The organism is Hymenobacter miniatus, assembly GCF_016427455.1.
In the GTDB taxonomy this organism is placed as follows: Bacteria; Bacteroidota; Bacteroidia; order Cytophagales; family Hymenobacteraceae; genus Hymenobacter; species Hymenobacter armeniacus.
The window spans coordinates 1-91,975 of the sequence record NZ_JAELXR010000020.1 but is presented as its reverse complement, the minus strand read 5'-3'; the positions used below and the strand labels follow the sequence as shown (position 1 = coordinate 91,975).

The 91,975-nt window shown below is 66.3% G+C and carries 85 protein-coding genes and 1 tRNA gene; 42 read left to right on the top strand and 44 right to left on the bottom strand.

The window, feature by feature from the left end:
* On the top strand, positions 1–326 hold a 326-nt coding region (locus tag JAO73_RS21835), incomplete at its 5' end, for a cytochrome P450 (RefSeq protein WP_198979430.1).
* A 105-nt stretch (positions 327–431) separates the two neighbouring features.
* On the opposite strand, the gene JAO73_RS21830 is transcribed toward JAO73_RS21835, so the two are convergent.
* Both JAO73_RS21830 and JAO73_RS21825 read right to left on the bottom strand, forming a co-directional pair.
* Positions 432–1,343: a universal stress protein gene (locus JAO73_RS21830; protein WP_198979423.1), complete on the bottom strand. Its 912-nt coding sequence runs from the start codon at positions 1,341–1,343 to the stop codon at positions 432–434.
* A 147-nt stretch (positions 1,344–1,490) separates the two neighbouring features.
* On the bottom strand, positions 1,491–2,813 hold the full coding sequence (locus JAO73_RS21825) for a peroxiredoxin family protein (RefSeq protein ID WP_198979421.1): 1,323 nt from the start codon (positions 2,811–2,813) through the stop codon (positions 1,491–1,493).
* Positions 2,814–3,062: 249 nt separating this feature from the next.
* Here JAO73_RS21825 and JAO73_RS21820 point away from each other — a divergent pair, with 249 nt between their 5' ends.
* The 4 genes from JAO73_RS21820 to JAO73_RS21805 all read left to right on the top strand — a co-directional run bounded on the left by JAO73_RS21820 (position 3,063) and on the right by JAO73_RS21805 (position 7,748).
* Positions 3,063–5,354, top strand: a complete 2,292-nt coding sequence (locus JAO73_RS21820) for an aconitate hydratase (RefSeq protein WP_198979419.1) — start codon at positions 3,063–3,065, stop codon at positions 5,352–5,354.
* 112 nt (positions 5,355–5,466) lie between these two features.
* On the top strand, positions 5,467–5,907 hold the full coding sequence (locus tag JAO73_RS21815) for a hypothetical protein (protein ID WP_198979417.1): 441 nt from the start codon (positions 5,467–5,469) through the stop codon (positions 5,905–5,907).
* Positions 5,908–5,938: 31 nt separating this feature from the next.
* Positions 5,939–6,760 (top strand): alpha/beta fold hydrolase, encoded by an 822-nt coding sequence (locus tag JAO73_RS21810; protein WP_198979415.1) that lies wholly within the window; start codon positions 5,939–5,941, stop codon positions 6,758–6,760.
* 70 nt (positions 6,761–6,830) lie between these two features.
* Complete coding sequence (locus JAO73_RS21805) at positions 6,831–7,748, top strand: carbohydrate kinase family protein (RefSeq protein ID WP_198979413.1); 918 nt, start codon at positions 6,831–6,833, stop codon at positions 7,746–7,748.
* On the opposite strand, the gene JAO73_RS21800 is transcribed toward JAO73_RS21805, so the two are convergent.
* The 3 genes from JAO73_RS21800 to JAO73_RS21790 form a co-directional block, all read right to left on the bottom strand.
* Positions 7,745–8,488 (bottom strand): EcsC family protein, encoded by a 744-nt coding sequence (locus tag JAO73_RS21800; RefSeq protein WP_198979411.1) that lies wholly within the window; start codon positions 8,486–8,488, stop codon positions 7,745–7,747. The genes JAO73_RS21805 and JAO73_RS21800 overlap by 4 nt on opposite strands.
* Before the next feature lie 115 nt (positions 8,489–8,603).
* Positions 8,604–9,023 carry a hypothetical protein gene (locus JAO73_RS21795; protein ID WP_198979409.1) on the bottom strand — a complete coding sequence of 140 codons (420 nt, stop codon included), beginning with the start codon at positions 9,021–9,023 and terminating at the stop codon, positions 8,604–8,606.
* Between the two features lie 31 nt (positions 9,024–9,054).
* Positions 9,055–9,816: a glycosyltransferase family 2 protein gene (locus tag JAO73_RS21790; protein ID WP_198979408.1), complete on the bottom strand. Its 762-nt coding sequence runs from the start codon at positions 9,814–9,816 to the stop codon at positions 9,055–9,057.
* 125 nt (positions 9,817–9,941) lie between these two features.
* Here JAO73_RS21790 and JAO73_RS21785 point away from each other — a divergent pair, with 125 nt between their 5' ends.
* Positions 9,942–10,676 (top strand): Dph6-related ATP pyrophosphatase, encoded by a 735-nt coding sequence (locus JAO73_RS21785; protein ID WP_198979406.1) that lies wholly within the window; start codon positions 9,942–9,944, stop codon positions 10,674–10,676.
* Between the two features lie 105 nt (positions 10,677–10,781).
* Here the strand turns inward: JAO73_RS21785 and JAO73_RS21780 are convergent, their stop codons facing one another.
* The gene (locus JAO73_RS21780; protein WP_198979404.1) at positions 10,782–12,365 is read right to left on the bottom strand and encodes a MutS-related protein; all 1,584 of its coding nucleotides are present in this window, start codon (positions 12,363–12,365) and stop codon (positions 10,782–10,784) included.
* Between the two features lie 151 nt (positions 12,366–12,516).
* Between JAO73_RS21780 and JAO73_RS21775 the strand changes: the two genes are divergently transcribed.
* A complete protein-coding gene (locus JAO73_RS21775; protein ID WP_198979402.1) occupies positions 12,517–13,206 on the top strand; it encodes a TIGR02117 family protein in 690 nt (229 codons plus the stop codon).
* Positions 13,207–13,294: 88 nt separating this feature from the next.
* Here the strand turns inward: JAO73_RS21775 and JAO73_RS21770 are convergent, their stop codons facing one another.
* On the bottom strand, positions 13,295–13,543 hold the full coding sequence (locus JAO73_RS21770) for a hypothetical protein (protein WP_190923697.1): 249 nt from the start codon (positions 13,541–13,543) through the stop codon (positions 13,295–13,297).
* A 229-nt stretch (positions 13,544–13,772) separates the two neighbouring features.
* Here JAO73_RS21770 and JAO73_RS21765 point away from each other — a divergent pair, with 229 nt between their 5' ends.
* The 3 genes from JAO73_RS21765 (at position 13,773) to JAO73_RS21755 (ending at position 17,509) form a co-directional block, all read left to right on the top strand.
* A complete protein-coding gene (locus JAO73_RS21765) occupies positions 13,773–14,231 on the top strand; it encodes a LexA family protein (RefSeq protein ID WP_190923700.1) in 459 nt (152 codons plus the stop codon).
* A 2-nt stretch (positions 14,232–14,233) separates the two neighbouring features.
* The gene (locus JAO73_RS21760) at positions 14,234–15,571 is read left to right on the top strand and encodes a Y-family DNA polymerase (RefSeq protein ID WP_198979400.1); all 1,338 of its coding nucleotides are present in this window, start codon (positions 14,234–14,236) and stop codon (positions 15,569–15,571) included.
* A 132-nt stretch (positions 15,572–15,703) separates the two neighbouring features.
* Entirely contained in the window at positions 15,704–17,509 is a 1,806-nt protein-coding gene (locus tag JAO73_RS21755) for a glycoside hydrolase family 15 protein (protein WP_198979398.1), read from the top strand.
* Between the two features lie 23 nt (positions 17,510–17,532).
* Here the strand turns inward: JAO73_RS21755 and JAO73_RS21750 are convergent, their stop codons facing one another.
* The 5 genes from JAO73_RS21750 to JAO73_RS21730 form a co-directional block, all read right to left on the bottom strand.
* A complete protein-coding gene (locus JAO73_RS21750; RefSeq protein WP_198979396.1) occupies positions 17,533–18,471 on the bottom strand; it encodes an isoaspartyl peptidase/L-asparaginase family protein in 939 nt (312 codons plus the stop codon).
* A complete protein-coding gene (locus JAO73_RS21745; protein ID WP_198979394.1) occupies positions 18,468–18,884 on the bottom strand; it encodes a hypothetical protein in 417 nt (138 codons plus the stop codon). The genes JAO73_RS21750 and JAO73_RS21745 overlap by 4 nt, the downstream gene beginning before the upstream one ends.
* Before the next feature lie 181 nt (positions 18,885–19,065).
* Complete coding sequence (locus tag JAO73_RS21740; RefSeq protein WP_198979393.1) at positions 19,066–21,855, bottom strand: S8 family peptidase; 2,790 nt, start codon at positions 21,853–21,855, stop codon at positions 19,066–19,068.
* A 195-nt stretch (positions 21,856–22,050) separates the two neighbouring features.
* A complete protein-coding gene (locus tag JAO73_RS21735; RefSeq protein ID WP_198979391.1) occupies positions 22,051–22,320 on the bottom strand; it encodes a hypothetical protein in 270 nt (89 codons plus the stop codon).
* A 75-nt stretch (positions 22,321–22,395) separates the two neighbouring features.
* Positions 22,396–22,683, bottom strand: a complete 288-nt coding sequence (locus JAO73_RS21730; RefSeq protein WP_190923709.1) for a sll1863 family stress response protein — start codon at positions 22,681–22,683, stop codon at positions 22,396–22,398.
* Between the two features lie 186 nt (positions 22,684–22,869).
* Between JAO73_RS21730 and JAO73_RS21725 the strand changes: the two genes are divergently transcribed.
* Positions 22,870–23,307 carry an energy transducer TonB gene (locus tag JAO73_RS21725; RefSeq protein ID WP_198979389.1) on the top strand — a complete coding sequence of 146 codons (438 nt, stop codon included), beginning with the start codon at positions 22,870–22,872 and terminating at the stop codon, positions 23,305–23,307.
* Positions 23,308–23,316: 9 nt separating this feature from the next.
* Here the strand turns inward: JAO73_RS21725 and JAO73_RS21720 are convergent, their stop codons facing one another.
* Both JAO73_RS21720 and JAO73_RS21715 read right to left on the bottom strand, forming a co-directional pair.
* Complete coding sequence (locus JAO73_RS21720) at positions 23,317–23,871, bottom strand: hypothetical protein (protein WP_198979387.1); 555 nt, start codon at positions 23,869–23,871, stop codon at positions 23,317–23,319.
* 32 nt (positions 23,872–23,903) lie between these two features.
* Positions 23,904–24,677 carry an FIG domain-containing protein gene (locus JAO73_RS21715; protein ID WP_198979386.1) on the bottom strand — a complete coding sequence of 258 codons (774 nt, stop codon included), beginning with the start codon at positions 24,675–24,677 and terminating at the stop codon, positions 23,904–23,906.
* Positions 24,678–24,800: 123 nt separating this feature from the next.
* Here JAO73_RS21715 and JAO73_RS21710 point away from each other — a divergent pair, with 123 nt between their 5' ends.
* A complete protein-coding gene (locus JAO73_RS21710) occupies positions 24,801–26,918 on the top strand; it encodes a TonB-dependent receptor family protein (RefSeq protein WP_198979384.1) in 2,118 nt (705 codons plus the stop codon).
* 111 nt (positions 26,919–27,029) lie between these two features.
* Here the strand turns inward: JAO73_RS21710 and JAO73_RS21705 are convergent, their stop codons facing one another.
* Together JAO73_RS21705 and JAO73_RS21700 are read right to left on the bottom strand one after the other, a co-directional pair.
* Entirely contained in the window at positions 27,030–27,308 is a 279-nt protein-coding gene (locus JAO73_RS21705; protein WP_198979377.1) for a hypothetical protein, read from the bottom strand.
* A gap of 79 nt (positions 27,309–27,387) precedes the next feature.
* On the bottom strand, positions 27,388–27,852 hold the full coding sequence (locus JAO73_RS21700) for a hypothetical protein (RefSeq protein ID WP_198979375.1): 465 nt from the start codon (positions 27,850–27,852) through the stop codon (positions 27,388–27,390).
* Positions 27,853–27,980: 128 nt separating this feature from the next.
* Here JAO73_RS21700 and JAO73_RS21695 point away from each other — a divergent pair, with 128 nt between their 5' ends.
* Complete coding sequence (locus JAO73_RS21695; RefSeq protein ID WP_198979373.1) at positions 27,981–28,256, top strand: GNAT family N-acetyltransferase; 276 nt, start codon at positions 27,981–27,983, stop codon at positions 28,254–28,256.
* A 112-nt stretch (positions 28,257–28,368) separates the two neighbouring features.
* On the opposite strand, the gene JAO73_RS21690 is transcribed toward JAO73_RS21695, so the two are convergent.
* Positions 28,369–30,711 carry an endonuclease gene (locus JAO73_RS21690; RefSeq protein ID WP_198979372.1) on the bottom strand — a complete coding sequence of 781 codons (2,343 nt, stop codon included), beginning with the start codon at positions 30,709–30,711 and terminating at the stop codon, positions 28,369–28,371.
* Positions 30,712–30,881: 170 nt separating this feature from the next.
* Here JAO73_RS21690 and JAO73_RS21685 point away from each other — a divergent pair, with 170 nt between their 5' ends.
* Positions 30,882–31,184, top strand: a complete 303-nt coding sequence (locus JAO73_RS21685; protein ID WP_198979364.1) for a rhodanese-like domain-containing protein — start codon at positions 30,882–30,884, stop codon at positions 31,182–31,184.
* Positions 31,185–31,326: 142 nt separating this feature from the next.
* On the opposite strand, the gene JAO73_RS21680 is transcribed toward JAO73_RS21685, so the two are convergent.
* The 3 genes from JAO73_RS21680 to JAO73_RS21670 form a co-directional block, all read right to left on the bottom strand.
* Positions 31,327–33,264: a RecQ family ATP-dependent DNA helicase gene (locus tag JAO73_RS21680; RefSeq protein WP_233169346.1), complete on the bottom strand. Its 1,938-nt coding sequence runs from the start codon at positions 33,262–33,264 to the stop codon at positions 31,327–31,329.
* A 235-nt stretch (positions 33,265–33,499) separates the two neighbouring features.
* Positions 33,500–33,892, bottom strand: a complete 393-nt coding sequence (locus JAO73_RS21675; protein ID WP_198979362.1) for a hypothetical protein — start codon at positions 33,890–33,892, stop codon at positions 33,500–33,502.
* A 118-nt stretch (positions 33,893–34,010) separates the two neighbouring features.
* On the bottom strand, positions 34,011–34,823 hold the full coding sequence (locus JAO73_RS21670; protein WP_233169345.1) for a hypothetical protein: 813 nt from the start codon (positions 34,821–34,823) through the stop codon (positions 34,011–34,013).
* A gap of 544 nt (positions 34,824–35,367) precedes the next feature.
* On the opposite strand from JAO73_RS21670, the gene JAO73_RS21665 reads away from it, so the two are divergent.
* Entirely contained in the window at positions 35,368–36,270 is a 903-nt protein-coding gene (locus JAO73_RS21665; protein WP_198979360.1) for a COG4315 family predicted lipoprotein, read from the top strand.
* Positions 36,271–36,369: 99 nt separating this feature from the next.
* On the opposite strand, the gene JAO73_RS21660 is transcribed toward JAO73_RS21665, so the two are convergent.
* Positions 36,370–37,029, bottom strand: coding sequence for an ABC transporter ATP-binding protein (locus JAO73_RS21660; RefSeq protein ID WP_190923742.1), 660 nt, complete (start codon positions 37,027–37,029; stop codon positions 36,370–36,372).
* Between the two features lie 138 nt (positions 37,030–37,167).
* Between JAO73_RS21660 and JAO73_RS21655 the strand changes: the two genes are divergently transcribed.
* Positions 37,168–38,325, top strand: coding sequence for a glycoside hydrolase family 113 (locus tag JAO73_RS21655; protein ID WP_198979359.1), 1,158 nt, complete (start codon positions 37,168–37,170; stop codon positions 38,323–38,325).
* A 162-nt stretch (positions 38,326–38,487) separates the two neighbouring features.
* Complete coding sequence (gene sucC / locus JAO73_RS21650; RefSeq protein ID WP_198979357.1) at positions 38,488–39,684, top strand: ADP-forming succinate--CoA ligase subunit beta; 1,197 nt, start codon at positions 38,488–38,490, stop codon at positions 39,682–39,684.
* A gap of 108 nt (positions 39,685–39,792) precedes the next feature.
* Here sucC and JAO73_RS21645 read toward each other — a convergent pair whose 3' ends face one another.
* Positions 39,793–40,260 (bottom strand): Ohr family peroxiredoxin, encoded by a 468-nt coding sequence (locus JAO73_RS21645; RefSeq protein WP_198979355.1) that lies wholly within the window; start codon positions 40,258–40,260, stop codon positions 39,793–39,795.
* Positions 40,261–40,425: 165 nt separating this feature from the next.
* Here JAO73_RS21645 and JAO73_RS21640 point away from each other — a divergent pair.
* The 4 genes from JAO73_RS21640 (at position 40,426) to JAO73_RS21625 (ending at position 43,559) form a co-directional block, all read left to right on the top strand.
* A tRNA-Arg gene (locus tag JAO73_RS21640) sits at positions 40,426–40,500 on the top strand.
* Between the two features lie 120 nt (positions 40,501–40,620).
* Positions 40,621–41,205 carry a Crp/Fnr family transcriptional regulator gene (locus tag JAO73_RS21635; RefSeq protein ID WP_233169344.1) on the top strand — a complete coding sequence of 195 codons (585 nt, stop codon included), beginning with the start codon at positions 40,621–40,623 and terminating at the stop codon, positions 41,203–41,205.
* Positions 41,206–41,365: 160 nt separating this feature from the next.
* Positions 41,366–42,310 (top strand): VOC family protein, encoded by a 945-nt coding sequence (locus JAO73_RS21630; protein WP_198979353.1) that lies wholly within the window; start codon positions 41,366–41,368, stop codon positions 42,308–42,310.
* A gap of 229 nt (positions 42,311–42,539) precedes the next feature.
* Positions 42,540–43,559, top strand: coding sequence for an Atu2307/SP_0267 family LLM class monooxygenase (locus tag JAO73_RS21625; protein WP_198979347.1), 1,020 nt, complete (start codon positions 42,540–42,542; stop codon positions 43,557–43,559).
* A 76-nt stretch (positions 43,560–43,635) separates the two neighbouring features.
* Here JAO73_RS21625 and JAO73_RS21620 read toward each other — a convergent pair whose 3' ends face one another.
* Positions 43,636–44,454: a universal stress protein gene (locus JAO73_RS21620; RefSeq protein ID WP_198979346.1), complete on the bottom strand. Its 819-nt coding sequence runs from the start codon at positions 44,452–44,454 to the stop codon at positions 43,636–43,638.
* Positions 44,455–44,612: 158 nt separating this feature from the next.
* On the opposite strand from JAO73_RS21620, the gene JAO73_RS21615 reads away from it, so the two are divergent.
* From JAO73_RS21615 to JAO73_RS21560, 12 genes are all read left to right on the top strand, one after another.
* Entirely contained in the window at positions 44,613–46,007 is a 1,395-nt protein-coding gene (locus JAO73_RS21615; protein ID WP_198979345.1) for an MBL fold metallo-hydrolase RNA specificity domain-containing protein, read from the top strand.
* A 38-nt stretch (positions 46,008–46,045) separates the two neighbouring features.
* Positions 46,046–47,557 (top strand): amidohydrolase family protein, encoded by a 1,512-nt coding sequence (locus JAO73_RS21610; RefSeq protein WP_198979344.1) that lies wholly within the window; start codon positions 46,046–46,048, stop codon positions 47,555–47,557.
* 379 nt (positions 47,558–47,936) lie between these two features.
* Complete coding sequence (locus JAO73_RS21605) at positions 47,937–48,956, top strand: 2-hydroxyacid dehydrogenase (protein WP_198979343.1); 1,020 nt, start codon at positions 47,937–47,939, stop codon at positions 48,954–48,956.
* A 45-nt stretch (positions 48,957–49,001) separates the two neighbouring features.
* Complete coding sequence (locus tag JAO73_RS21600; protein ID WP_198979342.1) at positions 49,002–51,713, top strand: cation-translocating P-type ATPase; 2,712 nt, start codon at positions 49,002–49,004, stop codon at positions 51,711–51,713.
* Between the two features lie 100 nt (positions 51,714–51,813).
* Positions 51,814–53,328 carry a L,D-transpeptidase family protein gene (locus JAO73_RS21595; RefSeq protein WP_198979341.1) on the top strand — a complete coding sequence of 505 codons (1,515 nt, stop codon included), beginning with the start codon at positions 51,814–51,816 and terminating at the stop codon, positions 53,326–53,328.
* Between the two features lie 37 nt (positions 53,329–53,365).
* The gene (locus JAO73_RS21590; RefSeq protein WP_198979340.1) at positions 53,366–53,506 is read left to right on the top strand and encodes a hypothetical protein; all 141 of its coding nucleotides are present in this window, start codon (positions 53,366–53,368) and stop codon (positions 53,504–53,506) included.
* Between the two features lie 53 nt (positions 53,507–53,559).
* Positions 53,560–53,778 (top strand): hypothetical protein, encoded by a 219-nt coding sequence (locus tag JAO73_RS21585; RefSeq protein ID WP_198979339.1) that lies wholly within the window; start codon positions 53,560–53,562, stop codon positions 53,776–53,778.
* Between the two features lie 22 nt (positions 53,779–53,800).
* Positions 53,801–54,625, top strand: coding sequence for a universal stress protein (locus JAO73_RS21580; protein WP_198979338.1), 825 nt, complete (start codon positions 53,801–53,803; stop codon positions 54,623–54,625).
* A gap of 49 nt (positions 54,626–54,674) precedes the next feature.
* Positions 54,675–54,869: a universal stress protein gene (locus JAO73_RS21575; protein ID WP_198979337.1), complete on the top strand. Its 195-nt coding sequence runs from the start codon at positions 54,675–54,677 to the stop codon at positions 54,867–54,869.
* Complete coding sequence (locus tag JAO73_RS23445) at positions 54,850–55,533, top strand: universal stress protein (protein WP_198979336.1); 684 nt, start codon at positions 54,850–54,852, stop codon at positions 55,531–55,533. The genes JAO73_RS21575 and JAO73_RS23445 overlap by 20 nt, the downstream gene beginning before the upstream one ends.
* A 50-nt stretch (positions 55,534–55,583) precedes the next feature.
* Positions 55,584–56,474 (top strand): universal stress protein, encoded by an 891-nt coding sequence (locus JAO73_RS21565; protein ID WP_198979335.1) that lies wholly within the window; start codon positions 55,584–55,586, stop codon positions 56,472–56,474.
* Positions 56,475–56,619: 145 nt separating this feature from the next.
* Complete coding sequence (locus JAO73_RS21560; protein WP_198979334.1) at positions 56,620–59,109, top strand: cation-translocating P-type ATPase; 2,490 nt, start codon at positions 56,620–56,622, stop codon at positions 59,107–59,109.
* Between the two features lie 106 nt (positions 59,110–59,215).
* On the opposite strand, the gene JAO73_RS21555 is transcribed toward JAO73_RS21560, so the two are convergent.
* The 14 genes from JAO73_RS21555 to JAO73_RS21490 form a co-directional block, all read right to left on the bottom strand.
* Positions 59,216–60,088, bottom strand: coding sequence for a universal stress protein (locus JAO73_RS21555; protein ID WP_198979333.1), 873 nt, complete (start codon positions 60,086–60,088; stop codon positions 59,216–59,218).
* A gap of 89 nt (positions 60,089–60,177) precedes the next feature.
* Positions 60,178–61,272: an alcohol dehydrogenase AdhP gene (gene adhP / locus JAO73_RS21550; protein ID WP_198979332.1), complete on the bottom strand. Its 1,095-nt coding sequence runs from the start codon at positions 61,270–61,272 to the stop codon at positions 60,178–60,180.
* A 50-nt stretch (positions 61,273–61,322) separates the two neighbouring features.
* Entirely contained in the window at positions 61,323–62,282 is a 960-nt protein-coding gene (locus JAO73_RS21545; RefSeq protein ID WP_198979331.1) for a 1-phosphofructokinase family hexose kinase, read from the bottom strand.
* Between the two features lie 176 nt (positions 62,283–62,458).
* Positions 62,459–63,415 carry an oxygen-dependent coproporphyrinogen oxidase gene (gene hemF, locus JAO73_RS21540; RefSeq protein WP_198979330.1) on the bottom strand — a complete coding sequence of 319 codons (957 nt, stop codon included), beginning with the start codon at positions 63,413–63,415 and terminating at the stop codon, positions 62,459–62,461.
* 78 nt (positions 63,416–63,493) lie between these two features.
* Positions 63,494–64,417, bottom strand: a complete 924-nt coding sequence (locus JAO73_RS21535; RefSeq protein WP_198979329.1) for a universal stress protein — start codon at positions 64,415–64,417, stop codon at positions 63,494–63,496.
* A gap of 82 nt (positions 64,418–64,499) precedes the next feature.
* Positions 64,500–65,225 (bottom strand): sulfite exporter TauE/SafE family protein, encoded by a 726-nt coding sequence (locus JAO73_RS21530; protein ID WP_198979328.1) that lies wholly within the window; start codon positions 65,223–65,225, stop codon positions 64,500–64,502.
* A gap of 74 nt (positions 65,226–65,299) precedes the next feature.
* Complete coding sequence (locus JAO73_RS21525; RefSeq protein ID WP_198979327.1) at positions 65,300–65,773, bottom strand: FixH family protein; 474 nt, start codon at positions 65,771–65,773, stop codon at positions 65,300–65,302.
* 21 nt (positions 65,774–65,794) lie between these two features.
* A complete protein-coding gene (ccoG, locus tag JAO73_RS21520; RefSeq protein ID WP_198979326.1) occupies positions 65,795–67,204 on the bottom strand; it encodes a cytochrome c oxidase accessory protein CcoG in 1,410 nt (469 codons plus the stop codon).
* A 160-nt stretch (positions 67,205–67,364) separates the two neighbouring features.
* Positions 67,365–68,231, bottom strand: coding sequence for a cbb3-type cytochrome c oxidase N-terminal domain-containing protein (locus JAO73_RS21515; RefSeq protein WP_198979325.1), 867 nt, complete (start codon positions 68,229–68,231; stop codon positions 67,365–67,367).
* Positions 68,228–68,563, bottom strand: a complete 336-nt coding sequence (locus tag JAO73_RS21510; protein ID WP_198979324.1) for a hypothetical protein — start codon at positions 68,561–68,563, stop codon at positions 68,228–68,230. The genes JAO73_RS21515 and JAO73_RS21510 overlap by 4 nt, the downstream gene beginning before the upstream one ends.
* Positions 68,557–68,760 (bottom strand): hypothetical protein, encoded by a 204-nt coding sequence (locus JAO73_RS21505; RefSeq protein ID WP_198979323.1) that lies wholly within the window; start codon positions 68,758–68,760, stop codon positions 68,557–68,559. The genes JAO73_RS21510 and JAO73_RS21505 overlap by 7 nt, the downstream gene beginning before the upstream one ends.
* Before the next feature lie 156 nt (positions 68,761–68,916).
* Positions 68,917–71,139, bottom strand: a complete 2,223-nt coding sequence (gene ccoN, locus JAO73_RS21500; RefSeq protein ID WP_198979322.1) for a cytochrome-c oxidase, cbb3-type subunit I — start codon at positions 71,137–71,139, stop codon at positions 68,917–68,919.
* A 90-nt stretch (positions 71,140–71,229) separates the two neighbouring features.
* On the bottom strand, positions 71,230–71,391 hold the full coding sequence (gene ccoS / locus JAO73_RS21495) for a cbb3-type cytochrome oxidase assembly protein CcoS (protein WP_198979321.1): 162 nt from the start codon (positions 71,389–71,391) through the stop codon (positions 71,230–71,232).
* A 132-nt stretch (positions 71,392–71,523) separates the two neighbouring features.
* Positions 71,524–73,959: a heavy metal translocating P-type ATPase gene (locus JAO73_RS21490; RefSeq protein ID WP_317191269.1), complete on the bottom strand. Its 2,436-nt coding sequence runs from the start codon at positions 73,957–73,959 to the stop codon at positions 71,524–71,526.
* A gap of 204 nt (positions 73,960–74,163) precedes the next feature.
* Between JAO73_RS21490 and JAO73_RS21485 the strand changes: the two genes are divergently transcribed.
* Positions 74,164–74,664: a hypothetical protein gene (locus JAO73_RS21485; RefSeq protein ID WP_198979320.1), complete on the top strand. Its 501-nt coding sequence runs from the start codon at positions 74,164–74,166 to the stop codon at positions 74,662–74,664.
* A gap of 25 nt (positions 74,665–74,689) precedes the next feature.
* Entirely contained in the window at positions 74,690–75,079 is a 390-nt protein-coding gene (locus tag JAO73_RS21480) for a group III truncated hemoglobin (protein WP_198979319.1), read from the top strand.
* Positions 75,080–75,276: 197 nt separating this feature from the next.
* Here JAO73_RS21480 and JAO73_RS21475 read toward each other — a convergent pair whose 3' ends face one another.
* Both JAO73_RS21475 and JAO73_RS21470 read right to left on the bottom strand, forming a co-directional pair.
* Positions 75,277–76,329 carry a response regulator gene (locus JAO73_RS21475; protein ID WP_198979318.1) on the bottom strand — a complete coding sequence of 351 codons (1,053 nt, stop codon included), beginning with the start codon at positions 76,327–76,329 and terminating at the stop codon, positions 75,277–75,279.
* Positions 76,307–77,917, bottom strand: coding sequence for a sensor histidine kinase (locus tag JAO73_RS21470; RefSeq protein WP_198979317.1), 1,611 nt, complete (start codon positions 77,915–77,917; stop codon positions 76,307–76,309). Before JAO73_RS21470 ends, JAO73_RS21475 begins: the two co-directional genes overlap by 23 nt.
* A 445-nt stretch (positions 77,918–78,362) precedes the next feature.
* On the opposite strand from JAO73_RS21470, the gene JAO73_RS21465 reads away from it, so the two are divergent.
* Entirely contained in the window at positions 78,363–78,878 is a 516-nt protein-coding gene (locus tag JAO73_RS21465; protein ID WP_233169349.1) for a fasciclin domain-containing protein, read from the top strand.
* A 70-nt stretch (positions 78,879–78,948) separates the two neighbouring features.
* Here the strand turns inward: JAO73_RS21465 and JAO73_RS21460 are convergent, their stop codons facing one another.
* The 5 genes from JAO73_RS21460 to JAO73_RS21440 form a co-directional block, all read right to left on the bottom strand.
* On the bottom strand, positions 78,949–80,886 hold the full coding sequence (locus tag JAO73_RS21460; RefSeq protein ID WP_198979315.1) for a T9SS type A sorting domain-containing protein: 1,938 nt from the start codon (positions 80,884–80,886) through the stop codon (positions 78,949–78,951).
* A gap of 66 nt (positions 80,887–80,952) precedes the next feature.
* Positions 80,953–81,714 carry a PASTA domain-containing protein gene (locus tag JAO73_RS21455; RefSeq protein ID WP_198979314.1) on the bottom strand — a complete coding sequence of 254 codons (762 nt, stop codon included), beginning with the start codon at positions 81,712–81,714 and terminating at the stop codon, positions 80,953–80,955.
* Between the two features lie 139 nt (positions 81,715–81,853).
* Positions 81,854–84,550, bottom strand: coding sequence for a D-alanine--D-alanine ligase family protein (locus tag JAO73_RS21450; protein WP_198979313.1), 2,697 nt, complete (start codon positions 84,548–84,550; stop codon positions 81,854–81,856).
* 58 nt (positions 84,551–84,608) lie between these two features.
* Positions 84,609–85,316, bottom strand: a complete 708-nt coding sequence (locus JAO73_RS21445; protein ID WP_317191268.1) for a copper homeostasis protein CutC — start codon at positions 85,314–85,316, stop codon at positions 84,609–84,611.
* Positions 85,313–86,329 carry a glycosylasparaginase gene (locus JAO73_RS21440; protein ID WP_190923824.1) on the bottom strand — a complete coding sequence of 339 codons (1,017 nt, stop codon included), beginning with the start codon at positions 86,327–86,329 and terminating at the stop codon, positions 85,313–85,315. Before JAO73_RS21440 ends, JAO73_RS21445 begins: the two co-directional genes overlap by 4 nt.
* A gap of 69 nt (positions 86,330–86,398) precedes the next feature.
* Here JAO73_RS21440 and JAO73_RS21435 point away from each other — a divergent pair, with 69 nt between their 5' ends.
* The 6 genes from JAO73_RS21435 to JAO73_RS21410 all read left to right on the top strand — a co-directional run.
* On the top strand, positions 86,399–87,256 hold the full coding sequence (locus tag JAO73_RS21435; RefSeq protein WP_198979312.1) for an N-acetylglucosamine kinase: 858 nt from the start codon (positions 86,399–86,401) through the stop codon (positions 87,254–87,256).
* 110 nt (positions 87,257–87,366) lie between these two features.
* Entirely contained in the window at positions 87,367–88,557 is a 1,191-nt protein-coding gene (locus JAO73_RS21430; RefSeq protein ID WP_198979311.1) for a phosphoglycerate kinase, read from the top strand.
* 284 nt (positions 88,558–88,841) lie between these two features.
* The gene (locus JAO73_RS21425) at positions 88,842–89,513 is read left to right on the top strand and encodes a phage tail protein (protein WP_317191267.1); all 672 of its coding nucleotides are present in this window, start codon (positions 88,842–88,844) and stop codon (positions 89,511–89,513) included.
* A gap of 48 nt (positions 89,514–89,561) precedes the next feature.
* Positions 89,562–90,269, top strand: a complete 708-nt coding sequence (locus tag JAO73_RS21420; protein ID WP_233169343.1) for a phage tail protein — start codon at positions 89,562–89,564, stop codon at positions 90,267–90,269.
* Between the two features lie 41 nt (positions 90,270–90,310).
* A complete protein-coding gene (locus JAO73_RS21415; protein ID WP_223827585.1) occupies positions 90,311–91,012 on the top strand; it encodes a phage tail protein in 702 nt (233 codons plus the stop codon).
* An 85-nt stretch (positions 91,013–91,097) separates the two neighbouring features.
* On the top strand, positions 91,098–91,975 hold an 878-nt coding region (locus JAO73_RS21410), incomplete at its 3' end, for an NHL repeat-containing protein (RefSeq protein WP_198979309.1).

Here is a 91,975-nt window from a genome sequence, read left to right as displayed (position 1 = left end):
AAGGCACGCTGTTTTCGCTCTACTTCCACGGCCTGCACCACGACGCCAAGTATTGGGACGCGCCCGAGGAGTTTCGGGCCCGCCGCTTTGCGCCGGGACAGGCGCGGCCGGTGCAGCCGTTTGCCTACGTGCCCTTCGGCGGCGGGCCGCGCCTGTGCATCGGCATGCAGTTCGCCCTCACCGAAATGCAGCTCGTCACGCTGGAGCTGCTGCGGCTTTTTGAGATAGAATGGGTAGCAGGGCAGCCACCCGCGACCATGCAGCCGCTCGTCACGCTGCGGCCGAAAGGCGATTTCCGGGTGCGGCTGCGTTATCTGTCATCCTGAGCGCCGCGAAGGACCTTCTCACGTCAGCACCGATTGAGTGGCTGCAAACTGTTCTTCGGTGAGAAGGTCCTTCGCGGCGCTCAGGATGACAGAAGGTTTAGTCGCTTACACAAACATGGGGTAAGCGTATTCGGAGGCGGGGATGGGCTCGGCGGCGGGCTGCACGCGGCTGAAGTGGTAGGTGAGCACCGGCGGGAAGGCGTGCGTGGCCACGGCCTCGGCAATGCTGGTGTGGAAGAAGCTGCTGAGCCCGGAGCGGGCGTGGGTGGGAATGACCACCAAATCGGCCTTCACCTGCTCGGCGTATTGCTCGATGCCGGTAGCGGTGCGGCTGGCGTTGACCTCGCTCATCTCGCACGGGGGCAGCTGCGCGAGCTGGGCGAAGGCCTCCATGCGCTGCCGGGCCGCAAAAGGGTCGCGGTCGCCCAGCACGTGCAGCAGGTGCAGCTTGGCTTCCGGAAAAGCGGCCAGCGTTTCGCGCAGCTGCTCGACGGCCTGGCCGGCCTCCTCCGAAAAATCGGACGGGAACACCACCGTCTTCACGGCAAACGGCACGTGCTGGTGCTTCACGGCCAGCACCGGGCAGGGCGCCAGCCGAATCATGCGCTCGGTGTTCGAACTCACAAAAAAGTGCTCCATGGCGCCGTGGCCCCGCGCGCCCATCACCACTAGGTCGATGTGGTGGCGCTCGATGGCTTTGAGAATGCCTGCGCCGATGGGGCCGGTTTTGAGGACCTCGCGCACCGGCACGGCGCCGGCCAGCGGGGCGCTCTCGGCCACGAGGGCCCGCAGGCGGCGCTTGGTGGCCTCCAGGAGCTTGATGGGGTAGATTTCGTCGATGCCCGGGCCGCCCAGGCTGCCGCCCAGCGTGCTGATGCCACTGCCGGCTTCGTCGAGGTCTTCGAGCACGTGGAGCAGGGTCACGGAGCCGCCGGTGTGGCGGGCCAGCTGCAAAGCCACCTCGTAGGCGTGGTGGGCTTCGGGCGAGAAATCGGTGGGCACCAGCAGGTTTTTCATGGCTGAAAAAAAATTAGGTCTCATCCGCCGTGAAAGCGCGGCCGCGTGGCCGGCGCTTGTTCCCGATGAATGTGACCTAATATAGTGATTTAAGCCCTAAAAGTCAAGCCCGTAGCTCGGCTGTATTGGCCGGATTCTCCCGCGCGTCTACTCCTTCAGCAGCTTGTTCACCGTTTGCTCGAAGCCGGCAATTTCTTCCTGGTAGTACTTGCCCGTGCCGGGCCCGGCAAAGCCCGTGTGAATCTTGCGCACGTTGCCCTTCTTGTCGAGGAAAATGGTGGTGGGGAAGGCCAGGAACTTGGCCAACTGCGGCAAGGACCGCGCCACCGAATCCTTATTGGAAACGCCCGCAAACGCCACGTCGTAGCCCATGTGGAACCGCTCGCGCATGTTGCGCAGTTTCGCTGCCGAGACCTTGTAGTCGGGGCTGCGCTCGTAGCCCAGGCCGATGATTTCGACGCCACGCGCCTTATTCTTCTCGTACCACGGGGCCAGGAAGTTGGTCTCGTCCATGCAGTTGGGGCACCACGAGCCCAGGATTTGCAGCACCACCACCTTGCCGCGGTACTTGGGGTCGGTGGGGGAGATGCTGCCGCCCTCGTACACGCTGGGGAACTTGAAGTTCAGCCGGCTTTCGCCCTTTTTGAGGTAGGTGAGCGTGTCGGCGTCGGGCAGCTTGGCCTTGGGGTCGGGCACGGCGCTCCAGGCTTCGTGGCCGGCTTTGCCGGAGTAAAAGTCGCCAATCAGCGTGTTGGGCGCGTATTCTTTGGTGATGTCAACGGGTTCCTTCGGCCCGTTGTGGGCCGCGAACAGGAAGGCGTGGCTGCCGTCGAAGGTGCTCAGCTTCAATTCCTGCCCGCTCACCTGGCCGCTGAGGTAGCGGTAGTCGCCGGTGGTGGTGAGGAAGGTGCCCAGCAGCTTATTGCCTTGCTGGGTGAACACGCCCGTGGCCGGGTAGCTCTCTTCGCCCTCTCCGAAAGTAGCCCGCCAGGTACCGCCAAAATTGCCAGATTTCTCCGCGGATTGAGCGGCCGGAAACAGGTCCTGCGCGCCTGCCGTGGCCGTGAAGGGCACGCGGTAGGGGTCTTTGGTGTCATACTTCACCCAAGTGCCTTTCAGCTTGTCCGCGCCATCGGCCCGCACCACCAGCGCGGCATCGAAGGCGTGCATGCGGATGGTGGTGGAGTCGCCGGCGGAGGTAATTTCCTCGCAGCGCAGGCGCTCCTCGCCGTTCAGGCCCTGGTTGATGAGGTAGACCACCGGCTTGCCGGCTTCGGTTTTTACCTCGAACAAGAAGGGGATTTCCTGGCCCTGGGTGGCCAGCACGCCGCGCCAAGGACCGGGCGTGAGCACCGGGGCCGTGCCCGTGCCCCCAGCGGCCGTTTCAGAAGTGGAAGTGTTGGATTGGCAGGCGCCCATGGCCAGGCCCACAGCGGCCGTGGCCGCGAGGCGAAGAAATACGTTGTTCATAAGTAGCCGCAAAAATGCAAACAGAAGCTCCACAACCGCGGCCTGGGCCAATAGGTTGCCGGCTGCTCCCACAAGCGCCCGCAAAAAGCGCCGGCAGCGCCTGCGGCGCGCGACATGACGAGAACTCACCCGAACGTCACTCACCAAACCGACGTTTAGCTTCCAAACAGCGCCCCCCGCAATTCGGCTAGGTCCTACTTGCTGGGAGTACTACATTTGCACCACCACTCTTTATTACCAAAGTATCCTATGGCTTTCGACCTGGAAATGATTCGCGCGGTGTACGCCGGCATGGGTTCTCGCATTGAGGCAGCCCGCGCCGCCGTGGCGCGCCCCCTCACCCTCACCGAGAAAATCCTCTACGCCCACCTCTACGGCGGCGAAGTAAAGCAAGCCTACGAGCGCGGCGTTTCCTACGTCGATTTCGCCCCCGACCGCGTGGCCATGCAGGACGCCACCGCCCAAATGGCCCTGCTCCAGTTCATGCAGGCCGGCAAAGCCACGGCCGCCGTGCCCTCTACCGTGCACTGCGACCATCTCATTCAAGCCAAAGACGGCGCCACCGCCGACCTGGCCGAAGCCAACGCCGAAAACAAGGAAGTGTACGACTTCCTGGCCTCGGTTTCCAATAAATACGGCATCGGCTTCTGGAAGCCCGGCGCCGGCATCATCCACCAGGTGGTGCTCGAAAACTACGCCTTCCCCGGCGGCATGATGATTGGCACCGACTCGCACACCCCCAACGCGGGCGGCCTGGGCATGATTGCCATCGGCGTGGGCGGCGCCGATGCCGTGGACGTGATGGCCGGCATGGCGTGGGAGTTGAAATTCCCGAAGGTCATTGGCGTGAAGCTGACCGGCAAAATGAACGGTTGGACCTCGGCCAAGGACGTGATTCTGCGCGTGGCCGGCATCCTGACCGTGAAGGGCGGTACCGGCGCCATCGTGGAGTACTTCGGCGAGGGCGCCGAAAGCCTGAGCGCCACCGGCAAGGGCACCATCTGCAACATGGGCGCGGAAATCGGGGCCACTACTTCGGTGTTTGCCTACGACGAGAAAATGGGCGACTACCTGCGCGGCACCGGCCGCGCCGAGATTGCCGAAGCCGCCGCCGCCGTGCGCCAGCACCTGCGCGCCGACGACGAGGTGTACACCCAGCCCGAGAAGTACTTCGACCAACTCATTGAAATCGACCTGAACACGCTGGAGCCCTACGTGAACGGCCCGTTCACGCCGGACGCCGCCTGGCCCATCTCGCAGTTCGCCGCCGCCGTGCGCGAGCACGGCTGGCCCGAGAAGCTGGAAGTGGGCCTCATCGGCTCGTGCACCAACTCCTCGTACGAGGACATCACCCGCGCCGCCTCCATTGCCGCGCAGGCCGTGGAGAAAGGCCTGACCGTGAATGCCGAGTTCACCATCACGCCCGGCTCGGAGCTGGTGCGCTACACCGTGGCCCGCGACGGCCTCCTCGACACGTTCTCGCAGATGGGCGGCGTGGTGCTGGCTAATGCCTGCGGCCCGTGCATCGGCCAGTGGGCCCGCCACACCGACGACCCCAAGCGCAAGAACTCCATCATCACGAGCTTCAACCGCAACTTCGCCAAGCGCAACGACGGCAACCCCAACACCCACGCTTTCGTGGCTTCGCCCGAAATCGTGACGGCCTTCGCCATCGCCGGTGATTTGACTTTCAACCCCCTCACCGACACCCTGCAGGGCGCCAACGGGCCCGTAAAGCTCGACGAGCCCCGCGGCGTGGAGATGCCCCCGCAAGGCTTCGCCGTGGAGGACGCCGGCTTCCAGGCGCCCGCCGCCGACGGTAGCGGCGTGCAGGTGCTGGTGAGCCCCAGCTCCGACCGCCTCGAGCTGCTTGAACCCTTCAAGCCCTGGGAGGGCGTGGACCTGAAAGGCCTGCGCCTGCTCATTAAGGCCCAGGGCAAGTGCACGACGGACCACATCTCGATGGCCGGCCCGTGGCTGAAATACCGCGGCCACTTGGACAACATCTCCAACAACATGCTCATCGGGGCCACCAACGCCTTCAACGGCAAGGCCAACGAGGTGTGCGACTACACCACCCAGGGCAGCGGCTACACCACCGTGCCCCAGGCGGCCCGCAACTACAAGGCCATGGGCATCGGCTCGGTGGTGGTTGGCGACGAGAACTACGGCGAAGGCAGCTCGCGCGAACACGCCGCCATGGAGCCCCGCCACCTCGGCGTGCGCGCCGTGATTGTGAAGAGCTTTGCCCGCATCCACGAAACCAACCTGAAGAAGCAGGGCATGCTGGCCCTGACCTTCGCCAACAAGGCCGACTACGACCTCATTGAGGAAGGCGACCTGATTGACATCCTGGGCCTGACCACCTTCACGCCCGGCCAGCCCCTGCAGGCCCGCCTGCACCACCCCGACGGCGACACCGACCTCATCACCCTCAACCACACCTACAACGAGGGCCAGATTGAGTGGTTCAAAGCCGGCTCGGCCCTGAACCTGATTCGCCTGATGGAAAGCGGCAGCGCGCAGATGTCGCAGAAATAAGCGGGTTGCAGTAGCAGCCTAAGCAGCAACGGCCGCCTCAGTTTCTGGGGCGGCCGTTTTATGTTGTTGCTCGTCTATTTTTGAATTGGATTTAATCGAATGATGAATGGTTATGGCTGAATCGCAACGATATAAAAGCGCAGTAATCATTGCCCTCTTGACTTTTCAAAGTACTTGTGCTTTTAGTCAAGGGTTACTTGCCAAGCGACGTCAACTAATTGTCGGTGCGTGGAGCCATTGCCAAGGGGTAGAGAAAATAGACACAACGGGGAAGTGCTTGGACAATGATTACTACACTAAGCACAGTGATTATTTTGTGTTCACTGCTGATGGTAAGTTTTACCAGAGCCAAGATGGAGTGAAAAGTGCAGGAGTTTGGAAATTGACGGAAGCAGAGTTGACGCTTGATTATAATGATACTCGCAATAGCATTAGCCCCCCATTTACACGACCAATTGCATGGGTAAATAATAGCCTGTTCTATGAAATAGGTCAAGAAGGTAAAGGTGGGGTATTGGTATTTACTTACTACAGGCGGAGAGCTAAGCCATAGAAGCTTCAAGAACATGCAATGCCCAATTGGGATGAATAAAGCAATAGTATTGCTACTTCTGCTGCTGTGCCACCGGCTGGCCGCCCAACCCGCCGCTCCCTACGGCAACAACCCCGCGGCCGGGCACTACCAGCTGGTGCGCGGCGTGAGGCTGTACTACGAAACCTACGGCCAGGGCCCGCCGCTGCTCCTGATTCACGGCAACGGCGACAACATCTCGGCCTTTGCCAAGAACATTCCCTACCTGGCCCAGCGCTACCGCGTCATTGCCGTGGACAGCCGGGCGCACGGCAAGTCCGTGGACGCTGGCGACTCGCTGAGTTTTGAGATGATGGCCGATGATTTTGCCGGCCTGCTCACGAGTCTGCGCATCGACTCGGCCTACGTGCTGGGGTGGAGCGACGGCGGCATCAACGCGCTGCTGCTGGCCATGCGCCACCCGCAGAAAGTGAAGCGGCTGGTGGCCACTGGCGCCAACCTCTGGCCCGATTCCACGGCGCTCATGCCCAGCCTGTGGCGCCAGCAGCAGCGCGGCTACCAGGAAAACCGGAACGTGAAATTTACCGACCCCAAACGCCGGAACGACTGGAAGGTGTTTTGCCTCGACGTGTTTCAGCCCAATATTCCGCTCTCGGCCTTGCAGCGGGTGCGCGTGCCGGCCTTCATCATTGCTGGCGACCGGGACGTGATTCGGCCCGAGCATACTGTCGCCATTTACCAGAGCCTGCCTCGCGCCTGGCTCTGGCTAGTGCCCGACAGTGGCCACGCTACTTTGCAGGAGCACGCGGAAGAGTTCAACCAAAAAGCGGATGCATTTTTCCGGGCGCAAACGGTGCGGCCCCCGACCCGTTAGCAAAGCGGAGGAAGCTACGAGAAGCACCGCTCCCGAGCCGGGCACAACAATGCAGCAAGCACAACCACACATGTCTCCCAACACCCAAAAGCCTAGCTTTCCCACCATCGCCTGCTTCGGTGAAATCCTCTGGGACGTGCTGCCCACCGGCAAGCAGCCGGGCGGCGCGCCTTTTAATGTAGCCGTGCACTTGCACCAGTTGGGCTTGCCTGTGCGCTTCATCAGCCGCGTGGGTGAGGACGAGCTGGGCACCGAACTGGTCGGCTTCGTGACATCGAAGGGCGTGGCGACGGACCTCATTCAGCACGACCAAGCCCACCGTACCGGCGTAGTGAATGCGAATGTGGACGACGCCAGCGAGGTGACCTACGACATTGTGCAGCCCATGGCCTGGGACTATATCGAGCCCAGCGCCGCTGTGGAAGCCGCCGTGGCCACCGCCGACGCTTTCGTGTTTGGCAGCCTGGGGGCCCGGCAGGCGGGCACCCGCGAAACGCTCTACCGCCTGCTCGAATGCGCAAAACTCAAGGTGTTCGACGTGAACATGCGCCCGCCGCACTACACCCGCACGGTGGTGGAACACCTCCTTGGGCAGGCAGATATGGTGAAAATGAACCACCACGAGTTGGCCGAAATCATGGGCTGGTTTGGCGCCGACGCCGAGCTGGCCGCGGCCATGCCCTGGCTGGTCCAACGCTTTGGCCTGCAAGCCGTGTGTGTCACCTGCGGAGCCGATGGCGCCCTGCTCTGGATGGATAATCAGCTCTGCCGTGCGCCCGGCATTGCGGTGCACGTGCAGGACACCATCGGCAGCGGCGACTCGTTTCTGGCCGCCCTGCTCAAGGACTGGCTCACCGGCCGGCCGCCGCAGGAGGCGCTCAATTTTGCCTGCGCCACCGGCGCGCTGGTAGCCGCGCGGCAGGGGGCCACGCCCACTTTTGTCGAAGCCGACGTGCGGGCGCTGATGCAGGCGGCTGAAGGCCGTTAGCGCGGCAGTTGCCGGGCCTCTTCGGCGGCGAAGTGCCGCAGGCGGTAGCAGTTCATGGCCGTGTCGCCGAGCTGCTCGATGAGCTTGTAGTTGGCCACCGCGCCCACGGCCGCGCCGATGACGGGCACCAGCTGGGCCATTTTGGCCAAGTCGATGTAGTCGCGGTATTCCTGCTGAAAGGTGCGCCAGTCGAACTCGTGCACGTCGGCGGGCAGGGTGTGGCGGTACTCGTCCCAGGTGGCGAGGCGGCGGTAGGTTTCGTTGCGGGTGTGCTGGCTGCTGAAGGCCAGCTGGAAGATGTGCAGCAGGTAGAGGCGCTCGGGAAATTCCTTCACGTCGTAGCCGTAGAGGGCGGCGATGTCGAACAGTAGCTTGATTTTGAGGCCGATGAGCAGCGGGAAATCGGCCAGGCCCAATAGGAAACCGCCCGCGCCGGTCACGGCGCCTTCGGCGGTGGCCATGGTGCGGTAGTCGCGGATGCGGGCCCGCACCTCGGCCTCGCGCGTGGCGAAGGTGGCCTTGGCCAGCGGCCGGCTGGTGGTGTGCTGCGAGCCGAACAGCACCCCGCGCACCATCTGCTTGATGGCGCCGGTGATGGCCTGGTGCACCTTTTCGGGCAGCAGGGCATTGAGCCGCACCTGCACGCGCCGGGCAAAGTTGTTGAGGAAGGAAGGCTTCCGCTGCATGCGCAGCTGCCAGGCGCGGAGCTCGATGCGGGCTTGCTGTTCGTCGGGGTTCATGGGCGAAATGTAGCGCTAACGGTGTAGAGACGCATATTTGCGTCTCGCTGTGAGGAGTCATTCCGCCTATTCTCTTCAACGACCAGACGCAAATATGCGTCTCTACTCCGGCCCGTTACATTGTAACCGTTTCCACCCGGTTTTCGCGGGGTTTGGTCACGAGGTAGTAGTACAGCAAAATGCCCAGCCCAATCAAAAACGGCACCAGGGCCAGGTGCTTGCCCGTGACGGCGGGCGTCACGTGCACCGTGTCGAACCCGAAAAACTCGCTGGTCATCCAGTAGGAGTTGGCCGTAATCCAGAACACGATGGCCAGGTTGTGGGCCAGCTCCGAGGCGTAGGCGCGGGTGCGCCAGGCAATGACCACGGCGATGCTGAGCGTGGGCACCACCATGAGCAGGCCCAGCGGCTTCCACACCATGCACCAGGCAATGTCTTTCAGCAGCCAGAACAGGATGTGCGTGTTTTCCATCTTCCGGTAGGCAGCCGGAATGCTGTATACTTCTTCGGAAACCGGCGGCGTGGGGGCGGACATGGCGGGCAAAAGCCCAAAAATAAGCCCCCGGCTAATTCCCCGGCGCGCCGATGCCCAGGGACCGCAGCTGCGGCGCGTATTTGTCGAAAATCACGCGCAGGTCGGCGTTGTGCGTGGCCGCATCCACCCCGATGCTCACGTTGCGGGCGTGGAAGCGGTGCAGGTGGCTGATGTGCGGGCACAGCACCGGCAGCTGCCCGGCCAGCAGGAAGCGCACGTACAGGTCCAGGTCTTCGGCCATGGCCAGTTCGCCGTCGTAGCCGCCCACCTCGTCCACGAAAGCCCGGTGGTAGCACACGTTGCCCTGAATGAAGTGCTCGGCCCGAAAAATGGCCTGCAGCATGGCCGTGGGCGTATCAAACTGCCAGGCGTAGTAGTCCTCGTTGGGCAGGTAGCGGCCGTGCCCGTCCACGCGCAGAAAATCGGCCACGAACCAGGGCCGGCCGGGGTTGGCGTTGATGTGGCTGGCGTAATGGAACAGGGTGCGCTGCAGCAGGATGTCGTCGTCGTCGAGCGGCACCAGCCAGGCATCGGCGGGGGCTTCCCGGATGAGGAGGTTGCGGGCCCGCCCGGCCAGCTGGCGGCCCGCCGAGTGCCAGTGCCGCAAGGGCGGGCCGGGCTGGGCGGCGGCTTCGCGCAGGTAGGCAGCGGTGCCATCGCGCGAGCCGTTGTCATAAACCAGGTGTTCAAACGAAAAGTCGAGGGGGGCGCTCACGGTGGCGCGCACGCTGGCCACGGCTTCGGGCAGCAGCTCGCGGCGCTGGTGGGTGGGGGTGATGACGGTAAAATGCATGGCTCCTGTGTTCGGGCGCGGGCCGAAAAGGTTGCCCGTAGCGCGGGCTCTGCGATTCCGTGCCCTGCCGCACGTTCGCAGCGGCGCGGACTCGCAGAGTCCGCGCGACAAAGTTTCTTTGCCCCATGACACAGCCGGCCATTTTCAACTGGAGCGGGGGCAAGGATTCGGCCCTGGCCCTCTACAAGGTGCGGCAAAGCGGCCAGTACGCCGTCCAGACGCTGCTCACCACCGTGAGCGAGCCCTACCAGCGCATTTCCATGCACGGCGTGCGCGTGGAGCTGCTCGACCGGCAGGCCGCCAGCCTCGGGCTGCCGTGCCGCAAGCTGTTTCTGCCCGAAACGCCCACCATGGAGGCCTACGAACGCCTGATGAGCAGCACCTTGCAGGAGCTGCGGGCCCAGGGCGTCGAGGTGGCCATTTTCGGCGACATCTTCCTCGAAGACCTGCGGCACTACCGCGAAGCCAAGCTGGCCGAAGCCGGCTGGCGGGCCGCGTTTCCGCTGTGGGGCGTGCCCACGGGCGAGCTCATCCGCGAGTTTCTGGCGCTGGGCTTCAAAACCATCACCACCTGCGTCAACGAAAAATACCTCGACCAAAGCTTTGTGGGCCGCGTGATTGACGAACAGTTTTTACGGGACCTGCCGCCCCACGTGGACCCCTGCGGCGAAAACGGCGAGTTCCACACCTTCGTGTTCGACGGGCCGTTGTTTCGCGAGCCGATTGCCTTTGAAAAGGGCGAAATCGTGCACCGCACCTACACGCCCGCCCCCAAAGCCGACAATTCAGACTACGAATGCGGCGATACGGCCGACCCCAGCCCGTTCGACACGGGGTTCTGGTACTGTGACTTGCTGTAGAGACGCATACTTGCGTCTCGTCGTTGGACGAGACTGGAGCCGCGCCAGTCGGGCCTCGTTTTTGCGTCATCGTCCAACGACGAAACGCAAGTATGCGTCTCTACCTCAATCGGCGGCTTCCAGCCTATGCGTCAGGGCTTGCGCGGCCTGCACGATGCTGGCCGGATAGCCGGCGCGGGCCAGCAACTGGATGGCGTTGCGGGTGCGCAGCGGGCCGGGCTTGAGCAGGTAGTCGAAGTACCATTCCGTGTCGGTCACGGTTTCGGAGAAATGATATTCGGTGAAAGCCGGGGTAAGCAGGGCGCCCAGTTCGCCGTCGTGGGTGGAGGCCACCACCAGGCTGCGCGGCTGCAGATACGCCAGCACGGCCTGCGTGGCCGCGATGCGCTCCACGGTATTGGTGCCTTTGAACAGCTCGTCGAGAATGAACAGGTAGCCGCCCGTGCCCGCCTCGGCGGACCGAATGAAGCCCAGGATGGTTTCGGCTTCGGCGAAGTAGTAGCTCTTGCCCTCGGTGAGGCTGTCGGCGAGGTTGATGCTGGACACCACCCGGCGGAAAGGGGCCGCGTAGGCCGTGGCCGGGCAGGTGGCCACGGTTTGGGCCAGCAGCGTGCTCAGCCCCACAGCGCGCATAAACGTGGTTTTGCCCGACATGTTGGAGCCCGTGAGCAACACGCTGGCCTCGGCCACGGCCAGGTCGTTGGGCACGCAGCCGGGCACCAGCGGGTTGTAGGCGCCCGTCAGTCGCAGGCCGGTTTCGGCCGTGAACTGCGGCGCGCAGTACTTGTGCCGCGCCCGAAACCCGGCTACCGCCACGGCGCTGTCGACGTAGCCCACGGCTTCATACACCGCCCGAATGGCCCCGAAGTGCTGCTCTACCTGGCGCCGGCAGTTGTGGTACACGATAAAATCGAGCAGCAGCGTCATTTTGAGGTATTGCAAAAACAGCCACGGCAGCATGGCCAGGTCCGACGGCAGCTGTTCGTCGGCCTGTAAAAACGCCACCCTGTTCACGATGGAGCCCAGCCGGCCCAACGGCTCGGCCAGCCCGCGCAGCGCCGCCACCGGCATATTGAGCCCGGCCAGGCCGCGCCCGGCGCGGTAGAGCGTGCCAAGCTGCAGCATGGGCCGCACGCTCCCCGCAATGCGCGCCCGGTACCAGAAGTGCAGCACCGAATGCAGCACCAGCAAGCCCCCCGAAAGCAGCCACAGCGCCGGCTGCCAAAAGCCGCCCGCCACCGAGGCCAGCAACAGCAGCACCAGCGCGGGCGCGGCAGCCGTCCAGGGGAGGGCCGGCAGGGCGCCTCCGGTCAGAATGTCGGGCAGGTAGTAGGCCTGGGGAGAGGTGAGGCGGCGCAACGCCAGCAACGCCTTGCCGCGCGGGGCCGCGTCGGCAAACAGGCCCGCCGCCTGGTCGAAGTCCTGCAGGGCGTCTTCGTCGTTCAGGGGGCTGCGCAGGCGGTGGTAGAGGCATTGCTGACCCACGCGGCTCACGGTGCCGTCGAGCAGCGCAAACAGGTCGTCGCCGTTAAGGTCGTTCCAGGTCTGGTCGTCGAGGCGGTGGTAGGCGGGTTCGGCGGCCACGGCGGCGTGGTAGCGGGCAATGAGCGGCAGGTTGCGAAAGCGCGGGGTGGGGGCGTGCCACTCGGCTTCGAGCAAGGCCAGCCGGTCGGCGGTAGAAGTCCACATGGAGAGAAACGGCGGCCGGCCCAACGGCGAACCGGCGGCCCGGCAAAAGTACAGGGGCCGGCCGGGCGCCCACGGTCCGGCTTCTTTTCCGGTTCTGCCGTACTTGGCAGCGGCGGCCGCTTTTCGGCTCGTCGCTCAGTTTGTTCCCCGCATGTCATTTACTCTTCAAAAAGCGCTGAAAGTGGCCGCCTACGCCGCCGTGGGCCTCAGCGGCACGGTGGCCGCCTACCTGTCGGCGGCGTTTGTGCTCTCGCACATCGCCGTGCCCAAAGCCGACCCCAACGCCGCGCCCGACGTGCCCGTGTTTCTGCACACCAACGGCGTGCACACCGACATCGTGGTGCCCGTAAAAACGGACCAGATGGATTGGAGCCAGCTGCTGCCGTACCGCAACATCCCGTCCGGCGACACCACCCTGCGCTACCTCGCCTTTGGCTGGGGCGACAAGGGCTTTTACCTCGACACGCCCACCTGGGCCGACCTCAAGTTCAGCACCGCTTTCGTGGCGGCGTTCTGGCTGGGTTCCTCGGCGGTGCACGCCACCTACCTGCCCAGCCTCACGCCCGGCCCCGACACGGTGCCGCTCCACCTCAGCCACGCCGAGTACGCCCGCCTCATCCGCTACATCCAAACCAGTTTCGCCTACGATGCCGCCGGCCGCGTGCAGCACATCAAGGGCCACAGCTACGGGCCGGACGACGCTTTTTACGAAGCCCGCCGCGTCTACAGCTTCGCCTACACCTGCAACACCTGGACCAACAACGCCCTCAAAGCCAGCGGCCAGCGCGCCTGCCTCTGGACGCCTTCCGACAAGGGGATTTTTTATCAATACGGCCGCTAGCCCGTACCCCCAACAACAAACCGGCCCCGCCGGCGGTGAAGCCAGCGGGGCCAAAATGGGTGGAACCATGGGCCAGGGGCCGGGCGGCTTAGTTAAGCCACACCTCGGCCACTTGCTCGAAGCGGTGGGCGGCGAAGGCGCCGTAGGGCCGCTCGGCGTAGAAACCGAGCACGTGCACCTGCGGCTGGCCGGTGCGGACATGCGGCAGCACCCGAACCGGGTACACTCGGCCGGCCTCGGGCCAGTCGCCAACGAAGTCGGCAGGGCGCTGCGCGTCGTTCACGCAACGGGCAAACTGCTGCACAGGCAGCGGCGTGGGGAGCTTGACGTTTGACATGTCCAAAGATACAAATTTTAAGATAAACTAAAAAATTTGGAGAGTAATTTTTAGGCTTTTTTAATGAGAATCGACCTGAATTAATAAGCTCAACATGATTATTGAGTGAAGAGGGTAGATGTACGGCAGCGGCTTAGCTGTGGATTGGCAGGAGTTGAAGAAACAATTTACTAAAATTGTTAGTAAATAGCAGCCCGTGGCCACCGCTATTGACGATGACCGGTCCCTTATGCTTACATCTCTGCACGATTTTATTGCGGCTTCCCTGCTCACCACTCGGGAAATGCCTTTATTCGGTTGCCCCGTGCCGGCGGGCTTTCCCTCGCCGGCCGACGACCACCTCGACGGGCCGTTCGACCTGACCAAGCACCTGTTCCGGCACCCGGCGTCCACGTTTCTGGCCCGCGTCAGCGGCGATTCCATGATTGGGGCCGGCATTCATCCCGGCGACCTCGTGGCCGTGGACCGCGCCCTGCAGCCCCGGCACGGCAGCATTGTGGTGGCCGTGGTGGAGGGCGAGCACACCATCAAGCGCCTGCAGGAACGGGGCGGCCAGCCGTGGCTGGTGGCCGAAAACGCGCGCTACCCGCCCGTGCCGGTCAACCCCGAAACGGGCCTGCTGGTGTGGGGGGTGGTCACCTACGTCATCCATTCGTTGGGCGAGCACCAGCTGGCCAAAATCAAGTAGCCATGTACGCGCTGGTCGACTGCAACAATTTTTACGTGAGCTGCGAGCGGGTTTTTGCCCCACACCTGGAAGGCCGGCCGGTGGTGGTGCTCTCCAACAACGACGGCTGCCTGATTGCGCGCTCCCAGGAAGCCAAGGACCTGGGGCTGAAGATGGGCGAGCCCTATCATCTGGTGAAGCCGCTGCTGGAGCAGCACCGGGTGAAGGTGTTTTCGTCGAACTACGGCCTGTATGGCGACATGAGCCGCCGCGTGGTGCAGGTGCTGAGCAGCTTCACCTCGGAGGTAGAAGTGTATTCCATCGACGAAGCCTTCTTGAATTTCAGCGGCCTAAAGTGGTTGACCAAGGGCACCGACCTGGTGGAGTACGGCCAACGCGTGCTCGAAACCGTGCGGTGCCACACGGGCATCCCCACCTGCGTGGGCATCGCGCCCACCAAAACCCTGGCCAAGCTGGCCAACCGCCGCGCCCGCCTGCACGGCACCAACGGCGTGCTGCTGCTGGAAACCCCCACCCAATGGGAGGCGGCCCTGGCCGACGTGTCGGTGAATACCATTTGGGGAGTGGGCCGGCGCTACGCCCGCAAGCTGCTGGAGATGGGCATCGACACCGGGCTGAAGCTGGCCAACATGCCCGAGCACTGGCTGCGCAGGCACATGGGCGGCGTGGTGGGCCAGCGCCTGTGGCGGGAGCTGCACGGCCAGCCCTGCCTGGAGTGGAACCCGGCCGAGTGGGACGACGAAGACCAACTGCACCCGGCCCACGCCAGCCGCCACAGCGTGACGTGCACCCGCTCCTTCGGCCGGCCCCAGCACGACGCCACCGCGCTGAGCGAAGCCGTGGCCACCTTCACGGCCAAGGCCGCCGAGAAGCTGCGGCGGCACGGCGTGGCCGCCCATCTGGTGACCGTGATACTGGGCACCGACCGTTTTGCGCCCGGCACCGAGCCCAAGACCCACACGGCCGTGGTGAGCCTGTCGGCCAGCTCCAGCGACACCGCGCGGCTGGCCCAGGCCGCCCTGCTGGGCCTGCAACGGCTGCGCCGCCCCGGCACCGCCTACAGCCGCGTCGGCGTGCTCTTCAGCGGCCTCGAGCCGGAGGGGCAGGGGCAGCTGGGGCTGTTTTCGGCCCCGGCCGCCAACCAGCAGCGCAGCCAACAGCTGATGCAGACGCTGGACGGCCTGAACGCCCGCTTTGGCCGGCAACTGGTGCGGCTGGCGGCGCAGGGCACGGCCAGGAATGCGGCCGGCCAGGTGCAGCCGCCGGCGTGGGCGGGCCGGTCGGCCCACCGCTCGCCGCTGTACACCACGGGCTGGAACGAGCTGTGGGAAGTGCGCTGAGCGGGCCCCGTGGCCCCGGGGCGCAACCCTGGGGCGGGGGGCGCGTACGTTTTCGGGGCCCGGCAGGCAACTGCCGGGCTTTTTTGTGGCTGCCGCAGTGGCGTGCCGCCCAGCATCTTTCGTTCGATTGCCATGTCTGCTTCCCTTCCGCCTTCCGCCGCCAAGCACACCTACGATATGGGCCTGATTGGCAACTGCGCCTTCCTGGGCCTGATTAAAATGGACACCTCGGTGGCCTGGCTGTGCTGGCCGCGCTTCGACAGCAGCTTCGTATTTGGCAGCCTGCTCGACACCAAAAAAGGCGGCGAATACAGCGTGAAGCCGGCCCATGGCGAATTTCAGGCCACGCAGTACTACCTCGAAAACACCAACGTGCTGTGCACCGAGATTGAGGCCGCCGACGGCGGCTACCGCGTCACGGACTTTGCGCCGCGCTTTGCTCAGTACGACCGGTACTACAAGCCGCTGATGTTCATCCGGAAGCTGGAGCCGCTGGCCGGCTCGCCCCGCGTGCGGGTGGTGTGCGACCCCGTGGGCGAGTACGGCCAGAAGCAGCTCGACCGCCGCCGCAGCTCCAACCACATTGCCTACCTGGGGCTGGAAGAGGAAATTCGCCTCACCACCAACATCCCGCTCACCTACATTCTGGAGGGCGAAGACTTTGCCCTGAACGAAACCAAGTACCTCGTGCTCACCTACGGCGCGCCGCTGGAAGCCCCGCTGGAAAGCACCGTGGAGCAGTTTCTGCGCAGCACCGTGGACTACTGGCGCAAGTGGGTGAAAAGCACCAGCATCGGCGACTTTTTCCAGGCGCAGGTCATCCGCTCGGCCCTGGCCCTGAAGGTGCACCAGTACGAAGACACGGGCGCCATCATCGCGGCCAGCACCACCAGCCTGCCCGAAGCGCCGGGCAGCACCCGCAACTGGGACTACCGCTACTGCTGGATGCGCGACACCTACTACATCCTCACGGCCTTCAACAACATCGGCCATTTTGAGGAAATGGAGCGGTATTTCCACTACATCGCCAACATTTCGACCAAAATCATGGGCAAGTACCAGCCCCTGTACGGCATCAGCGGCACGTCGGAGCTGGTGGAGCAGGAGCTGGATTTGGAGGGCTACCTGGGCAACCAGCCGGTGCGCATCGGCAACGACGCCTACACGCACATCCAGAACGACGTGTACGGGCAGGTGCTGGTGGCCCTGCTGCCGCTCTACGTCGACCAGCGCTTTGTGAACCCCGAGCGCGGCGCCCCCGAAAAACTGGTGTACGAGGCCCTGAACTTTATCGAAAGCACCATGGACCTGCCCGATGCCGGCCTGTGGGAGTTCCGGCACATTGCGCAGTTTCACTGCTACACCTACCTCTTCCACTGGGCGGGCTGCCACGCCGCCGGCCACGTGGCCCGCAAGCTGGGCAACACCGAAATGGAAGCCCGCGCCGAGCGCCTGCTGGCCGAATCCACGCGCCGCATCGAAGCCTGCCTCGACGAGAAGCGCGGCGTGTACACCAACGCCATCGGCTCGCCGCACCTCGATGCCAGCACCCTGCAGCTCATTCTGATGGGCTACCTAGACCCGGCTTCCGAGCTGGCCCGCACCCACCTGGCGGCATTGGAAAAGGAGCTGAAGACGCCCGAGGGCTTGTTTTACCGCTACCGCCACCCCGACGATTTTGGCACGCCCGAAACCACGTTCCTCATTTGCTCCTTCTGGTACGTGGAGGCGCTGGCCTGCGTGGGCCGCGTCGACGACGCCATTCGGGAGTTTGAGAAGCTCACGCGCTACACCAACCACCTCGGCCTACTCAGCGAGGACGTGGACGCCAAAACCGGCTCGCAGTGGGGCAACTTCCCGCAGGCCTACAGCCACGTGGGCCTGATGAACGCCGCCTACCGCATTTCCAAGAAGCTGGACAAGCCCAGCTTCGTTTAGCCGTCGGGCCAGGAAGTAATGGCCTAGCGCGTTTGCGGGGTTTGGGGTGGGGCCTCTTCGCGCCACATCGCCACCACCGGCTCGGCCTCGCCCACGCGGTAGGCCCGCCGCATCAGGTTGCAGTTGAATTCGAGGGCAATGGCGCCGTCTTTGTCGAGGGCAATCATGCCTTTGTCGCCCTGCAGGTCCTCGTCGCGCAGCTCAATGGCCTGCTGGCAGGCATCGACCAGGGGCATTTCTTTGTGCTTCACCAGGGCAAAGACTTCGTGCGCCAGCGCCCCGCGCATGATGACTTCGCCATCGCCGGTGCACGACACGGCGCAGGCTTCGTTGCCGGCATAAGTGCCGCCCCCAATCACGGGGCTGTCGCCCACGCGGCCCTTCAGCTGGCCCTCAATGCCGCCGGTGCTGGTGGCCACGGCCAAGTTGCCGGCCCGGTCAAGGGCCACAGCGCCCACGGTGTCGTGCATGGCTTCCGCGCCTTCTCCCTGCACGATTTCCAGCCACTGCCGGCGGGTCTTCTCGGTGAGGAAGTAGCTGGGCGGCTTCATCGCGAGGCCTTTTTCGAGGGCGAATTCCACGGCGCCCTCGTCGGAGAGGCACACGTGGGGGCTGCCATCCATCACGGCGCGGGCCGCGCTGATGGGGTTTTGCGCGTAGCGCACGGCGCTCACGGCGCCCGCGTTCAGGGTGCGGCCGTCCATGATGGCGGCGTCCATTTTCACCTCGCCCTGCTGGGTGAGGCCGCTGCCGCGTCCGGCGTTGAAATGCTCGTTGTCTTCGAGGGTGCGCACGGCGGCTTCCACGGCGTCGAGGGCGGTGCCGCCGTCGTGCAGAATTTGCCAGCCGGCCCGCAGGGCCTCGCGCAGTCCCTCGCGCTGCGCGGCTTCTTCTTCCGGGCTGAGCTCGCCGGGTTTCATCGTGACGGCGCCGCCGTGGATGACCAGGGCGTACGGCTTCATGCGTGGCCGATGGGGGTGAGCTGCCAGAGTTGGCCGTTGCCGCCGCTCAGGCAACGCAGGCGGTGGTAGCCGCGCAGCAGCCGGCCATCGAAATTGAGCTGCAAGCGGCCCTGCATGAGCAGGGTGCGCAGGTCGGGGGCGTGGTCGAGGTGGGCCGGCACGAGTTGCACGGCCCCCGTTTCTACGCAGGCATGGGTGTCGGGCTCGGGGGCGGTGGGCAGCAGCCACAGCAGCACGGGCTGGCGGGCCAGCTCCTTGAGGGCCACCGGAATCATCCACTGGGCCACGTTGCCGTGGGCGTCTTCGAGCAGCAGCTGGTGGTAGGCGGGGGCTTCCGGCGCCTGGCGCACCCGGAAGCTGGGCCCGGCGCTGGCCGGTGCCGTCGGCCCAGCCGGGAAGGAAGGGGAATTCATAGCGTTAGAGAGAAAGTGGAATGAATAGCTCACGTTCTCTAACGTGCCCGGTCCAGGTTGCAGGCAAGCAATAAATACGGGTTTTTTATAGCCACGATGGCGCTTGCTCGTCCGTATTTAGCAGGGTGTCCTCCGTATAAACCCCCGCCCGGACCGGCTGCCGCCCCGGTGCAACGGCCCCTTACCGCACCAGCACGACCCGGGTGAGCAGGCCACCCGCTCCCCGCGCCTGTAGCACGTAGAAGCCCGGCGCCAGCCCCATCACGTTCAGGCTCAGGCTGCGGCCACTGGCGGCCTGGCGTAGCACCACTTGGCCCACGGCGTTGGTCAACTGCACGCTCGAGGCCCCAAACTGGGCGGGCAGTTCTACCTGCAGCGGCCCGGCAGTGGGGTTGGGGTACACCTCAAACCCGGCCGTGGTCGCCGCGGCGCGCGCGGGCAGCAGGGTGGCGTAGGCCTGCGCCGCGGCGTCGGCGCTGGTTTGCAACTGGGCCAGGGTGGGGGCCACCAGCAGGGCAAAGGTTACGGTGGTGGAGTCGCCGGGCGCCAGCCGGGCCAGGCGCGTGCCCACCACCTGCGACACGTCGGCGCCGCCGGGCAGGCCGGCGGTGCGCTGGGCCCGGGCCGTGCCGCTGCTCAGGGTCAGGAACTTCTCGGCGGGCGAAAACCCGTCGGCCAGCCGCACGGCCGCGCCGACTGGGGCACCGTTGTTGATGGAGTACACCGCCGGCGTACCGCCTTTCAGCAGGCGTAGGCCGGCGTAGAGGGCCGGCCCCGCTTGGGGCGTGGTGGTGCCCAGCACGTAGCAGTAGCCCAGGGCGCGGGTGCTGTCCCAGGCGGCGGCGTTGTGGGCCGCGCCGTCGGAGTTGGGCAGGTCCCAATCGGCGAAGAGGCCCGCATGCAGCGGCTTAAGCGTGTCAGGCGTGATGTTTTTGAGGGAGTATTCCAGCAGCACAAAGTCGCGGCGGCCGGCCGTGGCCCAGGCGTAGGCCCGCTGGCGCACGGCCACGCCCACGCTGCGCACCCGCGGCCCGGCGCCGGGAATGGTGTCGCGGAAGGCTGCCCGGGCTTCCTGGTCGGCGCGCGGGCCGGGCTGCTGGCGGGTGGCCTGCGCCAGGCTGAAAAAGGATTGTCGCGACTGCCCGCCGCTGGTGCGCAGGCGGTCCGACACGCGGGTGGGGCTGGTGGCCAGCAGCAGGCCGCCCTCGCTCAGCACGTTGCTGCTGCCGCGGTAGCTCAGGCCCGTGCCGATGGTGCCGGCCAGGTTGTCGTAGCCCAGGTTGCCGCGGCTGGTGAGGGTCAGGGCCAGGTCGTTGGCGTTCAGCACCACGTAGTCGGGGTTGAGTTGCAGGTCCACGTACTGGTCGTACTGGAAGCCGCCGGTGGCCGTGAGGCGGTAGCGCAGCGTGGCGGTGGTGTTGAGCGGAATGCCGCTGGCGGCCACGGCCAGCCGGAAGGGCGCGGCGGCGTTGCTGGCGCGGCCCAGCGTGGCCAGGCTGCCCACCGCAAAGCTGCCCTGCCGCACCACCACGTAGGGGGAGAGCGACGTGAGCGTGACCGTGAGGCCCGCCACCGGCTGCAGCAGGTTTTGCACGTCGGCCGTCAGACGCAGGGTGTCGCCGGGGGCGTAGGCGGCGCGGGCCGGCGCAAACGTGCTGCTCACCACCCGCGCTTCCTGCAGGTTGGCACGCGTGAGGGCCTTCAGCACGTTCAGGCGGCCCGTGCCGAGGCGGCCGGCCCAGGCCGCGTTCACGGGCAGGGCGTCGATGTTGTCGGTGGTTTGGCGCAGGCGGGCCATCACCTGGGCCGCGGTGTACTGCGGAAACACCTTGCGCACCAGCAGGGCCGCGGCCGCCGTGAGGGGCGCGGCAAACGAGGTGCCGCCCACGGCGCCGTAGTCGCGGTCCTGGGCGCCGTAGGTGGTCACGATGCTCAGCCCCGGCGCCACCATGTCGACGCGGCGATTGAAGGTGGCGCCGGGGCTTTTCTGGTCGGTGTTCTGCACGCCGCTCACCGACAGCACGTGGTCGTAGGAAGCGGGGTAAAACAGCACGTCGGTATTGGAGTTGCCGGCGGCGGCCACCACCACGGCGTCGCGGTTCACGGCGGCGTAGGTGATGGCGTCCTGCTCGAAGCGCGAGTAGCCGCCAATGGCGCCCCAACTCAGGTTGATGACCTGGCAGCCGTGGTCGGCGGCGTACACAATGGCTTCGTAGCCGCCAAACGTGCCCGTGGGCGTGTTGGGGTAAATGTTCAGGGGCATGAACTTGCACAGGTTGCCCAGGCCGGCCAGGCCTATGCCGTTGCCCACGCGGGCCGCCGCCACGCCCGCCACCTGCGTGCCGTGGTAGATGGCGGGGTCGAAGCCCGAGTCGTTGTCGTTGTTGGCAAAATCCCAGCCCGTGAAGTTGTCCACGAAGCCGTCGTTGTCGTCGTCGAGGCCGTTGATGGGGTCGGCGTAGTTGTGCTTCACCTGCTGGCGCAGGTCTTCGTGGGTGAGGCGCATGCCGCCGTCGGTGATGGCGATGACCAGGCTGGTGTCGCCGCGGGTCACGTCCCAGGCGCGGTAGGCCTGAATCTGCTTGAGGTAAAACTGGCTGTTGGTGATGTCGGTCAGCGTGGAATCGGCCAGCGGGTCGTTGGGCTGGTACAGCGGCGCCCGCACGTAGAGCGGCTCCACGTACTCCACGGCGCCGGTAGCCAGCAGCGCGGCCCGCGCCTTGCCCAGCGCTAGGCCGGCCGGCACCTCAAACTGGTAGATGCCGCGCAAGTCCACGCTGCCCGGGCGCTCGGCGCTGGGCGCCTGGGCATGCGGGAATTTCTGGTGCAGCCCGGCCGCGCCCAGCCGGCGCAACGCCGCCTCCAGCTGGGCCGGGGCGTGGCCGGGGCGCAACTTCAAGACCAAGCGGCCGGGGATGGTGGGCGGCGCGGTCTGGGCCCAGCCCGGCACTGCCAGTCCAATTGCAACCAAGAATAAGAACAGGTGTAACGCGTTTTTCATCAGGCAGAAGCGTAAAGGATATAGCAGAAGTAAAGATACCTTTTACGCAGCCCGAGCCCGCTTGGCTTGCGCCGCTGGGCCAATTATTTCTCGCGGCGCAAGCCCTGGCCCGTGGCCGGCCCGGACGCAAAAAAAGCCCCGCTTCGGCCGAAGCGGGGCTTTGAATTAATGGGCCGGCTTGAGGCGGTTGCCCTTGCTGTATTTGAAGGGCTTGGGCGCTTTCACGGTTTTGGAGCGCTCCAGGCTGCGCGGGTTCAGGTCGATGACCGGGCGGACGTTGTTTTCGGGCCGGAAATGGGTTTTGGCCGTTTTGCCGCGGCTGCTTTCCGAACTGTGGGAAAACGCGCGCTTGGCCTTCATTTTGGGCTTGTGTTGGGCCTGGGCAGTGCCCGCCGCCCAACCAAGCAGGAGCAGGAGGATAACTAACTGTTTCATAACGAGGCGGACAATGCGTAAGTGAGAGAAGGAAAAATCGTGGCTGGCCCGGAGGTCTGGTCCGTGAACGGTGAATTAGAGCAGGTTACGCACGTCGTCGCGCAAGGATTCAATACCGTGCCGAATTTGCGAAAGCAGACCCGCGTCGGCGCTGTCGGCCGGCGATTCGCCCAGTTGCTGGGCCAGCAGGGCGCGCTTGGTTTCGAGGGCGTCGGCGTGCTGCTGGTAGGTATTGGGCGAGCCGGCCGCCGTGGCGTGGGCGCGGTTGCGCAGGGTTTGGATTTTGGCGTCGAGCTCGTCGAGGGCCTGGCGCAACTCGGCGTCGGACAGCTGCGGCGCGCGGGGGTGGAGGGGAGTGGACATGGCGGAAGGAGAATCAAGCAAGTAAATCGGAGTAGTGTACTGCGTTTGCCGCCGAAAAGATGCCCCGTGCCCCCGCCCCCGCCCTCTGGGCCAACACAAGCACAACGCAAGCATAACCGCCCGCTCAACCTGGGCCTGAGCCACTCCGGTAGTTTTGCCCCGTCAAGCAATTTCCCGTTTGCGCTCATGCGTCGCACCCTGATTGTAGCCGGCGGCCTGCTGGCGGCGGGCGCCGGCCCGGCCCGCGCCCAGGCCGTGTTGGCGGCCCCGCCCACAGGCCCGTCGGCCCCTGAAACCGCCGCGCCCCCCACCGTGCTGGCCTACGCCGAGCAGATGCCGGCCTTTCCGGGCGGCGAAGAAGCCTTCCGGCGCTACCTCAGCGCCAAAACCCGCTACCCGCCCGAGGCCGAGCGGCTCAACCTGTCGGGCACAGTCTACGTGCGCTTTGTGGTCGACGAAGCAGGCCGCATTCGCGACGCGGAAGTAGTAAAAGGAGTCGGGGCTGGCCTCGACGAGGAGGCTCTGCGCCTGGTGCGCCTCATGCCCTGGTGGACGCCCGGCCGCCAGCACGGCCAGCCCGTGCGGGTGCAGCGCACGCTGCCCATCAGCTTTCGGCTGCGTTAGCGCAAGCACCTAGACTGGCCACTGCCGCGGCAGCCCGGCCTCGCGGGCCAGCGGGGCGGCGCCCGATTGCCAGAGCGCGGCCAGCACGGCGTTGGCGGCGTCGGCCAGCTCCACGTGGTAGTCTTCGTGCAGGCGGGCGGTTTGTTTCAGCGCTTCGTGGGTGCGCTTGGTGAGGTGCTGCAGTAGGGGCTGGGTGGGACCGTGCAGGCGGGCCGTCACCTCGGCCTGGTGCCGAAACACGTTGGCCAGCAGGCGCCAGCTCAGCTCCACTTCGCCAAAGGCGTCGTCGGTGATTTTGGCGTGGTAAGCCAGCCGGGCCTGCAGCTGCCGTAGTATCACGAGCAGGTCGTTGGGCGTTTGGTGGTAGCCCCGCACGGGGTCGTCGACCTGGGCGCGTAGCACAGCGCGGCGGGTTTCCAGCGCATCGGGCCCTTCCAGCAAGCGGAAGGCCAACTGCTCGGTGAGCACGGGGTCGAGGGCCACGAGGCGGGCCAGGAGCTGGTCTTTTTCTCGCTCTGGCAGGTTGAAAAGGGCGCGGCGCAGGTCGGGTGGGAGGGCGGGCATGGAGCAAAAATACCGCGAGAAGCAGCGGTGGGTTACGGTCGCCACTGCCACGCGGCCCGCCAGAGCGCCAGTGTTGCCATCAGCGCCAGCAGGAGCAGGGGCGCTTCCCATTCCGGAGTGCCCAGCAACTCCCACGGTTCGTTGAACTGCGATGCGTGCAAGGCCCAATTTTCAGTGTTCAAGATGCGGACCCAGAAGGCCGGCGCGAGTGGCAGGTCTGCGGGCTGTGCTGTCGGTGCTTCCCGCGGCATTTCGGGGGCCGGCGTGGGCCCTAGCAAAGGGTCGCTCCACTGTTGGCGCCGGAGCGGTCCATTGAAGGCGTAGAAAGTGGTTTCGGTGCGCGGATGGTACAGGTCGAAGAAATACTTCTTGACATTGTAGCGGTTCATCAGGTCCAGCACCCAAATCATCGATGCATAGCGGGCATTGGGTCCGAATCTGACTCGTAGGCCATCGTGCGCAGGAACGGCTTCCCAGACCCGGGCAAGCTCCCGAATGGCGGATTCCGCTTCGCGTGCCGCCAACGAATCGAGCGCGCCACCCCGCCCAAATTCCACCGTGTGCCATGTGCGGAAGCGCGGCAGCTCAGAATAGCGCATCCGCGGGCCCATGCCCGGCATTGTGCCCCACAAAAAATCAGAGTTCGACACGGGCGGCATCGTGAGCTGCAGCACAGTATGCAAGGTTAGTTGCGCCCGGTGCGCACCCAGCATCACGCACCCCAGCCACAGCAACCCCGCCAGCGCCAACAGGCCCGGCGGAAACAGCAACTGGCGGCGGTGGCGACGGGGCAGAATGAAGTGCATAAATGGAATGAGAGCGAGTCAGCCTGAAGACCTGGTACAGTTTGCAACGCCGAAAATGGCGAGAAATGTACGCGCCCGTCCAACATTTACCGTATTCCGCTGGTCTGTGCCGTTGTCATTCTTATGCCCTACCGTTTCCTGCTTCTATTGCTACTCGGCCAGCCGCTGCTCGCTGTCCGCGCCCAAACCGCACCCGCCGATACCGCCCGCGACGTGGCCCTGCCCGAGGCCACCGTCACGGGCTACGGCCAGCGGCTGCCGCTGCGACGCACCGCCGCCGCCATCGGCGTGCTCGATGCCCGCGCTATCCAGCAGTTCAACCCCGCCGCCCTCACCCAAGCCGTGAATACGCTGCCCGGCGTGCGGCTGGAGGAGCGCGCCACGGCCAGCTACCGGCTTAGCATCCGGGGCAGCACGCTGCGCTCGCCCTTCGGGGTGCGCAACGTGAAGGTGTACTACAACGGCATTCCCTTCACCGAGGCCGGCGGCAGCACCCCGCTCAACCTGCTCGACCCCGCCTTCATCGGTCGGCTCGAAATGCTAAAAGGCCCGGCCGGCAGCGTGTACGGGGCCGGCACCGGCGGCGTGGCCCTCTTCGGCACACCCGAAGTGGCGGCGGGCAGCCGCGTGGCCGCCGGCGCCACGGTGGGCAGCTACGGCCTGCGCCGCAGCACCCTCACGGCCGAAACCAGCAGCGCCACCAGCAGCGTGCGCGCCCAGTACGCCCACCAGGAACTGGACGGCTACCGCCAGCAGAGCGCCCTGCAGCGCGACGTGTTCGCGCTGGACCTGCGCACCGTGGCGTCGCCCAAAACCACGCTGGCCGCGCACCTGCTCTACGCCGACATCAGCTACCAGCTGCCCGGCGGCCTCACGCGGGCGCAGTTCGAAGCCGACCCGCGGCAGGCCCGGCCGGGCACGGCCACCGCGCCCGGCACCGTGGCCCAGCAGGCGTTTTACGCCTCGCGCACGGGCCTGCTGGGCCTCACGCACGGGTATGCTTTTACCGACCGGCTGGACGTGCAAACCACGCTGTATGGCAGCGGCACGGCCATTCGCACGCCGTATCTGGTCGACTACGAGCGCAACACCGGGCTGGGGCTGGGCGGCCGCACGGCCCTGAGCTACCGCACGGCGCTGGCCGGGCGCGTGCTGCGGCTGCAGGGCGGGGCCGAGTACCAGGCCGGCTTCACCAACGGCCGCAGCTACCAGAACAACGGCGGCACGCCCGGCCCGTTGCGCTACGACGACGAAATCACGACCACCACGGGCTTCGTCTTTGCCCAAGCCGACTACAGCCTGCCCGCCGATTTGCTGCTGACCGTGGCCGCCAGCTACAACCGCCTGCGCTACGGCATCGGGCGGGTGAGCGGGGTGGCCACCCCCGTGGGCAGCTACCAGTTCGGCCGAAGCTTCCGGCCCGAGGTGTCGCCCCGCGTGGCGCTGCTAAAGGAGTTTGGCTTGAATCTGTCCGTTTATGCCAGCGTGAGCACGGGTTTTTCGCCGCCCACCATCGACGAAATCCGGCCCTCCGACGCCAGCCTCAACGGCGACCTGCAGGCCGAGCGCGGCACCAGCTACGAAGTGGGCACGCGCGGCCAGCTCCTGGGCCAGCGGCTGCGCTACGAACTGAACGTGTTTGATTTTGAGCTGCGCGAAACCATCGTCAGCAGCACCACCGACCAGGGCATTGTGGTGTTTCGCAACACCGGCCGCACCCACCAGCGCGGCCTCGAAGCCGCCCTGAGCGGCTGGCTGTGGCAAGCCGCGGCGGTGCCGGCCGCCACTGCCGGCCCCACCACGGCTGCCGAGCCCACCGGCCTGCGCGCCTGGGCCAGCTACGCCTACAACGACTTCCGCTTCGGTAGCTACCCCAGCGGCGGGCCGGACCTGGCCGGCAACCGCCTCACGGGCACCGCGCCGCACACCCTCAGCGCCGGCCTCGATTTCAGCGAGCCCCACGGCTTCTACGTCAGCCCCAACCTGAGCCACCAGGCCCGCGTGGTGCTCAACGATGCCAATACCGCCGAAGCGCCCGGCTACTGGGTTTTCGGGGCCCGTGGCGGTTGGCGCCGCACCTTCAGCGGCCACCTCGAAACCAACCTTTACGCCGGCCTCGACAACGCCACCGACCGGCGCTACAGCCTCGGCAGCGACCTGAATGCCTTTGGCGGGCGCTACTTCCAGCCGGCGCCGGGCCGCGCCTGGTACGCGGGCGCCACGGTGGGCTGGCGGTTTTGACGCCCGCGGCTTCATAAAAGAATGAGGGATGAAGAACGAGGAATGACCGTTAAGGCCGATTCTTCGTTCTTCATCCCTCATTGTTAGGCCCCGCGGTTAAGCTGCGAGCGGCTAGTTCGGGCCTTGCTCTTCGGGCAGGGTGTAGGCGCGGTCGCTGGGGTCGGTGAGCTCGCGGGGCAGGTTCTCGTCGGAGGCTGGGGCGGGGCCGGGCTTGGTCATCGCCTGGATGTCGGAGCGCAGCGAGTCGTCCATCTCGTCGGCTTTCTCCTGGCCCGAGGCGTTGTTGTCGTCGAGCACCTGGCCGTAAGTGGCGGCGTCGAGCATGGGGGTGGAAGCGCCGTCCTCGGCGTCGGGGGTTTCGTCGAACGTGTTGGGGTTGTCGGGCGACATAAAAAATGCGGTTAGCGGTGAAAAGCAAAAAGAGCGGCGCAGCGGCCGGCGCTACGCACCGGCCGCTGCGCCCGGTCCATTATTGACCGTTAGAAGTATCGGTCGACTCGTCGCGGGTGTTGTGCGAGCCGCCGCCGGCGTAGCGCGGGTCGTCCTGGGCCCAGGCGGCTCGCTGCACGTCGCTGTCGGCGTCTTGGGTGGCGCGTACGGCGGCGGGGTCCTGGTTCTGCTCCACGTGGCCGGGCTGGTCTTCGGGGTTGCGCGGGGCTTTGTGGGCGTCCTTCTCACGGTCACGGAACTCGCTGAACTCGTCGGGGTTGTCGTTCGAGCCGTCGCGGCCGGCCGGCGTGGCGTTGGTGGGCTGGGCCGCGTAGCTGGCGGCCATGGGGGCCGAAGGAGCTACGCCGCCAAACTCGCCGTAGTTGGGGCTGCTGGCGTCGATGATGGGGTCGTTGGGATTGGGGCGGGCGGCCGCGGCACGGTCTTGCTGGTCTTGCGGGCGATAGTCGTTTTCCGGCGGCAGGGGGTGGTTTTGCGTATCCATGGGAAAGAAGAAGTAAAAAGGGTATGAGACGAGCAAAGCCCATCTTTGCCTTCCTGTACGCAAACCAGCCGTCGCCGTTCATCCGGGCCCGCAAGGCCGTCCATTCTCATCCATATTTTTCAGTCCTCATGGCCATTACCCACAACCCCACCGACCAGGAATTCACCACCGCCCGCGACGGCTACCAGGCCGAGCTGGCCTATGCCCGCCCGGCCGACGACGTCATCGACTTCACCCACACCTTCGTCGACGAAGGGCTGCGCGGCCAGGGCGTGGCCGAAGAGCTGGCCCGCGCCGCCCTCGACTATGCCCGCCAAGAGCACCTCAAAGTAAAAACCACCTGCAAATTCATGGCCGGCTTCGTGAAGCGGCACCGCGCCGAGTACGAGGATATCCTGGCGTAAAGCTCGGAGTAGAGATGCAAGTAGGCGTCTCTACCTCGGGTTGATAATCGCCCAATAAAAAAGCCCCGGCACTGTGCAGTGCCGGGGCTTTTTTACATGATGACAAGTGGCGCTATTGCACCACCACTCGCCCGGTGTATTCCACCGCCTCGCAGCTCACGCGAATGGCGTAGAGGCCGGCGGGCAAGCCGCGCAGGTCCACCGATACGGCATCGGTGGCGCTGAGCTGGGCGGTGCGCTGGCGCACGGCGCGGCCCAGCATGTCGAGCACTTCCACGGTGGCGGGGCGGGCGGCCGGCACGCCGGGCAGGCGGAGCTGCACGGTTTCCGAAGCCGGATTGGGGTAGATTTCAAGGGCATTGCGCAGCGTGGTCACGTTGCGGCTGGCCGTCGGGATGAAGCAGGCTGAGCTCACGTAGGAGCCCACGCCGGCGTAGTTGTCCACGCCGCCCGCGCTCCAGGTGCTGCTGCCGTTGGGGCCGTTCCAGCGGCCGCCCTGGCTGGTGGTGGGCTGGCGCACCAGGGTGTTGTTGAGGGTCGAGCCGTTGGGCACGGTCCAGGCGCCGCCGGTGGGGTCCTGGCCAATCACGCCGATGACGTCGAGCGTGTCGGTGCCGTCGAAGAGGGCCACCGCGTCGTTGCCATTAAAGAAGGCCACGTTGCTTTGCACGTCGGTTTGGGCGGCCACGCCGGTGTCGGTCACGCCGGTGTTGGCGATGACGTACACATCACCCGGGGCAATGGTGCCCGTGAGGTTCAGGGTGGCGGTGGGCGCGGTGGCGCCGTTGGCGTATAGCACCACGCGCTTGCCGGCCAGCGGCATGGGCGTCAGGGTGGGGTTGTAAATCTCCAGCACCTTGGTGTTGCCCACGTTCGACTCCACGTATTGCGAGAAGTAGGCCTTGGTGCAGGGCGCGCCGGCCGGGGCCGCGTCGTCGTTCAGAATGGTGAGGGTGTGGGCGTTGGGCTGGCCCACAATCACCGTGGCGTTGGAGGGCGTGCCCAGGCGCAGGCGCACCGTTTCGTTGGGCTCGAAGGTAGCGTCGCCGTTCACCGTGACGGTGATGGCCTGCGTGAGCGCCGTGCTGCTGAAGGTGAGGCTGGTGGTGTTCAGGGTGTAGTCGGCGGGGCTGGTGGCGTTGCTGTTGGCCGCGTCCACCGTCACGGGCACCGTGAAGCTGCCGGTGGGCAGGGTGCCGCTGGCCGTCACGTTCACGGTGTAGGTGCTGGTGCCGCTGTTGCCTTCCTGAATGGTGCCGCCGGCCGTGGCAAAGGCCACCGTGGGCGCCGGCCCATCGTCGTTGGTGATGGTGAGCGTGTGGGTGCCGGGCGAGCCCACGCTGTTGCCGGTGCTGGGGTTGGTGAGGGTGAGCACCACGGTTTCGTCGGCTTCGGGCTGGGTGTCGCCGGTCACGGTCACGGTCACGGTCTGGCTGGTGCTGCCGGCCGGGAAGGTCACCGTGGCGGGCGAGGCAAAGGTGAAGTCGGAGCCAGCGGTGGCCGTCGAGTTGGCGCCGTCCACGTTCACCTGCACGGTGGTGGCGGCGGTGGCGGCGGGCGTCAGGCTCACGGTGAAGGTGTAGGTGCTGGTGCCGGCGTTGCCCTCGTTGATGGCGCCGCTGGTGCTGGCAAAGCTGAACACCGGGCCGGGAGGCGCCAGGTTCCAGGCCGTGGCCACGGTGCCGGGGTAGGCAATGTAGGGGTTGAAGTTGCCCTGGCTGGCGGCCACGCGGTTGTTGCGCTCAATCTCGCGGGCGTCGACCGGGTCGGCCAGGTGCCAGGCGTAGAGGGTGTTGATGTCGGCCACCGAGTTGATGTCGCCGTGGCCGGTGTTAATCAGCGCCTGTTGGCCGGCGTGCATGGTGTAGAAGTAGAACACGGCGCGGGCCAAGTTGCCCTTGTGGTCTTCGCGGGGCTCAAACTGGGTGTTGGTGTCTTCGCTCCACTCGGCAATGTTGGCCGTGGGGATGGTGGCCTGGCTCACGAGGCCGCGCATCCAGGTTTGGGTGGTGGCGTCGGGGATTTCGGCAAACGGGTCGGAGCCGCGCAGGTTGTTCCAGGTGTCGTAGGTGGGGTAGAGGTGGTGCATGTCGGAGCGCATGCGCACCACTTCGCTAAACCACGACTGCGGCACGGTGTGCTCGCAGTTGATGCGCGTCACCACGCCGGTGCTGGTGTTGGTGGCGCTGTAGGGCACGGTTTCCTGGTAGCCCGAGTACACGCAGGTTACCAAGTTGTTGTAGTTGTCGGCGTAGTTGTACATCTTGCCGCGGGCCGTGGCGTAGCTCAGCTCCACGCGCTTGCCGTCGTACCAGTTTTGGCGGTACCAGTCGCGCAGCTGCAGGCCGGAAAGGTTGGCCGGCGGCGCGGCCGGCATGGGGGGCACCGTCTGGGCCTGCAGGGCCGCCGGCGCCAGGCCGAGTGCTACCAGGCACAGCGTAAAGTAGTTTTTCATCGAATAAAAAGAGAAGTAGTGGTGGGAAAGAAAATGACGTCGGTGGCAGAGGGAAGCAGCAAAGATAAGCGTTTGGCGAAGCCCCGTTAAGGCCTCGTCCGTTACGAAACCGAGAAGACTTCGGCCGTACTTTCGCCGTCTCATCACCTCACCATTCCCTTTCATCAGCCATGGCCGACATCACCCCCGCCGAACTCCGCCAACGCCAGCAAGCCGGCGAAACTCCCCTCCTCATCGACGTGCGCGAAACCTGGGAGCACGAAGAAGGCCGCATTCCCGGCGCCCAAAACATCCCCCTGAACTCCCTGCCCGAGAAGCTCGACGACCTCGACGAGTGGAAAAACCAGGAAATCATCGTGCACTGCAAGGGCGGCGGCCGCTCGGCCTCGGCCAAGGCCTTCCTCACCCAGCAGGGCTTCAGCAACGTGCGCAACCTGCTGGGCGGCTACCAGGCCTACACGGCCGAAGCATAACCTCACCCCCTGACCCCCTCTCCAAAAAAGAGGGGGCACCGGACTTGCTCCTGACAAGTCAGGAAAAGGGAATCGACTTCACGAGCCGGTGCCCCCTCTCTTTTGGAGAGGGGGTCAGGGGGTGAGGTTGCCGTGGGGCGGGTCACGGCAGCACCAGCCGCCCGTCGGGCGCATACGCCAGCTCGCCGCGGTCCACCATTTCGCGCACGGCGTCCGTCACGGCCGCCGCGTCCTTGGGCGGAAACCCGGCCAGCAGCTCCCGTGGCGAACGGGCCGCCTGCCGCACCTGCGCCAAAATCGGCTCGCGCAGCGAAGGCGCCTGCTCGGCTGTTTGGGCTGCTTTTTTTTCGGCCAGACAGATGTCGCACACCCCGCAGCGGGCCGGGTCGGTTACGTCGAAGTAGGTGAGCAGCAGAATCTGGCGGCAGCGCGTGCCGCTCAGGTACTGGGCCACGGCGTTGGTTTTGTGGCGGGCCAAGTCGCGGGCAGCCGTCATCTTCACCTGGTCGAGGGGCAGCTTGGCGGCGTCGAAGCGCGGCGTGGTGAACATCGCCTGCGGCGACTCCTGCTTGGGCTGGTAGTGCAGAATGCCCGCCGTGTGCAGGTAGCGCAGCTGCTGGCGCACCTCTGTCACGCTGCGGCGCAGGTGCGTGGCCAGAGCATTCTCCGAAATGGTCTGGAAATCCGAAAACAGCTCGCCGCCGTGTATGCGCAGCAGGGCCTTTATCAATTGGTCGTGCTGCGCGTTAGCCACCTGGAAGGCGTACAAATCCTGGTGGTTAATCACCAGGTGCACCCGCGCCGGCTGGTTCACGGCCTCGTTCAGCTGCACAAAGCCTTCGCGCTGCAAAATCTTCAGCGAGTTGTGCGCGTCCACGGCCTTGATGCGGTAGGTCTCGGCAAACTGCTGCATGTCGAACTCGAACGCCGCCAGCTCGCCGCCGCCCACCGCCGTGCGCGAGTAGTTGGCCAGCGCTTGGTACACGCGCTTCACCGTGTCGAGGGGCGGGAACGACTGGTTGGTGCGGCGGCGCAGCTCGTCGGCGTCGTTGGGCCCGGCCAGCAGCACGGCGAAGGCAAACAGGTTGTCGCGCCCGGCGCGGCCGGCTTCCTGGTAATAGGCCTCCAGCGTGTCGGGCGCGTCGAGGTGGGCCACCAGGCGCACGTCGGGCTTGTCGATGCCCATGCCAAAAGCGTTGGTGGCCACGATGAGCCGGATTTTGTCGGCTATCCAGTCCTGCTGCACTTGGGTACGCTTCTCGGCCGGCAAGCCCGCGTGGTAGGCCGCCGCCGGAAACCGGTGCTGCTGCAGAAACGCGGCCGTGTCCTCCGTCTGCCGCCGCGTGCGGGCGTACACGATGCCGGTTTTGCCGGGCCCCACGCCACGCACCACTTCCAGCAGCCGGCGCAGCTTGTCCTCGGTGGGGAGCACCGAATACGACAGCTTGGGCCGCGCAAAGCTCTGCCGAAACACCCGCGAGCCCTCCCCAAACTTCAGCTTCTCCACGATGTCGGCCTGCACCTGCGCCGTGGCCGTAGCCGTGAGGGCGATGACCGGCACGCCGTTGGGCAGCTTCTCGCGCAGCTCGGCAATGCGCAGGTAGGGCGGCCGGAAATCGTAGCCCCACTGCGAGAGACAGTGCGCCTCGTCCACGGCCAGCAGCCCCACGTTCATCTTCGCCACCCGCACCTGGAACAGTTCCGTGAGCAGCCGCTCGGGGCTCACGTACAGAAACTTCACGTTGCGGCCGTACACGCAATTGTCCAGCGCGTGGTCGATTTCCTGGTGGCTCATGCCCGCGTAAATGGCCTCGGCCTTCAGCCCGCGCTTGCGCAGGTTGTCCACCTGGTCCTTCATCAGGGCAATGAGCGGCGACACCACGAGGCAAATGCCCGGCCGCGCCAGCGCCGGCACCTGAAAGCAGATGCTCTTGCCGCCGCCGGTGGGCAGCAGCGCCAGCGTGTCCTGTCCGGCCAGCACCGAGTTGATGATGTCTTCCTGCCCCGGCCGGAAAGCCGTGTGCCCCCAGTGCTCACGCAGCAGGGTCAGGGGCATAGCTTCGGTAGGAGGGGCGGACATGGGGCGAAGATAGGACCGTTTGTACGCGGCAGTTGCTTCCTTTACAGCATCCCTGCAAGCTATTAAAGCGCCAAAAGAGCGCAAAAGCGCATTAGGAGCGAGTTCACGAAACTCATGCTGACTTTGCGTTTCGTGAACGTTGAATTGTGGACGAGTTTCTTAAACCTTGTGAGCAACGCAGGGAGCATCAGCAAATTTGTAAGCTCCCATTTGCAGAGGTTCACTTAAACGAGCGTTAAGATTGTTCTCTTCGCAATCGCCCTGCACTACTGATGACTGCGTAGCCCCCCAAGAGGAAAAGGGCGCCCCACGCAATATCCTCGCCCGGACGGTACGAACCCGGAAAAAGGAAGACATCGGGATGCGTATCTAAGTGTTGCAGTTGCACGGTCTGCCCGGGGCGAAGCTGTTCGCAATGTTCGCGGCCCACCTTCACCGAGTGCTCCTGCCCTTGGTAAGTAAAGTGCAGGAATCGGAACGCAGCCGAGGCATTGCAGTCCGCGCGTACGACCTGCACCGGGACCAACGGCCCGGTTTGAGCCACGTCATGCTCCGCTTTTTTCCCGGAGAAAACAGCACAACACAGCAGGATGAGCAGTATGCCGCCGATTAAGTTGAATGTGTGCAAAGCAGGAGTAGATACCGAGAAGCGAAGTTCAGGTAAACGGTGGTAAATCCAAACTAAACCGACAAAAAAAGCCCGGCACCTTGCGGCACCGGGCTGGTAGAGATAGAAGCGAAGTTGATTAAGCCGCGGCCTTCTCGCCGTTCTCGCGGTCGTCGATGGCTTTGCGCAGCTTGGCAATGGCCTGCACGGCGCGCTCCTCGTCGAGGCGGTTGATGTTGAGCAACATCTTGGTCTTCTCCGGACGGGTGATGACCGGGTGGTTCAGCAGGCGGATGATTTCTTCTTTCTGCGAAGCCGTGGCGTACTGCACCGGCGCAGCTTGCTCGGCCGCTACGGCGGGTGCCTCGGCGGGCACTACCTGCATGGCGGGCACGGCCTGGGCCACGGCAGCAGCCGGGGCCGGAGCGGCGGCTTGCGTGTTGGTGTTGTAGTCCATTTCCTCAGCAGGCGTGGGCTCGTAGCCGGCGGCGCGGATTATCCAGGCCAGGCAGTTGCGGTAAGCTTTGCCGATGGCGCGGGTCTGGGCCATGCTCATGATGGCAAACTCCTGGTAGAATTTCTTGCCGCTCTCCTTGTTGGAGCACACGGCAAAGCCGGCGCCCACGGTGGCGTTGTGGCGCAGGTCAAACAGCGTGACCTTGGCCTGGTACTTCATTTCCTCGGGCGAGCTCACGTTGATGACGTGCTCCACGATGGGCACGATGCCCAGGCGCGAGCCCGCGTACTGCCAGCCCTCCACGTTCACGAACTCCTTGCCCTGCACGTTCGTGGTGAGCTTGTTGTCTTTGATGAACTTGGCAAGGTCCTTCGCCAAGTCCAGCGTTTCGTCGGAGCGGCTGATGTCAAAGCTCTCGACTTTTACTTTTTTGGTAATGTCCTTGGTGGTTTTGGTGGCCTCGTTCATGGCGGTGTGGTGTGTTAATGTGTCCAACTGATGTTCGTGAGTATAACCCAAAGATAGAAAGAAACGTGCCAAAAAAGCCAAAAATATTGGTAAATTTTATTGCTGTAAATCAGTGTTTTATCAGCAATAAGAAAAATACGTATGGCTAATCAGGTTGGGAATACGCTGCTCGGGACTGCAACACCGGTGGCTTTGCTAAAATTCCGGCTGTCTCCACATTCTCCTGATGCCTTCTGGCCCAATCCCGACGGGCCGGAAGGCATTGTTTTTTGCGCCGAGCCAACCTTTTCCCGGCTGCCTCCGAGTAGCAGGTAAAGCCCCCGGCCCCGGCGCGACTGACTCACCCAGGTCTGCGCAGTAGGGCGTTGGCTGGCCCGTGAACGGGCGGCTATTCCGTCGGCGCCGACGGCGGCTGCCCGCTCACCTGCCGGCTGCTCGATGCCTCTTTTTCGGCTGGCCCGCCCACTGGCCGTGCCCGCTTTTGCCCGTCGCCTTCCGGCCGGGTCAGGGCCCGCAGTGCCCATGCCAGCCGGGCCTCCTTTTTCACTCACCACCAAACCAACCACTATTCATGGCACATTCAGCACACTCATTTCTGGGGCGTTTCCGGCGCGTGGCCCTTGCGCTCGCGCTGTTGGCTTCGCTGGGCGCCGGCGTGGCCGGCTGCAAAAAAGATTCCACGCCCGAAATCGACCAGGACGCCGTGGCCAACGTGAAGCTGGCCAACTCGGCCACCCTGGGCACTTACCTCACCGACGCCGACGGCAACACGCTCTACCTCTTCGCCCGCGACGTGGACGGCACCAACGCCTGCACCAGCGCCACTTGCATGCCCCTGTGGCCCGTATACTACCAGGCCGACATCAAAGTGCCCAAGGCCCTGAACGCCGGCGATTTCAGCACCAAAACCACCGCCGACGGCCGCCCGCAGACCACCTACAAAGGCTGGCCGCTCTACTATTACGCCCCGGCCGTGGGCGGCGTCAACACCCGCGAGGCGCCCGGCACCACCGGCGGCAACGGCATTGGCGGCATCTGGCACGTGGTGAGCCCCAACTACGGCGTGACCCTGGCCAGCAAAAACGTGGAAGACAAAACCACCCGCGTGGTGGCCAGCCGCACCTACCTCGTCGACGGCCTGGGCCGCACACTTTACTTCTTTGCCAAAGACAACGGCGCCACGCCCGCCACGCAGGCCACCAACTGCACCGGCAACTGCGCCGCTATCTGGCCCGCCGTGTACAAGAGTGCGCCCCTTGTGCCTTCCACGCTGCGCGCCAGTGACTTCGGCACCATCACCCGCGAGCCCAGCACCACCACCGGCCCCTACGGCACCACCACCAGCACACGCGAGCAGCTCACCTACAAGGGCCGCCCGCTCTACTACTACGTCGGCGACGGCGCCACCCGCGGCAAAGTGGAAGGCCACAACCTCGACGACTCCGGCGACAAGTGGTTTGCCGCCGCGCCGTGAGGGAGCAGCGCCCACTGCTTTAGCTAAAAACCCTGTAAAACAAAACGGTCCTGCTGCGCTTGTCGAAGCAGGACCGTTTTTTGTTCTTGCTTAGGCCATTTAGCCGCCTTCCAGGATGTGGCCGTCGCGCATCACAATCTTGCGGTCGGCCATGTCGGCCAGCTGTTCGTTGTGCGTCACGATGACGAAGGTCTGGCCCAGTTCCTTGCGCAGCAGGAAGAAAATCTGGTGCAGCTCCTGGGCATTTTTGGTATCGAGGTTGCCGCTGGGCTCGTCGGCGAAAATGATTTCGGGGGAGTTGATGAGGGCGCGGGCCACCGACACACGCTGCTGCTCGCCGCCGCTCATTTCGCTGGGCTTGTGCTCGGCGCGGCCTTCCAGGTTGAGCATGCCGAGGAGTTCGCGGGCCCGCACGCGCACTTCTTTTTCGGAGCGGCCGGCCAGGTAGGCGGGCAGGCACACGTTTTCGAGGGCCGTGAACTCGGGCAGCAGGTTGTGAAACTGAAAAATGAACCCGATGTGCCGGTTCCGGAACCGGGCCAAATCATTGCGCCCCAGGGAGCTCACCGATTCACCGTCGAACAGCACCTCGCCCGAATCGGGGTTGTCGAGCGTGCCCAGAATGTGCAGCAGCGTGCTCTTGCCCGCGCCCGAGGAGCCGACGATGCTCACGATTTCCGACTTCTCAATCGTCAAATCGATGCCCTTGAGGACGTTCAGAGCGTTGTAGCTCTTGTGAATGTTGATAGCTTGCAGCAACGGAGCCGGCGATAGACGTGAACGGAATGCAGTAGTGACAAAGCTACGCACAATCCGGTGGCAGCCGCGCCGGGCCTGCTGCGCCGCCACCGTTTTGGGGTGGCTATCTTTCAGTTGATGACTCAGATTTTGTTGCCGATGTCCGCTTTTTTTTCGGTCCGCCGCTGGCCATGGGTTGCCGTGTTGGCGCTGGCAATGGGCGTGGCCGGCTGGCAATGGCAGCGCACGGTTTTCCAGCGGCGAAATGCGGGGGCGGCCCAGGCGCTCGGCGCCGACCTGGACCGCGCGCTGCTGCTGCCCGCTGCCCCCGGCGCGCCCTACGACAGCACCCGCTTGCGCGGCGTGAGCTGGGTGGGCAGCGACTCGGTGACCGCCGCCGAGCTGGCCCCGCTGCTGCGCGACCACGTGACCTGGATAGCCCAGATGCCCTTCGGCTGGCAGGCCGGCGCCGCCGAGCCCGGCATTCGCACCAACACGGCCCGGCCCACCGGCCGCCGCGGCCTCTGGGGCGAAAGCGACGCGGGCCTCGTGTACACGGCCCGGCTGGCGCGGCAGCACGGCATCCGCACGCTGCTCAAGCCGCACCTGTGGGTACGGGGCCGCAACGCCTGGCCCGGCGACATCAACATGAGCAGCCCGGCCGACTGGGACGCGTGGTTTGCCAATTACTCGGCCTTCATCCTGCACTATGCCGCCCTGGCCGAAAGCGCGCAGTTCGACGGCCTGTGCATTGGCACCGAGCTCCTGCACGCCACCGAGCCGGCCCACGACAAAGCCTGGCGCGGGCTCATCAAGCGCATTCGGAAAGTGTACCACGGCCCGCTCACCTACGCCGCCAACTGGGCTGTGGAGTACCAGCAAATCCGGTTCTGGGACGCGCTGGATTATGTAGGCATTCAGGCCTATTTCCCGCTGAGCACCGCCGCCAGTCCGTCGCTCGACACGCTTGTGCGCGGCTGGCAGCCCCATTTGCGCGAGCTGGCCGCTTGGCAGAAAAAGGTGAGGAAGCCCATTGTGTTCACCGAAGTGGGCTACAAAGCCACCCCCGACGCCGCCGCCAAGCCCTGGGAGTGGCCCGAGCGCACGGCCCTGCCCGAAGCCCCCGACGAGGCCACCCAGGCCCGCTGCTACGAAGCGCTGTTCCGGGCCACCTGGGGCCAGCCGTGGCTGAAAGGCCTGTTTATCTGGAAGTGGTACCCGGGCCTGGCGCCCGACGGCCCGGCCCGCCGCCACGCCGATTTCACGCCCCAGCACAAGCCCGCCGAAACCGTGCTGGCGCGCTGGTACGGGCAGTAGCGCGGGCTTTTAGTCCGCGAATGAACAGTTCGGGCGCGGGCTAAAAGTCCGCGCTACCGATGCCCGCCTGCTAATTAATTGGCGCAATGATGGCCCGGACGCCGTACTTTCGCGTCTGCAACCGCAGGGCTGCAAGGCACAACCCACCCCTTTACCGTTTTTATGAACATTCACGAATACCAGGGTAAGGAAATCCTGAAAAAATACGGCGTTCGCGTGCAAGAAGGCATCACCGCCGACACCCCCGAAGAGGCCGTAGCCGCCGCCGAGAAGCTGACCGCCGACACCGGCACCAGCTGGTACGTCATCAAGGCGCAAATCCACGCCGGGGGCCGCGGCAAAGGGGGCGGCGTGAAGCTCGCCAAAGGCATCGACAAGGTGAAGGACATTGCCAGCGAAATCATTGGCATGCAGCTCGTGACCAAGCAAACCGGCCCCGAAGGCCGCAAAGTCCACAAAATTCTGGTGGCTCAGGACGTGTACTACCCCGGCCCGAGCGAAACCAAAGAATACTACATGAGCGTGCTGCTCGACCGCACGCTGGGTAAAAACGTCATCATCTACACCACCGAGGGTGGCATGGACATCGAGGAAGTGGCCGAAGCCCATCCCGAGAAAATTCACCGCGAGCACGTGGACCCCGCCGTGGGCCTGCAGGGCTTCCAGGCCCGCAAAATTGCGTTCAACCTCGGCCTGGAAGGCGACGCGCAGAAGGAAATGGTGAAGTTCGTGACGGCCCTTTACAAGGCCTACGACGAAACCGATTCCAGCATGTTCGAAATCAACCCCGTGCTGAAAACGTCGGACAACAAAATCCTGGCCGTTGACGCCAAGGTGACGCTGGACGAAAACGCCCTCTACCGCCACAAGGACTTCGTGGCCCTGCGCGACCTCAACGAGGAAGACCCGCTGGAAGTAGAAGCGTCGAACAACAACCTGAACTACGTGAAGCTCGACGGCAACGTGGGCTGCATGGTGAACGGCGCCGGCCTGGCCATGGCCACCATGGACATCATCAAGCTGAGCGGCGGCGAGCCCGCCAACTTCCTCGACGTAGGCGGTGGAGCCAACGCCCAAACCGTTGAGGCTGGCTTCCGCATCATCCTGAAGGACCCGAACGTGAAAGCCATCCTGATTAACATCTTCGGTGGCATCGTGCGCTGCGACCGGGTGGCCAACGGCGTGGTAGAAGCCTACAAGGCCATCGGCGACATCCGCGTGCCCATCATCGTGCGCCTGCAAGGAACCAACGCCGAAGAAGGCGCTCGCATCATCGACGAGAGCGGCCTGAAAGTATCGTCGGCCGTGCTGCTGAAAGATGCCGCCGCCCGCGTGAAAGAAGTGCTGGCTAACGCGTAGTTGTCAGTTGTTCGTTGCTAGCAGCAAAAAGGCCCGCCTGACGACTCAGGCGGGCCTTTTCATTGAAGCTGTTCGTTGAGTTAACAACGGACAACGAGCAACGAACAACTATTTCCCGGCCACGCCGGCGTTTTCTTCGGCCTGCACCGGCAGGGCTTTGCCTTGCACGCGCAGCTCCACTTCCATGTTGCCACGGGTGCCCACCGAGTAGGGGCAGATTTTGTGGGCGTAACGCACCATCTCAATGGTTTTGGCTTCGTCGAATTTCTTCAGGTCCACGTCGAGGATGGCGCTCAGGCCGTAGCCTTCGCCTTCCTGAAACAGTGTGACGGAGCAGGTCACGGTGCTCTCCTTGTCGAGGGTGTCGCCGTTGCGCTGGGCCGTGACCAGCAGGGCCTGCTGAAAGCACGAGGCGTAGCCGGCGGCAAACAACTCTTCGGGGTTGGTGGCGCCTTTTTTGCCGCCCAGGCCCTCGGGAACCGACATTTCCAGGTCGATGACGCCGGTGGCCGAGCGAACGTGGCCGCTGCGGCCACCAACGGCCGAAGCATCGGCCGTGTACAGGTTCTTCTTCATAAAAACAGAGTGGAAGGTGATGGAATTTTCAATGGGTAGGGTACTGGCTTAACTGGTTTTGGGGCGCTGGGGTTGTGCCGCCCGGCCAGCCGGACCGAGGAATTTGCCCAAGCTATTTGGTAGCCATGCGCTTTTAAGGCTACTTTTGCAGTCCTATCACGTACCGGCCACGTCGTACAACGGATAGTATGAGAGTTTCCGAAGCTCTTGATTTAGGTTCGATTCCTAACGTGGCCACCAGAAACCCCGTTTCCAGCTTGGAAACGGGGTTTTTTATTTTGCGGCGGTAGCCGGTTGGCCGGGCCGCACCTGCTGGCATCACCGCCTCGGGCGGGCCAGCGGCGGAGCTACCTTCACGGCATGGCGCTTTCTCCTGCTCTCGACTTGCTGCGGGCCCACCTGCAGGCCCGCGTGTCCATCACCGCCGCCGACTTTGCCGTTTTTGCGCGTCATGTGCGCCCCCTGGCCCTGCGCAAGCGGCAACACCTGCTGCTGGCCGGCGCCGTGTGCACAGACCTGGCTTTTGTGACGAAGGGTTGCCTGCGCAGCTATTCGCTCGCTGCCCAGGGGCAGGAGCATACGCTGCAGTTCGCCCCTGAAGACTGGTGGGTGTCGGATTTGTATAGCTTCCTGACCCGGCAACCCAGCACCCTGAACATTGATGCGCTGGAGGACGCGCAGGTGTTGCTGCTGGCGCAGGCCGATTTGGAAACCGTTTACGCCGAATGCTCCGTGTTTGAGCGCTACATGCGCCTGCTCCTGCAAAGCCGCTACGTGGCCCTGCAGGAGCGGGTGAATGCCTCCCTGAGCCAGACGGCGGCCGAAAAATACCAGCACTTCGTGCACCAATATCCCACCATTGTGCAGCGGGTACCGCAGCACGTCATCGCCTCTTACCTGGGCATCACGCCCGAGTCGCTGAGCCGGGTGCGGCGGCAGCTGTAGCGCCGGGAAGTCCACGCACAGGAGGCCGGGCGGGAGGACTGACCAAGCGGTGAATATTTTCTTATCCTAGGATAAGGCGTCGGGGTAGGGAAGGAGGCAACCTTTGCCGCGTGCTTCGCGGAGAAAACGACTCTCGGCGCTTTCGCACCCCCTACTTGCCATGAACCCGAACCTGCTCCCGTATCCTTCCTTGCCCGCCGAGCGCATCGGCATTCACCCGCCCGTCGAGCTGCCGGCCGCCATTCGCCTGGGCACCGTGCACCTGACGGTGGCCAGCCTCGACCGCTCGCTGTCCTTTTACGAGGGCGTGCTGGGCTTTCAGCGGCTGCGCCGCACCCCGGCCGCCGATGGCCAGCTCGCCACGGCCGAGCTGGGCGTGGCCGGCCGCCCCGACGACGTGCTGGTGGCCCTCTACGAGCAGCCCGACGCCCGCCCCGTGCCGCGGCGCGGCCGCCTGGGCATCTACCATTTTGCCCTGCTGCTGCCCACCCGCGCCGACCTAGGCCGTTTCTTGCGGCACGCCCAGGCGCTGGGGGTGCACGTGGGCTCGTCTGACCACCGCTACAGCGAGGCCACCTACCTCACCGACCCCGACGGCTTCACCGTTGAAGTGTACCGCGACCGGCCCCGCGCGGAGTGGTGGGTGTCGGCGAAGGGCGAAATTCAGGCGGCCCTCGACCCACTTGATGCGGTGGGCGTGCTGCAGGCGGCCGGCACCACGGCCTGGCAGGGCCTGCCGGCCGGCACCACCATGGGCCATCTGCACTTTTACACGGGCGATTTGGCGCAGGCAGCCGCCTTTTACCACGAGGCGCTGGGCTTCGACGTGATGACCTGGAGCCTGCCGGGCGCCTTGTTTGTGGCGGCCGGCGGCTACCACCACCACCTGGGGCTCAACGTGTGGGCGGCGGGTTCGCCCGCCGCCACCGCGGCCGACGCCCGCCTACTCCGCTGGGAACTGTGGTGGCCCGATGCCGCCACTCGCGATGCCGCCGCCGGCCGCCTGCAAGCAGCCGGCTACCCCGTGGAGCCTACCGCGACCGGGCCCCTCGTCGCCGACCCCTGGGGCATTCGCCTGCTGCTGCGCGCCGAGCCATCTGCTTAATCGCAGCCATTGATGGCTATTGCTTGAATGGCGTGAGGGCCGCGTGGAAGTTATAGGGAAATAGCCCTGAAATCAGAGGAGACTGAGGTGCGTCGTCACTTTTTCTCACGTCATCAGGAAGCTTAATTTTTGGAGAGCTTGAACAATGTATGTACATTTGATGTATGTACATTTGAAACGTAGTTTTAGCACGGCTTAGACCATTCATCCTCGACGTTCCTCATCTCTCATGGAAATTGGCATTGATAGTTTCGCCTCGCACCTGCTGCAAAACGGCGGCACGCCCCTGAGCGGGCAGGAGGCCATGCGGCTGCTGCTCGAGCGCATTGAGCGCGCCGACCAGGTGGGCCTCGACGTGTTCGGCATTGGCGAGCACCACCGGGCCGAATACCTCGACTCGGCCCCGGCCGTAATTCTGGCGGCTGCCGCGGCGCGCACGCAGCGCATCCGGCTGACGAGCGCCGTGACGGTGCTCTCGGCCGCCGACCCCGTGCGCGTGTTTCAGGAATACGCCACGCTGGACCTGATTTCGCAGGGCCGCGCCGAAATGGTGGTCGGAAGGGGCTCGTCTACCGAGGCGTTTCCGCTGTTTGGCTTCAGCCTCAATGACTACGACGAGCTGTTTGCCGAAAAGCTCGACCTGCTGCTGGCCATCCGCGACACCGAGCACATTCGCTGGCAGGGCCAGTACCGGCCCGCGCTCACCGGGCAGGGCGTGTACCCGCGCCCGGCGCAGGCGCAGCTGCCCATCTGGCTGGGCGTGGGCGGCACGCCCGAGTCGTTTGTGCGGGCCGGCGCCCTGGGCCTGCCGCTGATGGTGGCCATCATTGGGGGCGACACCCACCGCTTTCGGCCCCTCATCGACCTCTACCGCGAGGCGGGCCGCCGCGCCGGCCACACCCCCGAACGGCTGAAAGTGGGCCTGCACTCCTTGGGCTACGTGGCCCCGACCACCGAAGAAGCCGTGGCCGACTTCGTGCCCGGCTACCTGGAAACCTTTAGCAAGCGGGCCCGCGAGCGGGGCGGCAGCCCGCTCACGCGCTACCATTTCGACGCGCAGGCCGGGCCGCTGGGGGCCCTGCTGGTGGGCAGCCCCGAAGAAGTGGCGGCCAAAATTTTGCGCCACGCCGAGGCACTGGGCGGTATTTCGCGGGTCACGTTTCAGATGGACGTGGCCGTGCTGCCGCACGAGAAAATCCTGCGTGCCACGGAGCTGCTGGGCACCCGCGTGGCCCCGCTGCTGCGCTAGGCCGTTCGGCGCTCAGAATACACAAAAGCCCTCCGGTGCCGTGCCGGAGGGCTTTTTTGTGATTTCGGCGAGCCGGCTACTGCGCGGGCAGCACCAGCACGGGCAGCTTGCTTTCGAGCATCACCTGGGCCGTCACGCTGCGGTGGAACAGGTTGCCCATGAAGCTGCGGCGCCGGGCAATGAGCACCACTAGGTCGTAGTCGGCGGGCTGGGCGGCGCGGAGAATGCCGGCGGCGGGCTGCTCGCTGACCACGGTGCGGCACTGGGCCGGGGGCAGGTCCAGCACGAGTCCGGTGCGCATCACCGAGTCGAGCACCAGGGGCGGCAGCTCGTCGGGCCCGGTTTCGGGCACCACGTGAAACACGGTGATGCCGGCCCCGAGGGCAGCCAGCAGGTGGCGGGCGGTGCCGGCGTGCTCGCCCAGCGTGAAGGGGCCGCCGTCGATGGCCAGCAGCACGCGGCGGGGCGGGGCCGTGGAGCCGACGCCGTGGGGCACCACCAGCATGGGGTAGGGGGCGGTGCGCAGCAGGTCGAGGGAGGTGGTTTGCACCAGCTCGTCGGGCGTGTCGGAGTAGTCGGGGCGGCCCAGCACCACCAGCAGCGGGTGGTGGCGGCTCACGGCGTCGGCCACGGCAAAGGCCACGCGGCCGTGGCCGACCTCGGCCACCACGGGCACGGGCAGGCCGCCGGCCACGCTGTTGAGGGCCAGCTGAATGGCGTCCTGGCTCAGGTTGGAAATGCCGCCCGTGAATGCCTCGGGGTCGAGGAGAGAGTCGCGGCGCACGTGCAGTAGCACCAGGCGGGCGCCCAGCGGGCCGGCCAGGTTGGTGGCGTAGTCCAGGGCCTTGTTGGCGGCCTGAAAGAAATCGGTGAGAATGAGCAGGGAGGCGTCCATGAGGCAGGGCAAAAAATGGGGGGGTTCCTGCGGCAAAGCTCCGGCATAGTCCGGGCGGCGGACCTGCGCAAAATTAGCCAAACGCCTGACATTGCTCATGTGCCGGCGGCCGAAACGGTGGGAACCTTTGCACTATCATCTTCTTCAGCCTCAGGTCCATGAACGTTCATCTGCCATTTCTGGGGGCGGCCCACTGCGTCACGGGCTCGAAGTACCTGCTCACGCTGGAAAGCGCCGGTGCCCAGCACCGCGTTATGGTCGACTGCGGTTTGTTTCAGGGCTTTAAAGAGCTGCGTCTGCGCAACCGCGAGAAGCTGCCCCTGGCGCCGGCCGACGTGGAGGCCGTTATCCTGACCCACGCCCACCTCGACCACAGCGGCTACCTGCCCAAGCTGGTGAAGGACGGCTTCCGGGGCCGCATCCTGTGCACCGAGGCCACGGCCGACCTGCTCAGCATCATGCTGCTCGACTCGGCCAAATTGCAGGAGGAAGAAGCCGCCTACGCCAACCACAAAGGCTATTCCAAGCACCGCCCGGCCCTGCCGCTCTACACCCAGGCCGACGTGGCGCAGGTGCTGGCGCTGGTGGAAAGCGTGGCCTACGAGGCGCCCCTGGCCTTGCTCGGCGGCCGGCTCACGCTCACCTTCCGCGACGCGGGCCACATCCTGGGCTCGGCCATCGCCGAGCTCGACGTGCAGGGCGAGCACCAGCGCCGGCACCTGGTGTTTTCGGGCGACCTGGGCCGCTACGACAACCCCGTGCTGCACGACCCCGCCCGCGTGGCCCACGCCGACGTGCTGCTGGTGGAGTCGACCTACGGCGACCGCAACACCCGCCTGGCCGACCCCGAAAGTGCCCTGGCCCGCGTCGTGAACGAGGCCCTGGACCGGGGCGGCGTGCTGCTCATTGCGGCCTTTGCCGTGGGCCGCACGCAGGCCCTGCTCTACTACCTCAAGAAGCTGTTGGCGGCTGGCCGCATCCCGCCGGTGCCGGTGTACGTGGACAGCCCCATGGCCCTGCGCGTAGCCGACCTGTTTCCGCGCCACCCGGCGGCCCACCGGCTGGGCAGCGGCAACGTGTTCGATTTTCCCGGCCTGCACTTGGTGACGGAAGCGGCCCAATCGAAGGCCCTGAACCAGAAAACGGGACTGGCCATCATCCTCTCGGCCAGCGGCATGTGCACGGGCGGGCGCATCGTGCACCACCTGCACCACCGCCTGCCCCGGCCCACCGACACGGTGCTGCTCATCGGCTACCAGGCGGAGGGCACGCGGGGGCGCCGCCTGCTGGCCGGGGAACGGGAAATAAAAATGTTTGGCGAATTGGTGCCCGTGCGCTGCCACGTCGAGCACCTCGACGGCTTTTCGGCCCACGCCGACCGTCAGGAGCTGTTGCGCTGGCTCGACCAACTGCAGCCGCCGCAGCGCACCTTCGTGGTGCACGGCGAGCCGCCGGCCGCCGAAAACCTGGCCGCCACCCTGCGCCAGCGCCACTGGCCGCAGGTGGAAGTGCCTGAGTACCTCGAAAGCATGCAGCTTTTCGCAGGCCTTTGAATAGTAGTAAAATCTTTGCCAATCAAGAATTTAGGGCCATGAAATCGAACCGTGTATCCGGGCTGTTGCTGGGCTTGTGCCTGGCCGGCCGCGCCGCCTTGGGCCAACAGCCGGGGGGCGTCATTCCGCCGGTGGTAGTGCCCCCGATGGTCGATGAGCTGGTGATTACCAACGTGAGCGTGGTGAACGTGGACCTGGGCGAAATCGAGCCGCACCAGAACGTGGTGATGCGCGACGGCGCCATCATCTCGGTGGGCAAATGGGTGCCGGCCGGCCGGGGCGTGCCCACCGTCGACGGCACGGGCAAGTACCTGGTGCCCGGGCTCTGGGACGGTCACACCCACGCCCTGGGCTCGGCCGCCGAGGAGCGCATGGCCCTGCCGTTGTACGTGGCCCACGGCATCACCAGCATCCGCGACGTGACCACGGCCCGGCCCCTCAACGACCTGCTGCGCACCTACCAGGCCCTCGAAACCGGCCGCCGCGTGGGCCCGCGCCTCGAGCTAGCCGGCCCCGTGCTCAATGGCTCGGCCACGGAGCGCACCGGCCTCGGCCTGACGGCCACCCGCGCCGAAGGCCGCACCGAGGCTGAAAGCCACATCAAAGCCGGCTGGTGCAGTATGCAAACCGGTCCGCTGCTCTCGCACGACGCCTTTTGGGGCGCGGCCGCGGCCGCCGAGGAAGCCCGCGTGCACCTCACCGGCCCCGTGCCCGAGGCCGTGCCCGTGCTCGACGCCATCGGGGCCGGCCAGCGCGGCATCGACCACCCCGACAAGCTGCTGCTGGCCTGCTCCGCCCGCGAGGCCGAGCTGGTGGAGGCGCGCGCCCGGGCCTTGGCCGGCCCGCGGCCCCTCACCACCCTGCAGGCCCGTGTGAAAGCCCAGCAACCGCTCATTCTGGCCAGCTTCAGCGCCGAACGCTGCGCGGACCTGGCCCAGGCCCTGGAGCAGTACCGCACCTTTGTGGTGCCCGCACTGGGGGCGCAGGACTTTGCCTTAGGACGAGAGCCCGACCCGGCCGACCTGCGCTTTCGCGCCGTGCCGGCTGCTGTGCGCCAGCAGTGGGCGCGGGCGTCGCATGCCCGGCCGCGCCTTTCGGCGGGCCGCCGGGCCCGGCTGCAGGCCCTCGACTCGCTGCAGCGGGGCATGATTGCCGCGTTTGGCCGGCAGGGCGTGCGCCTGGTGGCGGGGTCCGACGCGGGCTCGGGCACGCCCAATCTCTTCCACGGAGGCGGCCTGCACGACGAGCTGGAGCGCCTCGTGGCCATCGGCCTCACCCCCGCCGAGGCCTTGCGCGCCGGCACCGTGAACCCGGCCATGGCCATGGGCCGCGGCTTCGACCTCGGCCGCATTCGCGCGGGCTACCTCGCCGATGCCGTGCTGCTGAACGCCAACCCGCTCACCGACATCCACAACCTGCGCCTGATTGAGGCCGTGGTGCTGCGCGGCCGCCTCTTCGACTTGGCGGCACTGGCCAAGCTGGCCCGCGATGGCGAAAAGGCCGCTGCCACGGAAGATGCCGCGGCGCACGCCACGGCCGTGGTGCGCTAGCCGGAGCTCGCCGTTTTTGGAAGGCAGGGTAGCTGACCTTAAAGGTGGTGTTTTAGGTAATTAAGCATTGATAATCAACAGGTTATTGCCATCAATTTAAGCGGTTCGTTATGGCATGAATACCCGGAAATTCCAGCGCCACTAGGGCGACGGCCCGCTGCAGTCCTGGCTGGGCCGGTTTTCGGACTAACGCGACTGGCTCGGCGTGCCCATGCCCACGGTGCTGAAAGCCAGTTGGGGGGCGGCCACCGCTAGCCCTACGCCCGGTTTGTGGCGCAAGACCTGGACTACAAAGACCTGAAGCTTTACTAACCGGCCGCTTTTCAGCCTTACTGCAGCCGCTTGCCAGTTGGGGCTGTCCCTGCCAGACCATTTGATTATGAACGTTACGGCTTTCAGTGTTCAGCATTTTGAGCGCAGCTTTCTGCAGCGGGCCAACCAAGGCCGCCACCAGCTCGCGCTGCTCGATACGCCCCTCACGGCCGACACGGCGCATCTGGCGCACGGCGCTCTGGCGGTGAGCGTGTTCACCCGCGACGACGTGTCGGCGGCGGTGCTGGAGCAGTTGGCCGAACTGGGCGTAAGCTACCTGGCCGTGCGCGCCAGCGGCACCGACCACGTGGACCTGGCCGCCGCCCGCCGCCTGGGCCTGCGCGTGGCCCACGTGCCCGACTACTCGCCTTACGCCGTGGCCGAGCACGCCGTGACGCTGATGCTGGCCCTGTGCCGCCACCTGCGCCAGGCCGACCAACAACTGCGGGCCAATGACTTCCGCCTCGACCACCTCATCGGCTTCGACCTGCACGGCAAGACCGTGGGCATCATGGGCGTGGGGCGCATCGGGGGCGTGGTGGCGCGCATTCTGCACGGCTTCGGCTGCCAGCTGCTGGGCCACGACGTGCAGCCTAACCCCGAGCTCACCGAGAAGTACGGCCTGCGCTACGTGCCGCTGCCCGAGCTGTGCGCCCAGGCCGACATCATCTCGGTGCACACCCCGCTCACGGCCGCCACCCATCACCTCATCGACGACCAGCTGCTGCGCCGGATGAAGCGCGGCGTGATGCTGGTGAACACCGGCCGGGGCGGCGTGCTGGACACAGCCGCCGCCCTGCGCGCCCTCAAAAGTGGCCAGCTGGGCTACCTGGGGCTGGACGTGTACGAAAACGAGAAGGCCCTTTTTTTCGCCGACCACAGCCAGGACCTGCTGCTCGACGACACGTTTGCGCGCCTGCTCACCTTCCCCAATGTGCTGCTGACCGGCCACCAAGCTTACCTCACCCGCGAGGCCCTCGCCAACATTGCCGACGCCACCCTGGCCAGCCTCAACGCCTGGGCCCTGGGCCACTCGCCCGAGCACGAGCTGTGCGCAGCCGGGACGGGAGCTCCCGCCCGCCGCTGAGCGGTGTCGAAGCCCGTTGCCCCTTTTCTTAAACCACCTGCCGCCATGCCTTTGCTCCCTGCGCCCCCGCTTTCCGAACCCGCGCGGCCGGCCGCGGCGCCTGTCGCTCCCTTCGTTGCGGCCGCTGGCCTTCCTGCTGCCGAGGCCCGGCGGCGCCTACTGGAGGCCGGCCCCAACGTGCTGGCCACGGCGCCGCGCGAGTCGGCGCTGCGCATGGCCTTGCGGCAATTCCGAAGCCTCACGGTGTTGGTGCTGGCGGGTGCGGCGGCCGTGTCGGCCTTCAGCGGCGATGTGGCCGAGGCGGTGGCCATTGGGGCGGTGGTGCTGCTGAACGCGGCCATCGGGTGTGGGCTGGAGTGGCAGGCCCGCGCCTCCATGGACGCCCTGCACGCCCTCGACGTGCCCCAGGCCCGCGCCCTGCGCGACGGGCAGCCCCACCAGCTGCCGGCCGCCGACCTGGTGCCCGGCGACGTGCTGCTGCTGGAAGGCGGCGACGTGGTGGCCGCCGACGCCGACCTGCTGGAAGCCCACCAGCTGCAGGTGAACGAGTCGGCCCTCACGGGCGAGTCGCTGCCCGTGAGCAAGGCGCCCGGCCCGGCCGCGCCCGGGGCCCCGCTGGCCGAGCAGCGCCAGCGCGTGTTCAAGGGCACGGCCGTGGTGGACGGCAACGGCCGGGCCCTGGTGGTGGCCACCGGCATGGGCACCGAGCTGGGCCGCATCACGCAGCTGGTGCAGGCCACCGGGCGCCCGCCCACGCCTCTGGAGGGCAAGCTTGATGTGCTGGCCCGGCAGCTGTTGCTGCTCACGGGTGGGCTCACGCTGGGCTACGGGCTGCTGGTGTGGGCGCAGGGCCAGCCGCTGAGGCAGGTGCTGAAAACCGCCATTGTGCTGGCCGTGGCGGCCATTCCCGAGGGGCTGTCCATCGTGGCCACGCTGGCCCTGGCGGCGGGCACCCTGCGCATGGCCCGGCATAAGGTGCTGGTGAAGCGCCTGCCCGCCGTGGAAGCCCTGGGCAGCACCGGCGTCATCGTGACCGATAAAACCGGCACCCTCACCCAAAACCGCATCGAGGCCCACACTGTGTGGCTAGCCGAGGGCTGCATCGAAGTGCGGCTGCAAAACGACGCCTTGAACGCCGTGGCGGGCGGCGCGCCCGGCCCGCTGGCCAGCCCGGGCTTTGCGCACCTGCAGCTGCTGGCCGCCTTGTGCAACAACGCCACCTACCACCCCGCCGACCCCAGCCGCACCACCGGCGACCCCCTCGAAATTGCCCTTTGGCAGCTGGCCGGCGCCACCCAGAACAGCGCCGAGGCCGCGCCGCGCCGCCTGGCCGAGCAGGCCTTCCGCTCCGATACCCGCCTCATGGGCACCGTGCACCAGCTGGCCGGCGGCCGCTGCCTGGTGGCCGTGAAAGGCGCCGCCGAGGCCGTGCTGCCCCATTGCCGCTACCAGTGGACGGCCGCCGGGGCTCCCCAGCCGCTCCGCGACGAAGACCGCGCCGCCTGGGTGGCCCGCGCCGAGGGACTGGCCGCGCGCGGCCTGCGCACCCTGGCCTTTGCCAGCGCCGAGTGGCCCGAGCACCCGGGCCCCGATTTTGTGCGCGAGCTGGAATGGGTGGGCCTGGTGGCTTTTCTCGACCCGCCCCGGCTGGAAGTGGCGCCGGCGCTGGCCGCCTGCCGGGCTGCCGGCATTCGCGTGATTGTGGCCACCGGCGACCACCCCGCCACGGCCCGCACCGTGGCCCAGCAGGTGGGGCTGCTGGAAGACGAAGAGCCCGACGACGTGATACTCGGCGCCGAGCTGGCCGACCTGCTGCGCCACCCCAACGGCGCCGGCCGGCGCCGCTTGCACCACGCCCAGGTGTTTGCCCGCATGAGCCCGGCCCAGAAGCTCGAGCTCATTGCCTATTACCAGCAGTGCGGCCAGGTGGTGGGCATGACCGGCGACGGCGTGAACGACGCCCCCGCCCTGCGCCGGGCCGACATCGGCATCGCCATGGGCCTGCGCGGCACCCAGGTGGCCGCCGAAGCCGCCGACCTCGTGCTGCAGGACGACGCCTTTGGTTCCATTGTGGTGGCCATTGCGCAGGGCCGCGTGATGCTGGCCAACATTCGCACTTTTCTGAGCTACCTCATTTCCTGCAACCTGAGCGAGGTGCTCATCGTGACGCTGGTGGCGCTGCTGCACCCGCTGGTGCCGCTCTGGCCGTTGCAAATTTTGTTTCTGAACCTGCTCACGGATGTGTTCCCGGCCCTGGCTCTGGCCCTGGGCCAGGGCCACCCCGACCTGATGCAACGCCCGCCCCGCTCGCCCAAAAAGCCGCTGCTGGGCTTCGCCGACTGGCGCCGGGCGGGCCTCTACGCGGCGGCCCTCACGGCGGGTGGGGCGGGCGCGTTTGCCTACGCGCGCTGGGGAATGGGCCTGCCGGCCGCGGAGTGCAACAACGTGCTGTTTTTTGGCATGGCGCTGGGCCAGTTGCTGCACGTGTTCAACTTCGCGGCCGACCGGCGTGCGCTGCTGCGCTCGGAGGTGACGCGCAATCCCTACGTGTGGGGCGCGCTGGTATTGTGCGGCGGCGCCATGCTCACAATTTACTTGTTGCCGGCACTGCGGCCGGTGTTTGGCATAGTGCCGCTGCCGCCCGTGGCCCTGGCCCTGGTTTTCGGCAGCGGCGTGTTGCCCGTGCTGCTCATTCAAACAGTACGCTGGCTGCGCCGCACCGCCGCGGCGCGCCGGACTGTTGGCAAAGCAAGCTGACCGGCCTTTGCGAGAACGATTTCGCTCCCACGATTTCGTTCTCGCGAAGACCAGTCGAGTTGCCCATCCTCACTTATTTTAAAAGTCTCCGGCTGCTACTGTGAATCCATTTTCTGCCAAGCTTGTGATGCGGCGCTGCCTGGCCTTGAGCCTGCTGGTGGTTGTGCCGCGGTGCAGTCCGGCCCCGACCGAAACACGTAGCGCAGTTGAAAACCCCGGTCAGCAAGCGCTGAATGCCCTGCTGCCCGTCCAAGACGTGCCCGTGGCGCCGCTGCTGCAGGCCCTGCTCGATACCGCAGCGGCCGGCAGCGCCCGCGCCGCCGATGCCCGCCTGGGCCTACAGGCCGGCCCCGATGTGCGGGCGCTCTACGACTCGACCGACGCGCCCATCTGGACCACCGCCAGCGGCCTTTCCGCCGACGCCACGGCCGCGTGGCAGCAGCTGAGCCGCGCCGCGGAGCTTGGCCTGCCCGCCGACTACGTGCCGGCTGCGCTGGCCGCCCTGCGCGATTCGCTGGCGCTACCGGCCGGCCCGTCCCTACTCAGCCAGCAGCGCGCCCGGCTGGACCTGCAGCTCAGCGACGCCGTGCTGCGGCTGATGCGCGACCTGCACCGCGGCCGCCTGCGCCCCCAGGCCGAGCCCGCCCGGGCCAAAACGGGAGCGCAGTGGCGGCCCGCGGCTGCGCTTCGGGCCGCGCTGGGCCGGGGCGCGGTGCCGGCCGCCATGCTGGCGGGCCAGCCCGCCACCCGCGAGTACCGCCAGCTGCAGGCGGCGCTGGCGCGGTGGCTGGCCCGGCCCGTGCCGCCCGATTCGGCCGCGGCGCACCGTGCCCGCTACCAGCAGGCCGCCCTCAACCTGGAACGCTGGCGCTGGGAGGCGTGGGCGCCCACGCCCGCCTACCTCCTCGTGAACCTGCCCGCCTACGAGCTGCTGGTGGTGGCGCACGACTCGGTGCGGCGCCGCCACCGCGTCATCATCGGCAAGCCCGAAACGCCCACGCCCACGCTCAGCAGCGCCGTGCGTTACTTAACCCTGGCGCCCGACTGGCACGTGCCGCGCTCCATTGCCACGAAGGAAATGCTGCCCCGCCTGCGGGAAGACCCCGGCTACCTGGCCCTGAACAACCTGGCCCTCTACGACCAGCAGGGCCACCTGCTCGACCCTTTTGCCGTGAACTGGCGGACCGTGACGGCCCAGCGCTTTCCCTACACCATCCGGCAGTCGGCGGGCTGCGACAATGCCCTCGGCAATGTGGTGTTTCGCTTTGCCAACCCCTACGCCGTGTACCTGCACGACACGCCCATACGGCAGTTTTTTGCCGCGCCGGCCCGGGCCTTCAGCCACGGCTGCGTGCGGCTGGCCGAGCCCTTGGCGCTGGCCGCCGACCTGCTGCGCCGCGAGGGCCGCCCGGTGCGCCTGCCCAACGAGGCCGAGTGCGCCCGCCAGCCCGCGCCGCGCGACGTGCGCCTGACGCGGCCCATGCCCATCTATATCCGCTACGCCACCTGCACCGCCGAAAACGGCCAGTTGCGGTTCTTCGCCGACGTGTACGGGCGCGATGAGCGCGTGCGGCGGGCATTGTTCGGGCCTGATGAAAGTCAGGCCCCGAGGTAATCAGCGTCAGGGCGTTGGCGGCCGGAGAAAACGAATTTTGAGGTGTTCTCTTCACCTGCCCGGCGCTTCGGCCAAGGGCCCTTTCCTCCCGGTCATGATTACGCCCTCCCTCATGTTTTCGGTGCTGCTGCTGGCGGTGCTGGCCCTCACCAGCGCCTATTACCACGGCCGCTCGTAAGGCCCGGCGGCCCGCTAGCGGGCTTGCGCGGTGCGCCTCTCATTTTACAGGCGATGTCCTTCCACTTGCTGCCCTTCGCGGTGCCTTTGGCCTATGCGCCCGGCGGCCCGACCCTGCCCGTGAGCCCCGCCACGCTGCTGCGCGCCCTCGAAGTCGATGCCGCCATGGCGCTCGATGACTGGTGCGGCCACTACCCGCCGCTGCCCGCCCCGCGGCCCGCAGTGGCCCCCAGCGCTGGGGGGCCGGCGCTGGCCATTCGCGTTTCGCATTAATTCACTTTTTGCCCTGCTGGCCATGAGTCCTTCGTTGGTAGTCCTCACCGATTTTTTTGCCGTTTCCAACCGCGCGCTTTCCTACGCCGCCGGGCTGGCTCTGCCGCTCGAAGCCCACTTGGTGCTGCTGCACGTGCGCCACGACGGCCTGCTGGCGCCGGCCGAATACCACGCCGGCCACACCCCCGAGGGCGAGCAGCGCACCCGCCGGGCCCTCGAAACCTTGGCTTCGGCGCAGCCCGTGCCCGCCGAAGTTGATATTTCGGACGACTACCTGCCCGAGGCCGTGCAGGAGGTGGTGCGCCGCCACCAGCCGCTGCTGCTGGTGCTGGGCCGCCCCGGCCTGGCCGACGCGCCGCAGGAAATCATTGTGAGCACGGCCATGGACCTGCTGCGCCAAACCCAAAGCCCCGTGCTGGTGGTGCCCACCGTGGGCTGGGACGCTTTTCCGCCCCGGCGCCTGCTGCTGGCCGTCGATGGCGAACCCTTCCGCCTGTGCCCCAACCAGCGGGTGGTGCAGCGCTTGCTGCAGGCCAACGGGGGTACCCTCGACGTGGTGCACATCACCGACGACGACCACCGCCGCCCCGACGCGGCCGACATCCTGCGCAGCATTCGGCAAAACGACTTGGTGGACGACGGCCCCTCCCTCGACCGCCTGCACGAGCTCAGCCGCCAGCGCATTGCCGGGGGCGTGCTGGAAGAAGCCGCCCGGCAGGAGGCCGACCTGCTGGTGGTGGTGGCGCGGCGCCATAGTCTGCTCGGCAGCTTGTTTCATCGCAGCGTGACGGCCCAGCTGCTGCAGGAAAGCCCCATTCCGGTGCTGCTGCTGCCGGCCCAGGACTAGCGGCCGGTTGCCGAACTACTCGTTTTCATTTCTTAAAAGCTGCTGTGCTATGAATCCCAACCTGGTTGTGCTGACCGATTTTTCGCGGGCCGCCGAGCGCGCCTGTGCCTACGCCGCCGTGCTGGCGGCGGCCATCGACGCCGAGCTGCACCTGGTGCACGTGTTTTTGCCGCTGCCCATCGCCACTGAATACGGCCAGGTGCTGCCCGTGATGGACCCCCAACGTGCCCGATACCGCCCGTAGCCTGCAGCAGGTAGCCCGCACGCTGCCCGTGCCGGCCACGGCCGAAGTGCTGGAAGCCGACTGGCCCGGCGCCGTCGAAGAAGCCCTAGCCAAGTACCGCCCTGTGCTGGTGGTGGCCGGCCTGACGGCCACTTCCAACTGGCTCAGCGAATGGCTCAGCAACCGCGCCCAGCCCCTGGCCCACCAAACCGGCTACCCGCTGCTGCTCGTGCCCGAGCACCTGCCCGACGCGGCCCTGCGCCTGCCGCGGCGCCTGGCCCTGGCCGTGGAAGACCGGCCGTTTGCGCTGGCTCCGCAGGCGCGGGCCGTGGCCCCGCTGCTCGACGCCCTGGCCCCCGACGCCGTGGCCGTGAGCGTGCTCACGCGCGAGGAAAGCATTCGCGGGTGGGTGGGCCTGCACGCCGCCCAAACCTGCGGCCTGATGGCCACCATGCCCAGCTGCGGCCTGCACAAAGTGGTGGGAGAGGAGCCCGCCCCCGGCCTGCTGCACGCCGTGGCCGACCTGGAGGCCGACTGGCTGGCCCTGCTCGACCTGGGCCACGGCCTGTGGCACAAGCTTTTTAGCGGCAGCGTCATCGACCAGGTGCTGCGCCGTACCCCCGTGCCTGTGCTGCTGCTGACGGCCACGCAGCCCACGCCCGAACCGGCCCCCCTTCGTCCCTGAGCCGGCCGGCCTTTTGCCACCGAATCAATCAACGTAACCCATTTACCGCCATGGCCCTCACGCTCATCGTTTTCTCGGGGTTCTACGAACCTGCCCGGCACGCCATCCGCTACGCCGAAACCCTGGCCCAGGCTGTGCACGGGCGCGTGGTGCTGCTCCACGTCAACCGCGTTTCGCTGGTCGACCCCTACGAACTGGTGGGGGCCGTGGGCCGCAACTACCACCGCCAGGAGCTGGAAGGCCGGACCGACACGGCCGCCGCCCTGCAGCAGTTGGCCCAGGGCCTGCGCGTGCCTGCCACCGTGGAAATGGCCACCGACCTGCTGCCCGACGTGGCCCGTGAGCTGGCCGCCCGCCACCACCCGGCGCTGTTTGTGCTGGGCCAGCCCGACGAAGACCACCCCGACTTTGCCGGCACCGCCGCCCTGTGCGCCGAGCTGCTGCGGGCCGGTCAGTTTCCGGTGCTGGCCGTGCCGGCCACGGCCCCGGCCGAGCAGGCGCCCCACCGCTTCCTGGTAGCGGCCGACCGCGAGCCCTTCGAGCTGTCGGGGCCGGCGCAGGCGCTGCGCCCGGCGCTGGCGCTGCTGGCCACCAGCGTGGTGGTGGGCCATGTGTCCGACGGCGTGGAGGACGACGACGGCTGCGCCGCCGCCCTGCAGGCCGTGCGCGCCAGCGGCCTGGTCGAGTTCAGCGCCCCCGAGCTGCGCGGCTACTGCAACGGCGACTACGCCGACGGCGTGCTCGCGGCCGCCCAGGACACGGCCGCCGACGCCGTGGTGGTCATGGCCCGGCAGCGCAGCTTCATGAGCGACCTGTTTCACCGCAGCGTGACGGCCCGCCTGCTGGAGCAGTGCCCCGTGCCCGTGCTGGTGCTGCCCACGGCTTCGTCGCGGCCCCGCCCCACGGCCAGCGAGCTGACGGCGGCGGCCCTGCCGCGCTAGCGCGGGCTTGGGCAGAAGCCCGTCGGGCGGGCCGTCGTCGTGGCCCGGCGCTGCCGCCTGGTGTCGTTCGCACAAAAACTGGTTCGCCGGCCAAGCCCGCGGGCCGGGCAGGCCTTTTCATTCAGCCTCAATCAGCTCCTGTTTTATGATGGAACCAACCCTGGCGGTTGAAAGAGGCCTCCCCGACGCGGCAGTGGCCCGCTCGCGGGCGGCGCACGGCCGCAATGTCGTGGCCGCCGAAGATTCCTCCGGGTGGCGGGCCACGGCGCGCGAGGTGGTCACCGAGCCCATGTTTTTGCTGCTGCTGGTGGCGTGTGGGCTGTATTTTGGCCTGGGCCACACCGCCGAGGGCGTGACGCTGGTGGTGGCCCTGCTGGCCGTGGCGGGCATCTCGCTCTACCAAAGCGTGCGCAGCAACCGGGCCCTGCAGGCCCTGCGCGAGCTCACCCAGCCCCGCGCCCAGGTGTGGCGCAGCGGCGAGCTCCGGGCGGTGCCGGCCGCCGACCTGGTGGTGGGCGATGCCGTGCTGGTGGAAGAAGGCGAGCGCATTCCGGCCGACGGCCGCGTGGACAGCGCCAACGATTTTGCCGTGGACGAGGCCATCCTGACCGGGGAAGCCGTGCCGGTGGCCAAAGCCCCGGCCGACGCCGTGTATGCCGGCACCAGCGCCGTGTCGGGCAGTGCCTGGCTCACCCTCACGGCCGTGGGCGGCGGCACTGAGCTGGGCCGCATCGGCGGGAGCCTGCACGCCATCGCCACCGAAAAAACGCCTCTGCAGCGCCAGGTGAGCCAGTTTGTGCGGCGCATGGCCTGGGCGGGGCTGGGCGCCTTTGCCGTGGTGTGGGGCGTGAACTACGCCCGCACCGGCGACTGGGCCACGGCCCTGCTCTTCGGCCTCACGCTGGCCATGTCGTTGCTGCCGGAAGAAATTCCGGTGGCTTTCAGCAGCTTCATGGCCCTGGGTGCGGCCCGCCTGAGCCGGGCCGGCGTGCTCACCAAGCAGCCCCAAACCGTGGAAAGCCTGGGCTCGGCCTCGGTGATTTGCGTCGACAAAACCGGCACCATCACCCAGGCCGGCATGCGCGTGGCCAGCCTCTACGACGGGGCCACCGGCGCGCTGCTGCCCCTGCCCGCGGCCCTGCCGCCCACCGCCGCGGCCGTGCTGGCCTACGCCCGCTGGGCCTCCGAAACCGCCCCCTTCGACCCCATGGAAAAAGCCATTGTGGCCGCGCTGGCCGCCCACGCGCCCGTGCTGGTCGCGCCCGATTTCCCGCTGGTGCACGAGTACCCGCTGGCCGGCACCCCGCCCATGATGACGCACGTGCGCCGCACCCCCGCCGGCCCGCCGGCCGTGGCCGCCAAGGGCGCCGTGGAGCACGTGCTGGCCGTGTGCCGGGGGCTTGATGCCGGGCGGGCCGAGCAGGTGCGCACGGTGGCCCGGCAGCTGTCGGAGCAGGGGCTGCGGGTGCTGGGCGTGGCGCAGGCCGAAGCCCTGGGGGAAGACTTTCCGGCCAATCAGGACGACTTCGATTGGACCTTTTTGGGCCTGGTGGCGCTCGAAAACCCGCCCAAGGACAACGCGGCCGCCGTGCTGCGGGCTTTTGGGCAAGCCGGCATTGGGGTGAAGATGATAACCGGCGACTTTCCGGCCACGGCCCAGGCCATTGCCCGGCAGGTGGGCCTGCCCGGCGCCGACACCCTGCTCACCGGGCCCGAGGTGCTGGCCCTCGACGAGGCCGCGCTGCGCCAGCGCGTGGCGGGCACGGCCGTGTTTGCCCGCATGTTTCCGGAGGCCAAGCTGCGCGTGGTGAACGCCTTGAAAGCCAACGGCGAAGTGGTGGCCATGACCGGCGACGGCGTGAACGACGGCCCGGCCCTCAAGGCCGCCCACATTGGGGTGGCCATGGGCCGGCGCGGCAGCGAAGTGGCCCGGCAGGCCGCCTCGCTGGTGCTCGTCGACGACAACCTGGGCGGCATGGTGACGGCCGTGGCGCAGGGCCGGCGCATCTACCAAAACCTGCAGAAGGCCATTTCCTACATCGTGGCCATTCACCTGCCCATTGTGGCCACGGTGGCCGTGCCGCTGCTGGCCGGCTGGCCGCTGGCCAACCTGCTGGGCCCGGTGCACGTCATTTTTCTGGAGCTGGTGATGGGCCCCACCTGCTCCATCGCCTTCGAAAACGAGCCCGCCGAAGCCGGGCAGATGCACGCCCCGCCCCGCGCGCCGGGGGCCGTGTTTTTGGGCGGCTGGGCGCTGGGGCGCAGCCTGCTGCAGGGGCTGGGCATTGGCGCGGGCGTGCTGGGCGTGTACTACGTGGCCATGCGGGCCGGCCGGCCGGTGGCCGAGATGCGCACGCTGGTGTTTGCCACCCTGGTGCTGAGCAACCTGGTGCTTACGCTGGTGAACCGCTCGTTTTCGCAGTCGCTGTGGCGCACCCTGGCCGTGCCCAACCGCCTGCTCTGGCTGATGCTGGGCCTGGCGCTGGCCCTGCTGCTGGTGAGCCTGTGGGTGCCGGCCGCGCAAACGCTATTCGGGTTCGCGCCCGTGCCCGCCGCCGAGCTGGGCTGGTGCGCCCTGGCCGCGCTGCTGGGCGCCGGCGCGTTGGAACCATACAAGCTGCTGAAGAAAGGGTAGGGCCCCCGAGTCGTGCTGACCGCCAACCAGCGCCGCGCGCGCAGGCCGCCACGCAAAAGGCCCGGCAACCACCGTTGCCGGGCCTTTTGCGTGGCGGCCTGCTGCCTTAGTTCAATTGAAAGGTGAGCACCGGCGGGAAGGCGTGGGTGGCCACGTTTTCGGCAATGCTGGCCTGCAGGAAGCGGCTAAGGCCGGTGCGGCCGTGCGTGGGCAGCAGCACCAGGTCGGCCTGCACTTGGTGGGCGTAGCGCCGGATGCCCTCGCTGGGGCGGTCGGCCAGCGTCACGGCGGCCTCGTAGGAGCGCAGCTGGTGGCGGCTGGCAAAGGCGGCAATCTTTTCGCGGGCCGCTTCTTCCTGGCCGGCCGAGGCCACCACGCACAGCAAGTGCAGCACGGCTTCGGGGAAGAGGGCCTGCACGCGGCGCAGCTCGAACACGGCGCGGTCGGCCTCGGCCGAAAAATCGGACGGAAACACCAGGCGCTGCACCTCAAAGGCTTCGACCGGGTGCTTCACGGCCAGCACGGGGCAGGGGGCCGTGCGCACCAGCCGCTCGGTGTTCGAGCCGAAGAAGAAATGCTCGGCGGCCGTGTGGCCCTGCGCCCCAATCACCACCAAATCAATGGCCTGGTGGGTAAACATGCTGGTCAGGGCCTCGCTCAGGCGCGTGGCCTGCACAAACTCCTGCACCGGCACGCCGGGCGCCAGGGTGGCGGCTTCGGCCAGGAGGCGGTGCAGCCGGGTTTTGGTGGCCTGCAGCAGCTTCACAACGAAGACGTCGTCCATGGGGTCGCCGCTGCTGTTGGGCAGCTCGGTGCCGCCCACCGGCCCGCCGTAGGTGCTGAAGGTGGCCGTTTCGGGCAGCTCAATGGCGTGCAGCAGCAGCACGCGGCCCCCGATGCGGGCCGCCAAGCGAACGGCCACTTCAAACGCATGGTGCGACTCCGCAGAAAAGTCGGTGGGAACGAGGATGTTTTTCATGAGGAGAAAAAAGGAGGGAAAAGAAATTGAACTGAAAAGCCGGCCATGCTGGTCAGACCGCGGAAGGCGGCCCGGCCGGTCGTCGCGGGCTACACAGGTGCAGCCTCAGGCTGCGGGTTTCGGGCGGCCTGGGCCGCCTTTGCGGCCGGCGCCGGCAGGGCCAGGTCGAGCACGACGCGGCCCTGGATGGTGCCGGCCTTCATGGCGTCGAGCACTTCGTTGATGTTTTCGAGCGGTTCGCAGCGGTAGTGCACCTTCACCTGGCCGTTGGCGGCGAACGCCAGGCTTTCGGTCAGGTCTTGGCGGGTGCCCACAATGGAGCCGCGCACGGTTTTGCGGGTGAGCACCATCTCGAAAATGTTGAGCGGAAACTCGCCGGGCGGCAGGCCCACCAGCGCCAGGGTGCCGCCGCGCCGCAGCATGCCCACGCCCTGCGCGAACGCCGGCTGCGACGGCGCCGTGATGAGCACCCCATGCGCCCCGCCAATGCGCTGCTGCAGGGCGGCCACGGCGTCTTCCTCGGCGGCATTGATGGCTATTTCGGCGCCCACCGACTGCGCCAGGCGCAGCTTCTCGGCCTGCACGTCCACGGCCGCCACGCGCATGCCCATGGCTTTGGCGTATTGCACGGCCAGGTGGCCCAGCCCGCCCACGCCCGAAATCACCACCCATTGGCCGGGCTTCACCTCGGTTTCCTTTAGGCCCTTATACACCGTGACGCCGGCGCACAGAATGGGCGCTGCTTCCTGAAACGAAAGGTTGTCGGGCAGCAGGCCCACGTAGTTGGGGTCGGCCAGCACGTACTCGGCGTAGCTGCCGGGCACCGAGTAGCCGGTGTTTTGCTGCTGCGGGCACAGGGTTTCCCAGCCGGTGAGGCAGTACTCGCAGTGGCCGCAGGCGGTGTGCAGCCAGGGCACGCCCACCCGGTCGCCGGGGCGCACGTGCTCCACGCCCTGGCCCACGGCCACCACCGTGCCCACGCCCTCGTGGCCCGGAATGAGGGGCAGCGTGGCCTTCACCGGCCAGTCGCCGTTGATGGCGTGCAAATCGGTGTGGCACACCCCGCAGGCGGCCACTTTCACGAGGATGCGGCCCGCCGGCACGGCCGGTACCGGCACGTGCTCGATGCGCAGGGGCTGGCCGTAGGCATGGCACACGGCGGCTTTCATGGTGTTGGGTATCATGGCAATAAGCAAGAAGGGGTGAACAGATGGTAACAGGTTGGAGGCCGGCGTCAGGCCAGGGCGAACTCGGCGGGCATGGTGCGCAGCAGCTCCCGGTACAGGGCTTCGGCATCGGCCCGATGAAACAGCTCGGTGCCGGGGTTGAGGGTGGCGGCCGTGCCGCAGGCCACGCCCAGGCGGGCCGCCTCGCGCAGGGAGTGGCCGTGGGCCAGCGCGTGCACCAGGCCGGCCACCAGGCTGTCGCCGGCGCCCACGGTGCTCCGGCGCTTTGCGGCCGGTGCGGCAATGAACTCTTCCAGCCCCGGGGCCACCAGGCAGGCGCCCTGCGCGCCCAGCGACACCAGCACGGCGCCGCAGCCGCCCGGCCCCACCAGCGGCCGGGCCGCCGCCAGCAGCGCCGCGTCGTCGGCAAGGGGCCCGGTGCCGGCCAGCTGGCCGAGTTCTTCGCGGTTGGGTTTGATGAGGAAGGCGCCCGCCGCCACTGCTTCGCACAGGGCCGGGCCCGAGGTATCGGCCACCACGCGGGTGCCGGCCGCGTGGGCCTGGCGCACCACCTGGCCCAGAAATCCCGGCGCCACGCCCGGCGGCAGGCTGCCGCTCACCACCAGCAGCTGGGGCGGGCGCACAAAGTCGGCCAACGCGTCGAGCAATCGCTGCTGCTCAGCCGCGCTCAGGGCGGCGGCGGGCATGCCAAAGCGGTACTGCCGGCCGGTGCTGGTTTCTTCGATTTCCAGGTTTTCGCGGGTGGGGGCCTGCGTGGGCACCACGCACTGGGCGATGCCCTCGGCCGTGAGCAGCTCCTGCAGGCACGCCCCGGTGGGCCCGCCGGCCGGAAATACCGCCGTGGCAAGCGTGCCCAAGCGCCGCAGCCCGCGCGCCACGTTGATGCCGCCCCCGCCGGCCGCCACCGTGGGCGCGGCGCAGTGCAGCTTCTGGTCGGGCACCAAGGTCGGCACCGAGGTGCTCTTGTCCAGGGCCGGGCTCAGGGTAAGGGTCACGACGACGGGCATGGCAGCGGGCGTGGGCAGGGAGGCGGCCGAGGGAAAGGCCGCGCGGGTTGCTCACATTGCCAAAGGAAGCGCCCGCCCCAACGCCGTTTCCTGATGCCAAGCAGCGGGTTAGCTGATTGTTGTCAGGCCGGGGCGGGAGGCGGGCACAGCGGGCCGAAAGGGGCCAAGACCGGGGGCTACACGCTCAGCCAGTCGACGCCCTGGCGCAGCCACTGCTGCGACTCCGCCTCGGCCGAGCCAGCCTCCGGCACCCGGTTGTAGTGCCAGTCGGCCTGGGGGGGCAGGCTCATGAGGATGCTTTCGGTGCGGCCGCCGGTTTCGAGGCCGAAGCGGGTGCCGCGGTCGATGGCCAGGTTGAACTCGGCGTAGCGGCCGCGGCGCACGCGCTGCCACTCGCTGTGGCGGGCGGTGTAGGGCAGGGCCGCGTTTTGGCGCATGATGGCGCTGTAGGCGCGCCCGTACACCTCACCCACGTCCTGCACAAACGAAAACAGCTCTTCAAACAGGCCGTCGCGCCCCACGGTGAGGCGGTCGAAGAAAATGCCGCCCACCCCGCGCGTCTCGCCGCGGTGGGGCAGGTAGAAGTATTCGTCGGCCCACTGCTTGAAGCGCGGGTAATAGCCGGGGTCGTGGCGGGCGCACACCTCGGCAATCTGCTCGTGAAACCAGCGGGCCTGCCGGGCGTCGACGTAGATGGGCGTCAGGTCGAGTCCACCGCCAAACCAGGCTTCGCCGTTGGCCGTTTCAAAATAGCGCACGTTCATGTGCGAGATGGGCACCTGCGGGCTGCGCGGGTGCTGCACCACGCTCACGCCCGTGGCAAAGTAGCGGCGGTCGGGCATGAGCAGCTGGCGGGCGGCGGCCTCGCTCATTTCGCCCCACACGGCCGAAAAGGCCACGCCGCCTTTCTCCAGCACGTCGCCCTGCTGAAACACGCGCGTGCAGCCGCCCCCGCCGCCGCCGTGCTGCCACTCGTCGCGGCTGAAATGCCGGCCGCTGCCATCGGCGGCTTCCAGGCGGTGGCACAGCCAGTCTTGGAACTGGCGCATCCAGCCCTCCACCACGGCGCGTTGCGGGGCTACGGGAATAAAAGCAGGGCTGGAAGAAACGGCGGGGTTAGAAGAAACGAGCATGACGTCGGGCATTTAACACTGGAGATACTGATGGAGAAAGAAGCCCGCCGTCAGTGGTTGGGCTTGGGAGGCAACCGCCTAGGCCCAGCGCACGGCGTGGTAGTTAGCAGGCAGGTGTTGAAGGGACTGTTCTTTGGCCAGCTGGGCGGCGCACCGGTCGCAGCAGGCCACGCTGGCCTGGCGCTCGGCCGGGGAGGGCAGCACCAGCACCGGAATTTGGGTGTGGTAGGCGCGGGTGGTGGCGTAGCAGGCGTCGAAGTACTGCCGCAATTGGGCGGGGCTGCTCGGGGCCACCACCAGCAGCTGGGCGTGCACGTGGGCGCAGAATTCGCTGATGCCTTCGAGCGGCGCGTCGTCTTCGAGCAAATGCGGCGTGGTGAAGTTCCAGGCCAGGTGGGCGGCGGCCTTACTCAGGGCCTGTTTCAGCTGGCGGCGCAGGGGCCGTTCGGCGGGGGCGTAGAACTGCACCAGGTCGAGCGGGGCCGGAAAGGCGCCTTCCAGCGCCGCCAGCCGGGGCAGGATGTGCAGCCCCAGGGTGCGAAAATCGGCGGCAAACACCAGGCGGTTGGGCAGGGAGCGGCGGCCGGGCGGCACCACCAGCAGGGGGCAGCTTACCAGCTGGGCAATGGCCGCGGCGTGGTTGCCGGGGGCTTCCTGCCTACCGCAGTCGATGTGCTCCAGGCCCATGAGCACGAGGTCGGCGGCGCAGCGCACGGCCTCCTGGCGCACGTGGTCGTGCAGGCAGCCGGCCAGCACGCGGTAGCGGTATTGAATGCGGCGGCCGTCGTGGCGGGTGAGCTGCTGGTAACGCAGGCGCTCCACCAGGCTGCGCAGGCGCTGCTCCTCCTCGGCCAGCTGCTCGGCCGCCACCGGAGTGTCGCCGCCGGGGTGGCAGTAGAGCACCACCACTTCGGCCGGCCAGCGCACGGCCAGCTTGTTGGCATAGGCCAGGGTGTGTTCGGCGGCCGCGGTGTGGTCGAGGGGAACGAGCAGGGTTTTCATGTTAAGGGGAGGTGGGGAGGTGGGGAGAGGGAAAGCGGAATGAGTGATGAGAGCTGATTTCTCATGTCTCACCTCTCATTTTTCAATGGCAGTAATGCACGGTGTGGGGCTGGGCCGCGGCCGCCGCGGCCGGCCCCGCGCTCAGCTGCGGGCTCAGGTAGGGGATGCCCAGCCCCAGCCCCCGCACGATGAACAGCGCCGCCAGCACCGCGGCCGCGTAGGGCACGGCCTGTCGCATGCGGATGCGCCAGCCCAGCGGCACCAGCCGCCCGCTCAGGCTCAGGCCCAGCATGAGCGGCAGCGTGCCCAGCCCGAAGCAGGCCATGTAGGCCGCCGCGCCCGCCACGCCCGGCGCACTCAGCGCACCCGCCAGGGCCAGGTACACCAGGCCGCAGGGCAGCAGGCCGTTGAGCAGGCCGGTGGCGTAGAGCGCCCCCGGCGAAACCTGCTGAAACAGGCGCGCCAGGGCGGTCTTCACCCACGCCAGCGGCCGGCCCAGGCCCAGCGCGCCGGCCAGGCGGGCAGAGTGGCGCTCGGGCACGGCCACCAGCAGCAGAATCAGCACGCCCGAGGCAATGGAGAGGCTTTGCTGCAGCCCGGCCAGGCGCAGGCTCTGGCCCAGCAGGCCGGCCCCGGCGCCCAGCGTGGCGTAGGTGCTCACCCGGCCCAGGTTATACAGCAGCCGCCCGCCGCCAAAGCGCCAGCCGGCCCCGCCGGGCTGCCCGGGCAGCGCCAGGGCAATGGCCCCGCACATGCCCACGCAGTGAAAACTGCCCAGCAAGCCAAACAAAAAACCAGCCCAGAGCATGGCAAAAGGGTTTCGGGGGTGTGGTAATTGGGACGCAAATACCGCGGGCCTGAGAAGATAAAACCTGACGAAAATCAGGGGTAAAGGATGATTTTTTCCTCCACGAAATAGTTGTGCTTATCGGCGGTAAAGTCTAAGCGCACCCGCCACAGGCCCGGCCGCATCCGGGCGGTGCTGAGGCGCTGCTGCAGGTCGGTGCCGGGCTGCAGGGGCAGCGTGAAATCGAGGCGCTGGTTGGAGGGGCGGAAGAAACGAATCTGGCCCTGAATGCGCCGGCCGCGCATGTCGGCGGGCAGCTGCAGCGTGAGCAGGCGCGCGGCGGCCTCGTGGCGCAGCCTGACGGGCGCGGGCAGGGCGGCGGTGCGGGCCACGGTTTCCATGCGCTGCTGAAAGGCCAGCTCCTGCTGGTAGTAGTCGGGGCTGACCAGGTCGACGGTGGTGCGCATGGCCTGCTGCACCATAAAGCCGATGTAGCCGGCAAAAAGCACGAACACGGCAATGATGGCGTAGGGCCAGATGGTGCGGGGGTTGGGAGGAGAGGTAGCCATGGTTGGGGATTGGGGCCGGGGCTACTGCGCCGGCCCGAGAAACTTGGTGCTGGTTTCCGCTATCATCTTGCCGTTGCTGAACAGGCCGATGCGGAGTGGTTGGTTGGTGCGGTGCAGGGCGGCGCGGGGCAGCTCGGCGAAAAACACGCCCTCGGCAATGCCCTGGGCGGGCAGCGTGAGGGAAGCGGTGCCGACGAGGGAAACCTGGCCCTGCGCCGGCTCCAGAATGCGCAGCGTGATGGGGTAGGGCCGGTTGGTTTTGTTGATGACCGAGATGTTGTAGAGGTTGGTGATGGTGCCGTGGCTGGTCTTCTGGAAGAGCTGGCCCGGCGTGCGCAGCACCGTGGCCGCCACGTTGGAGCGCGACACCAGCAGGCCCGTGAGCACCAGCAGCAGAAAGGCTAGCACGCCCGACAGCGCCTTCACGCGGCCCGTGAGCCGGAACGTGGTGCCGGTGGCAATACCGTTGACGGAGGCGTGCCGGATGAGGCCTTCCGGCTTGTTTATCAACGCCATGATGTTGTTGCAGGCGTCGATGCAGGCCGTGCAGTTGGTGCACTCCAGCTGGGTGGCGCCGTTGCGGATGTCGATGCCCGTGGGGCACACCTGCACGCACTGGTGGCAGTCGATGCAGTCGCCGGCGGTGCGCAGCTGGTTTTTGCGCAGCTTCTCGCGGGGCTCGCCGCGCGGGTAGTCGTAGGCCACCACCAGGCTGTCCTTATCCAGCAACACGCCCTGCAGGCGGCCGTAGGGGCACACAATGGTGCACACCTGCTCCCGAAACCGGGCAAACACGGCGTAAAACAACCCCGTGAAAATCACCATCGAAGCCAGGCCGCCCAGGTGCTCCGCGGGCGAGTCAGTCACAATCTTCAGCAGCTCCTCCGTGCCAATGATGTAGGCCAGGAAGGTGTTGGCAATCAGAAACGACACGGCCAGAAACAGCGCGTGCTTGGTGGTTTTGCGCCAGAGCTTGTTCCAGTTCAGCGCCGAGCGGTCGAGGGCCTTTTGCTGGGGCGCGTCGCCTTCGAGCCAGTACTCGATGCGGCGAAACACCATTTCCAGGAAGATGGTCTGGGGGCACACCCAGCCGCAAAAGGCCCGCCCATACACGACGGTGAACACAATGATGAACACCAGAAACGTGAGCGAGGCCAGCAGCAGAATGAAGAAGTCCTGCGGCCAGAATATCTGGCCGAAGATGATGAATTTCCGCGCCGGCAGGTTGAGCAGCAGCACCGGCAAGTCGTGGATGCGCAGCCACGGCCCGGCAAACAGCAGCGCCAGAAAGCCGTAGCTGAGCAGCTTGCGGTAGCGGTAGAGGCGCCCGCTGGGCTGCTTGGGATAAAGCCACACCCGCTCGCCGGCCGCGTCTATCGTGGCGATGGAGTCGCGGTAGGAGTCATCGGGCTTGAACTGGGTGGTGGGCATGGCGTTCGGGCGGGCGCCTCACCCCCCGGCCCCTCTCCCAAAGGAGAGGGGGAGCCGCAGAGGCGCGGGCATTAAGAAAGGAAAATTGGTTGTTGCAGTCGGCTAGCACCCCCTCTGCCTTGGGAGAGGGGGCCGGGGGGGGAGGCGCCCGCCCGAACGACTACCGCTTGGCCACGGCCGGCGCCTCTTTCTCGCCCTGCGGCGGCTTGGCGTTGGCCGGCTTGGTGCCTTGCAGACTGAGCACGTAGGAGGCCACCTGCAAAATCTGCTTGCCCGAGAGCTTGCCTTTCCAGGCCACCATGCCCTTGCCGTTCACGCCAAACTTGATGGTTTTGTACACATGGTTCACTTCGCCGCCGTGCAGCCAGTACTCGTCGGTCAGGTTGGGGCCCACTTTGCCTTCGCCACTGGCGCCGTGGCAGGGGGCGCAGTTGGTCATAAACAGGCTTTTGCCGCTGCTGAGCTCGGCCGGGGCCGTGAGGGCCGTGTAGGTGGTCACCTGGTTGGGGTCATCGGGGGTGGCGGCGATGAGCAGGGCCGCTTGCTGCATTTCCGCCGCGTATTCGGCGCCCTGCAGCTGGCCGGTTTTGAGCACGTGGTAGTAGGCCACGTAGCCGATGGCGAAGACGATGGTGGCGTAGAAGCCGTATTTCCACCACGGCGGCAGGTCGTTGTCGAACTCGTGAATGCCGTCGTAATCGTGGTCGAGCAGCTCGTCGCGCACCTCCCCCTGCACCAGGCGGGCATCGCCCACCAGCAGGCCCAGCACGCGGCCGCTCCAGGTGTCGTGCACGGTGGGCAGGTCGTAGAGCTGGCGCAGCTGTGGCCGCATCCAGCTAACGAGGGCCACCAGCAGCAGCAGAAACACCATGAGCACCAGCACTAGCGTAGTGAGCACAAACCAGAGCATGGTGCGCTGCGCGTCGGTGGCGGCCGCGGCGCCGGCGTCGGCCGCTTGCGCCAGGGCCGGGCGGGCGGCCAGCAGGGCCGCGCCGGCCCAGTAGAAGGCTAAGCGGGAGCGGTTCATGCGTACACTTCTTCTTGCGTGGCAACCTGGGTAGGAACGGCTTCGGCCACGGCGGCGCGGGGTGCCGCCGGTGCGGCAGGAGCTTCCGATGCATCAGCGGTGGAAAACGTAATATCGGCCTGCTGGGCTTCGTAGCGGCGCTGGGCGGCCGAGGTAACCGAGGCGCCGGTCATGATGGCCATCAGCAGCACCACCCCGGCCAGCCACCACACCACCCAGCTCAGCACGGTGGTGGGCTGGGGGCCTGCGGCGGGAGCAGCGGTTTGAGCAGCCGCCGCAAAGCCGGCGAGCAAGCCCAGGAAAGTCAGCGAAAGGGAGCGGAGGATTAGCATATGATGTCGTGGTTGAGGGTGGCTTTGAGGGTGGCTTCGTCGTCGAGCAGCGGCAGCTGGCTCATCGCATCGATGTGCTGGCGGCTGCTCAGCAGCACGTACACCAGCAGGCCCAGGAAAAAGAGGCCGAAAATGGCCAGGGAGATTATCGGATAGATTTCGACCCCGGCGATGGATTGCAAGACGTTCTTGTCCATGGTGGTTGGGTGGTTAATGCTTGTCTTCGGGATTTATTAGCCGTCATGCAGAGCGCAGCGAAGCATCTCGCTTGTGGTCGTAATCCAATCGTGGAATAGAAATAGTAGTGGCACGCGAGATGCTTCGCCGCGCTCTGCATGACGGGCCTTTGGCTGCTACTGCGCGGCGGCTGTGGCGGCGGTGGCCGTTTGCTCCGGCTTCACCTTAATGTCGGTGCCCAAGCGCTGCAGGTAGGCGATGAGGGCCACGATTTCCTTGTCGGGCATCACCTCGATTTCCTCTTTTTTCAAATCGGCCACGATGCCCTGAGCTTGCTGCCGGGCGTCATCCACGGCCACCTGGTCGAAGCCGGCGGGGTAGGGCGTGCCTAAGTTGCGCAGCACCTTAATCTTGGACGGCAGGATGCTGTAGTCGATTTTTTGCTCGAACAGCCAGGGGTAGGGCGGCATGATGGAGCCGGGCGACATGCTGGTGGGGTCCATCATGTGGTTGTAGTGCCAGGAGTGGGGGTACTTCTGGCCCACGCGCTGCAAATCGGGCCCGGTGCGCTTGCTGCCCCACAGAAAGGGCCGGTCGTAGATGTACTCGCCCGCTTTGGAGTATTCGCCGTAGCGCTCGGTTTCGGAGCGGAAGGGGCGCACCATCTGGGTGTGGCAGTTCGAGCAGCCTTCGCGGATGTAGAGGTCGCGGCCCTGCAGCTCCAGCGGCCGGTAGGGCTTCACCGAGGCAATGGTGGGCACGTTCGACTTCACGAGGAAGGTGGGAATCATCTCCACGGCGCCGCCGATGAGGATGGCCACCGTGGCGCCCACGGCCAGCTGGAAGGGGCGGCGCTCCAGCCAGCGGTGCCAGTGGCCGGTTTGCACGTGCGGGTCTTCGGCTTCGGGCACCAGGGCGGGGGCCTGGGCTTTCTCGTTGGCCACCAACGCGCCGGCCTGGGCGGTTTTGTACAGGTTGAACATCAGCAGGAACACGCCGCTCACGTAGAGCAGCCCGCCGATGCCGCGCAGGTAGTACATGGGCACCAGCTGCAGCACGGTCTCCAGGAAGTTGGGGTACTGCAGCATGCCCTCGGCGTTGAACTGCTTCCACATCAGCCCCTGCGTGAAGCCAGCCCAGTACATGGGAATGGCGTAGAACACAATGCCCAGGGTGCCCAGCCAGAAGTGCGTGGTGGCCAGCTTCTTCGAGTATAGCTCGGTGCGGTAGAGGCGGGGCCACAGCCAGTAGAGCATGGCGAAGGTGAGAAAGCCGTTCCAGCCCAGGGCGCCCACGTGCACGTGCGCCACAATCCAGTCGGTGAAGTGCGCAATGGCGTTCACGTTCTTGAGCGAGAGCATGGGGCCTTCGAACGTAGCCATGCCGTAGGCCGTGATGGCCACCACCATGAACTTGAGCACGGGCTCTTCGCGCACTTTGTCCCAAGCCCCGCGCAGGGTCAGCAGGCCGTTTATCATGCCGCCCCAGCTCGGCGCAATCAGCATTACGCTGAAGGCCACGCCCAGGCTCTGGGCCCAGTCGGGCAGGGCGGTGTAGAGCAAGTGGTGCGGCCCGGCCCAGATGTAAATGAAAATCAGCGACCAGAAGTGAATGATGCTCAGGCGGTAGGAGTACACCGGCCGGCCGGCGGCCTTGGGCAGGAAGTAGTACATCAGGCCCAGGTAGGGCGTGGTGAGGAAGAAGGCCACCGCGTTGTGGCCGTACCACCACTGCACCAGGGCATCCTGCACGCCGGCGTAGAGGGAGTAGCTTTTGAGGAGGCTCACCGGCATCTCCATGGAGTTGACGATGTGCAGCACGGCCACCGTGAGGAAGGTGGCGATGTAGAACCAGATGCCCACGTAGAGGTGCCGCTCGCGCCGCCGGGCAATGGTGCCGAACATGTTCCAGCCAAACACCACCCACACCAGCGTGATGGCGATGTCGATGGGCCATTCCAGCTCGGCGTATTCCTTGCTGGTGGTGAAGCCCAGCGGCAGCGTGGCCACGGCGCTCACAATGACGAGCTGCCAGCCCCAGAAGTGCAGCTTGCCCAGCAGGTCGGAGTACATCCGGGTTTTGCACAGGCGCTGCAAGGAGTAATAAACGCCCGTGAAAATGCCGTTGCCGACGAAGGCGAAAATCACGGCGTTGGTGTGCAGCGGGCGAATGCGGCCGAACGTGGTGAAGGCCGTGCCCATGTTCAGTTCGGGCCGGGCCAGCTGGAAGGCCGCTAGCACGCCCACCAGCATGCCGATGATGCCCCAGACGACGGTGGCAATGCCGAAGTCGCGGACAATCTTGTTGTCGTAGAAAAAGGTGTCGACTGCTGGTCGGGAAGTGGGCGGAATCAGCGGTTGTTGGAGCGCGGCGGGGGGAGCTAACGGTTCGGCCTGCATCGTCGGAGAAGTGAGTTATTTACTGCTCCAAAGGTCCTGGCGGGGCTTTTTTGATAAGCTGAGCTAAATCAGGCCGGCGTCTGATTGTTGTCAGGCAGTCTCGTCCGGCGTCGCTTCGTCGTCAAACAGCATACGCACGGAGGGCGTGTAGTCATCCTCATATTGCCCGGAGCGCACCGCCCACAGAAAGGCCCCCAGGAACGTGAGCGCCACGCACAGGCTGATGCCGATAAGCAGGAAGATGATGGTCATGGGTTGGATTGCGTTAAACGGGTAGAGACGCAATATTTTGCGTCTCGGCGTTGCTGATGTTGTTTAGTTTGAGCGGTTCCGGTCGTTCAACGAGGAGACGCAAAATGTTGCGTCTCTACCTCATGCAACGGGTCACAGGCCGCGCCGCCAGGCGGCCAGGCGCACCAGCAGGGTGGCAAACACCATCACGCTTAAGGAGCTGATGGGCATGAGAATGGCCGACACGATGGGCGTGAACTTGCCCTGCACGGCCAGCCCCAGCCCGATGCCGTTGTAGCAAAACGACAGCACAAACGTGGCCAGTACCACGTGCAGGCAGTCTTTCGAGAAGTTGAGGATGGTGGCCAGCTGCCCGAAGCTGCCGGCTTCCAAGATGCCATCGCACGCCGGAGAGAAGTTGCTGAGCGTGTCGGTGAGGGCAATGCCGGCGTCGGCCTGCTGCAGGGCGCCGGCGTCGTTCAGGCCGTCGCCCACCATCACCACGGTGCGGCCCTGCTGCTTGAGCCGGGCCATGTAGTCGAGCTTCTGCTGGGGCGTTTGGTGGAAGTGCAGCTCGGCGTGCGGGCCGAACAAGGCGCGCAGGCGGGCGGCTTCGGCGTCGTTATCGCCCGAGAGCACGGCCAGGCGGTAATGCTGACTGAGGGCCGAGAGCACGCTGCGCAAGTCGTCGCGGTACACGTTGCGGAAAACGTAGCAGCCCGCGGGACCATCTTCAACACGTACAAACGCCCTAGACTGCAGCGCAGCCGAAGTTTCAGCAGTTTCTGCGGCCGCCGCGCCCACGAAGGCCGCGGAACCCACGCGCACCTCCCGGCCGCCCACGGTGCCACGCAGGCCTTGGCCGGGCACTTCGGCGAAATCGGTCACGGCCAGGGCACTGGCCGGTAGCTCGGCCGCCAGCCGCTGGCTGAGGGGGTGGGTGGAGTGGCGCACCACGGCGGCCACGGCCTCCCGCTGGCTTTGCGTAAGAGGCGAACCCACGTATTCCACGGCCGAGCGTTTCACGTCGGTGAGCGTGCCGGTTTTGTCGAACACGAGGGTATCGGCGCGGCCCAGGGTTTCGACCACGGCCGAGTTCTTGAGGTAGAATTTGTGGCGGCCCAGCACCCGCAGCGCCGCGCCCAGCGCAAACGGCGTGGCCAGCGACAGCGCGCACGGGCAGGCAATGACCAGCACCGACGTGAAGGCGCGCAGGGCCATGTGCGCGTCGCGCGGGTACCAGTAAGCCACCGCGCCCAGGGCCAGCAGCAGCGTGAGCGCCACGAAGTAGCGGCCCACTGTGTTGGCGTAGGTTTCCAGCGAAGCCTGTTCTTTCTTCTGAAAAGCGGGGTTGTTCCAGAGCTGGGTAAGGTAGCCCTGCGACACCTCGCGCACCACTTCCAGCTCCACGGCCTCGCCCACCTGCCGGCCGCCGGCGTAGATGATTTCGCCGGCCGCCTTGGCCACGGGCACGCTCTCGCCCGACACAAAGCTGTAGTCAATCTGCCCCTGGCCGCGCAGCAGCACGGCATCGGCCGGCACGATTTCCTGGTGGCGCACCCGGATGCGCTGTCCGGCCTTCAGCTCCTTCACCGACACCGACTGCTCGCCGGCTTTGGTGAGCAGCGTCACGGCCACCGGGAAGTAAGAGGTGAAGTCGCGGTCGAAGCGCAGGGCGTCGTAGCTGCGCTGCTGCACCCATTTGCCAATCAGCATGAAGAACACCAGCCCCGTAAACGAGTCGAAATAGCCCGGCCCGCGCTGCGTCACGACCTCAAATACGCTGGTCACAAACAGCGCCGTCAGGCCCAGGCTGATGGGGAAGTCGAGGTTGATGTAGCGCTGCCGCAAGCCCTGCCAGGCCGATTGGTAGAAGCCCCGCGCGCTGAGCAGCAGCACCGGCAGCGCCAGCAGCAGGCTCAGCCCGCCAAAAAAGCGCCCAAACGTGCTTTGCAGCTGCTGGGTGAAGGAAAAATACTCCGGCAGCGCCAGCAGCATCACGTTGCCGAAGGCGAAGGCCGCCACGCCCAGCTGGTAGTGCAGCAGGCGGTTGCCGCGGTGGGGCTGCGCGCCCAGCTCGGCCAGCGTAATCTGCGGCTCGTAGTTGATGGCGGCCAGCAGCTTCACCACTTCCTTCAAGGACGTGGCCTCGGGCTGGTAGCTGATGCTAAGCTCTTTGCGCAGGAAATTGACCCGCGACGCCGTGATGCCGGCATTGAGCTTGAACAGATTCTCCAGCAGCCAGATGCAGGAAGCGCAGTGCATCTGGGGGATGCTGAGCGTGAGGCGCGCCAGCGTGGGCGAGCGAAACGCCAGCAGCTGGGCCTGCACGCTTTCCGAGTCGAGGTAATCGAAGCGGCCGGGCAGCTCCACGGCCTGCACCTTCTGGCCGGCGTGCGCGTCGAGGCGGTAGTAGGTGCACAGGTTGCTGGCGGCCAGCAGCTCGTACACCGCCCGGCAGCCCTGGCAGCAGAAGCTTAGTGCCGGCTCCTGGGTCAGCATGATGGGCTCGTCGGGGCAGGCGTCGCCGCAGTGGGCGCAGGCGGTGCGGGGCAGGGGGGAAGCAGGCGCAGGGGCGAGTGTGGGCACGGGCAGGCAGGGAAATTGGCAACCCCAAAGCTCCGGCCGCCCGTTTCCGGCCGGGCTGACCAACGTCAGCCCCGGTCCTGATATTTTTCAGCCGGCCTGGCCGGGGGCACCCCCACCTTTGCGGCATTGTTGCAGCAACGCCGGCGCCGCAGCCGAACTTCGGCTTCAATTTGTTCACTATATATATGCTACCGCGCAATATATATGCTACCGCGCACTCAATCCCCTGCTGGTTCGCTGCTGCTGGTGCTGTCCCTGTTTGTGTGGGCCGGCCTGGTGGCGGGCATTTCTTTTCTCGAAGCCCCACTCAAGTTCACGGCCCCGCACATCACCGTGCCGCTGGGGCTGGGCATTGGGCGCATCGTATTTGCCGCCCTCAACAAGCTGGAGTTGGCCCTGTGCGCCGCCGCCCTGCTGAGCGCGGCCGTGCGCCGCGCCCCCGTCAACGTGTGGGTGGCCCTGTCCTTGCTCAGCACCGTGCTGCTGCTCCAAACCTTGTGGCTGCTGCCCGCCCTCGACCTCCGCGCCACGGCGCTACTGGCCGGCCGCCCGCCGCTGCCCAGCCACCTACACAACACCTACATCGGCCTCGAAGTCGTTAAGCTGCTCACCCTGCTGCTGGCCGGCTCCTGGGCCTACCAGTGGGCCACCCGGGCCCGGCACCCGGAGCCGGCCCTCGCTCATCCGCAGCACCAGCTGGCCTGATTAACCCCGCATTCCCGCCCTCGCTATGACGCCCACCCGCCCCGACATCACCACCGAAGCCGACGTGAAGCGGCTCGTCGATACCTTCTACGCCAAGGTCAACCAAGACGCCCTGCTCGACCCCATTTTCAACGGCTTTGCGCAAGTCGACTGGCCCCGGCACCTGCCCAACATGTACGATTTCTGGAGTGGCCTGCTGCTGGGTACCAGCCGCTACCGGGGCCGCCCGTTCCCCAAGCACGTGCCGCTGCCCATCGACGCCAGCCACTTCCAGCGCTGGGTAGCCTTGTTTCTGATGACCGTCGACGAGCTGTTTGCCGGCCCCACCGCCGAAGAAGCCAAGCTGCGCGGCCAGGCCATCGCGCAGGTGTTCGAGGCGCGCCTGCGCGGGCGGGGCCCGCTGTCGGTGCTGTAGGCCGTGTGGGCAGTAAGGACGTGTGGCCAACAAGTAAAAGACCGTCATGCTGAGCGCAGTCGAAGCATCTCTCCCGCAGCAGTAAAAAATTACTCTCGCAATGGAGATGCTTCGACTGCGCTCAGCATGACGGTCCGGATAGACGTCTGAGCTGCCCGCGGACATTAGCAGACGGGTTTCTATAAGTGCCGCGGCGCCTACCAGTTGGGCTGGCGCAGCTTATCGGGCTGCAGCACCCGGATGCCCTGGGCGGTCTGCTCAATCAGCCCGTCCTGCTTGAACTCGGTCAGGGTGCGAATGAGCGACTCCGGCGCGATGCCCACCACGGCGGCCAGGTCATCGCGCGAGAGCTGCACGGCCACTTTGGCGCCGTTGGCCTGCTCGTGCAGGCGCAGCAGGGTGGTGGCCACGCGGCGGCGCAACGAGTCGTAGGCCATGCCCAGCAGCTGCTCCTCGCGCTCGTTCACGCGGCCGGCCAACAGGCGCACAAACTGCTGGCCCACGGCCGGGTGGCGGTGCAGCAGCTGCGTAAAATCCTCCTGCGGAATGTAGAGCAGCACCGCATCGTCGAGCACCACCGCCGAGTCGGCGTGCGGGCGCTGTTCCAGCAGCGGCAGGTAGCCCAGAAACTCGCCCGGGCCGTACACGCCCGTTATCAATTCCTTGCCGCTGGCGCTGCGGCGCACGGTTTTCACGCGGCCGCTTTGCACGAAGTAGAGGCGCGTGGCCTCGTCGCCTTCGCCATAGAGCTCCTGCTTTTTGCGCAGGGCGTGGGGTTTGCGGTCGGCGGTGAGGCCGGTGAGGTGGCCCACGGCCGTGGCGTCGTCCAGGAACTGGTGCAGGCCGCCGGGCTGCTGCAGGTCGTAGTCGGGCCGCAACTGGTGGAAGCGGGCCAGGCGGCTGCGCACGGCGCTCAGCAGCTCGGTTTCCTCAAAGGGCTTGGTGAGGTAGTCGTCGGCGCCCAGGTCCATGCCGCGGCGCAGGTCGGCGCGCTCGGTTTTGGCCGTCAGGAAGATGAAGGGCACGCCCTTGAGCTGCGGGTTCTGAGTGAAGATGTGCAGCACGCCGTAGCCGTCGAGCACGGGCATCATGATGTCGCACACCACCAAATCGGGCTTGGTGGCCAGGGCCTTTTCCACGCCGATTTTGCCGTTTTCGGCGGTCAGCACCTCGTAGCCGGCCAGTTCCAGGATTTCGGCCGTGTTTTCGCGAATCAGGTCGCTGTCTTCAATCAGCAGGATGGTTTCCATGAGGGAGGGTAAGGGTGACGGTGGTGCCCACGTTCAGCTCGCTGTGCAGGGCCACGGTGCCGCCCAGCAGCTCCAGGTAGCGGGCCACAATGTAGAGGCCCAGGCCGGTGCCGGGCAGGTTGGCCGCGTTGCGGGCCCGGAAGAACCGCTCGAACAGGTGCTCCTGGTCTTCGGCCGAGATGCCCACGCCCCGGTCCTGCACGCTGAGCGTGAGCCAATGGTCCTGGGTGGTGGCGCGCACGGTCACGGTGGTGTGCTCGCCGGAGTATTTCAGGGCGTTGCTCAGCAGGTTCACCAGCACCTTGCGCAGCAGCGAGGCGTCGGTCCAGAGCGGCGTCACGCCGTGAAACTCGGGCTCGATGCGCTGGCCGGGCTTGCGCAGGCCTTCGGCGTCGGCAATGGCTTCGCGCAGCAGCGCGGGCAGGTCCACGCGCGCAGGGTGGGCCTCGATGCGCCCGTCCTCCAGCTTGCCCACCGACAGGAATTCTTCCAGAATGTCGGTGAGGTGCTTCACCGACGTCCGGATGCGGTCGAGGTGGCGCTGGCGCTTGTCCTGCTGCTCGGCGGCGGGGTATTTTTCGATGAGCGTGGCCGAGGTGAGCACCGCCGTGAGCGGCGTTCGGAACTCGTGCGAGGCCATGCTCACGAAGCGCGACTTCAGCTCGCCCAGCTCCTGCTCGGCGGCCAGGGCCTGGCTCAGCTCGCGGGTGCGGCGCTCCAGCTGGGCCAGGGTGGTTTCGAGGGCGTGCGTGCGCTCGGCCACTTTCTGCTCCAGTTCGGCATTCAGGGCGGCCACCTGCTGGTGCTGGGCCAGGAGCTCGCGCTCGGCTTCTTTCTTGAAGGTAATGTCGATGATGTAAGCCACCGCGAAAAGCTCCTCGTCGAGCCGGAAATAGCTCAGGCTGATTTCGACCGGGAACACCGAGCCGTCTTGGCGGCGGGCCAGCAGGTCGCGGTTGTGGCCCATGGCGCGGGCCTCGGGGTGGGCGTTGAAGGAGTTGCGCAGCTTCTCGTGGTAGCCGCTCACGGCGCGGGGCACCAGCACCTCGATGCGCTCGCCCAGCAGTTCCCCGTCGGGGTAGCCGAATAGCTGGCGGGCCTTCTCGTTGGCCAGCACGATGTCGCCGGCCCGGTTGCACATAATAATGCCGATGGTGGCGTGGCTCACCACGGCCTCGAAGCGGCTCACGCTCTGGGCCAGGCGCTGCTCAGCGCGGTGCAGGGGGTTAAGGTTGGTGAGGCGCACCAGAAAATACGGGTGGGTTTCCACCGTGAGGCTGGTGAGCTCCACCCGGGCCCAAAACGTGTCGCCGGTCACGCGCCGGATTTCGGTTTCGTACTCGTGGTGGCCCTCGCGCAGCACCTGCTCGCGGAGGGTGGCCCATTCTGCGGCCGAGAGCTGCTGCGAGCGCAGGCTGCGGTTGGGTTCCTCGTACAGGGCCTCGGCCGAGGGGTAGCCCAGCAGCTGGTAGCCCGCCGTGTTCACGTGCGTAAACCAGCCCTGCTCCACGTGGTAGAGGCCCACAAACTCTTTGGCCTGCTCAAACAGAATGTCAGTCAGGGGATTTCGATACAGCGTGGCGGGCATACAGCGGGGCCGGCAGGTGCCTGGGCCAGCGGCAAGTTCCGAAAACATTTGAGAACCCTGCCCCCAACTGCTGGTTCGCAACAAAGGCGCGTGACCCTTGCGGTAGGCTTGCCATAATTATTTCCATTATTCCAAGGAAGTCCCGCGCTTGGAATCTTAAGGCCGGCCCGGTCCGTATAGCCCGACAGTACCATCTCTCACCCCAAACTCTAACACCATGATTACGAAAACTTTCTTTGCGGCATTGGCCCTGACTGGTGCCCTCGCAGCTCCGGCCCTCGCCCAGGACGGCAAGACCAAAAGCGACGCCGAAAAAACCAAGACCACGGCCGACGGCATGACCACCAAAACCAAGATGGCCGACGACGGCAAGATGAAGGTCAAAGGCAAATCGGACGCCGGCGACAAGATGAAAGCCAAAACCAAGCCCCGCCAGGGCGACGCCATGGGCGGCACTATGTCGACCACTACCACCACCACGTCCACCACCTCCACCTCCGGCGTGATGGTGGGCGGCGCCATGATGACCCCCGATAAGGACATCGTGGACAACGCCGTGGGCAGCGCCGACCACACCACGCTGGTAGCCGCCGTAAAAGCCGCCGGCCTGGTGGAAACGCTGAAGGGCGCCGGCCCCTTCACCGTGTTTGCGCCCGCCAACTCGGCCTTCGATAAGCTGCCCGCCGGCACCGTGAACTCGCTGGTGACGCCCGAAATGAAGCCCACGCTCACCAAAATCCTGACTTACCACGTGGTACCCGGCCGCCTCACCGCCGACCAACTCTCGAACGGCCAGGTGCTGACCACCGTGGAAGGCGAGCAGCTGACCGTGATGAAAAGCGGCAGCAGCGTGATGCTGAAAGACGCCAAAGGCGGCATGGCCACCGTCACCATCCCCAACGTGATTTCGAGCAACGGCGTGACCCACGTCATCGACACGGTGTTGATGCCCGCCAAGTAAGCGGAATTATCTCAACACAAAAAAGCCCCGCCGTGCTACACGGCGGGGCTTTTTTGTGTTCTCACTTCTCTTATTCAATCAGCAGTCGGCGGCCCACTGTGCGGCCATCGGCCAGGGTGAGGCGCACCGTGTACACGCCCGGCGCCAGGAGGGGCAGCGGCAGCGTGGACTGGCCGGCTTGGGCGGCGGGCTGCTCCCACACGGTGCGGCCCACCGCGTCGAGCACGGCGGCGCGCGCAAAGCCGGGACCGGCAATGCTTACCGTGCCGTGGGCCGGGTTGGGGTACAGGCTGTAAGCAGCGGCTTCGCGGGCCGAGGCCGAAGCGGTGGTCACGGTGTTGGTCATCACCGGGCGCATCATGAGGGCGCCGCGGCGGGGCACAAAGTGCACCGAGTCCCAGGCGCCGGCGTTGCTGCGGTTCCAGAGGTAGCCGGGCGGGAAGGAATTGTTGATGTCGAGCCCGTAGTGCAGGTCGCGGCCCGTGGACGGCTGCGAATAGCCCACGTAGAAAATGCCGGTCACCGGCACAGGCTGGTCGAAGGTGATTTCGACGTAGGGCAGGCCGTTGGGCAGCGGCCCCGTGCCCGGCAAGGTGGCGGTTTTGGTGGCCAGGGGCGTGGCGGCCGGCTTGCCGCCGCCGTTGGCCCACACGGCAATGGTGACCGGCCGCGGGGAGGCGTCCGACGCGGTGTAGACGGGGTAGAGGCGCAGGCCGCCCACGTGGTCGGCCTGGTTGAGGTCGAAGCGGTAGGCAAACGCGGCCTGCTGGCCGGTGGCAACGGCGGGTAGGGCGGTGTAACGCTCGGCGCTGCCGTCGTCGTAGGCGTAATAGTTGTTCAGCTCCACGTCGCGCGAGATGGTATCGTTGGGCAGGGCCCGCGGAATATCGCGCGAGTTCAAAGCCAGCATGTAGCGCAAGCGCTTGGCGGCGGCCGTGTTGGGAATGGGCTGGGCCGTGGCCGGGCCCACCTGCGGGTACTGCCGCTGCCGGGCCGGAATCGGCGACTGGCTTTGCAGCCAAGTGCCCACGGTGGCGCCGGTGCTCAGGTCGCGCACCGTGCCCAGCACGTCGATGGGGCGCGGCAGGTTTTTTTCGAGGTTGGTCAGGTTCACGCCCAGCGTGGGGTTGAGTTCACTGGTGGGCGAAGCGGCCGCGTTGAACTGCCACACCGGCATGGCCGTGAAGCGCCGCAGGGGGCTGCGCAGGCCACCCGAGGGGTTGCCGTTCACGAGGCCCGCGCCGGTGGCCACGTCCACAAACACGGTGTCCGAGTCGAGGACGCCGGAGCGGCCGCGGTCCAGCACCACGTAGTCGATGCTGAAGTTGTCGCTGTTGTCGGAGGCGTTGCCCGTGGCCACGAACATGAACTGGAAGCCGCCGTGCAGGTATTGGGTGTTGTTCAGGTTGATGAGCTGCTGGCGGAAGCCCGTGCGCACCCGCTGGCTGTTGTAGCTCCAGGCCGGCACCCAGGTACCGGAATTATTTTTCAGAAACAGCTCCAGCTTCACCGGCGTGCTGCTGGTGTTCAGGTTGGGGGCCGAGCCGATGCTCCCGGCCTGCCAGGCAAAGCTCAGGTACACCCCGCTGCTGGTGGTGAGGCCGCTCAGGTCGATGGGCTGCGATTTCAGCGAATCCAGCGTGCCGTAGCTCACGCTGATGTTGCCGCTGTAGCTCTGGCCGTTGGCCTTGAGCCCATCGAGGGTGGCGGCGCCGCGGGTAAGCGGCGCCAGGGCCAGGCGGTTGGTCACGTAGGCGCCGCCCCGGGAATCCCAGTTCGTCGCGTTGGGCGGTCCTTCGAGGGGCGAGGTGAAGTCGTCGAAAAAGGGCAGCGTTAGGGCGGCGGTGCGCTGCAGCGCCGCCGGGGCCTTGGCCGGAACGAAAGCTGCCCGGGCGGGGTCGGCCGAGAGCGGCCCGGAAGGCGCAATGACCTGGCCCGACGCCGCTGCTGAAACCAAAAGAAACGCCGGCATCAACGAGCGGCAGTACGTGCGGAAGCGTGTCATCATACCAGTAGGAAAAGTGGGGTGCAGTCCCAACGCCCGGGCGCCCGAAAAAAGTGCGTGAGGGCCAGCTTATTTCGCCACCCAGATGTCGACAATCTGGCCCGTGCGGATGGTGGCGTCGGGGCCGGGCACGGGGCGCTGGCGCACCACGGTGCCGGCCACCTGGCCTTCTTCGGCGGGCTGCTCAAACACCTCGCCTTTCTGCAGGCCCTGGCCGTCGAGCAGCGTGAGGGCTTCGTCGACGGGCATGTTGATGAGGTTGGGCACGGCAAAAGTTTGGTTGCCCTGGCCGTCGCCCACCACCAGGTCCACGGTGGTGCCTTTGGTCACGGGCGCGCCGGGCTTGATTTCCTTGCCGTTCACCAGCTGCTTCAGCACCTGGCCCGACGCCAAATCGGGCACCAGCTGAATCTGGCCGGCCACCAGGTCGTAGCTCTTCAAAATCAGCATGGCCGTTTTGGAGGAAATGCCCGTGAGGGTGGGCATTTTAATCACCGGCGGGTTTTTCATGCTCACCTGCAGGTAGATTTTGCGGCCCTCCTTCACCTTTTCGCCCGGCAGGGGGTCCTGCACCAGCACGGTGAAGGGGCGCACGTTGGCGCTGTAGCTGGAGTCGTCCACGAAGTAGGCCAGGTTGCGCTCGTCGAGGTATTTTTCCAGGTCGGCCACGTTCATGCCCGTCACCTTGGGCACCGTAATGGTTTCGCCGTGGTGCGTGCTCATGGGCAGGTACACGTAGAAAAAGCCCAGCACCAGCAGCAGGCCCACCACGCCAATCAGCACCAGGTGCTTCACCACGTCGAGCGGAGAATCAGAAGAAAAGAAAGACATTTAGGAAGCTCAGAATCTATTTGAAAGAATAAAGAACGTCATGCTGAGCGAAGTCGAAGCATCTCTACCGCGCAACTACTCTTTTTGGTTGAGTTCACTTCTTCAGTAGAGATGCTTCGACTTCGCTCAGCATGACGTTCTATTTAACCACAGCCTTGGCCGCCCGCGCCTTGCCAAACTCCAGAATCCGGTCGATGAACTGGTAGGGCGTGTAGCCGGCCAGCGCCGTCTGGTGGAAAATGCAGGTGGCGGGCGTCATGCCGGGCAGCGAGTTGACTTCGATGATGAGCACCTCGACTTCGCCCTCCTGGCGCACGCGCACGAAGGCATCGATGCGGGCGTAGCCCTGGATGTCGAGCACTTCGGCCACGCGGCGCAGCACGGCCTTCACCTCGTTGGAGATGCGCTGGCGCTCGGCGGGGTCGGCGTCGTAGCGGGCGGGGGTGATGTTCTGGCCTTCGCCGGCCAGGAATTTCTCTTCCAGGCTCAGCACTTCGCCGGTGGCCAGGGCCTCGCTGGCCTCGAACACTTCGATGTCGAGCTGGCCGTCTTCGTCATAGCTCGTGAGCAGGCCGCCCGTGATTTCCAGGAAATGCGCGGCGCCGTCGCGGCCAATCAGCGTTTCGACCAGGAAGGCATCCTTGCGCGGAAATTCCTCTTTGAAGCCCAGGCTCAGCACTTCGGCCGGGCCGGGCATCAGGTCTTCTTCGGTACGGAAAATGAGCTGGCTGAAGGCTTCCAGCTCCGCGCGGTTCTTGATTTTCTTCACGGCCGAAGAGCAGCCGTCGTCGGCGGGCTTGGCGATGAAGGGGTAGGGGAACTGCGTTTCGAGTGAGCGGTAGAAGCTTTCGGCGTCGGCCTGCCACTCCAGCTTGTGGGCCATGCGGTGGTCGGCCACGCGCAAGCCGGCTTCGCGCAGGCGCTGGTTGGTTTCAAACTTGTTGATGGTGACGCTGCTGCTGGCCACGCCCGAGCCGTTGTAGGGCAGGCCGTATTGTTCCAACTGCTGCTGCAGGGCGCCGTCCTCGCCGGGGCGGCCGTGCAGGGCAATGAACACCTCGTCGGCCAACTGGGCCAGCTCCTCAAACGAGATGCGGCGCGGCTGGGCCAGCGCCTGCCCGGCGTAGGTGCTGGTAATCACGCTGGCTTCCTGCCGAATGCGGGCCAGAATGGGGTGCGGGGCCTCGCCGGCCTCGGCGTGCTCAATCTTCTCGCGGATGTCGTCGGCGTTGTCCTTCAGCATCACGTTCACGGGCAGCACGTAGAGCTTGTGCTCGTCGGCGGAGCCCGTGAGGAACACCGGCACCGGCGCGTACTTGGCCGAGGAGCTGAGCTTCTCGTAGATGTTGCGCCCGCTTTCCACCGAAATGTGGCGCTCCGACGAGTAGCCGCCCATAATCACGGCCACCCGAATGCGCTCCGTGGCTTCGTGCTGGCGGCCGGCCACGGCGGTGTCCAGGCGCCCGAGCAGCTGCGCCAGCTTCACCGGGCGCAGGCCGGCGCGGCGCCGGGCGGCCAGCGACGTGCGGATGAGGTAGGTGAGGAACTGCGACGGGTTGAGCCCAATTTCGGCCGCCTGGTGGAAGAAGAACGAAGCCGGCAGCATGCCCGAGGTCGTGTTCGGGTCGTTGAGAAACAGCCGGCCGTCGTGGGCCACGAAGCCATCCAAACGCGCGTACACCTGGAAGCCAAACGTGCGGAACATCTCCTCGCAGGCCTCGCGGATTTCCTGAATCTTGTCTTCGGGCAAATCGATGGGCGTGACCTTACGGGCCAGGCCGGGCAGGTACTTCGAGCGGTAGTCGAACATCTCCTCGCCCTTCACAATCTCGGTGGGCGGCAGCGCCAGCGGCAGGCCGGTGGGGTCTTCCACCACAATGCAGCTGAACTCGCGGCCCGCCACAAAGCTTTCCACCAGCACCTGGGTTTCGCCGTCGATGTTGGTGAGGCGCACCTGCTCGGCCGTTTCCAGCCGCTCGGTGAGGGCGAAGAGCAGGGTTTCGGGGTGGTAGATGGGCGCGGTTTCGTCGTCGAACACCACGGGCAGGCCGATGCCTTCGCGGATGTCGGTGAGGTGCTGTACCCAGGCCAGCCGGTCCTGCTCGCCCAAGCGCTGCCACTCTTCACGCGTCACGACTTTGCGGAAGAGACTGCGCTCCATGGCGGCCTCGAACTTGGGCAAGCTGTCGTCCTTCAGAATGCTCACCCCGATGCTGGAGCCCTGGCGCGGCGCCTTCAGCACCAGCGGCAGGCCCAGCTCCCGCACCAGGTAGGCGAGGGTGGCGGCGTGGTCGGTGCTGTCCCATTCCTCGGCTGTGATGACGCGGAACGTGGGCGTGGGCCGGCCCAGGGCGTGCAGCAGGTTCTTCTGCGCAATCTTATCGATGCCGAAGGCCGACGGCAAAATGCCCGAGCCGGAGTAGGGGATGCCCAGCCACTCCAGCATGCCCTGAATGGCGCCGTCCTCGCCGCCCGGCCCGTGCAGGGCCAGAAAGGCGAAGTCCATCAACTGGGGCAGCTCCTCGGCTTTCACCTCGCGGCCCACCTTGGCAATGGCGTGGAAGCGGGCCTCGTGGTCGAGCTCGCCCAGGCTCTCGATGTACACCTGCAGGTGGTGCAGGGACGGCGGCTGCGAGCTCACCGGTGGGTAGAAATCCCGAATGGTGCCTTTGTAGATGTACTGCCAGTCGAGCAGAATGAACTGCCCCAGGCTGTCGACGAAGATGGGCACGGGCTGAAACAGCGCCTTGTCCAGGTTATCAAAGACGGTGCGGCCGCCGGCGAAAGAAATTTCCCGCTCGCGCGAAGTGCCCCCGAAAAAAATGCCAATTTTCATAAGTCCTGCAAAGGTAAGAAGGCCGTCGCGCGTCGTGGCGCGCCCGGCACGGTTTGCCCTATTTCAGCAGCGCGGCCAACTCTGCCACCAAAGCCACATCGGTCTCAAAACGTTCGGCTGCAAACAACCCATCGGCCGGGGTGGCCGGCACCCGGCGCTTGGCGCTGGTATGGAATTCGTGGGCCCCGGTGTGCGCCGCCAGCGCCTGAATAGTGGCCGCCGAAACGCCCGCCCCGGGCATGATGCTGATGCGGCCGGCCGCCTGCTGCACCAGCGCGGCCAGTTGGTGTTGCCCGGCCTCCGCCGTGGCCTGCCCGCCGGAGGTGAGCACCCGCTGGCAGCCCAGGCTGATGATTTCTTCCAGTGCCTCGGCTTGGTCGCGGCAGGCATCGAAGGCACGGTGGAAGGTAACCTGCAGGCTGCCGGCTGGTTCGATGAGGGCCCGGCAGGCGGCCGCGTCGACACGCCCGGTGGCATCTAGCACGCCCAGCACCACGCCGGCAGCCCCCAGGTCCCGGCACAGCTCAATGTCGGCCCGCATGATGGCCAGCTCATCGGCCGAGTACACAAACCCGCCGGGCCGCGGCCGGATGAGCACAAAAACCGGAATGTGTAGCCGTCGCAGCACTTGCCGAATCAGCCCGTAGGAGGGCGTGATGCCGCCCTGCTCCAGGTTCTGGCACAACTCGATGCGGTGCGCCCCGCCGGCCTGAGCCGCCAGCGCCGAAGGCAGCGACGCGGCACAAATTTCCAGTTGCCGGCTCACTTCAGCAGAAACTCGCTGTCGCTCAGCACCGGCTTATCGGTGGTGCTCACGGTGAAATTGAAGCCTTTTTGAAGGGCGTAGGCGCCGGTTTGGCCCTGTTTGTTCAGGGCAATGAAGGCTACCTGAATGTCTTTGGCCTTGGCGCCTTTGATGGCCGCAATGCGCTCTATGGCCTCCCGGCAGGCGGCCTGGGGCGAGCGGCCCTGGCGCATGAGCTCCACCACGGTGTGGGCGCCGGCAATGCGCACCACGTCTTCGCCCTGGCCGGTGGCCGCGGCGGCGCCCACCGCGGGGTCCACAAACAGGCCCGAGCCGATAAGGGGCGAGTCGCCCACCCGGCCACGCATCTTAAAGGCCATGCCGCTGGTGGTGCAGCTGCCGCAAATCCGCCCCTGCGCGTCCAGCGCAAGCATGGCAATGGTATCGTGGTTTTGGGGGCCGCCCACGGGGCCGGTGGGGCGGCTTTTGGCGTTCTCGATGTTGACGACGGGCTTGTACTGGCTGGTTTTGAGCCACTGCGCGTAGGCCTTTTCGGCGTCGGCGCTCAGCTTTTGCGGTTCGAGCGGAAAGCCCTGGGCCACGGCAAACTGCTGCGCGCCTTCGCCCACCAGCAGCACGTGCGGCGTGCGCTCCATCACGCGGCGGGCCACGCTGATGGGGTGCTTGATGCGCTCGAGCCCGGCCACGCCGCCGCAGTTGAATTTCTCGTCCATGATGCAGGCGTCGAGCGTCACGATGCCGTCGCGGTCGGGGTTGCCGCCCAGGCCCACGCAGCAGCCTTGTTCCGACTCCGTTACCATCACGCCGGCTTCCACCGCGTCGAGGGCGTAGCCGCCCGGGCCAATGATTTTCCAGGCGCCCTGGTTGGCGTTCACGCCGGCGTCCCAGGTCGAAATGACGATGGGCTTGCCCGCGGCCGCAGGGGCAGGAAGTGCCGCGGCGGCCAGCGGGGCCGCAGCCAACCCGGCCAACCCGGCAGCAGATGAGTGCAGAAATTTGCGGCGAGACGGCATGGAATATAGCGAAAGTGAGTGCCGGCGAAAGATACTGCCGTGCGCCAGTTCCGCGTACTTTCGCTGCCTATGAAACTCATTGCCGACGGCGGCTCCACCACCTGCAGCTGGTGCCTGCTGGGCGCGGGCCGGCCCCCTCAGTATTTCAGCACCGAAGGCTACAACCCCTACTTCTGGGACACGCCGGCCATTGCCGCCTCGCTGGCGCGCAGCGTGCCGCCCGCCGTGCGCGAAGCCCCCGTCGAAGCCATTCACTACTATGGCTCCGGGGTACTCTCGGCCGCCAAGGCGGCAGTGGTGGCCGGGGCGCTGCGGCAGGCGTTTCCGCAGGCCCGGCAGGTCGACGTGGCCGAGGATTTATTGGCCGCGGCCCGGGCGCTGCTGGGTCACGAAGCCGGCTTTGCGGCCATCCTGGGCACGGGCACCAATTCCTGTCTGTATGATGGCCAGCGCATTACGCAGGTCATCGAGTCGTTGGGCTATTCCCTCGGCGACGAGGGTTCGGGCACGTCTATTGGCCGGCTGGTGCTGCGCGACTACCTCCGCGGCCGCCTGCCCGCGCACCTGGCCGGGGCGCTGCAGGAGCAATACCGCCTGGGCGACGTGAGCGAGGTGCTCGACCGGCTGTATAACCAACCCTTGCCCAACCGCTTCCTGGCCAGTTTTGCGCGCTTTGCCGGCGAGCACGCCCACGAGCCGTATTGCCGGCAGGTAGTCGACCAAGCTTTTGAAGCCTTTTTCGACCAAATCGTGACGCATTATCCCGAATACCAGCGTCATGCCTTCCACTGCGTGGGTTCGGTGGGCTACCATTTTCGCGAGCAGCTGGCCGCGGTGGCCGCCCGCCGCGGCATGGCCGTGGGCCAGATTCTGCGCGAGCCCATCGAGGCGCTGGTGCGGTATCATGAGAATGTCCCCAGCGTGTAGCGACGCGACACTTCGCGTCGCTACAATTCGGCCAGCAACTAATAATCTGCAAAAGAGCCCCACTTTTGCACCCTGATTAACCCCGCATTTCCACCGTTTCACTCTCTTTCATGAACACCCTCGACACCTACAATTTCGCCGGCAAGCGCGCCGTGATGCGCGTCGACTTCAACGTGCCCCTCGACCAGGACCTGCAGATTACCGACGACACCCGCATCCGCATGGCCACCCGCTCGGTGATGAAAATCCTGAACGACGGCGGCTCGGTGGTGCTGCTTTCGCACTTGGGCCGGCCCAAGGGCGGCTACGAGTCGAAGTTTTCGCTGGAGCACCTCGTGCCGCGCCTGTCGCAGGAGTACGGCCGCGACGTGCAGTTCGGCGGCGACGTGCTAGGGGAGGAGGCCGCCCAAAAAGCAGCCGCCCTGCAACCCGGCCAGGTGCTGCTGCTCGACAACGTGCGCTTTCACAAAGAAGAGGAAGGCGGCGACAAGGCGTTTGCCGCCAAGCTAGCCAAGCTGGGGACTGTGTACGTGAACGATGCCTTCGGCACCGCGCACCGCGCCCACGCCTCCACGGCCGTGATGGCCGATTCCTTCGCCCCCCAGGACCGTGTGGGCGGCTACCTGCTGCAGTCCGAAATCGACAACGCTAAAAAGGTGCTGGAGCAGGCCGAGCGGCCCTTCACCGCCATCATGGGCGGCGCCAAGATTTCCGACAAAATTCTCATCATCGAAAAGCTGCTCGATAAGGTGGACAACCTGCTCATTGGCGGCGGCATGGCCTACACGTTTGCCGTGGCCGAGGGCGGCCACGTGGGCAGCTCCCTGCTCGAAGCCGACAAAGTGGACCTGGCCCGCGAACTCATCCAGAAAGCCAAGGCCAAAGGCGTAAACCTGGTGCTGCCGCAGGACTCGCTCATTGCCGACAAATTTGCCAACGACGCCACCGTGAAAGTGGCCACCAACCACGACATCCCCGACGGCTGGATGGGCCTCGACCTGGGCCCCGAGAGCCGCGCGGCCTTCGCCGCCATCATCCGCGACAGCAAAACCATTCTCTGGAACGGCCCCATGGGCGTGTTCGAGATGCCCAACTTTGCCAAAGGCACCGAAGACGTGGCCCGCGCCATTGCCGAGGCCACGGCCCGGGGCGCCTACTCGCTCATCGGCGGCGGCGACTCGGCCGCGGCCGTGCAGCAGCTGGGCTTCGGCGAGCAGGTGAGCTACATCAGCACCGGCGGCGGCGCGCTGCTCGAGTACATGGAAGGCAAGGAGCTGCCCGGCGTGGCGGCGCTGGGCTAGGCCGGGCCACAGCCCCGGAACCGCTTGTATTCCGGATTTTATTTGAGGGCAAGACCTTTCATCATAGCCGATGAAAGGTCTTGCCCTCACTATTTTATGCCTGCTAATTACATAACATAGAATTTTTTAAATACTAATTTGGTAAATCATTACAAAATGGTAAGTTTGAGGCTTTATGCCATGAGCCGTTGCGGGCTGGTTTGGCGGTAATTTTTGCACTCTTGTTGCGTTTTATGGAAACACCTTTTACTCCCGACGGGCCCGTTGCAACGAGCCTTTCCGAGGTGCCTCACCAAGCAGAGCCCACCCGGCGTGGCTGGCTCAAAGGGCTGGGGGCGTTGCTGGGCGGCCTGTTTCTGAGCCGCGCCGCCACGGCCGGCCCGGCCTCGGTCAAACAGGTTGAAAGTTTCTCGCCCTTCTTGGGCGAGATTCAGATTTTTGCTTTTGGATTTACCCCGCGCGGCTGGGCGCAGTGCAACGGGCAGCTGTTGCCCATCAACCAGAACCAGGCCCTGTTTTCGCTGCTGGGCACCCAGTTTGGGGGCAATGGCCAAACCACGTTTGCCCTGCCCGACATGCGCAGCCGCGTCCCCGTGCATTTCGGCCAGAGTCCGTTGGGCGGGTCGTATAACATGGGCCAGGCCGCGGGCACCGAAACCCTGGCCCTGACAGCCGCCAACCTGCCCCTGCACGCCCACGGCTACCAGGCCCAGGTGAGCAGCCAGAACGCCACCGGTACGGCGCCCGTTGGCACCGCCGCCGCCGTGGTGCCCCCCGGCACCGACCTCAACGGCGAAGCCGTGGCCGTGCTGGCCTACGCGCCCACCGCCGACACCGGCCTAAGCCCGAGCGCCCTGGCCAACACCGGCGGCTCGCAGCCCATCGGCCGCATTGCGCCCTACGAAACGCTGAACTTCTGCATTGCGCTGGGGGGGATTTTTCCGTCGCCAACGTAAGCTTTCGCAAGCATAGGTATTCAATTTTTTGGTTTTTGCCTCCTCGATATGGCTTCACTCTTTACTCCCGACGGCCCTGTTTCCAACGAAGCGGCTACCCCCGCGGCTGAACCCGCCCGGCGCAGCTGGTTCAAGCGCCTGGGGGCCATGCTGAGCGGCGCGGCCCTGGCCACACCCGCCGCCGCCCGCCCGGCCCACCCCGACAGCGCCCTCGCCGGCGGCGACGTGTTTGTGGGGGAGATTATCATGCTGGCCTGCAATTTTGCGCCGCGCGGCTACGCGCTCTGCAACGGCCAGGTGCTGCCCATTGCCCAGAACACGGCCTTGTTCTCGATACTGGGCACCACCTACGGCGGCAACGGCCAAACCACGTTTGCGCTGCCCAACCTGCAGGGCCACACGCCCATTGGCCAGGGCGCCGGGCCGGGCCTTACTCCCCGGGTACTGGGCGAGCAAATTGGGAGTGAAACCGCCACCGTGCTGGTTTCGCAGCTGCCCCCGCACACCCACGTGGCGCAGGTGAGCAATGCCCTGGCGACCAGCAGCACCCCCGCCGGCACCGTGCCCGCCGAAGCCACGGCCAGCAACGCCAGCGGCGAGCCCGTGGCCGTGCAGAACCGGGCCGCCACCGCCAACGCCACCGGTGCGGCCGGTGCCGTGGGAGGCGCCGGTAGCGGCACGCCCGTGAGCCTGCAGTCGCCCTACCTGGTGCTCAACTACTGCATTGCCTTGCAGGGGACGTTTCCGCCGCGCTAGCCCGGCAGGTGCCTTTTTTACCGCTTAATTTTTACTTTCTTATGCGTTTACGAGCTTCTGCGGCTGGGCTGGTGCCCATTTCGCCTCGCCCGGTGCCGGCCGAACCGGCCCGCCGCAACTGGTTGAAGCGCTTGGGCGCGGTGCTCACGGGTACGGCCGTGGCTGCCCCGGCCCTGGCGGCATCGCCCCGGCAGGTGACGGGGTCGCAGCCCTACATTGGCGAAATTATGCTGTTTGCGGGCAATTTTGCCCCGCAGGGGTGGGCCTTCTGCGACGGCAGTCTGCTGCCGATTGCAGTGTATGATGCCTTGTTTAGTCTCATCGGCACCACCTACGGCGGCGATGGGGTGAACACCTTCGGCGTGCCCGACCTGCGGGGCCGCGCGCCCCGGCACCAGGGCACGGGGCCGGGCCTGTCGACGTACGTCATCGGGCAAACGGCGGGCGTTGAAAGTGTCACGATGACCACGGCGCAGATGCCGGCCCACTCGCACCAAGGGCCGGCCAGCACGACGGCCACCACGGCGTCGCCGGTGGGGGCTTTTTCGGCGGCCCTGGCCGCTACGGACGTGAACGGAGAGGCCGTAAACGCACTGGGCTACGGTCCGGCGGCCTCGCTCGCCAACGCCAGCTTCGTGCAGGTGCAGCCGGCGGGGGGCGGCCAGCCCATCGGCATCATGCCCCCGTCGCTGGCCATGAACTACTGCATTTCCCTGTTCGGCGTTTATCCCTCGCAGCAATAGGGGAGGTTGCCCTGGCGCAGGGCTGAGGCCGGTGCGGCGTGCCGCGGCCGGGATTGTTTGATTTTGTTTTTCTATGCCTTCAGCAATGAAACAACGCTATACTTTGGTTTCCGGTCGGCTGCGGCGCGTCGGGCTGCTTTTTTTGCTGGTGCTGATGGCTTCCGGCGGCGCGTGGGCGCAGGGGCCCCGGCTTTATTATACGCAGGGCAGCGGCACGGCCTCGCTTGATGCGGCCAAGGCCGTGAACGCCGACGGCACCGCGGGCGCCACGCTGGCCACGGCCGCCAGCAACTTCTCGCAGCCCACCGATATTGCGGTGGATAAGCTCAACGGCTACATCTACGTGGCCGACCAGTACGTGGGCTCAGGGGGCATCCTGCGCTTCACCACGGCCGGCACCGGCCGCACGGTGATAGTGCCCCCGACCGCCGGAGCCACCTACAACGGCCTGGCCCTAGACGTGGCCGGCAACCGTTTGTTTTTCACCCAAGGCAGCGCCACCAACTCCGCGCTCGATGCACTGAAAGTGGTGAACCTGGCAACGTCGGCGGTGAGCGTCTTGGCGTCGGGACCGTCTAGCTTCACGCAGCCCACGGACTTGGCGCTGGACGCGGCCGGCGGGCTGCTTTACGTGGCCGACCAGTACGTGGGCACGGGCGGCATCCTGCGCTTCACCACGGCCGGCACCGGCCGCACCGTAGTAGTGCCCGGCCTGGCCAATACCGATTACAACGGCCTGGCTTTGGACGTGACCGGCAACCGCCTGTTCTTTACCCAAGGCAGCGCCGTGGCCACGCTGGATGCTTTAAAAGTTGTCAGCCTCGCTACCGGCTTTGCTGTGACGCAGCTGGCCACCGGCGCGGCCAACTTCACGCAGCCCACGGATTTGGCGCTGGACGCGGCCGGCGGGCTGCTTTACGTGGCCGACCAGTACGTGGGCACGGGCGGCATCCTGCGCTTCAC

Bases quoted from the DNA above. Each gene is read 5' to 3' on its own strand.
- JAO73_RS21585 (WP_198979339.1), top strand. From the start codon at position 53,560: ATGTCCTTCCACTTGCTGCCCTTCGCGGTGCCTTTGGCCTATGCGCCC.
- JAO73_RS21710 (WP_198979384.1), top strand. From the start codon at position 24,801: ATGCCCTACCGTTTCCTGCTTCTATTGCTACTCGGCCAGCCGCTGCTC.
- ccoN (WP_198979322.1), bottom strand. From the start codon at position 71,139: ATGCAGGCCGAACCGTTAGCTCCCCCCGCCGCGCTCCAACAACCGCTG.
- JAO73_RS21620 (WP_198979346.1), bottom strand. From the start codon at position 44,454: ATGGACGCCTCCCTGCTCATTCTCACCGATTTCTTTCAGGCCGCCAAC.
- adhP (WP_198979332.1), bottom strand. From the start codon at position 61,272: ATGATACCCAACACCATGAAAGCCGCCGTGTGCCATGCCTACGGCCAG.
- JAO73_RS21715 (WP_198979386.1), bottom strand. From the start codon at position 24,677: ATGCACTTCATTCTGCCCCGTCGCCACCGCCGCCAGTTGCTGTTTCCG.
- JAO73_RS21515 (WP_198979325.1), bottom strand. From the start codon at position 68,231: ATGAACCGCTCCCGCTTAGCCTTCTACTGGGCCGGCGCGGCCCTGCTG.
- JAO73_RS21780 (WP_198979404.1), bottom strand. From the start codon at position 12,365: ATGTGGACTTCTACCGCCGACCGGCTGGCCTTGCTCGAAGCCGAGTGG.
- JAO73_RS21665 (WP_198979360.1), top strand. From the start codon at position 35,368: ATGGCACATTCAGCACACTCATTTCTGGGGCGTTTCCGGCGCGTGGCC.
- JAO73_RS21610 (WP_198979344.1), top strand. From the start codon at position 46,046: ATGAAATCGAACCGTGTATCCGGGCTGTTGCTGGGCTTGTGCCTGGCC.
- JAO73_RS21685 (WP_198979364.1), top strand. From the start codon at position 30,882: ATGGCCGACATCACCCCCGCCGAACTCCGCCAACGCCAGCAAGCCGGC.
- JAO73_RS21770 (WP_190923697.1), bottom strand. From the start codon at position 13,543: ATGTCAAACGTCAAGCTCCCCACGCCGCTGCCTGTGCAGCAGTTTGCC.
- JAO73_RS21455 (WP_198979314.1), bottom strand. From the start codon at position 81,714: ATGTCTTTCTTTTCTTCTGATTCTCCGCTCGACGTGGTGAAGCACCTG.
- JAO73_RS21475 (WP_198979318.1), bottom strand. From the start codon at position 76,329: ATGGAAACCATCCTGCTGATTGAAGACAGCGACCTGATTCGCGAAAAC.
- JAO73_RS21600 (WP_198979342.1), top strand. From the start codon at position 49,002: ATGCCTTTGCTCCCTGCGCCCCCGCTTTCCGAACCCGCGCGGCCGGCC.
- JAO73_RS21765 (WP_190923700.1), top strand. From the start codon at position 13,773: ATGCTTACATCTCTGCACGATTTTATTGCGGCTTCCCTGCTCACCACT.
- JAO73_RS21565 (WP_198979335.1), top strand. From the start codon at position 55,584: ATGGCCCTCACGCTCATCGTTTTCTCGGGGTTCTACGAACCTGCCCGG.
- JAO73_RS21750 (WP_198979396.1), bottom strand. From the start codon at position 18,471: ATGAAGCCGTACGCCCTGGTCATCCACGGCGGCGCCGTCACGATGAAA.
- JAO73_RS21480 (WP_198979319.1), top strand. From the start codon at position 74,690: ATGACGCCCACCCGCCCCGACATCACCACCGAAGCCGACGTGAAGCGG.
- JAO73_RS21680 (WP_233169346.1), bottom strand. From the start codon at position 33,264: ATGTCCGCCCCTCCTACCGAAGCTATGCCCCTGACCCTGCTGCGTGAG.
- JAO73_RS21505 (WP_198979323.1), bottom strand. From the start codon at position 68,760: ATGGACAAGAACGTCTTGCAATCCATCGCCGGGGTCGAAATCTATCCG.
- JAO73_RS21630 (WP_198979353.1), top strand. From the start codon at position 41,366: ATGAACCCGAACCTGCTCCCGTATCCTTCCTTGCCCGCCGAGCGCATC.
- JAO73_RS21745 (WP_198979394.1), bottom strand. From the start codon at position 18,884: ATGAATTCCCCTTCCTTCCCGGCTGGGCCGACGGCACCGGCCAGCGCC.
- JAO73_RS21775 (WP_198979402.1), top strand. From the start codon at position 12,517: ATGTCATTTACTCTTCAAAAAGCGCTGAAAGTGGCCGCCTACGCCGCC.
- JAO73_RS21615 (WP_198979345.1), top strand. From the start codon at position 44,613: ATGAACGTTCATCTGCCATTTCTGGGGGCGGCCCACTGCGTCACGGGC.
- JAO73_RS21825 (WP_198979421.1), bottom strand. From the start codon at position 2,813: ATGAACAACGTATTTCTTCGCCTCGCGGCCACGGCCGCTGTGGGCCTG.
- JAO73_RS21735 (WP_198979391.1), bottom strand. From the start codon at position 22,320: ATGAAACAGTTAGTTATCCTCCTGCTCCTGCTTGGTTGGGCGGCGGGC.
- JAO73_RS21800 (WP_198979411.1), bottom strand. From the start codon at position 8,488: ATGAACCCCGACGAACAGCAAGCCCGCATCGAGCTCCGCGCCTGGCAG.
- JAO73_RS21470 (WP_198979317.1), bottom strand. From the start codon at position 77,917: ATGCCCGCCACGCTGTATCGAAATCCCCTGACTGACATTCTGTTTGAG.
- JAO73_RS21535 (WP_198979329.1), bottom strand. From the start codon at position 64,417: ATGAAAACCCTGCTCGTTCCCCTCGACCACACCGCGGCCGCCGAACAC.
- JAO73_RS21635 (WP_233169344.1), top strand. From the start codon at position 40,621: ATGGCGCTTTCTCCTGCTCTCGACTTGCTGCGGGCCCACCTGCAGGCC.
- JAO73_RS21465 (WP_233169349.1), top strand. From the start codon at position 78,363: ATGGGCGGCACTATGTCGACCACTACCACCACCACGTCCACCACCTCC.
- JAO73_RS21485 (WP_198979320.1), top strand. From the start codon at position 74,164: ATGCTACCGCGCACTCAATCCCCTGCTGGTTCGCTGCTGCTGGTGCTG.
- JAO73_RS21755 (WP_198979398.1), top strand. From the start codon at position 15,704: ATGTCTGCTTCCCTTCCGCCTTCCGCCGCCAAGCACACCTACGATATG.
- JAO73_RS21575 (WP_198979337.1), top strand. From the start codon at position 54,675: ATGAATCCCAACCTGGTTGTGCTGACCGATTTTTCGCGGGCCGCCGAG.
- JAO73_RS21725 (WP_198979389.1), top strand. From the start codon at position 22,870: ATGCGTCGCACCCTGATTGTAGCCGGCGGCCTGCTGGCGGCGGGCGCC.
- JAO73_RS21795 (WP_198979409.1), bottom strand. From the start codon at position 9,023: ATGTCCGCCCCCACGCCGCCGGTTTCCGAAGAAGTATACAGCATTCCG.
- JAO73_RS21700 (WP_198979375.1), bottom strand. From the start codon at position 27,852: ATGGATACGCAAAACCACCCCCTGCCGCCGGAAAACGACTATCGCCCG.
- JAO73_RS21760 (WP_198979400.1), top strand. From the start codon at position 14,234: ATGTACGCGCTGGTCGACTGCAACAATTTTTACGTGAGCTGCGAGCGG.
- JAO73_RS21690 (WP_198979372.1), bottom strand. From the start codon at position 30,711: ATGAAAAACTACTTTACGCTGTGCCTGGTAGCACTCGGCCTGGCGCCG.
- sucC (WP_198979357.1), top strand. From the start codon at position 38,488: ATGAACATTCACGAATACCAGGGTAAGGAAATCCTGAAAAAATACGGC.
- JAO73_RS21560 (WP_198979334.1), top strand. From the start codon at position 56,620: ATGATGGAACCAACCCTGGCGGTTGAAAGAGGCCTCCCCGACGCGGCA.
- JAO73_RS21545 (WP_198979331.1), bottom strand. From the start codon at position 62,282: ATGCCCGTCGTCGTGACCCTTACCCTGAGCCCGGCCCTGGACAAGAGC.
- JAO73_RS21580 (WP_198979338.1), top strand. From the start codon at position 53,801: ATGAGTCCTTCGTTGGTAGTCCTCACCGATTTTTTTGCCGTTTCCAAC.
- JAO73_RS21730 (WP_190923709.1), bottom strand. From the start codon at position 22,683: ATGTCCACTCCCCTCCACCCCCGCGCGCCGCAGCTGTCCGACGCCGAG.
- JAO73_RS21815 (WP_198979417.1), top strand. From the start codon at position 5,467: ATGGCTGAATCGCAACGATATAAAAGCGCAGTAATCATTGCCCTCTTG.
- JAO73_RS21420 (WP_233169343.1), top strand. From the start codon at position 89,562: ATGGCTTCACTCTTTACTCCCGACGGCCCTGTTTCCAACGAAGCGGCT.
- JAO73_RS21705 (WP_198979377.1), bottom strand. From the start codon at position 27,308: ATGTCGCCCGACAACCCCAACACGTTCGACGAAACCCCCGACGCCGAG.
- JAO73_RS21695 (WP_198979373.1), top strand. From the start codon at position 27,981: ATGGCCATTACCCACAACCCCACCGACCAGGAATTCACCACCGCCCGC.
- JAO73_RS21430 (WP_198979311.1), top strand. From the start codon at position 87,367: ATGAACACCCTCGACACCTACAATTTCGCCGGCAAGCGCGCCGTGATG.
- JAO73_RS21440 (WP_190923824.1), bottom strand. From the start codon at position 86,329: ATGCCGTCTCGCCGCAAATTTCTGCACTCATCTGCTGCCGGGTTGGCC.
- JAO73_RS21655 (WP_198979359.1), top strand. From the start codon at position 37,168: ATGTCCGCTTTTTTTTCGGTCCGCCGCTGGCCATGGGTTGCCGTGTTG.
- JAO73_RS21525 (WP_198979327.1), bottom strand. From the start codon at position 65,773: ATGGCTACCTCTCCTCCCAACCCCCGCACCATCTGGCCCTACGCCATC.
- hemF (WP_198979330.1), bottom strand. From the start codon at position 63,415: ATGCTCGTTTCTTCTAACCCCGCCGTTTCTTCCAGCCCTGCTTTTATT.
- JAO73_RS21820 (WP_198979419.1), top strand. From the start codon at position 3,063: ATGGCTTTCGACCTGGAAATGATTCGCGCGGTGTACGCCGGCATGGGT.
- JAO73_RS21645 (WP_198979355.1), bottom strand. From the start codon at position 40,260: ATGAAGAAGAACCTGTACACGGCCGATGCTTCGGCCGTTGGTGGCCGC.
- JAO73_RS21510 (WP_198979324.1), bottom strand. From the start codon at position 68,563: ATGCTAATCCTCCGCTCCCTTTCGCTGACTTTCCTGGGCTTGCTCGCC.
- JAO73_RS21450 (WP_198979313.1), bottom strand. From the start codon at position 84,550: ATGAAAATTGGCATTTTTTTCGGGGGCACTTCGCGCGAGCGGGAAATT.
- JAO73_RS21810 (WP_198979415.1), top strand. From the start codon at position 5,939: ATGAATAAAGCAATAGTATTGCTACTTCTGCTGCTGTGCCACCGGCTG.
- JAO73_RS21790 (WP_198979408.1), bottom strand. From the start codon at position 9,816: ATGCATTTTACCGTCATCACCCCCACCCACCAGCGCCGCGAGCTGCTG.
- ccoS (WP_198979321.1), bottom strand. From the start codon at position 71,391: ATGACCATCATCTTCCTGCTTATCGGCATCAGCCTGTGCGTGGCGCTC.
- JAO73_RS21720 (WP_198979387.1), bottom strand. From the start codon at position 23,871: ATGCCCGCCCTCCCACCCGACCTGCGCCGCGCCCTTTTCAACCTGCCA.
- JAO73_RS21785 (WP_198979406.1), top strand. From the start codon at position 9,942: ATGACACAGCCGGCCATTTTCAACTGGAGCGGGGGCAAGGATTCGGCC.
- JAO73_RS21435 (WP_198979312.1), top strand. From the start codon at position 86,399: ATGAAACTCATTGCCGACGGCGGCTCCACCACCTGCAGCTGGTGCCTG.
- JAO73_RS21805 (WP_198979413.1), top strand. From the start codon at position 6,831: ATGTCTCCCAACACCCAAAAGCCTAGCTTTCCCACCATCGCCTGCTTC.
- JAO73_RS21460 (WP_198979315.1), bottom strand. From the start codon at position 80,886: ATGATGACACGCTTCCGCACGTACTGCCGCTCGTTGATGCCGGCGTTT.
- JAO73_RS21830 (WP_198979423.1), bottom strand. From the start codon at position 1,343: ATGAAAAACCTGCTGGTGCCCACCGATTTCTCGCCCGAAGCCCACCAC.
- JAO73_RS21530 (WP_198979328.1), bottom strand. From the start codon at position 65,225: ATGCTCTGGGCTGGTTTTTTGTTTGGCTTGCTGGGCAGTTTTCACTGC.
- JAO73_RS21415 (WP_223827585.1), top strand. From the start codon at position 90,311: ATGCGTTTACGAGCTTCTGCGGCTGGGCTGGTGCCCATTTCGCCTCGC.
- JAO73_RS21555 (WP_198979333.1), bottom strand. From the start codon at position 60,088: ATGAAAAACATCCTCGTTCCCACCGACTTTTCTGCGGAGTCGCACCAT.
- JAO73_RS21625 (WP_198979347.1), top strand. From the start codon at position 42,540: ATGGAAATTGGCATTGATAGTTTCGCCTCGCACCTGCTGCAAAACGGC.
- JAO73_RS21605 (WP_198979343.1), top strand. From the start codon at position 47,937: ATGAACGTTACGGCTTTCAGTGTTCAGCATTTTGAGCGCAGCTTTCTG.
- ccoG (WP_198979326.1), bottom strand. From the start codon at position 67,204: ATGCCCACCACCCAGTTCAAGCCCGATGACTCCTACCGCGACTCCATC.